The organism is Fibrella arboris (assembly GCF_041321095.1).
Taxonomy (GTDB): Bacteria; Bacteroidota; Bacteroidia; order Cytophagales; family Spirosomataceae; genus Fibrella; species Fibrella arboris.
On sequence record NZ_JBGGWE010000013.1, the window covers coordinates 57,095 to 166,046 of the forward strand.

Annotated in this window: 68 protein-coding genes and 2 pseudogenes (1 of these 70 only partly in view); 27 read left to right on the forward strand and 43 right to left on the reverse strand. The window is 54.9% G+C overall.

Annotated features, from left to right (window positions below):
* The 4 genes from ACAW75_RS20690 to ACAW75_RS20705 all read left to right on the forward strand — a co-directional run.
* Window positions 1-662: the 3' portion of an AraC family transcriptional regulator gene (locus ACAW75_RS20690; protein ID WP_370730658.1), read on the forward strand. The gene continues 187 nt to the left of window position 1, outside the view; only the last 662 of its 849 coding nucleotides appear in the window; its start codon lies beyond the left edge, outside the window; its stop codon occupies window positions 660-662.
* Window positions 663-883: 221 nt separating this feature from the next.
* Window positions 884-1,807 (forward strand): N-acetylmuramoyl-L-alanine amidase family protein, encoded by a 924-nt coding sequence (locus ACAW75_RS20695; RefSeq protein ID WP_370730659.1) that lies wholly within the window; start codon window positions 884-886, stop codon window positions 1,805-1,807.
* 416 nt (window positions 1,808-2,223) lie between these two features.
* Window positions 2,224-2,961 (forward strand): tetratricopeptide repeat protein, encoded by a 738-nt coding sequence (locus ACAW75_RS20700; RefSeq protein ID WP_370730660.1) that lies wholly within the window; start codon window positions 2,224-2,226, stop codon window positions 2,959-2,961.
* Between the two features lie 19 nt (window positions 2,962-2,980).
* A complete protein-coding gene (locus ACAW75_RS20705) occupies window positions 2,981-3,334 on the forward strand; it encodes a transmembrane 220 family protein (protein ID WP_370730661.1) in 354 nt (117 codons plus the stop codon).
* A 128-nt stretch (window positions 3,335-3,462) separates the two neighbouring features.
* Here the strand turns inward: ACAW75_RS20705 and ACAW75_RS20710 are convergent, their stop codons facing one another.
* Window positions 3,463-6,027: an FdhF/YdeP family oxidoreductase gene (locus ACAW75_RS20710; protein WP_370730662.1), complete on the reverse strand. Its 2,565-nt coding sequence runs from the start codon at window positions 6,025-6,027 to the stop codon at window positions 3,463-3,465.
* Between the two features lie 861 nt (window positions 6,028-6,888).
* On the opposite strand from ACAW75_RS20710, the gene ACAW75_RS20715 reads away from it, so the two are divergent.
* A complete protein-coding gene (locus tag ACAW75_RS20715; protein WP_370730663.1) occupies window positions 6,889-9,087 on the forward strand; it encodes an ice-binding family protein in 2,199 nt (732 codons plus the stop codon).
* 143 nt (window positions 9,088-9,230) lie between these two features.
* Here the strand turns inward: ACAW75_RS20715 and ACAW75_RS20720 are convergent, their stop codons facing one another.
* The 9 genes from ACAW75_RS20720 to ACAW75_RS20760 all read right to left on the reverse strand — a co-directional run bounded on the left by ACAW75_RS20720 (window position 9,231) and on the right by ACAW75_RS20760 (window position 20,930).
* Complete coding sequence (locus ACAW75_RS20720) at window positions 9,231-9,620, reverse strand: iron chaperone (protein WP_370730664.1); 390 nt, start codon at window positions 9,618-9,620, stop codon at window positions 9,231-9,233.
* A 194-nt stretch (window positions 9,621-9,814) separates the two neighbouring features.
* On the reverse strand, window positions 9,815-12,007 hold the full coding sequence (locus ACAW75_RS20725; RefSeq protein ID WP_370730725.1) for a penicillin acylase family protein: 2,193 nt from the start codon (window positions 12,005-12,007) through the stop codon (window positions 9,815-9,817).
* Between the two features lie 216 nt (window positions 12,008-12,223).
* Entirely contained in the window at window positions 12,224-13,810 is a 1,587-nt protein-coding gene (locus ACAW75_RS20730) for an amidase (RefSeq protein ID WP_370730665.1), read from the reverse strand.
* Between the two features lie 214 nt (window positions 13,811-14,024).
* On the reverse strand, window positions 14,025-14,198 hold the full coding sequence (locus tag ACAW75_RS20735; protein ID WP_370730666.1) for a DUF1059 domain-containing protein: 174 nt from the start codon (window positions 14,196-14,198) through the stop codon (window positions 14,025-14,027).
* Between the two features lie 159 nt (window positions 14,199-14,357).
* A complete protein-coding gene (locus ACAW75_RS20740) occupies window positions 14,358-15,590 on the reverse strand; it encodes an MFS transporter (protein ID WP_370730667.1) in 1,233 nt (410 codons plus the stop codon).
* A gap of 133 nt (window positions 15,591-15,723) precedes the next feature.
* A complete protein-coding gene (locus ACAW75_RS20745; protein ID WP_370730668.1) occupies window positions 15,724-17,025 on the reverse strand; it encodes a Gfo/Idh/MocA family protein in 1,302 nt (433 codons plus the stop codon).
* A 177-nt stretch (window positions 17,026-17,202) separates the two neighbouring features.
* Window positions 17,203-17,991: a 3-ketoacyl-ACP reductase gene (locus ACAW75_RS20750; protein WP_370730669.1), complete on the reverse strand. Its 789-nt coding sequence runs from the start codon at window positions 17,989-17,991 to the stop codon at window positions 17,203-17,205.
* Window positions 17,988-19,433 (reverse strand): oxidoreductase, encoded by a 1,446-nt coding sequence (locus ACAW75_RS20755; RefSeq protein ID WP_370730670.1) that lies wholly within the window; start codon window positions 19,431-19,433, stop codon window positions 17,988-17,990. Before ACAW75_RS20755 ends, ACAW75_RS20750 begins: the two co-directional genes overlap by 4 nt.
* Before the next feature lie 39 nt (window positions 19,434-19,472).
* Complete coding sequence (locus ACAW75_RS20760) at window positions 19,473-20,930, reverse strand: glycosyl hydrolase (RefSeq protein WP_370730671.1); 1,458 nt, start codon at window positions 20,928-20,930, stop codon at window positions 19,473-19,475.
* A 186-nt stretch (window positions 20,931-21,116) separates the two neighbouring features.
* Between ACAW75_RS20760 and ACAW75_RS20765 the strand changes: the two genes are divergently transcribed.
* The 5 genes from ACAW75_RS20765 (at window position 21,117) to ACAW75_RS20785 (ending at window position 23,263) form a co-directional block, all read left to right on the forward strand.
* Complete coding sequence (locus ACAW75_RS20765; RefSeq protein ID WP_370730672.1) at window positions 21,117-21,689, forward strand: DUF2911 domain-containing protein; 573 nt, start codon at window positions 21,117-21,119, stop codon at window positions 21,687-21,689.
* A 176-nt stretch (window positions 21,690-21,865) separates the two neighbouring features.
* A complete protein-coding gene (locus ACAW75_RS20770; protein WP_370730673.1) occupies window positions 21,866-22,126 on the forward strand; it encodes a hypothetical protein in 261 nt (86 codons plus the stop codon).
* Between the two features lie 34 nt (window positions 22,127-22,160).
* Entirely contained in the window at window positions 22,161-22,553 is a 393-nt protein-coding gene (locus tag ACAW75_RS20775; RefSeq protein ID WP_370730674.1) for a DUF5991 domain-containing protein, read from the forward strand.
* A gap of 78 nt (window positions 22,554-22,631) precedes the next feature.
* Window positions 22,632-22,868, forward strand: a complete 237-nt coding sequence (locus ACAW75_RS20780) for a type II toxin-antitoxin system Phd/YefM family antitoxin (protein WP_370730675.1) — start codon at window positions 22,632-22,634, stop codon at window positions 22,866-22,868.
* Entirely contained in the window at window positions 22,865-23,263 is a 399-nt protein-coding gene (locus ACAW75_RS20785; protein ID WP_370730676.1) for a type II toxin-antitoxin system VapC family toxin, read from the forward strand. Before ACAW75_RS20780 ends, ACAW75_RS20785 begins: the two co-directional genes overlap by 4 nt.
* 9 nt (window positions 23,264-23,272) lie before the next feature.
* Here ACAW75_RS20785 and ACAW75_RS20790 read toward each other — a convergent pair whose 3' ends face one another.
* The 7 genes and pseudogenes from ACAW75_RS20790 to ACAW75_RS20820 all read right to left on the reverse strand — a co-directional run bounded on the left by ACAW75_RS20790 (window position 23,273) and on the right by ACAW75_RS20820 (window position 29,831).
* A complete protein-coding gene (locus ACAW75_RS20790; RefSeq protein WP_370730677.1) occupies window positions 23,273-24,610 on the reverse strand; it encodes a phosphatase PAP2 family protein in 1,338 nt (445 codons plus the stop codon).
* A gap of 239 nt (window positions 24,611-24,849) precedes the next feature.
* Window positions 24,850-25,176 (reverse strand): PIN domain-containing protein, encoded by a 327-nt coding sequence (locus tag ACAW75_RS20795; protein ID WP_370730726.1) that lies wholly within the window; start codon window positions 25,174-25,176, stop codon window positions 24,850-24,852.
* 16 nt (window positions 25,177-25,192) lie between these two features.
* Window positions 25,193-25,423, reverse strand: a complete 231-nt coding sequence (locus tag ACAW75_RS20800) for a DUF8507 family protein (protein WP_370730678.1) — start codon at window positions 25,421-25,423, stop codon at window positions 25,193-25,195.
* A 196-nt stretch (window positions 25,424-25,619) separates the two neighbouring features.
* Window positions 25,620-25,811, reverse strand: a pseudogene (locus tag ACAW75_RS20805) (biotin/lipoyl-containing protein); the annotation flags it as partial.
* Window positions 25,799-26,176, reverse strand: a complete 378-nt coding sequence (locus tag ACAW75_RS20810) for a hypothetical protein (RefSeq protein ID WP_370730680.1) — start codon at window positions 26,174-26,176, stop codon at window positions 25,799-25,801. The gene ACAW75_RS20810 and the pseudogene ACAW75_RS20805, both read right to left, overlap by 13 nt.
* Window positions 26,173-26,346 (reverse strand): annotated as a pseudogene (locus tag ACAW75_RS20815) (DUF4160 domain-containing protein); the annotation flags it as partial. The gene ACAW75_RS20810 and the pseudogene ACAW75_RS20815, both read right to left, overlap by 4 nt.
* Before the next feature lie 50 nt (window positions 26,347-26,396).
* Window positions 26,397-29,831: a pyruvate carboxylase gene (locus tag ACAW75_RS20820; RefSeq protein ID WP_370730681.1), complete on the reverse strand. Its 3,435-nt coding sequence runs from the start codon at window positions 29,829-29,831 to the stop codon at window positions 26,397-26,399.
* A gap of 375 nt (window positions 29,832-30,206) precedes the next feature.
* Here ACAW75_RS20820 and ACAW75_RS20825 point away from each other — a divergent pair, with 375 nt between their 5' ends.
* On the forward strand, window positions 30,207-31,637 hold the full coding sequence (locus ACAW75_RS20825) for an aldehyde dehydrogenase family protein (RefSeq protein WP_370730682.1): 1,431 nt from the start codon (window positions 30,207-30,209) through the stop codon (window positions 31,635-31,637).
* Between the two features lie 114 nt (window positions 31,638-31,751).
* Here the strand turns inward: ACAW75_RS20825 and ACAW75_RS20830 are convergent, their stop codons facing one another.
* The 3 genes from ACAW75_RS20830 to corA all read right to left on the reverse strand — a co-directional run bounded on the left by ACAW75_RS20830 (window position 31,752) and on the right by corA (window position 35,951).
* Entirely contained in the window at window positions 31,752-32,228 is a 477-nt protein-coding gene (locus ACAW75_RS20830; protein WP_370730683.1) for a group II truncated hemoglobin, read from the reverse strand.
* Window positions 32,229-32,282: 54 nt separating this feature from the next.
* Window positions 32,283-34,790 carry a bifunctional UDP-N-acetylmuramoyl-tripeptide:D-alanyl-D-alanine ligase/alanine racemase gene (locus ACAW75_RS20835; RefSeq protein WP_370730684.1) on the reverse strand — a complete coding sequence of 836 codons (2,508 nt, stop codon included), beginning with the start codon at window positions 34,788-34,790 and terminating at the stop codon, window positions 32,283-32,285.
* Between the two features lie 66 nt (window positions 34,791-34,856).
* Window positions 34,857-35,951 carry a magnesium/cobalt transporter CorA gene (corA, locus tag ACAW75_RS20840; protein ID WP_370730685.1) on the reverse strand — a complete coding sequence of 365 codons (1,095 nt, stop codon included), beginning with the start codon at window positions 35,949-35,951 and terminating at the stop codon, window positions 34,857-34,859.
* 126 nt (window positions 35,952-36,077) lie between these two features.
* Here corA and ACAW75_RS20845 point away from each other — a divergent pair, with 126 nt between their 5' ends.
* The 14 genes from ACAW75_RS20845 (at window position 36,078) to ACAW75_RS20910 (ending at window position 65,758) form a co-directional block, all read left to right on the forward strand.
* Window positions 36,078-37,271: a hypothetical protein gene (locus ACAW75_RS20845; protein ID WP_370730686.1), complete on the forward strand. Its 1,194-nt coding sequence runs from the start codon at window positions 36,078-36,080 to the stop codon at window positions 37,269-37,271.
* 160 nt (window positions 37,272-37,431) lie between these two features.
* The gene (locus ACAW75_RS20850; RefSeq protein ID WP_370730687.1) at window positions 37,432-39,339 is read left to right on the forward strand and encodes a glycoside hydrolase family 88 protein; all 1,908 of its coding nucleotides are present in this window, start codon (window positions 37,432-37,434) and stop codon (window positions 39,337-39,339) included.
* A gap of 387 nt (window positions 39,340-39,726) precedes the next feature.
* Entirely contained in the window at window positions 39,727-40,743 is a 1,017-nt protein-coding gene (gene fbp / locus ACAW75_RS20855; protein ID WP_370730688.1) for a class 1 fructose-bisphosphatase, read from the forward strand.
* A gap of 127 nt (window positions 40,744-40,870) precedes the next feature.
* Window positions 40,871-43,036 (forward strand): alpha-L-rhamnosidase-related protein, encoded by a 2,166-nt coding sequence (locus ACAW75_RS20860; RefSeq protein WP_370730689.1) that lies wholly within the window; start codon window positions 40,871-40,873, stop codon window positions 43,034-43,036.
* A 351-nt stretch (window positions 43,037-43,387) separates the two neighbouring features.
* Window positions 43,388-45,442, forward strand: a complete 2,055-nt coding sequence (locus ACAW75_RS20865) for an aceric acid hydrolase (RefSeq protein WP_370730690.1) — start codon at window positions 43,388-43,390, stop codon at window positions 45,440-45,442.
* Window positions 45,443-45,703: 261 nt separating this feature from the next.
* Window positions 45,704-47,110 carry a glycoside hydrolase family 140 protein gene (locus tag ACAW75_RS20870; RefSeq protein WP_370730691.1) on the forward strand — a complete coding sequence of 469 codons (1,407 nt, stop codon included), beginning with the start codon at window positions 45,704-45,706 and terminating at the stop codon, window positions 47,108-47,110.
* Complete coding sequence (locus ACAW75_RS20875; RefSeq protein WP_370730692.1) at window positions 47,107-48,012, forward strand: glycoside hydrolase family 43 protein; 906 nt, start codon at window positions 47,107-47,109, stop codon at window positions 48,010-48,012. Before ACAW75_RS20870 ends, ACAW75_RS20875 begins: the two co-directional genes overlap by 4 nt.
* Window positions 48,013-48,099: 87 nt before the next feature.
* Window positions 48,100-50,901, forward strand: coding sequence for a glycoside hydrolase family 2 TIM barrel-domain containing protein (locus ACAW75_RS20880; protein WP_370730693.1), 2,802 nt, complete (start codon window positions 48,100-48,102; stop codon window positions 50,899-50,901).
* A 239-nt stretch (window positions 50,902-51,140) separates the two neighbouring features.
* Window positions 51,141-53,651 (forward strand): L-rhamnose mutarotase, encoded by a 2,511-nt coding sequence (locus tag ACAW75_RS20885; protein ID WP_370730694.1) that lies wholly within the window; start codon window positions 51,141-51,143, stop codon window positions 53,649-53,651.
* Window positions 53,652-53,716: 65 nt separating this feature from the next.
* The gene (locus ACAW75_RS20890) at window positions 53,717-54,778 is read left to right on the forward strand and encodes a Gfo/Idh/MocA family protein (protein WP_370730695.1); all 1,062 of its coding nucleotides are present in this window, start codon (window positions 53,717-53,719) and stop codon (window positions 54,776-54,778) included.
* Window positions 54,779-54,792: 14 nt separating this feature from the next.
* On the forward strand, window positions 54,793-56,370 hold the full coding sequence (locus ACAW75_RS20895; protein WP_370730696.1) for a sodium:solute symporter family transporter: 1,578 nt from the start codon (window positions 54,793-54,795) through the stop codon (window positions 56,368-56,370).
* A 160-nt stretch (window positions 56,371-56,530) separates the two neighbouring features.
* The gene (locus ACAW75_RS20900; protein WP_370730697.1) at window positions 56,531-59,308 is read left to right on the forward strand and encodes a glycoside hydrolase family 95 protein; all 2,778 of its coding nucleotides are present in this window, start codon (window positions 56,531-56,533) and stop codon (window positions 59,306-59,308) included.
* Window positions 59,309-59,428: 120 nt separating this feature from the next.
* Window positions 59,429-62,959: a malectin domain-containing carbohydrate-binding protein gene (locus ACAW75_RS20905; RefSeq protein WP_370730698.1), complete on the forward strand. Its 3,531-nt coding sequence runs from the start codon at window positions 59,429-59,431 to the stop codon at window positions 62,957-62,959.
* 168 nt (window positions 62,960-63,127) lie between these two features.
* Entirely contained in the window at window positions 63,128-65,758 is a 2,631-nt protein-coding gene (locus ACAW75_RS20910; RefSeq protein ID WP_370730699.1) for an RICIN domain-containing protein, read from the forward strand.
* Window positions 65,759-65,996: 238 nt separating this feature from the next.
* On the opposite strand, the gene ACAW75_RS20915 is transcribed toward ACAW75_RS20910, so the two are convergent.
* The 4 genes from ACAW75_RS20915 to ACAW75_RS20930 form a co-directional block, all read right to left on the reverse strand.
* A complete protein-coding gene (locus ACAW75_RS20915; RefSeq protein WP_370730700.1) occupies window positions 65,997-67,013 on the reverse strand; it encodes a zinc-binding alcohol dehydrogenase family protein in 1,017 nt (338 codons plus the stop codon).
* A gap of 95 nt (window positions 67,014-67,108) precedes the next feature.
* Entirely contained in the window at window positions 67,109-68,884 is a 1,776-nt protein-coding gene (locus ACAW75_RS20920; RefSeq protein WP_370730701.1) for a RagB/SusD family nutrient uptake outer membrane protein, read from the reverse strand.
* Window positions 68,885-68,900: 16 nt separating this feature from the next.
* Window positions 68,901-72,119 (reverse strand): SusC/RagA family TonB-linked outer membrane protein, encoded by a 3,219-nt coding sequence (locus ACAW75_RS20925; RefSeq protein ID WP_370730702.1) that lies wholly within the window; start codon window positions 72,117-72,119, stop codon window positions 68,901-68,903.
* A gap of 95 nt (window positions 72,120-72,214) precedes the next feature.
* Window positions 72,215-72,874: a DUF3826 domain-containing protein gene (locus tag ACAW75_RS20930; RefSeq protein WP_370730703.1), complete on the reverse strand. Its 660-nt coding sequence runs from the start codon at window positions 72,872-72,874 to the stop codon at window positions 72,215-72,217.
* A 389-nt stretch (window positions 72,875-73,263) separates the two neighbouring features.
* Here ACAW75_RS20930 and ACAW75_RS20935 point away from each other — a divergent pair, with 389 nt between their 5' ends.
* On the forward strand, window positions 73,264-74,142 hold the full coding sequence (locus ACAW75_RS20935; RefSeq protein ID WP_370730704.1) for an AraC family transcriptional regulator: 879 nt from the start codon (window positions 73,264-73,266) through the stop codon (window positions 74,140-74,142).
* A gap of 18 nt (window positions 74,143-74,160) precedes the next feature.
* Here the strand turns inward: ACAW75_RS20935 and ACAW75_RS20940 are convergent, their stop codons facing one another.
* The 3 genes from ACAW75_RS20940 to ACAW75_RS20950 form a co-directional block, all read right to left on the reverse strand.
* Window positions 74,161-75,102: a dihydrodipicolinate synthase family protein gene (locus ACAW75_RS20940; RefSeq protein WP_370730705.1), complete on the reverse strand. Its 942-nt coding sequence runs from the start codon at window positions 75,100-75,102 to the stop codon at window positions 74,161-74,163.
* Window positions 75,095-76,687, reverse strand: a complete 1,593-nt coding sequence (locus tag ACAW75_RS20945) for a sodium:solute symporter family protein (RefSeq protein ID WP_370730706.1) — start codon at window positions 76,685-76,687, stop codon at window positions 75,095-75,097. The genes ACAW75_RS20940 and ACAW75_RS20945 overlap by 8 nt, the downstream gene beginning before the upstream one ends.
* Window positions 76,688-76,947: 260 nt before the next feature.
* Window positions 76,948-78,504: an MGH1-like glycoside hydrolase domain-containing protein gene (locus tag ACAW75_RS20950; RefSeq protein ID WP_370730707.1), complete on the reverse strand. Its 1,557-nt coding sequence runs from the start codon at window positions 78,502-78,504 to the stop codon at window positions 76,948-76,950.
* A 228-nt stretch (window positions 78,505-78,732) separates the two neighbouring features.
* Between ACAW75_RS20950 and ACAW75_RS20955 the strand changes: the two genes are divergently transcribed.
* Window positions 78,733-80,994 carry a DUF5703 domain-containing protein gene (locus ACAW75_RS20955; RefSeq protein ID WP_370730708.1) on the forward strand — a complete coding sequence of 754 codons (2,262 nt, stop codon included), beginning with the start codon at window positions 78,733-78,735 and terminating at the stop codon, window positions 80,992-80,994.
* 20 nt (window positions 80,995-81,014) lie between these two features.
* Here the strand turns inward: ACAW75_RS20955 and ACAW75_RS20960 are convergent, their stop codons facing one another.
* From ACAW75_RS20960 to ACAW75_RS21035, 16 genes are all read right to left on the reverse strand, one after another.
* The gene (locus ACAW75_RS20960; RefSeq protein ID WP_370730709.1) at window positions 81,015-84,464 is read right to left on the reverse strand and encodes a glycosyl hydrolase; all 3,450 of its coding nucleotides are present in this window, start codon (window positions 84,462-84,464) and stop codon (window positions 81,015-81,017) included.
* 102 nt (window positions 84,465-84,566) lie between these two features.
* Window positions 84,567-86,987 carry a beta-galactosidase GalB gene (gene galB / locus ACAW75_RS20965; protein WP_370730710.1) on the reverse strand — a complete coding sequence of 807 codons (2,421 nt, stop codon included), beginning with the start codon at window positions 86,985-86,987 and terminating at the stop codon, window positions 84,567-84,569.
* Between the two features lie 3 nt (window positions 86,988-86,990).
* Window positions 86,991-88,016, reverse strand: coding sequence for a glycoside hydrolase family protein (locus ACAW75_RS20970; RefSeq protein ID WP_370730711.1), 1,026 nt, complete (start codon window positions 88,014-88,016; stop codon window positions 86,991-86,993).
* 210 nt (window positions 88,017-88,226) lie between these two features.
* Window positions 88,227-91,001 (reverse strand): family 78 glycoside hydrolase catalytic domain, encoded by a 2,775-nt coding sequence (locus tag ACAW75_RS20975; protein ID WP_370730712.1) that lies wholly within the window; start codon window positions 90,999-91,001, stop codon window positions 88,227-88,229.
* A gap of 1 nt (window position 91,002) precedes the next feature.
* The gene (locus ACAW75_RS20980) at window positions 91,003-92,208 is read right to left on the reverse strand and encodes an ATP-binding protein (protein ID WP_370730713.1); all 1,206 of its coding nucleotides are present in this window, start codon (window positions 92,206-92,208) and stop codon (window positions 91,003-91,005) included.
* Window positions 92,209-92,310: 102 nt separating this feature from the next.
* Window positions 92,311-93,207 (reverse strand): sugar phosphate isomerase/epimerase family protein, encoded by an 897-nt coding sequence (locus tag ACAW75_RS20985; protein WP_370730714.1) that lies wholly within the window; start codon window positions 93,205-93,207, stop codon window positions 92,311-92,313.
* Window positions 93,208-93,361: 154 nt separating this feature from the next.
* On the reverse strand, window positions 93,362-96,340 hold the full coding sequence (locus ACAW75_RS20990; protein WP_370730715.1) for a sodium:solute symporter family protein: 2,979 nt from the start codon (window positions 96,338-96,340) through the stop codon (window positions 93,362-93,364).
* 16 nt (window positions 96,341-96,356) lie between these two features.
* Window positions 96,357-97,508 carry a four-carbon acid sugar kinase family protein gene (locus ACAW75_RS20995; RefSeq protein WP_370730716.1) on the reverse strand — a complete coding sequence of 384 codons (1,152 nt, stop codon included), beginning with the start codon at window positions 97,506-97,508 and terminating at the stop codon, window positions 96,357-96,359.
* 110 nt (window positions 97,509-97,618) lie between these two features.
* Window positions 97,619-98,698 carry a 4-hydroxythreonine-4-phosphate dehydrogenase PdxA gene (gene pdxA, locus ACAW75_RS21000; RefSeq protein ID WP_370730717.1) on the reverse strand — a complete coding sequence of 360 codons (1,080 nt, stop codon included), beginning with the start codon at window positions 98,696-98,698 and terminating at the stop codon, window positions 97,619-97,621.
* Between the two features lie 11 nt (window positions 98,699-98,709).
* Window positions 98,710-99,624, reverse strand: a complete 915-nt coding sequence (locus ACAW75_RS21005; protein WP_370730718.1) for a dihydrodipicolinate synthase family protein — start codon at window positions 99,622-99,624, stop codon at window positions 98,710-98,712.
* Window positions 99,625-99,632: 8 nt separating this feature from the next.
* Window positions 99,633-100,781, reverse strand: a complete 1,149-nt coding sequence (locus ACAW75_RS21010) for an iron-containing alcohol dehydrogenase (RefSeq protein WP_370730719.1) — start codon at window positions 100,779-100,781, stop codon at window positions 99,633-99,635.
* A 140-nt stretch (window positions 100,782-100,921) separates the two neighbouring features.
* A complete protein-coding gene (locus ACAW75_RS21015; RefSeq protein WP_370730720.1) occupies window positions 100,922-102,055 on the reverse strand; it encodes a sialidase family protein in 1,134 nt (377 codons plus the stop codon).
* Window position 102,056: 1 nt separating this feature from the next.
* Window positions 102,057-102,761, reverse strand: coding sequence for a DUF3826 domain-containing protein (locus ACAW75_RS21020; RefSeq protein ID WP_370730721.1), 705 nt, complete (start codon window positions 102,759-102,761; stop codon window positions 102,057-102,059).
* A 12-nt stretch (window positions 102,762-102,773) separates the two neighbouring features.
* A complete protein-coding gene (locus ACAW75_RS21025; protein ID WP_370730722.1) occupies window positions 102,774-105,533 on the reverse strand; it encodes a glycoside hydrolase family 78 protein in 2,760 nt (919 codons plus the stop codon).
* The gene (locus tag ACAW75_RS21030; protein WP_370730723.1) at window positions 105,530-107,023 is read right to left on the reverse strand and encodes a sialate O-acetylesterase; all 1,494 of its coding nucleotides are present in this window, start codon (window positions 107,021-107,023) and stop codon (window positions 105,530-105,532) included. The genes ACAW75_RS21025 and ACAW75_RS21030 overlap by 4 nt, the downstream gene beginning before the upstream one ends.
* 21 nt (window positions 107,024-107,044) lie before the next feature.
* A complete protein-coding gene (locus tag ACAW75_RS21035) occupies window positions 107,045-108,943 on the reverse strand; it encodes a sialidase family protein (RefSeq protein ID WP_370730727.1) in 1,899 nt (632 codons plus the stop codon).
* Window positions 108,944-108,952: the final 9 nt, after the last annotated feature.

Consider the following 108,952-nt stretch of genomic DNA (forward strand, 5'->3'; position numbering starts at 1 on the left):
TAATCTTCATCGGCCCTAATATTCCGCACCTGAATTTCAGTTACGACAAAGAGGGTGACTATGAAGAGGTGGTCGTTCAGTTGCGCGACGATTTCATGGGCGAAGAGTTTCTTCAAAGGCCTGAAATGGAGGCCGTTAAACGGCTGTTTAATCGCGCCAGTCAGGGCCTGGTTTTTGGGACAGCTACCAAACAACTTGTTGGTCCGCTGCTGGTTCAACTGGCCAGCCAAACCGGCTTCGATCGCCTGCTTTCCCTGTTGAGCGTGTTTCAGAAATTAGGCCAGGCCACAGACGTAGAGCCACTCCAGGCCGATGGCATTCAATTCACCGTTGACCCGAAGGAAGAGCAGCGCATCAACCGGATTTACAGCTACGTGGCGGATCATCATGCGGAGCCGATCGACCTGAGAACGGTGTCTGACCTGGCTAACCTGACTGTCCCCGCCTTTTGTCGCTATTTCAAGCGTATGACCCATCTGACGTTTTCCGATTTCGTGAATGAGTACCGCATTAATCAGGCGCGGCGGCGGCTCCACACCAATCAGACCATTGCCGCTATCAGCGCCGACGTAGGCTATACGAACCTGTCGCACTTCAACAAAACGTTCAAATCCATCACGGGACAGACGCCGACGGGATACCGCAAAGGGTTAGTGGGGTGATGGTATCGGTGTAGCCCCACCGGAATGCCCTACGCCAGCAGTCAACTGGTATGATCATGGATAATTAGCCGCCACTAGCTCCTCAATCCCTGATCAACTACCCATACATAGCCTGCCTTAGCCCGCGACTTGGCGACCGCTTCGATTTGTCCTATTTTTGCAGCGTTACCCTGCTTATTTTCAGCAGACAACCACTAGCCAACTTACAGTTTACCAGCGCTTTGCCAAGTCATCTCACCGCCTTTATCTGCCTACTGCTCATCGGAATGTTGCCATTCAGCAACGCGGTCAGCCAATCTAAACCTCGCAGCAAAACGGGTTCGCACACCCGACGTGTGGTAGTGCGAACAACGAAGCGGCCTGGTAAACGTCAGAAAGCCGGCGCAGGTAAACGGGTCATTATCAAAAAAGCAGTTGTAACCAAGAAAGCAGCGAAAGCTGTTTCACCCGCCGTATTGAATCGGTTACCGCTCGGTGGTACCGTTTTCTACCTGGCTTCAGGCCACGGCGGACCTGACCCCGGAGCGATCGGAAAGTTTGGCAAATCCCTTTTGCCCGAAGATGAATACGCCTATGACGTGACCATCCGGCTAGCCGATTTATTGAAGAAACAAGGCGCTACGGTGTTTATGCTGGTGCAGGACCCCAACGACGGCATTCGGGATGACGCCGTGTTGAAGCTCGATCACGACGAAGTGGCCTACCCGCATCAGGCCATTCCGTTGAACCAGACAGCCCGACTCGATCAAACCACCGCAGCCGTCAACAAGCTGTATGCCAGCCATAAAGCGGCCTATCAACGGTTCATCACCATCCACGTGGATAGCCGTAGCCAGGGGCAGACCATCGACGTTTTCTTTTATCACCACAGCCATAGCCCGGTCGGGAAGCGGCTGGCCAAACACATTCACCAGCGGTTCCAGGCCAACTACAAACGGCATCAGCCCGCCCGCCCCTACTCCGGTAAGGTCTCGACCCGCAACACACTGTATGTGGTAAAAAACAGCCACCCGCCTACCGTTTTCATTGAACTGGGCAACATTCAGAATCGGCTCGATCAGCGGCGGTTTTTACTGGCCTCCAACCGGCTGGCCCTGGCTAGCTGGATGATGCAGGGTATCCTTGACGATTATCAGTCGCGGTAAGTCGCTTCCCTTTCCCCAACCTTTCCAGAATTGGCCGTTCCTTCGTTTATTGATCAGGAATAACGTTCTGAATGGCCTGGTTGAAGACGAACAGTAGGGGCTGGGACCAGCTATCGTCAGTTTCGTACGCCTACGCCAATGGCGTTCATACGCTCACCTTGACGGAACGTCAATTCGGTTGCTTAACAAAGGCTTTGACAACATGACCAGGCGATCAGCCCTGTAGCACCGAAGCGCCAGCTTCGGGAGTGTAGAACTAGCCATGACTCCCGAAGCTGGTGCTTCGGTGCTACAGGGCTGATCGCTTAGAATAGACCGCCATTTATGCCAGCCAATTCAGCTTACTGAACTCGAAACAAGCGCTACGCATTACTTTTGCAGGATGTCTCGTTCGGCATTCGTTTTCAGCCCAATCAATGCGTAAGCTCACCATACATCGACAAACCGCCCTCGCGGTTTTCTTTTCATCAGTCATTCTGTTTGCCTGTACCACCTCCGACGATTACCTCGACCAGGGTCGTGCTTTGTTGCGGGAAGGTAAATCGCGGGAAGCGCTGACAGCCCTGAACCAGGCCGTTGAAGCCGACGCCGACAATGCCGATGCCTTTAACACCCGCGGCGTGGCGTATTTCGAGTTGAAAGAATACAGCAACGCCCTGCTCGACTATGACCAGGCGCTGAAACTGAAACCCGACTTTTACCGGCCGTATTACAACCGCGCCTTGTTAAAAACGGCGCAGGGCGATGTGCAGGCGGCGTTAAAAGATTATTCTGAAGCCATTCGGCTGGCTCCCGACACGGCCAAAACGGCTACGTCTGAAACGTACCTGAACCGGGGGCAGTTGTTCGCCCTTCAGGGCCAGACCCAACCCGCTCTCACTGATTTCGACCAGTCGATCAAGCTGAATCCGAAGAATGCGCTGGCTCTTTACAACCGGGGCAATCTGCGATTCAACGAGAAAGACCTGCCGGGCGCTTTAGCTGATTTTCAGGCCTGTGTGTCGATCGACCCCAACTTTGGCAAAGCTTTTTATGGACTAGGTCTGGCGCAGGTACTAGCCAATCAGCGAGATGCGGCCTGTCTTAGCCTCAAGCAGGCACAGAAGCTCAACTACGTCGATGCCGCCAGTGCCATTGCGGCTTATTGCAATTAACGAAACTATCGCTTACCCCATGCGTAAAACGGTCTCGCTGCTCTTCGCCCTGTTGTTCGTGCTGTTCGCCGCCGTTCAATACAATGACCCTGACCCACAGGTCTGGATTCCGATCTACGGCTTTGCCGCCATGGCCTGTATCATGGCGTTTGCGCGAATCGGTCAAGCCTGGTTTTTCGGCGCAATGGCCCTGATCTACGGCGCGGCGGCGGTCTATCAGTGGCCACCCGCTTTTGAAGGGTTTCTGCTCGATGAGATGGGTATGAAAACGGTCAATATCGAACTGGCCCGCGAATCAGGTGGCTTGTTCATCTGCGCCCTCGCTATGGGGTTACTGGGCTGGCGGGTCTGGCGGGATAAGAAAGCGAATTGACGCACTGTATTGCTTCGCGCTGATCTGTATTGCTGACGCTGGGCCCTTCGACCGCAGCGTCAGCAATACAGATCAGCGCGAAGCAACTCCCACACAGATCCATCACATACAAGCCACAAGCAACGTACCTACGCGGCCAGCTCCATTGGCACAGCTTCGGTCTTGCCTTCGGGCAGTTGTTCAGCAACCGGGTCTACCGTCACAATAATGAACTTCGAAGTTGGGGTGTTGCTGATGTAGGCGACGCTGGCAACCGGCACCAGCGGGTTTACTTCAGGGTAATAGGCCGCCGTATTCCCTTTCGGAATGTTGTAGGTAACGGCTACGAACCGTTCCAGTTTCCGCTCCTGCCCCTCGAAGTGACTGGTGATGTTTACGAGTTGACGCTCCCGAATCCCCCGTTCCTTCATGTCGTCGGCGTTCATAAAAATAACGCGCCGCTCGCCGTACACGCCCCGATACCGGTCGTTGTAGTCGTAAATCGTGGTATTGAACTGGTCATGGCTCCGAATCGACATCATCACCAGTTGGCCGGGTGCTATGTCGTGTTTCACCATGTCGGTCACCGTGAAGTTGGCTTTGCCATTTTCGGTCGTGAAATTTCGTTCGCGTGGACCGTTTGGCAGGTAGAAGCCACCGGGTTTTCTGATCTTCTCGTTGAACTTGTCGAAACCAGGAATCACGCGGGAAATGGCGTCCCGGATCAGGTCGTAATTCTCCGTGTAACCCACCCAGTCAACCGTCGATTTCTCGCCCAGGGTAGTGATCGCGATGCCGGCAATAATGGCTACTTCGCTAAGCATCTCGCCTTCCAATGGCTGCAGCACGCCTTTATTCTGGCTGACCACGCCCATCGAGTTTTCGCAGGATGTAAACTGCTGCCCCGATTTCTGCCTGTCTATGTCTACGTGCGTCAGGCAGGGAAGCATCAGTGAGGTCTTTCCCGTAACCAGATGGCCACGGTTCAGTTTTGTGCTGATAAACACCGTCAGGCTCTGTTTGCGAATGGCCTCGGCCACAAACTCAGTGTCGGGCGATGCCGACAGGAAGTTACCGCCCAGGCTCACGAATACCTTACTTTTCCCCTCGTGCATGCACTTGATCGACTCGACCGTATCGTGCCCGTGTTCACGTGGCGGGTCGAACCCGTATTCTTTCTGAAGGGCATCCAGAAATTCGTTGTGAGGACGCTCCCAGATACCCATCGTGCGGTCGCCCTGCACGTTGGAATGGCCACGCACCGGACACGTACCTGCGCCGGGTTTGCCCACGGCTCCTTTCATCAGGTGCAGGTTCACGATCTCCTGAATGGTCATGACGCCATTTTTCTGCTGCGTCAGGCCCATGGCCCAACAGGTGATCAGCTTCTGTTTGGGCGCAATGATGTTGGCCGCTTCGAGCAGTTGCTCCCGCGTCAGGCCGCTCATCGCTTCAATGTCTTCCCAACTAGTATTCCTGATCGTAGCCAGGAATTCGTCGTAGTTGGCCGTGTACTCTTTAATGAATTCGTGATCGATCACCATGCCCGGGTTCAGCTCTTCGGCCCGAATCAGGTGTTTCATAATACCCCGCAGCACCGCCATATCGCCGTTGATCTTCACCTGCAAATGCAGATCGGCGATCGCTGTTCCCTGGCCGAGTAACGTACCTACTGCCTTGATCGGGTTCATAAAATCCTGCGGATTCTTGAAATGACTTAGCCCCGCTTCATACAACGGATTCACGGCAATGATCTTCGCGCCATTCCGCTTGGCAATCTGTAAAGCGCTCAGCATCCGGGGATGATTCGTCCCCGGATTTTGTCCCATAATCAGGATCACCTCCGCCTCGTGTACATCATTGAGCGTTACCGACCCCTTGCCTAGGCCGAGCGTAGGGCTCAACGCTGAGCCGCTGCTTTCGTGGCACATGTTCGAGCAATCGGGCAGGTTGTTTGTCCCGAACTGACGGACGAATAGCTGGTACAGAAACGCAGGCTCATTCGGCACTTTTCCCGACGTGTAGAAGATCGCTTCATCGGGCGACTTCAGTGCGTTCAGTTCGTCGGCCACCACTTGAAACGCCTCGGGCCAGCTGATCTGCGTGTAGTGCGTGGCGCCGGGACGCAGCACCATGGGGTGCGTCAGTCGACCAGCGTTGTTCAGATCCCGGTCGGTCATGCGTGACAGGTCGACCAGACTATGTTTAGCGAAAAACTCGGGATCGGCGCGGCGGGTGTCGGCGTCGGAGGCCGTTGCTTTAGCGCCGTTTTCGCAGAACTCCGCCACCGACCGATGATCGTCGGGGTCGGGCCAGGCGCAGGACGAGCAGTCAAACCCGTCTTTCTGATTTAGTTTCAGCAAGGCGTGGGTACCACGACCAACGCCCGCTTCGCCCCACGAAAACGCCATCGACTTCAGCACGGCCGTTACGCCAGCCGCTACCGTAGCGGGCTTGCCCAGTTTCAGACCGGTAAAGGCTTCGGGTGGCTGGGCCAGCACGGGGTTTCTGTCTTTCGCACCAATGGTATCGGGGGCGGTTAGTGGGCGCTTGTCAAGCGGTCCGACGGTTCGGTCTGGTTTACCCTGAGGGTCGTAATGATCTGCTGCCATCTCTGTTCCTTGACCAGGGCGTTCGCCACTCATCGGCTTATTTTCAGCGTGCTGCTCAGCCGCATCACTGGGCCTGCTGTCGCTTTTTGGGGACTTATCCATACTCGTAACGTTGGGGTAAAACAGAACACGTCGGTACTGTATGATAGGATAACAAAATAATTGGCTCACCGGGCCAGCCTGGCGTGTATTACCCGACCCGAGGGGCCGTTCGATCACTCGCCTTCGCCGCGACCAGTACTTTTAGAGGCACTATAACCACACGCCAAATCAAGGCACGCCAGGCGGAAACATTAGTATACTTTCCATAAAGTTAGCAAACTTATGGTGGCTTCCGCGACAAAAGTGGCACGGTAATTAGTCGATTTTTTTTAGGAGCAAACCGGATACCCTGAGCTAGATTCACCTGAAAGCAAGCGAAAAATCACAAAAAGGTACCGTATCCTAATCAAAAAATAGTCTGGCTTGACTTTTGTCAGGATCACCCGATAAGGAAGCTTAGTCACTTGCTCCTACCGGCTTAGCTGACTAATCAATCCTTTCATTGCCAGTTTTTAGCTTCCAGCTTCTTAGGCGTCATACGCGTTCACCGTAGCTATTTCGGTGACCAGACTCCAAGTTTCGCCAAAAAGAAAGGTTACCAGAGACAGAAGAAACAGGCTACTCTGGCAGCGCACCCTACGGACTACCGATCATCGATAAGTACATCGATCGATCCAATCGACCCATGGCTTCTGCATGACTATCTGCCCTTTCCGGCACTTAGCTATTTCCCTCTTAATTCATTCCAACAGTCGTCGTTCAGCACGAGCCTATCAGGCCTTTTTGTCGGGCTACTGATTATTCTTTCCTGCTCTCGGCGTACCGTCCGAACCACAGGCTCACAGGCTACATGGGGTCTCAATTAACCACAAGCCATTCACTCTCTACACTGTAGGCAAGCTGCTTACTACACCTGTTCTCATGAAGAAAGAACTACTTCCGTTGATTGTCTATGTTCTTTTACTGGTCTTACCAATCACTGGTTTTGGACAAGCCCCAAGTCTTGGCACCGCCTCTACGTTTGCCTTGTTTACCGCCAATGGTGCCTTCAACAGCACGGGGGCGGCCGCCGTTGTAACGGGTGATGTTGGTACGCGTGTAGGCGCATTTAACGCGTTTCCGCCGGGCACGGTAACGGGTCAAGTTCGGCTGCCGGGCAGTACCCAGGCAACTCAGGCAGCGTTAGACGTGGCGACCGCTTACAACGCCCTGACTTCGGTTACCTGTAGCACCTTGATCAGCCCTATTCTGGGCAATGGTCAGACACTTACGGCGGGGGTTTATTGCCAGACAACGGCGGCCGCATCGTCTCTAGTGGGAACATTGACCCTAAACGGCCCGGGTACGTATATCATCAAGCTCAACAGCGCCCTCACTACTGCTGCCGGATCGACCATCAACCTAACGAATGGAGCCTGCCTCAACGACGTTTATTTTCAGGTGAACGGTGCTGTAGACCTCGGCGCAGGCTCGGCGTTCCGAGGCACTATATTGGCCAATGGAGCCATTAGCCTACAAACCGGTGCCACACTGGAAGGTCGCGGTTTGTCGATTGCCGGAGCGATTTCTATTCGTGACAATACCGTAACGACTTACGCCCAGACAATGGCTGTAGCCGTTACGGCTGGAGCCTGTTCCACCGCTACGAACACGTACGATCTTGCGGGGGTAATCTCACTTACCTCAGCGGTTGCGGGTACGCTGACCATCACCGATGGCGATGGAAGCAGTTCAACAACGGCATCCGTCACCACGGGGCAAACATCGGTTGCGTTTGGCCTTTCAGGCCTGACGTCCGGCACGGGCACACATACCGTCCTTGTAACAGGACCTGGCTGTAGTTCGGCGGCAATTACATATAATGCCCCCAGCTCCTGTACATCAGCGGCTTCGGTTCCAGCAACGTTGACCGGAACGGTGTACGCCGACAACAATGCGACTACTGTTCGCGACAGTGGCGACACCCCTATTGCCGGTGTGGTGGTCACGCTGCTGAACAGTAGCAGTCTGGCAGTCGCATCAACAACGAGTGGCCCCTCAGGTACGTATAGCTTTACTGGCCTGACTGCCGGACAGCCGTACTCGGTCCGTTTCTCAACGCCGGTTGGCTACACGATTGCCGCGCCCGCTAGCGGCATCACTGGTCCACTAACGTTGACTTCGGGAGCAACCGTTGGCAGTGTCGACGCAGGCTACCGCGCCATCGCCCCAACGTTAACGCTGGGTCTGTTCGTCGATCGCTCCATTGCCAGAGTGGGCAACACGCTTACGTACAGCATCGTATTGACCAATTCAGGTAACGGACCGGCCGGTAACGTCGTCGTGCGGGATTCAACATCGGCGGGCCTGAGTTATCTGGCTAATTCAGCCACAGTACCGGCTGGCACGACATTCACTCAGGGAACGCCCAACAGCTGGTTTATTGCCAGTCTTAGTGCCGGTCAAAGCCTCAGCCTGACGTTTCAAGCCGTGGTCGACGGGTCGGGCATTCTGTATAACACGGTCAGTATTCCCGGCGATACGCTCCGGGTTTGTACGTCTATTCCCGTTAAGCTTTGCCCCGGCGACGAATATATCCTGTCTGTTCCGGCGGGAAGCGCCAGTTACCGCTGGTTTAAAGATGGCGTGCCGATCCAGGGCCAGACGACCAATGAGTTGGCCGTCAGTGCCCCTGGCTCATACAGTCTGGGTATCGATAACGCGGGAGGTCAATGCCCCAATTTCTCCTGCTGCCCCTTTATCGTGGAAGCGGATACCTTGCCCGTCTTTGTAGCAGCGGCGATTCCCGCTACCTGCATCAGTAACAGTGCTCAGTCGAACGGGCAGATCGGGTTGAGCGGGTTCAACGCCACCCATACGTATCAATACTCACTCGGCATGACCTTCGACCCGGCAAACTCACTGTCGGGCACAGCGCAGCCAATTCCTGCCAATGGACTCATTGCAAGTACGCTGGCGAACCCGGTGGTGGCGCAGGCGTATACGGTTCGGGTTACAAACAGTTCAGGCTGCTATACCGACGTCACCGTCATGCTCCTGCCAACCAGTTGTACTTGCCCAACAGACGTCTGTGTGCCGTTCGTCATTCGGAAAATCAGAGGAGTAGCCGTTACGCGGTAATGGACTAACGATCTGAAGGGGACGCGGCTGTACGGGATTGAAAACGATTGCCACGGATTAGTAGTACACGGATTAATCGAATAAAGCAGAACAGATCTGTTTAAATCCATTTCCATTATACCGTGGCAATCGCTTTCAGTCCCTTACAGCCGCGTCCCCTTTTTCGCCAACGCTTTTGCCAGGTTTTCCTGCACCCTGAATTTGACAATGCGGGTGATCAGGTCGAGGGGGAGCGGCTTGTCGAGGGGGAACTGGACTGTGCCTTTCGTGCAGTTGTACGTGGACAACTCGTCTTTGAAAGCGGTGATGCCCGATGCTGTTGGGTAGAAGCCGATGTGGTTTTTGTAGCCCGCAAAATAGACCAGTTTACCATGCAGCATGAACGCCGGCATCTGGTAGCTGATCGTTTCTACCGCCTCCGGGGCGGCCTCTCTTATAGCCTGCCTCAGCTCTTCCAGCAAATACTGAACAGCCTCTGGAAAGTCGTACAAGTATTCGTCAACGGATTTAGGGGTGGGTTTTGATGGATTCATAGCAGGAATGGATTTTCTTGTTGTTGGCGCATTGCTTTCGCGTGCCTATTGCTTTGCGCTGTAGTATAGCTTCGCAAGCTATACTACAGCGCAAAGCAATTTTTGAGGCTCACGTAACACCCATGATAATCATTGACCAAATCGCGCTAAAAAGAAATAAGCAACTTATTTCTAACCCATTACACTAATACCGCCTACTTCTCTCCCGGATGATACGTCTTCTCAATGTGTTTCTGGATGTCTTCGGGGTAGAATAGCACGTCCTTGAATTCCCCTTCGCAGTAGAGCGGCGCCTGGTCAGTGAAGTGTTTTTCGCCGGGTCGGCTGCTTTGGCCACCCGTCACCACCGACCGCGCTTTTACGCGTTTGCCAAACTCAACCACGGCCACAAAACTATTGCCGACGCTGCCATACCGCTTCTTCGTTCCTGGGTACGTTCGGGCTGCGAACGCCGCCAGCGAACCCCAGGCCGATGACGTAAAGCCAACGGGAATGCTCGGCTGGTTGTCGTCGTAGGTTTCCTGCGTTTTACCGGTCAGGCGCTGGTAGCGATTGATCGCCCCCCAGGGTGTTTTCCAGGTGCCAAAGTCACGGGTCAGGTCTTTCAGCACCTCGGCCAGAGCCGTTACTTTTTCCTGCGCAGACGTTTTTTCGTTCGTGAATGCACTAAGCCCCAGGTTATCGAATCGCTGGTCGGCGGCAGCACGGCTACGAGCCAGGCGCTGGATTTTTTCGCCCCACATGATCGCCAGCGTCTGTCCAACGGAGGTCTTTCCGTAGCCTCTGTCCCAGTCTTTCAACACCTGTATAGCCTCAGTAAGGTCTTTCGACTGGTTTTCAACGTTGCCGGAAACGGTCTGGTAGGCGTTGAGCAAAGGCGGTAACAAATCGTCGAAAGCAGCCAGATGCGGGTCATTGGCGGCGGCGATCAGCGTATCGAGCGTGAACAGGGTCTTGTGGCTCAGCACCCGGTCGGCGTTGATACCCCGGTAATTTTCGGCGTCGGGTGCCATGTAGGCGGGGTATTTTTTGGGGTCGGGGCTGCTGGTTCCCGACACGGTGAAGGGCGTTGAATTGCAGTTCTGAATCCAGCCTGTTGCCGGGTTACGTACCTGCACAATGTCGTCGATCGGGTGCAGTCCTTTCCAGTCTGTTTCGGGATTGCTGCCATCAACGGGCTGATCCCAGTTGAATTTGGGGTCGCGACGAGGCATGAAGTTGCCGTGCCAGTAGGCGATCGTCCCGTTCCGATCCGCAAAAACGGTATTGTTCGAGGCGTTTCCATTCAGCTTCATCACGTCCTTGTAGGTCGCGTAATCCTTCGCTTTTGTCCGCAGATACGATTGTGAGAGGGCGTTCAGTGGCGTATTCATCATGTCGATGGCGATCCATTTCCCGTCTTTCTCGCCGGCAATGGGCCCGTGCTGTGTGAAATACATGGTAAACTCTTTGTACTGAATTCCACTGCCCGACTTGTACGGCAGGCGCACTTTCTGGGTCCGAACGGGCTTGAGCGTTGTACCGTGTTTGTAGTAGAGGTCGTTGCCTTTCTTCTCGATGGTTTCCAGGTACTCGTCCATCGAATCGGCGTAACTCGACGTGTGCATCCAGCCGCAGTTTTCGTTGAAGCCCTGATAGACAAAGAATTGCCCCCAGGTAACAGCTCCGTATGCGTTCAGCCCCGCCTGGCTGACCATGTGCACCTCCGACCGGAAATAGAACGAGGTGTGTGGATTGATCAGCAGTAAGGCATTTTTCGTTGCACTCTTCGACGGTGCAATGGCGAATCCATTCGAGCCAATCGATTCGCGCTCATAATGGTCGACGCTGCTATTGAACGACGTCGATTTGCGCTGCTCATACAATGCCTTCAACCGTTCGATGGACACTACGCTAATGTTGCCACCAATGCTGCCTTCGCTGAAGAGCAGTGGCATCCAGGGCTGGAAGCGTTTGATGAGTTTCGGCGTCACGGCCGGATGGGTGAAGAGGTAGTAGTTCGCCCCATCGGCAAAGGCATCCAGCAATTGCTTCATCCAGACCGGGCTTTTTTTATAGATCGCCACGGCCTGGGCCGAATCCATAAACAGCCGGGCCCGCAGGTCGTGATACAGTGCCGACTCGCCTTCTATCTCGGCTAATCGACCAATCGACGTGATGTAGTTTTCTTCGACTCGGCCGAAATCGTCTTCACACTGCGTGAACAGGAGGCCAAACACTACGTCGGCATCTGTCTTTCCGTAAATATGCGGCACACCCCAGGTATCGCGGGTGATGGTAACCTGTTTCGCCCGTTGCTGCCAGCGGGTAATCTCGGCGTTGGTAAAAGCCTGCCCGTTTACAGGGATTGACCCTAAGAACATGATGAGGCTTATGGCTACGCTCATCGACCGCGATGTAAAGCAATTCATTGAGGATGGGGTATGATGAAATGATGGTAAGGCTGGGTACGTTGGTAAGGTAGTTTTATTTGATAGTTCATACTGTAGGTTGCTGACGCTAGGCACTTCGACTAGGCCGGTTCGCCGCTGCGATCCCCGACAGGCTCAGGGTGACAACGGGGCAACCTACAGCATGAAGCAGCATAACGCGAAGCAGCCAATTTACTGCCCAAGCGCCACAAACCGTTTCGGGGGAATCCGGTGATGCGTTGCCTGTTCGTAGCTGTACGTTAACCGAATGAGGGTTGGCTCGTCGAATAATCGGCCCAGGAACTGAAGGCCCGCGGGTAAGTCGCCGGTGGTGTAGCCCATCGGGATGGTGAACGCAGGCAGTCCTGTAGCGGGGGCAATTAGCTGACTGTTATCGCCTTTGTACCCTTTTGCGTCACCAACCAGCGCGGGTGGGTAGTTCCAGCTTGGGTAAATGAGCGCGTCCACCTTAAGCCGGTTCATTTCAGCTTCAACGCCCTTTCTGAATGCGATTCGGAGCGGGTCGGTAAACGCATCGCCACAAGGTATTTCAGGATGAACAGGTCGGCCCGTATGCGTTTGCTGGTAGGTTAGTCGATCACGCACAATATCGGAATAGCCACCCACACGGATGACATCTTCGAGCGTTTTCAATGTATCGCGTTTCACGAACGTCCGCAGGTACGTTTCCAGGTCAGTCCGAAAATCAGCGCACCACTGGTTGGCGCGGAGCGAATCGAAATCGGGAATGGTGACGTCAACAACCGTGGCGCCGGCACGGGTCAGATCGGCGACCGCTTTATCGAAGAGCGCTTTGATCTCGGGGTGAATGTTCTTTTCCGTGAGCTGACGCATGACACCGATTCGAGCGCCTTTCAACCCGTCTTTCTTCAGGAACTGGGTATAGCTCTTCGGTACGTACCCCTGACTGTTTTTGGTAATGGGATCATGTGGATCATAACCGGCTGTTACTTCGAGTAATCGTACCGCGTCTTCGACCGTGCGACACATCGGTCCGCCCACGTCATTGCGCGAATACAACGGAATGATGCCATATCGACTTACTAGCCCGAGCGATGTACGAAAGCCCACCAGCGCATTATGCGACGATGGGCCACGGATCGAATTACCGGTATCTGATCCCAAACCGACCGTTCCCAGATTAGCCGCCACCGCTGCCGCCGTTCCACCGCTCGACCCTGCGGGTACGTAGGCGAGATTGTACGGATTCAGCGTTTCGCCGGCCATCGAACTCTGCGAATGCATCGGCGTGAACGCCCATTCGGCCATGTTCGATTTGGCCAGCACGATCGCCCCCGCCTCTTTCAGTTGCTGAACCTGGTACGCATCTTCGCCCGGAACAAACCCTCTTAGCGCAATAGAGCCGCCCGTTGTCTGCAATCCCCTGGTGTTGAAATTGTCTTTCACGATCACCGGAATACCCTGCAGCGGTCGCAGTTTACCGGTTTTGCGAAACTCAGCATCCAGTGCCCGGGCCGTGGCGATGGCTTCGGCATTAACAAGAATGATCGAGTTGAGTTTGGTGGGCTGGTCGTACGCCCGAATGCGTTCCAGATACGCCTGAACCAGCTGTTCACTGGTAAGCGACCCATTGCGGAAAGCGGTATGAATGTCGCTGATCGTAGCCTCCACCAGATCGAAGTTGGTGGGAAGACGTGCTTTTGGTTGAGCCCAGGCAGATCGCGGCGGTAAGAAAACGCCAAAAGAGAGGCAAACAACGACAGAAAGGTAATGAAGCAGATAAATGGCTACGCGCATACGAAGTTTTGAGAGCGATGAAGTCGTATGGTAAAAGTAGCCTTTCCTGCTGGAAATCAACAAAAATCAGGCGATGGAGCGCGTCTTTCGCCGGCCCATAGCCTGACCCACAGCATTAGGTGTAAAAGCCTGGTAGCGCATGGCCCGGAACATTCAGTTTGCCGGGCCATGCGCTACCGTGTGCTGTCAGCCTGGGCGTTGGCTAGCCGGTCCGTCAGGCCTCTTCATGAATCAGCGATTTTAGGCCTTCGGCCAATTCTGGCGTAACGGTCACTCCATGAACGGAACTGGCGTGATCGGCAGCCTGAGCCAGGATCTCCTCCTCGGTGTCGGCCTGAATTTTGGCATTGCAGTCGAAGCCTGCATCGCGACAGTTAAGCGTTTTCATCGTGTTCTTTGATTTGGGTTAGAGACGGCCATGCGTAGGCCGTTCAACGAAAGGTATCCCTTATTCCCCTAAACCTGGTGGCTCCCTTTATTAAAAGGTCCGCAATCCATTAAACGCTAATTAACTGGCTATCAACAAAAAAGGACGTAACACCTAACGTTACTGCTCTACATAATTCATATCTTTCGAAAAGGTCTCTTCCAGGAAATTCAAGGCCAGCAACGAGCAAAGTACTACGCCTGCGCCGATGAGTAGCGGCCCATACGTTAGCCCAAGAGACGGTTTGAGCGCCACGAACAACCAGGTAAGCGGCACGGTGGCTCCCCGCACAAAATTGGGGACGGACGTTGCTACGGTTGCGCGCACATTGGTTCCGAAAAGCTCGGCGGCCAGAATGATAAATAGCGTCCAGTAGCCGTTGCAGAAACCCAGACAGGCGCACAACACGTAGAACTGACCGGTACTGCTGATTGGCAGCAACAGATAGGCCAGCATCATGGCGAACGAGAGCAGGATAAAGAGCCGGATCGCCTTCTTCCGGCTCTGCCACCGCTGACTGATCAGGCCACTCACAATATCGCCGACAGACTGCCCGGCGAAAGCCACCATGACCGCTTTGCCCGCAATGACTGGCTCAATGAGCCCGGCTGCGCGTCCAAACTCCGGCGAGAACGTGATCAGGATACCGACGACGAACCAAAGTGGAACACCCATCACAATGGCCAGCAGGTACTTTTTCAGGCTTTGTGAACTGGTAACTAAGTTCAGGAAGTTCCCCCGCTCAACGTGCTGGCTTTTCAGGTTCTCGTACAGACCCGACTCAAACACATTGACCCTTAGCCCCAGCAATAATAGCCCCAGTCCACCGCCTACGTAATACGACATCCGCCAGGCGAACAGATCGGCCACGAAATAGGCGGTAATGGCACCCAGCACACCCAGTGTAGCCACCAGAATGGAGCCGTAACTCCGTAACTGCCTGGGCAAGATCTCGGCAACCAGCGTAATACCCGCCCCCAATTCACCAGCCAGACCAATGCCTGCCACGAAACGTAACACGGCGTATTGGGTCAGGTTGGTAACCAGTCCGTTGGCAATATTGGCCAGGGAATACAGTAGAATTGAACCAAAAAGGACGGACAACCGACCCCGTTTATCGCCCAGGATGCCCCACAAAACACCGCCGATCACCAAACCGGCCAGCTGCATATTGAGCAGAAAAACACCTTCGGGCAAGAGCTGTTCACCCGTAACGCCTAATGCTTTGAGGCTTGGCACCCGCACGACACTGAACAGGAACAGGTCATACATATCGACGAAATAGCCCAAAGCAGCCACCAGAACAGGCAACTGAAACAGATACTGACGCGACGAGGCAGGCGTAGAAATCATAATCTTAAAGTCATTAGGCTGCGCGTCATTAAGTGGTCATCAGGCTGCGCTGTCATTGATGGTCATTGTTTGTTCACTTAATGACTATCAATGACAGCGCAGCCTGATGACCACTTAGTGACTCTTTCTCAAATTAAACGTTTGTTGGAATGACGTAAGGTGCTCTGTATTTGCGGGTCAGCATGGCGTTGGCCTGCTTGTCGCCGACAAACATTTCTTTCTGCGGATCAAAGTCAAGGGTGCGGCCCAGGCGGTACGCAATGTTGCCAAGGTGCGCCAGCGACGAGGCCAGGTGCGCCGTTTCAACGGGACCGTTCAGCAGCTTCTTGTCACGGGCACGCGCGGCGTCGGCGAAGTTTTTGTAGTGATCGCCACCCGCGTTCCGGGCGGGGCCAGGCTCGCGGTTACGACCCAGGTACGTCTTGTAATCGTTGTAACCGTTGATGACCATGTAACCCTTGTCGCCGTAGAAAATATTGCCTACTTCAACGCCATCCTCTTTATTGGTCATCCAGGGACGTACCTCGAATTCGATGATTTTACCCTGCTTGGGGTAGTGATAGGTCGACGTCAACACTTCGGGGGTTTCCTTGCAGTCGTTCCAGAGGAATTTACCACCCGCCGACGTAATCTTTTCGGGTAGTCCTACGTCGAGGCCCCACATGCAGAGGTCGGTTTCGTGGATGCCCTGGTTACCGATGTCGCCGTTGCCGTAGTCCCAGAACCAGTGCCAGTTATAGTGCACGTAGTTTTTACTGAACTCGCGCGCCTGAGCTGGCCCCTGCCATAGATCCCAGTTTAATCCTTCCGGTACAGGCGAGTTACCCAGATTGCCAATATCAGCCCGCCATTTATAAACCGTGCCACGAGCCATGTACACCTTGCCGATGAGCCCGTCGCGCAGGTGCTTAATGGCTTCCTGAATGGCCACCGAACTCCGCAGCTGCACGCCGTGCTGCACAATCCGGTTGTATTTGGTCGCCGCCTCGATCAGCTTCCGCCCTTCAAACAGGTTATGGCAACCCGGCTTCTCCACGTACACGTCTTTACCAGCCTGACAGGCCCAGATCGCCGCCAGCGCATGCCAGTGGTTGGGCGTCGCAATACTCACGGCGTCGATGTCTTTGTCGTCGTAGACTTTCCGCAGATCGCCTTCCATTTTCACCTTCCGATTATATTTTTTCTCAAAGTCAGCCGCACCCTGTCTGAGCACAACGTCATCGACGTCACAGAGGGTAGCCACGTCTACGTTGTCGAGTTTCGAGAAACCGGCGATGTGATCTTTTCCACGACCATTGATACCGATCACAGCTACACGAAGGCGGTCGTTGGCGCCGAACGCCCGGCTCGGAATAATCGTGGGAAGCCCCAACACAGCCGCGCCAGTAGCCGCGGTCTGAATGAATTTACGTCTTGAAAAGGAGGCATTTTCCATAATGAGGTAGAGGGATTTATGTTTAGGAATAGGTAATTGAGGAAATATACAGATTGCTTGACGAGTGATGCGTTTGCTCGTATTGCTGACGCATTACTCAAAAGCGGTCATACACAAGCAACTCATGTTAGTGAATCTGAAACTAGACGTAAACTACTCTGCACCAGCCGCTAACCTTCACAGGCGCCCCAGCGTCATGCCCCCGTCGATCATAAAAACCTGACCGGTTGAATACGGAAAGCCACCGCCTGCAATGGCCGCCACCGCCCGACCAACATCATCGGGCAGTCCCCAGCGAGGCTGAACGGTCAGCCCTTCGGCAATGAGCTTATCGTATTTATCCGTTACCCCCGCCGTCATATCCGTTCGAATAATTCCCGGCCGCACTTCATAGACGGGAATACCATGCTCCCCAAGCCGCACGGCGAATAGCTGCGTGGCCATGCTCAGCCCTGCTTTCGAAATACAATAATCACCCCGATTTACTGACGCGACCGTCGCAGAAACCGACGAAACGGTGATAATACTTGCCTGGAAATCAGAATCATCTCGTTTCTGTTCGATCAGCCAGTTGGCTACGGCCTGCGTCAGAAAGTAGGGCCCTTTCAGGTTGGTGGTCAACAGCCGATCGTAGCTCTCTTCGGTGGCTTCCAGCAGATCGGCACGTACCTGGGGTGCAACGCCTGCATTGTTGACCAGCAGGTTCAACTGGCCAAAATGGGTCCTGATTGTTGCCAGCATTGTCCTCCGCGCCTCCGCATCGGCAACGCTCCCCTGGCAATAGATCACGTCGGCGCCCAGCTGCCGCAACGTACCCAGCACATCTAAAATCGCCGATTCATCCCGAATGCCGTTGATAGCCAGATCGAAGCCTTCTCTGGCCAGGTGTTCAGCAATACCGAGTCCTATACCCCGACTGCTTCCGGTGACGAAAGCGACAGGCCGGGTACGTTCCGTCTGTTTCACAGCGTCTCCTTTATGGCTTTCAACTGGTCGGCTTCCGGTAACTTTTTGTAGGTAGGGTCTAGCGGATAACAACCCGAAACGAGCCCGTTGCGGGGGGCCGTTGTGCAGTCGGAAAAGGTGCGGCAGATGTGATTGCGCACCAGCGACCGACCGGCAATCATATCGGCGGGCATAGTTGGATACGACAGGACCATCCGACCAAACCCAACGCTATCGGCCATGCCGTTCCGCAGCACATACTGGGCCACATTGGGAAGCCATTCCTGCAGATACGAATAGCCCGAACCAATCAGGATCAGCGCCGGAAAGGCTTTTTTCAGCGCACAGGTCACATCAATCTGCCGCTTCACCCCTACCAGCGGATCTTCGGGCGGCAGGTAGCCGTCAGACGGCGGAAACAGGGCCGGACGCATCAGGTGCGGATTGTAGTACGGACTACCGCCTGTGATGCACACCAGCTGTATACCAAGCGATTGGGCTACTTCCAGGAAAGCCTTTGGCTCGTCGAGGTTAATCGTTAGCCCCGTTTGCTGCCCGCCAAACGCGTAGGGATAAGCATCCGTTTTTTCGGGTTCGCCAACCTCATTCGGCCCTTTTTTAAACGGCAGCAGATCAAACGCACTGAGGCGAATCCCCATTTCCAGGCCCGGAGCCGCCTGCTTGATGCCGTCAACAATACGCCGCAGAAACCGGGTGCGGTTCTCGAAACTACCACCATAATTCCCCTCGCGGTCCACGGCACTCAGAAACTCATGGCCCAGGTAGCCGTGGCAATGTTTGATATCCACAAAATCGTAACCCGCCTGCTGCGCCAGCACCGCCGCAGCAATGTATTTCTGAATGATATCGTCGATGTCTCCGTCGGTCAGCGTCGGGTAGTTGGCGTCCATCCCGAATTTCTGATTCAGGTACGGATGGGCGTAGAGTATTTTCGGTTCAAATTTCTTGTGACTGGCTGGCTTACAAAACCGCCCCGAATGCGTGAGTTGCAGCCCAATAACGAGGTCGTCGGTACGGCCAAATTGCTCGGTGTGCTTGTCGAGGATAAGCTGGCGCAACTGAGTGAGTTCGCCAATTGTATCCTGATTGATAACCAGCTGATTAGGATTCGCCTTTCCCTCGTGGCAGACGGCCACAGCCTCGCAACCGAATAACAGTTTAGCGCCGCTTTCGGCAAATTTCAGCCAGCGTTTCCGGGTGAAATCGGTCGGCTTTCCATCCAGTGTTCCGTCCCAGCCTTCCATGGGCAAAATGCACAGGCTGTTACCGATCGTTTTTCCCGACTTCAGCTGAATCGGCCGACCAAATGGGCTTTCGCCGGGTGGCAGCAGGGTTTCGTCGAATGGCAAGTCGATCCCATTTGTTGCCAGGTACGTTGTCAACTCCGAGGCCGTTTTGAGCTGGGCCATCCGGGTGTATTTCGGTTTGTATTTACCACTCATGCTTAAAAGGTAGGTTCAGGAAAGCGTACGGAGAGCCGCTTACACGCAGTTGAAAAACAGGTAATACGGGGCCTGGTCAATGGCCCGCTGAACGTACAGGGCTGCCTCCCGAATGTGATAATCGCCCCACATGCTCGACTCACCATACGGTATCTTGCTGCCTCTGGGTACGTAGTCCCAGCCATTGGGTCGGTGGTAAATAGAGTGCAGGAGCAGGCCCTCATGTTGCGGATTGGTGCTGATATAAGGTTCGTCGAGCAACGTACCCAGCACCGTCAACCCAGCTTGCCAGTAGGTCTGTCCGGCCTGCCAGCTGGTCTGCCCCAGTAAACCAACGTCGGGCACTTGGTCGGGCTTTGTTCGTTGTTTATTCATCAGGTAATTGCCCAGCCGCAGCAGCCCCTGGGCGGCAATGGCGGCGGCAGAACTATCGACCGGTTCGTGGTCGTTGACGGGCTTAGCGGGTCGTTCCAGGTAATCGCCGAGTCTGTGCAGGTTCGGCGCACCGGTATCCCAGTACGGAACGCCATCGGTCGGTGTGTTCTCGATATAAAAATCGCAGGTAGCGCGGGCGGCTTTGAGCATCATCGCCTCCAGCGAGTCACGTCCACCCAGACCGGCTAGTTCATCATCATGTATGGTTGCCAGTGCTTCGAGTTCTTCGGCGAACCCGCACATGGCCCAGGCCAGTCCGCGTGTCCAGGTGCTGAAACCCGTATAGCCCTGCTGCGAATTCGGGCAGCGGTACTTCCCATCGGTCACGTTGAAAATACTTTCGTGGGCCGTACGTCCCCAGACATCGTAGGAGTCGCGCCCTTCGCCGTAATACACCGAAAAATCGGCGGTGGCTTTGATGTGGAGCAGCGCCCGTTCCAATAAATTGATGCGTACATCCCCTTCGCCCTGAAACGTATGACCCAGCAAATAACTGATCACCAGCGCCCGACAAGAGCGGATGGTATCGACAAACAGGGAATGCGGGCCGTTGAACGAGTGAATAAATCCGCCTGGCGTCCCTGCGCCAGGCGTCCCTGCTCCTTCCCGGGTCGGCGTCCAGCGATTGGCCTGCACCGCGCCCGAAATTTTCAGGGCTAACTCATACGTGTTCTTTTCCCATTCGTTGTACGGAATCTTGCCTTCCCGCATCAACCGAAGCAGATTTCCGTAGGTGCTGACGTTGTTGAACCCGTGGTCGTGCACACCCACATGACTGACGTGGGGCGCCATAACGTCGATTGTTCGCTGGCGACCTAGTTCGAGGAATTCGTCCTCGCCGGTTGCATCGAATTGAAGGATAGCCGAGCCGTACTGAAATCCCTGTGTCCATTCGGTCCAGCCGCGGGTCGTGTAGCGGCCTTGTATGGTAAAGACAGGTGAGCCCTTTGCGGGGTCATACTGCTGTTCGATCAGGTTGATTTTTTGCGCAGAAAGCGCCCAGAATCGCTGGAGTTTTGAGGATAAGTCAGCCGGTTTAATCGAGGGGTTGACGTGAATCATGCGGGGATAGCCTAATGAACTGTAGCGCTGCCTGTGCCACTTGAAGCTGAAAAACAGCATTTACCTACATTCTACTTTCGGGCGGTTTGCGCACAGGCGGTCAGGCCGGGATTACGCATACAACCTACTTCAGTTAGACGGGAATAGGCTACTTTTATGCGTTAGTTACTTCACTGAAAAACACCCATGAAACAGACTGCTTTACTAGTTGGATTTTTATTCCTGGCCCTGACCAGCGCAGATGCCCAAACCTTCCGCGCCCTCGACAAATCGCCCATGGATATGGCCTACTATCCAGACGATTACGCGCATGATCGTAAGTTTGCTCCGGCTAAAATTGGCAACGATAAACTAGCGGCCCGCGTCACGTATACCCGGCCGGCCAAGAACGGGCGTGAGGTGTTTGGCAAGCTGGTGCCTTATGGCAAAGTGTGGCGGGCCGGTGCCAACGAAGCGCCAGAGATCAAATTTTATCAGGACGTGACCATCGGCGGCAAGAAAATCCCGGCGGGTAGCTATGCCCTGCTGACCATCCCGAACGAAACCGAATGGACGATCATTCTCAGCTCTGATCTCGACCAATGGGGCGCTTACAGCTACAACCAGGCCCTCGACGTGGCCCGCGTGAACGTACCTGTGCAAAAAACGGAGACACCTCTGGAGAATTTCTCGATTCAGTTCGCCAAAAAAGACGCCCAAAACGCCACGATGTACCTTGGTTGGGACACTACAATGGTAGCCGTTCCGGTGGGTCTATAGACGCTACCTTCTGCTTTTGGCTCAACTGCTTCCTGTCGCTCAACGGGAAGCAGTTTTTGTTGCTGGTTGGCTTCGCGCACTAGCGAAACAACTGTCTATCAACAACATAAACCTTCGCACAAAACACAGGACCGTTCATTCATGTTAGAATAAGGTAATGCTAACTCGATACACAGATGGATTTCTCAAAACTAGCCAGCCTGATAACGCCACTTGTTCTGGTATCGCTGATGGGTGTAGTGATGATCCTCTACGGATTCGTTGATATGAAGCGGGATAACAATGTGCTGCAATTTATCTTCGGCGTTCCACTCGCGGCCGGGGCGCTCGGCCTTCACTACGTCGTTCGCCGCGCCGCCCAACATAATACACGACACGTCTGGATAGCCGAATCGATCCTGGTGGGCCTGATGGGATACGGATTCCTGCATTCATAGTCAGTGCTCACGCAATGGTCATAAGCTGAGTTGTATGCGAACGGTATTGTCAATAGCGGGTATGTGGTTTGGAGCCGCTATCCTGTCGGGTTTCCAGCAAACAGATAGCTGGCTGGGTACGTGGTCGGGCGAGACGAAGGACGGCGTCACCTACACCATCAAGGTCAACGACAAATACAGGGGCATGAACCTATGCGACGTACACGCCGAGGGCGTTCAAACCTTCTATACGCTGGACTGCGTGGCAACCGGAACACCCACCCTGCTAAAAGTTTACTACCGGTCAGCGACAGACGGGGCTTTCTACGCCAAAGATCGGGTCAAAATCAACGATCCATTCTTCGTGTTGCAGCGCACCAACGGCAAGGTTTCCTGGCAGTGGAAACAGATCTTCGATGGCAGCGTAGCCGTGCGTAAAGTGAAATAGGTACGTTGGCGCCTGAAAACAAACTTGACAACTTGTCAAGAAAGGAATAGATTTGACTTCATCTGCGTTTGTACAACTATGAAGACAATGACTGTTGGAGACTTAAAAGCCCACTTCTCCGAAGTAATTCAAGAAGTAAAACTAGGCGAAGAGATTGCCGTGGCCTTTGGTAAAAAGAAAGAAATAGTTGCCTACATTATCCCCAAAGAAGCTCGAACACCGGCAAAACGTCAGTTAGGCATTTTGCAGAATAAAGGTACCGCAACCTTCGCGGCCGATTTTAAGCTGACAGACGACGAATTCTTAGGGCTATGAGCTATTTGCTCGATACGCACACCCTGATCTGGGCTGTTACTAACCCGGGTAAGTTATCAGCCACTGCCAGCGCAATTTTGACAGATGGAGCGAACGATATAGTAGTCAGTGCAATAAGTTTCTGGGAGATATCAATGAAGCATAGTCTTCAGAAACTAACACTTGAAGGCCTATCTCCTGAAGACTTTCCCAAGGCTGCTGAAGCAACAGGTTTTCGACTTTTGGATCTGGATACCGTAACCGTTTCTACGTACCACCGGCTGGCAGCTACGTATCACAAAGACCCCTTCGATCGGATGCTGATCTGGCAAGCCCTTCAACGTAACTTTCGGCTTATCAGTAAAGACGAGAACGTAGCGAAGTACGCCATCGAAGGGTTGCAGGTGATCTGGTAGGCAGGTACGTTACTTTCGCACCAGTGCACGCGCGGCGTCGGCCCCATCCTGCTGTGCCCACTTCACGACCTGCTCACCAACGTTGCGGCCCAAATTCATACCCACTACGTTATCGATTCGGAAGTGGACGCCACCTTCAAAGCGCGACTCGGCGGCTTCCCTGGCTTTGTTCATAAAAAACGGGGCATCTTCCGGAAATAAATAGCCGAGAACAACGGCCCTCGCCGTAGAAATGGTTGCGTGCCCCGACGGATAACTGGGATGAGCCGGCGTGGCCAGCAGCAAAGGCACGTAGGTTGTATCATATTGATCGGGACGGATAGACCAGTAGGTGTATTTGGCGTCCCAACAGGCCACCTGCCCATCGAAAGCGGCAATGCTCACCAGCGCATACACACGGGCCGATTGTGGCGCATTCAGGTGCAGATTGTGCTCGAAGAGTTTCTGGTCGGCCGCATCTCCCCAGAAGTCGTTGACTGCCCAATAAAAGGCGCGGGTAATGGCGGCCGGCGTCTTTTTAAACTGTTTCAGCTCCTTCATCCCATTGGCGGGTTCAGGGGGTGGCCCTGGCCGAAACTGATTACCGGCCGTAAGCACCCACGGTTTGCAATAGCCCATCATCGGTTGAATCGGCGGGCGTTTGTCAGTCCATGTACCGGTACCCGTCAGGCGTTTACCGTCCCAGACAGCATCGGAACCATCGGTTTTGGCCCGTTCAATCACAGCCAGCGCCACCCGCCGACCCAACTCATATCCGGCTTTGACATCGCTGGGGTACGCAACGCCCGCCAATAGCCGCGACTGACAGGCGCGCTCGGCAACCCGACGTATAGAATCCGCCTTCTGAGGAAACAGATAGGCCAGAACGGTAGCAGCCGCCCCAGCCGCCACCGACTGTTCGCACGGATAAGACGGACTATCGGGAACTGGCAGGTACGGTGTCAACGCCTTGGTATGCGTTGAAGGGCGCGGACGGTTGTGGGCATATTTAGTGTTCCATGCCGCGATGGTGGCGTCATAGATAGCCACGTTCATCAGGGCTTTGCCACGTACCCAGGCGGGCGGAAAGCCACCGTACAGTTGCTCGATAGCCTCCTGCCAGCGATACCCTGGTGCGCCAGCATTCCAATAGTCGATCAGTCGAATGGCCGACGAATCGCGCTGTCGCTGGGCAGTAAGCATTTCCTTCTCGTCGGCTTGTGTAGCCGCAGGTGGTGGTGGTAGCCTGAACGCCTCGCCCGACGGAATGACCCAGGTTTTCCAGGAGCCGGCCCGTTTGTCAATCTGAGCCTGACTAGTAACGGTAAGCGGTAAACCGAAAGCAATAAGCAGCAGCATAGTCTTCATATACGGAAGCGTTTAACGTTGCACCAAAGTAAACGTCTCTACTCAACTACGCTAGCGGGTAAACACCCTTACAGACAAGGGTTTATACGGCTCTTATCGAATGTATGCCTTTGACAGAGGCAACCTCTCATGAAGTGGTGCAATTTGGCTATACAGCTAAATCCAACTGGAACTCATTCATTTTGCGTCAAGCAACAACCTGAACATTGACAAATTAACGGTCTTGATTTTCGGAAATTCTAGTTCAGCCAGGACATCATAATGCCTGTCTTCGGTAACAATGAAGTGACATTAGCAGCGAAAGCGCACTCAACGAATTTGTCATCATCTGGATCATTGGTAATCAGCGGCCGTTTATAGAAGACCACAACCTGTTCAGCGTTGTCGGCCCGAGTCAGCAGTTGATATACTGGTTGGGCGTAATCAGCCGAAAAATAGCGATCGATTATCTCCACGTACTCAGACAGAATTTCGTTCGACAAACAGAGCCTGAATCGCTGTTCCTGAAGTGCTACGAGCAGCCAGTGGTAGCGCGCGACTTTGACGAAATAGCAACCAACAAACAGTTCGTGTCAACAACCTTCATTCTGGCTGATTTTTACGAAGGTCCGTGCTGAGCCACTCTTCCATTGTGTCATCGGAATAACCACGCTCTTCCCATACTCGGTCGGCGGCATGCACTGCCTTTTCAACAAAAAAATCGTTGATCAACTGTTTGATCACCAGCAGGTCTTCCTCAGGTACGTTGTTCGCATACAGGCGTAACAACTCGACCTGAGGATTTGAAAATGGGGGTGAAACTGCAGTGCTCATCGTCGTTGTGTTTACTCAAAGTCACGTTTTTTCAAGAAGACGCAGAATTACCGGGCAAGCCCCCGAAAAGTGGCAACTGTCCCAAGAGAATACTTCCCCGAATTATTGCAGACATGATCCAAAACCGCCTCATATTCAGCATAGACTGCATGAATACGAGGCGATTGAAGCGGTGGACCGCTTATAATGAATAGAACTACGCCATTTCGATAACCCACCAGTCGTCTTGTTCGACAACGGTGCCTTCTTTAAGAAGCACCTGCTTGACGGTGCCGGCTTGCTGGGCCGCCACGATGCTTTCCATTTTCATGGCTTCGATCACGAACAGCGGCTGGTTCTTTTTCACTTCATCGCCGGGCTTCACCAGAATGCGCGTCAGGCAGCTTTGGCCAGAAGATCTCCAGCTATTGGAACAAGCCGATATTCCTCGATCGGTCGGCTGGCTTCATAAAGTACATCGGGGTCCAGCATCAATGGGGTCGCAACCTTGGTTGGGTGCTTGTTTTCATCAATGGTAAGATGGGACACAAGGATGAGCGCCCATTGAAGCGTTTTGCTTTCGGCGATGGAAACGAGCTTAAATGTAGCGTAATCGAACAGGCGTGATAAGTCGGAATCGTCGGCTGGCGATACGCCCCAACTCGTTAGTAAATCGTTAAAATCCAGTACCCGAATTTCACCAGTTGTCCAGCGAACCGTGATTTTAAACGGTTCGATCTTGATAATCTCCGTTATGCGTGGTAAACCTTTCATTGGATTTTTTGTAAACGAACAAATTCCTCAATCAACATCTCCTGCTTTCCTTCCAGCCAGTCACGTACCCGCTTGAACTGCTTACCAGGTAAATCACCAATTAAAATCTCACGTGTTCGTAAATCAATCAGCGCCTCATATTCAGCATAGATTGCATGAATATGAGGGGGATTGTGGTCAGTACAATTTTATGCTATCAACCATTGAAATCAACATATGGTTACGCCATTTCGATAACCCAGTCGTCTTGCTCGACAACGGTGCCTTCTTTGAGGAGTACCTGCTTGACGGTGCCGGCTTGCTGGGCCGCCACGATGCTTTCCATTTTCATGGCTTCGATCACGAACAGCGGCTGGTTCTTTTTCACCTCGTCGCCGGGCTTCACCAGAATGCGCGTCAGGCGACCTTGCAACGGTGAGCCGATGTCGGCGGGTTTGCCTACTTTCTGGTTCTGCGCTTTCACCACTTTCTGGGCTTTGTCACGCACCTGAACCTGGCGGCTCTGCCCGTTTAGCTCGAAGGTGATCATTCGCATACCCGACGCATCGGCCTCCGACATGAACAGCAGCCGAACCAGGATATTCTTTCCTTCGGCAATCGGCACCAGAATCTCTTCGTTGGGTTTCAGGCCGTAGAAGAAAGCGGGTGTTGGAATGATGCTGACATCGCCGTACTGGTCAATGGCTTTGTAGTATTCCTCATACACCTTGGGGTACATCTGGTACGAGAGGTAATCCAGGAAGCCGTCGTTGCGGGGGAACGCCTCCTGGAATTTAGTAAAATCAGCGTCGAAATCGATCGGAGCCAGGTGCTCGTTGGGGCGCCCGGTAATGGGCTCTTCGCCTTTCAGCACGACCTTCTGAATGTCTTCGGGGAAACCACCGTAGGGCTGACCCAGAATGCCCTTCATCAATTCCTTGACCGACTCGGGGAACGATAGCGATTCGCCGCGTTGCAGCACATCGTCGGCGGTCAGGTTGTTGGCCGTCATGAAGATCGCCATATCGCCCACCACTTTCGATGAAGGCGTTACTTTGATGATGTTGCCAAACAGCTGATTGGCTACCGAGTAGTTCTTTTTCAGCGTTTCAAACTTGTCGCCCAGCCCCGTGGCGATGGCCTGTGGTTTCAAGTTCGAGTATTGCCCGCCGGGAATCTCGTTCTCGTACACTTCGGCGCTTCCGGCCTTCATGCCACTCTCGAACGGATAGTAGTATTCCCGAACGTCTTCCCAGTAGTTGGAGTAGGCATTCAGCGACGGCAGATCAACGGGACATTCACGCTCGTGGCCCTGCATCATCGCCACCACCGAATTGAAATTGGGCTGCGACGTGAGGCCCGACAACGCGCCCAGCGCACAATCGACAATATCCACCCCGGCGTCGATGGCTTTCAGGTACGTTGCCGCCTGAATGCCCGCCGTGTCGTGCGTGTGCAGGTGAACGGGAATGCTTAATGACTTTTTCAGTTCACCCACCAGCAACTGCGCGTCGAGGGGTTTCAGCAGACCGGCCATGTCTTTGATACACAGCATATGCGAGCCTTCGTCTTCGAGCTGCTTCGCCATGTCGAGGTAGTACTGAAGCGTATACTTGTCGTCGATACCACTGTAGCAAATGGCCGCTTCGGCAATGGCGTTGGTTCGCTCACGAACGGCGCGGATGCTCACTTTCATGGCCTCGACCCAGTTGAGCGAGTCGAAAATACGGAAGACATCGATGCCCGTTTCGGCTGATTTCTCCACGAATTTCTCGATCAGGTTATCGGGGTAGGCCGAGTAGCCTACGGCGTTGGAGCCCCGGAACAGCATCTGCAAGAGCATATTCGGCATGGCTTCGCGCAGGGCAGCCAGCCGCTTCCACGGACTCTCGTAGAGGAACCGCATCGACACGTCGAAGGTAGCACCGCCCCACACTTCCATCGAGAACAGTTCAGGGTGATTTTTGGCAAAGCCTTCGGCTACTTTCTGCAAATCCTGGGTACGTACCCGCGTGGCCAACAACGACTGATGGCCGTCACGGAAGGTGGTATCGGTATACAGAATTTGCTTCTGATCGCGTACCCAGTTGGCGAAGCCCTCGCGGCCCAGTTCGTTCAGGCGGTCGCGGTTACCGGCCGGGTACGTTCCATACTGGTCATAAATCGGAACAACGGGCGTACGGAATACCTTGCTGTCGTCGCGTTTTTTCACTTCTGGATTGCCATTCACGATCACTTCGCCGAGGTACCGCAGCACCTTCGTGGAGCGGTCTTGCGGCTGGCGCAGCTTGAACAGCTCGGGATGGCTTTCGATGAACGACACCCGTGCCTCACCCCGCTGGAAAACCGGGTGGTCGATCACGTTCATCAGGAACGAGATATTGGTTTTCACCCCCCGGATCCGGAATTCAACCAGCGCCCGCTGCAGGCGTTGGGTGGCTCCTTTCAGGGTACGTCCCCGTGCCGACACCTTCACGATCATCGAATCGAAGTAGGGCGAGATCTTAACGCCGGGGTAGCTGCTGCCTTCGTCGAGACGGATACCGAAGCCGGCGGCGTTCCGGTAGGCGATGATGGTACCAAAATCGGGCTTGAAGCCGTTGGCGGGGTCTTCCGTCGTGATCCGGCACTGAATCGCGTAGCCATTGAGCGGCACCTCATCCTGGTGGTTGATGTAGATCCCGTTGTCGGACAGCCTATAGCCCATGGCAATCAGAATCTGCGACCGTACGATATCGATACCCGTCACCTCTTCCGTGATCGTGTGCTCGACCTGAATCCGGGGATTTACCTCAATGAAGTAGATATGCTCTTCTTTATCGACCAGGAACTCAACCGTTCCGGCGTTGCTGTAACCGGCGGCCTTACCAATCTTGAGCGCATAGGCGTACAGTTGTTCGCGCGTTTCCTGTTTCAGGCCGAAAGACGGAGCCACTTCAACCACTTTCTGGAACCGCCGCTGTACCGAACAGTCACGTTCGTACAGGTGAATCAGGTTGCCATGCGTGTCGCCAAGCAGCTGAACCTCAATGTGTTTGGGATCTTCAATGAATTTTTCGAGGAAGATCGTATCATCGCCGAATGCGTTTTTGGCTTCATTCTTGGCTTCGGTAAATGCTTTTTCAAAGTCATCCGGGTTACGAACCACGCGCATCCCGCGTCCGCCACCACCGGCAGCGGCTTTCACCATCACCGGAAAACCAATCCGATTGGCCTCTTCCGACGCCCGTTCTGCCGACATGTTCTCTTCGCGCGAATCGGGAATCAGCGGGACGTTGGCGGTGGTGGCCAGGTTCTTGGCGCGCACTTTGTCGCCGAGCGCTTCCATGGCTTCGGGCGTGGGGCCAATGAAAATAATGCCTTCTTCGCGGCACCGCCGCGCCAGATTGACGTTCTCGGATAAGAACCCGTAGCCAGGGTGAATGGCGTCTATTTTCTTGCTTTTTGCCAGCAGAATGATGCCTTCTACGTCGAGATACGGTTTCAATGCATCTTCGTCGCGCCCGATCTGGTAGGCTTCGTCGGCTTTATAGCGGTGAAGCGAATAACGGTCTTCGTAGGTGTAAACGGCTACGGTGGTGATGCCAAGTTCGGTGGCTGCCCGCATGATGCGGATGGCAATTTCACCCCGGTTTGCAACCAGCAGGCGGTTGATAGGACGGATATAGTCTTTCACAGAATCAAAGGATGATACATCGCATAGCTATTGACAGATTCGTAACAAACAGGTAGACACGATTCTGCCAGTGCATTAGCGCCGCAAATTTGTTGAAAATTCGGCAAAACGATCGACCTACAAAATATTCATTGGAAAAGGCATATTTTTCGATGAATAGTGCAGTAAGCCGTTTCTATCAGATGAAGTGTGCGAGCAGAGAGGCCTAAAGGTAGGTGATTTACCGGTTGGCACCTCCCTGCACCAACCCGTTCTACCCACAGTTTTATTCACACGCGTGTCGCGTAAACGGCTCACCCGAGCCGGATCACCGGTACCCGGCTAACAAAGGCTATTCGTTTTTTACGTAGTTTCATCAAAAAATCCTACCCTGCTATGATCGCTCAGTCTCCCGAAACTACCCTGAATGAACCCGTTCAGGCGGCCTTCAGTCAGTTGCGTCAACACGCCGCCACAATGGCCTTAACAACCGCCTCTGAACGCATTGAGCGGTTGAAGCGGGTAAAGTTGTGGATTGAGGCCAACAAGCCAGCCATTCATGCAGCGATGCATGCCGATTTCAGGAAACCAGCGGCAGAGGTTGACCTGGGCGAGCTGGTCGGGCTGATGGGTGATCTTCGGTACACGATCCGGCATCTGAAACAGTGGATGAAGCCACAGCGGGTGCCAACACCTCTCTCGCTGGTGGGCACCAGTGGCTACCTGCAGTATGAACCAAAGGGCGTTGTGCTGATTATCGCGCCCTGGAATTACCCATTCGATCTGATGGTGGGCCCGCTCATTGCGGCGCTGGCAGCGGGCAATGTCTGTATGCTGAAACCATCTGAACTGACACCCAATACATCGGCCCTGCTGAAGCGGATGGTCGGCGAGTTGTTCCCGCCCGAAGAAGTGGTGCTTTTTGAAGGGGCGGCTGACACGGCGCAGGCCATGATGGAACTGCCTTTCAACCATATTTTCTTTACCGGCAGCCCGGCACTGGGCAAAGTGGTGATGGCCGCCGCTGCCAAACACCTGGCCTCGGTCACGCTCGAACTGGGCGGCAAGTCGCCCTTTGTGGTCGATGAAACGGCCGACATTCAGAAAACAGCAGAGATTCTGGCCTGGGCCAAGTACTTCAATAACGGCCAGACCTGCATTGCGCCCGATTACCTGCTGGTGCATGAATCGGTGAAAACGCCGTTACTGAATGCAGTAAAGGCAGTGGTGGAACGAATGTATGGGTCCGACGCCGCTAGCCGCGCTACGTCTGACAGTTATGCCCGGATTGTCAATCAGCGCCATTTTCAGCGTGTCAAGGGGCTGCTCGACGATGCCGCCAGAAAAGGCGCTACCGTGTTGCTGGGTGGCCGGACCAATGAAGCGGACAACTTTATCGAGCCCACGCTGATCGATGGCGTCACTGACGCGATGCACATCATGCAGGAGGAGATTTTCGGTCCATTGCTACCCGTGGTCAGCGTGAAGAATCTGGACGAGGCGCTCCAGCATATTAACAGCCGCGAAAAGCCGCTGGCTCTGTATATCCACAGCAGGAAACAGGCGCATATCGACTACCTGATCAGCCGGACATCGGCCGGCGATACGGTGATCAACGATGCCATGATTCATTTCACCAACCCGGAAATGCCGTTTGGCGGCATCAATAACAGCGGCATTGGTAGTTACCACGGCTACTTCGGCTTTCAGGAACTCTCTCACCGGCGAAGTATTCTGCGCCGCCAGTTCGGCACCATGAAATTCCTGTATCCGCCCTACACCGACCGCGTTCGGAAGCTTATTAGCTGGGCGGTGAAATTGTCGTAGCTCCTATTTCAACACAGAGGAACAGAGGTAACGCAGAGAACACAGAGTTTCTATTTTTTAAAATAACTTCTGTGTTCTCTGTGTTACCTCTGTTCCTCTGTGTTGATCTATAAATTAAGGCTGATATGGGCCACCTGTTTCGCCCCAGCCCCATTTCGGCATGGGCTCACTTTCGGTAACCGGGTTTTCGTCAATCTGTGAATTAAGGACGGCCAGGCGGCTGCCCCATTCCAGATAACCCACCAGCGCCGAGCGGAACTCCGGGTCGTCGGGCAGGCCGACCTCATCGGCACTGTCGAGCAGGAGCGCTAACCAGCGTCGGCGCTGCGTTTCCGTCAGAAGCTTACCAACGTGGTGTGCAACCATGCTGGCATGACTGCCGCCATCGTTTTCGGTATAACGCCTGGGTCCGCCAAATACCTCACCAATGAAGTGGGCCACATGCTGGGCGTGTTCGGTCGACATGTGCAGAAACACCGGAGCCAGTAGCTCGTCCTGCGCCACTTTCGCGTAGAAGTGGGCCGTCAGTTGTTCCAGCCGGTCGTTTTCACCCGCCCAGGCGTAGAGAGTCGGAATGAGTTGTTCGTTCATTGGATTGACTGTTGTGGGGGGCTTCGCCGGATAATGACTCAAGATACATCAACCTTACCCAGCGGCAAAAAATACGCGCTTGACGCGCTCGCTGATGCCGGTCAGCACTTCGTAGGGGATGGTCTGCATCCGCTGCGACAAATCAGTGACAGGTACGTTGGGACCAAAGAGCTCGACTGAATCCCCTTCGTCGGCTGGCGCGTTCGTCACGTCGATCATGGTCATATCCATACAGACGCTGCCCACGGTAGGGCATAGTACGCCATTGACCCACACCTCACCCACCCCATTGCCAAGCCGACGATCATACCCATCGGCATAGCCAATGGCAAGGGTGGCGATTCGGGCATCATGGTCGAGCACGCCGCGCCGACTGTAGCCAACGGTCTCGCCCGCCTGTACAGTTTTGATCTGGCTGATGGTGGTTGTCAACGTACCTACCGGGCGCAGGAGCGATGGGTCTGTCTGGCTGCTTTCAACCCCATACAGCCCAATGCCGAGCCGGACCATATCGAGTTTAAAATCAGGAAACCGGACAATGCCTGCTGAATTGAGCAGGTGGCGAACGGGCCTATACCCGATGCCTGCTTCCAGTACCGAAGTGGCCCGACTAAACGTATCGAACTGTTCCTGCGAGAACGCGTTGAATTTTGCTTCGTCAGCCCCCGCCAGATGGCTAAACACCGTGGCGATCTGTACGGCCGGATGCGCTTTCAGGTACGTTACCACCGACGGAATTTCAGCTTCCAGAAAGCCCAGTCGGTGCATACCCGTATCTATTTTCAGATGGCAGGGAACCGGCCTACCAGCATCCCGGGGTAGTTGCCGTTCGAGAAAACTGCTCCACTCGTCGAGCAGACGATAACTGTACAGCTCTGGTTCCAGCCTGTTTTCCAGCAAGGTCTGGAACGTTTCGGGCGAGGGGTTCATCACCATAATGGGCAGCGTAATACCCTGCTGACGCAGAAAAACGCCCTCATCGGCGTAGGCAACGGCCAGCCAGTCGACCCGGTGAAACTGTAACAGTCGGGCCACTTCGGCGCTGCCACTTCCGTAGGCAAAGGCTTTCACCATCACCATAATCTTCGTATGGCTACCCACCCGCTGGCGGTACTGATTCAGGTTGTGCGTCAGGGCGTCGAGGTCGATGTGCAGCACCGTGCCATGCACTTTCTGCTGTAGCCGGTCAACGATACGCTCGAACCCGAATGCCCGTGCCCCTTTGATGAGCACAACGCTGTCCCGGAATCCGTTGCGGAGCTGTTGCGTGGGGTACGCGCTCAGAAACGTTGTTGTATCCGGGTAGAACAAACTGGTTGACCTGAATGCCGCTTTGTTCCGGCTGATGACCGGGCCAATGCCGATCACCTGCGATACGGTCTGTTCGGCCAGCAGTTGCCCGATGAATGTGTATAGCTCCGTTTCATCCTGACCCGATTGCAGTACGTCAGACAGAATCACGGTTTTGTGTGCCCGGTTGCTCTGCTGTTTCTGGAAATCGAGCGCCAGCCGCAACCCCGCCACGTCGTTGTTATACGAGTCATCGATCAGCACGCAGTTGTTGATGCCCTCTTTCAGCTCCAGCCGCATCGACACCGGTCGAAGCCGAGCCACACGCCGGTTCAGGTCACCCTCGTCGGTCATGCCCAGTGTCAGCATCGTGATGAGGCAATGCGTCAGGTTTTCAACGGAAGCCGGATCGGTGAAGGGCGTGCGGACCATCCAGCTACCGGCCCCGTCGGCCGTGGTACAGGCAAGCTGGTCGCCCTGGATCGCTAGCCGGTATGTGGCTCCCTCCCGCCCTTCCCGCGACCAGCTAACCAGTCGGCAACCAGGATTGACCGCCTTGATCAGCATACCTATCTCGTCGGCCACCTCGTCCTGATCGAGCGAATAAATCAACGTTTCAGCCCCGGTGAACAGCCGCAGTTTTTCGGCTATTTTCTGCTTTCGGGTTTTGAATCCTTCATCATGAGCCGTACCGATGTTGGTAAAAATACCAATCGTGGGTTTGATGATGGCTTCCAGCGCGGCCATCTCGTGAAGCCGGGAAATACCGGCTTCAAAGATGGCCAGCGTGTGGGTATCGTTCAGCTGCCGTACCGACAGCGGTACACCGATCTGTGAATTATAGCTCTTCGGGCTGCGGGCCACCACGTACCCGGCCGTTGCCGGTGAGGTTCCGCCAGCCGAACCGGCCAGCAGTTGGGCCAGCCATTCTTTCACCATCGTTTTCCCGTTGCTCCCCGTAATGCCAATGACCGGAATCGAAAAGGATGCCCGGTGCGCGGCCGCCTGCGCCTGCATGAACGCCACCGTACTCGGTACGTTAATAAACTCAGCGTCCGGAAAGTTGGCCTGATCAGGGAGTGGTTGCTCGATCACAAACTGCCGGACACCCTGCCGGTACAGTTCGTCAACGTAGTCGTGTCCGTTGTGGTGATCGCCCTTAATGGCAAAAAAAACACTTTGCCCAGGTACCATTACCTGGCGCGAATCGGTAAGCCAGAAAGGCAGGAGAAAAGAAGCAGAGGCCGTAAAGGGAGGAAGGAGCGTTACCATGCGACAAAGGTAAACCAGCGCCTTCTTTCTCCCCTCCTCCCTTTAGGGCCTCTCTTCCTTTTCTCCCTACATCCACCCCCGGCGTTTGAAGTAGACGATCATGCCCATCGCCACCACAGCCATAACGCCAAGCACCACAAAATAACCGTAATGCCAGTGCAGTTCAGGCATATTGTCGAAGTTCATGCCGTAGATGCCCACGATAAAGGTCAGAGGCATGAAAATCGCGGAAAGAATCGTCAATGTTTTCATGACCGCATTCATCCGGTTACTGTTGGTGGACAGATACACGTCGAGCAGGCCGGGAACAAGTTCGCGGTATGAATCAAGCGTTTCTACCACCTCATTGACGTGGTCGGCCAGGTCGCGCAGGAAGGGCATCGTTGCCGGATGAATCAATGACGATTCTTCGCGCAGCAGCACTCCCAGGATATCGCGAAGGGGCTGCACATAGCGGCGCATCAGGGTCATTTCCCGCTTCAGGGCATATAGCCGCGCCAGGGTGTCGCGCCCGGCCACGTCCCGAATGATCCGGTCTTCTACGTCGTCGAGCTTCTCGGCAATGCCTTCCATGACCACATAATAATGGTCGACAATCACGTCCATGGTTGCGTAGAGCAGGTAATCCGCTCCGTTCCGGCGCGTTTTTCCCGACGACAGTTTGATGCGTTCGAGAACGGGCGTAAAGATGTCTTTCGTTCGTTCTTCCTGAAACGAGAGCAGAAAATTTGTTCCCAGCACCAGACCCACATGCTCGGCATCAATCTCCTGGCTGCGGCTGTTGTGGTGCAGCATTTTCAGTGTAATAAACACAACCGCCGAACTGGCTCTCGAATCGTCGTACAGGTCGATCTTAGGCTTCTGCTCGGTGTTCATCACGTCTTCAAGCAGCAGCGGGTGCAGCCGAAACTGGGCACCCAGCGCCCCAACGACCGACGCTTCGTGAATGCCGTCGACATCGAGCCAGAGCACATACGGCGTTCCGCCCGCGGGCAACTTACAGGCACTCAACCGCCCCGACTCATCGATGTGGTAGTCTTCCTCGTTGTACTCGACCCGCTTGATCTTGGTCGCGTGCTTTATTTCCTGACCTACGTAGGTCAACGTACCCGGCGACGTACCCACCGGTTTCTTCGATACTTTGTAGCGACGTCGTGCCAATGTTATACTGCTTAAACCTTAGTACTCCAATTACGTCAAAGTGCAAATATCGCTTTTAATCGCTGCGTGTCATTAAGTGGTCATTAATGACACGCAACCACTGCCCATTCCCAAATCCGTTATGTCATGAAATCGTACCTGCTTCCGCTGTTACTTAGTGCTAACGTTGTCTTTCTCTCGTGCAGCAGTGGTAAAACGGCCTATCGTCGCGGCGATTATGCCGAAGCCGTACAAAAAGCCAGTCGTCGCCTGAGCCAGAAACCCGGTCTTGGCCGACGGGGGCATGCGCTGGCGGCGCAGGTTATTCAGCAGGCTTTCGTTGACGGCTACGAACAGCACCAGGCAACGATTCGCAGGCTGACCGCCCAGACCAGTAAGCCCTTTCGGTGGGAAGCCGTTTTTGCTGAATACAACATACTCCAGCAACTGACGGCCGATGCCCGGCAGGCGGCAGGCGGTTCCAGCTGGCTGGCAACGTACCCAGCCGATTACAGCCAGCGCCTGGACGAATCGCGGGGGCTGGCGGCTGAAGAACGGTACGCGCTGGCCGAATCGGCCTACGTGTATCGGGAGAGCAACCGGCAGGCGGCACGCGATGCCTACGAGCAGTACCAGAAAGCCATGTCGTGGGTACCCAGTTACCGGCAGGCCGCCCAAAAATCGCTGGAATCGTTCCCCTATGCCGTTCTCCGCGTCTTGATTGAGCCGCCCGTGTTGACCCCGGAACTCGACCCATCTGAAACGACCGATCTGGGCCATGCCATTTTTTCCAGTTTACAGGGCGACAATCACCCATCGCCCTACGTACATCTGCTCGACCCCAATCAGGTCGACGTGGGCGTCGATGGTGCGTACAGGCTCTATGATGGGTTTCCGGTCGATGAAGCCGTGCAGGTGGCCGTGAGTGATTACCGGCCCTACGACAGTCATTTCACCACCACATCGACCACCGTAGAGAGCAACCAGCTATATAAAGTAGGCACGAAGCGGATCAACGACTCCACGGTTGTCGATGTGATGGAGAAGGTAAAAGGAACGCTCACCCTGCACACACACATCGTAGAAGCCCGGATGGACGTCAATCTGCGGGCAATCGACACCAAAACGGGTGCGGTAGTCTGGACGGGTTCCGATCAGTCATCTACTGACTGGAAAACGCAATGGGAAACCTTTTCGGGCGACGACCGCGCCCTGAACGGACACACGCTGCTGAAGGCCACCGGAACGCCCCCATCACGGCGGAGTCTACTGTCGAGCCTGAGCAGCAGCATGGGTAGCTCTATCGTAGGTACGTTGCGCCGGCGGTATAAAAAGCGGTAAACCAGGCATCCGTGGTACTTACCGTGTCGGTCTACACACAAAGTCAGTCGGCTTGGTGCAAAGCCTGTTTCCCGCAGCAACGAATTCTACGTTGGTGCAGGTAGGTTCAGGAAGGTAGATACAGTTGTTGCGGCCACTTTTGTCGTGATTACCTACTTCCATGAAAAACGTACTTCTTGCCTTAGCCCTGCTGCCTTGCTGGGTACAGGCGCAACCCCTTCCCTGGTCGCAGCGAATGACCGCCACCATCATGGCAACGTACCCGGATTCGATGGTGGCCAAAGGTGGTCGGATGGCGCACTGGGATTACGAGATGGGCCTGATGCTGCACGCCGTTGAAGCCGTTTGGACCCGTACCGGCAATGCGCGCTATTATACATACATGCTGAAAAGTATGGACCAGATGGTGAACGATGACGGCTCGATCAAGAATTACGAGGCCAGTAAATTCAACATCGATTTCATTGCCCCCGGCCGGTCGCTGCTGTTGCTGTCGCAGCTCTCGCTACCCAAAAAAGAAAAATACCGTACAGCGGCAGACCTGCTTCGGCAGCAACTGGCCGATCAGCCGCGCACGAAAGAGGGTGGTTTCTGGCACAAGCAGACATACCCAAACCAGATGTGGCTCGACGGGCTGTACATGGCCGAACCCTTCTACGCCGAATACACCCAGTTGTATGACCCCACGGGAAAAGGTTTCGATGATATCATCGACCAGTTTGTGTGGATGGAAAAACACGCCCGCGACGAGAAAACCGGTTTACTCTACCACGCCTGGGACGAAAGCCGCGAGCAAAAATGGGCTAACCCCAAAACCGGCACTTCACCCAATTTCTGGAGCCGGGCATTGGGCTGGTACGGCATGGCACTGGTCGACGTGCTGGATTACGTCCCTGCCTCGCATCCACGCCGGGGCGAACTGCTTATGATCCTGCAACGGTTCATGCCCGCCGTTTTGACATTCCAGGACCCGGCATCGGGCTGCTGGTATCAGGTAACTGACCGACTTGGCGATAAGGGAAACTACCTCGAAGCATCGGGCACGAGCATGTTTGTCTACACCCTGGCGAAGGGCGTGCGGATGGGTTACCTGCCCGCATCGATGATGGCTGCCGCCCAAAAAGGCTATGACGGTATGCTCAAAAACTTCATCTCGACGGATGCCAACGGGCTGATCCACCTCGAAAAGACGGTATCGGTCGGCGGACTGGGCGGCAACCCCTACCGCGATGGCAGCTACGCCTACTACCTGAGCGAAAAGCTCCGGCAGGATGACCTGAAAGGCGTTGGCCCGTTTGTGCTGGCCAGTCTGGAAATGGAAGGTGCCAACGAACGAGCCAGCCTGAAACCGCGCACGGTAGCCGTAGACACCTATTTCAACCACGAATTCCGCAAGGGAGCCGATGGGCGGCAGGAACCCTTTCATTATACCTGGGACGATCGGCAGCACTCGGGTTTCTGGCTGTGGGGTAACACCTTCCGCGATCTGGGCGCAAAAACGGTCTCCGTTTCAGGGGCGCCAACGGCCGCCTCGCTCAAAAAGGTAGCTATCTACATCCTCGTTGACCCGGACACGCCGAAGGAAACGGCGAAACCGAACTACATCAGCGCCGCCGACAGTAAAGCGATTGGTGACTGGGTGAAAGCGGGCGGCGTGCTGGTCTTGATGGCCAACGACACCTCGAACTGTGAGCATCAGCACCTGAACCAACTGGCGGCTCAGTTCGGGATGCAGTTTCTCCCGAAAAACATCAACATGGTGAAGGGTGATCAGTTTGAGCAGGGCCGCGTTGACATACCGGCGGGTAGTGTCATTTTCCCGAATACGAGAGCTACGTACATCAAAGAACTAGCGCCCATTGCGGTGAAAGCACCCGCCAAAGCCGTCGTCAGTAAAGCGGGCGACATCATCATGGCGACTGCCAAAATCGGCAAAGGTACCGTGTTTGCCGTGGGTGACCCCTGGCTCTATACCGAGTACGTCGATGGGCGAAAGATCCCGGCCACCTTCGAGAACTTCAACGCGGGCAAAGATCTGGCCACCTGGTTACTGAAGCAGGCGCGGTAATTAAGTAGTTGGCTTCGCGCTGTGTCGCTAATCAATTCATTGGAAAAGCACTCCTTACTCCCCCAACTCAACACGTACTGACAAGGGGGCAATTCGCGAAAAAGATGATTATCAAAGATGTGTCGGATCCCGTTCAATAACTGGCAACGTTCCCGGAAACGATTGCGTGAATAAAACGGATTAAACACATCTGTATATAAAATTGGCAACGTAACCTTACATCGCCAATGTGTTGATTGCCAGGAATCAACACTGCCTCTTCATCAGAAATAGATTCGTCTTGTCCAGTCCATGCTCCGTCTGTCCGACGCAGGAGCCAGGTACGTTACTTACGCCGCATCCGTCATACATACGCCTATTTTTTGCACCTGTTTCTCCCAAATGCTCATGAACGTTAGCCAACTCGAAATCGCATCCTCGCACCCCCTGGCACTCCCCGTTGGTGTCACCCTCGATCGGTACATCATGCACCGGCAAACGGCCTTTCCGTATGCGACCGGTGATCTCTCGCAGTTACTCCGCGACATTGCGCTGGCCGGGAAAATCATTCACCGGGAAGTGAACCGGGCGGGCCTGATCGACCTGACGGGCGGCATGGGTGTTCAGAATGTGCAGGGCGAAAGTCAGCAGAAGCTGGACATGATTGCGAACATCCGCTTTTGCCGGGCCCTGAAAAATGGCGGCGAAGCCTGCGCCATCATTTCGGAAGAAGACGAAGACATCATTTTCACGGGCAACAACCAGGGAAAATACGTTGTGGCCATCGACCCGCTCGATGGCTCGTCGAATATCGATGTGAACGTCTCGATCGGGACGATCTTTTCGATATACCGGCGCATTACCCCGGTGGGCAGCGAACCAACCATGGCCGATTTTTTGCAGGGCGGCCGTAAACAGGTAGCCGCCGGGTATATTCTCTACGGCTCATCGACGATCATGGTCTACACCACCGGCCACAGCGCCAACGGGTTCACCTATGATGCGTCGCTTGGTGAGTTCATCCTGTCGCACCCCGACATTCACAGCCCCGCCGACGGGCAGATTTATTCCTGCAACGACGGCAACCTCGACAGCTACGAAGACGGCGTTCGGAACTACCTGACCGCCTGCCGGAAAAAACAATTTACAGCCCGTTATATCGGTTCGCTGGTAGGTGATTTCCATCGCAACCTGCTCAAGGGCGGCATCTATATGTACCCGCCAACCCGTAAGAACCGCGACGGTAAACTACGGCTCCTGTACGAAGCGTTCCCATTGGCATTTCTGGCCGAAAAAGCAGGCTGCCTGGCCTCAACGGGGCATCAGTCGGTACTCGATGTAAGGCCAGCCAGCCTGCATCAGCGCGTGCCACTCTACATCGGTTCGCCCGTTATGGTCGAGAACCTGATCGGTATGCTGGGGTAGCGATTGCTTTATAGTTTATGCTGGTGCATTGCTTTCGCGGATTGCTTCGCGCTGTGTGTGGCTGACGCACAGCGCGAAGCGTACAATAACACTACTCCCACTTACCCCTTCCGCCTACCCTCCTTTCATGAAAAAGTCCCTATCAGCGGCTTGCTTATTTCTCCTGTTCTTCTCGCCGGGTTTTGCCCAAAAACAGGCAACCTGGATCTGGTACCCGGGTGACTATGAAGTCTGGCTGAGCAACAACATGCAGAACCGCCGTACCGAACGGGGTACGTTTTTGCCGCCCTTCTGGAAGCTCGACAGCCACTACAACCTGATCGATTTTCACAAGGATTTCGACGTACCTGAAGCTGAAGAAATAGAACTGGCCGTGGAAGGTCGGTACAACGTAAAAGTTGACGGAAAGGCCTTTTCAGGCTTCCCGACAAAGATTACCGTCCCTGCTGGCAAGCACCGCATCAGTCTGAAAGTGTTCTGCCAGGACCGGGTGCCCGCTATTTTCGTCAAAGGAAAGAATGTAGTGTCAGACAACACCTGGCTGGTGACCTACGAAGACAAAGAGTGGATCGATGAAACGGGCAAAGCCTCCGACCAGTCGGGAACGACCTGGCTAAAAGCAGGTTCCTGGCAGTTTAACAGCGTCCAGACGCCACCCTCGACGTTCAGGCTGAACACCTCCGAACAGGCAGCCGTGAAGACGGCTCGGAAAACGGGTTCTCTTCTGCTCGATTTTGGCAAGGAAACCTTCGGGTTCATCAAGCTGAAAGGTGTGACCGGCAACGGCAATGTGATGATCTACTACGGCGAATCGCAGGAAGAAGCCCTGGCTACCGAAACCTGCGAAACGACCGATGAGCTGCACCTAGCCCTGACCCAGAAGCGCGACTCGGTCATGGAACTGACCAAGGCGTTCAGGTACGTCAATATCAAATTCGATGGCAGCCTGTCGATCGACGATGCATCGATGCTGTACGAATACCTGCCCGTGGCCGACCGGGGTAGTTTTCGCTGTTCCGATGAGCAGATCAACAAGATCTACGACGTGGCAGCTTATACGCTCCACTTGAATACCCGCGAGTTTTTCATCGACGGCATCAAGCGCGACCGTTGGGTGTGGTCGGGCGACGCGTCGCAGAGTTACCTGATGAACTACTACCTCCTGTTCGACTCGCCGACGGTGACGCGGACCATGCTGGCCCTGCGCGGAAAAGACCCGGTCACGAGCCACATCAACACCATCATGGATTATTCGTCCTACTGGTTCATCAGCATTTACGACTACTACCTCTATTCGGGCGACAAGGCGTTCATTCAGCAGTTTTATCCGCGTATGCAAAGCCTGATGGATTATATGCTGGCCCGTCGCAACAAGAACGGCCTGCTTGAAGGCTTGGCCGGTGACTGGGTGTTCATCGACTGGGCCGAGGGGTTAAGCAAGAAAGGGGAGGTCAGTTTCGAGCAATTGCTGTTTGCACGAAGCCTGGAAACGATGGCCGTTTGTGCCAACATCGTCAACGATGCTCCCAACGCCGCGAAGTATGCCAGGCTCGCCGCCGACGTGAAGACTACGCTGTTCAACGCCTATTGGAATGACCAAAAACACGCCCTCGTGCACAGCCGGATCGACGGCGTGCCGACGGAAAACGTGACACGATACGCCAACATGTTTGCCATTTTCTTCAACTACCTCGACGAGGCCAAAAAGCAGGCTGTGAAGGAGCATGTGCTGCTGAACCCGAACGTACCCAGGATCACCACGCCCTACATGCGTTTCTACGAACTCGAAGCCCTTTGCGCACTGGGGGAACAGACCTATGTGACAAAAGAAATGAAGGCTTACTGGGGCGGTATGCTCGATCTGGGCGCGACCTCGTTCTGGGAAGAATACAACCCGACGAAAAAGGGGGCTGAGCATTATGCCATGTATGGTCGGGAGTTCGGTAAAAGCCTGTGCCACGCCTGGGGAGCCAGTCCGATCTATTTGCTGGGTAAATATTACCTGGGCGTGAAACCGTTGACGCCCGCCTACGACACGTACCTGATCGAACCGCAGCTGGGTGGTCTGGCCTGGATCGACGGGAAAGTGCCTACGCCCGATGGCGATGTCAGCGTGTATTGCAGTGCCAAAGACATTCGCGTGACGGGTGCCGCTGCCGGCACCGGTACCCTTCGGTTTGCCAGTAAATCGAGACCCGTTTGCCAACAGGGAGCCATTCGGACAGCAGCCGACGGAAAATACGAGCTGACCGTCGAAAAAGGCAAGAGCTACGTGGTGAGTTACAAGCTGTAGAAGGCTTTGTGCCCTCGTTTGACTCGTTGTCGCTTGCCTGTGGCGAGTGACCTTTATCGATAGGGTCTCCGGCCCGTTCGTAGCTACTGAAACGACTACTTGCCCAAGTCTGGTGAAGCTTAACGACCGGGCCAGAGGCCCTATCGATAAAGGTCACTCGCCACAGGCGAGCGATAACGAAGGCATCAGCAACCTACCTCGCGAAGCAACCCTCAGCCATACGCACCGACCCATTCGTAACCGATAACGGCGCGAACCCGATACGCTAACATCGTATAACGGATGGAGAATTTAGCACAGTTTCCAGTGGTTTATTACCATTAGTTTTGACTTTTATGCTATTTACTCCGTATGGGTTCCATAACTAAGTTTTTCAGGTACGTTGCTTTGCCTGGCGTTCTCGCTTTCTCGGCACACGTATCACCGGGGCAGACGAACGCGTTGGTCAATACCTCGCAAAGCAAATTTGCCCGGTTGGAAAGTCCCGATCTCAACGCGCTGACCTGGACAAAAGGGTTCTGGGGCGACCGCTTTCGGGTGTGTCGCGACTCGATGGTGCCGCACCTCTGGGACACCTACACGAACCCAACCATTAGCCATTCGTTTCGGAACTTCGAAATAGCCGCCGGACTGGAATCGGGCGACTTCAAGGGGCCTTCTTTCCACGACGGCGATTTCTACAAGACGCTGGAATCAGTAGCGGGAATGTATGCGCTGACGAAAGACAAGAAACTGGATGCGCAGCTGGACAAGGCTATTGCGGTGATTGCCAAAGCACAGGCACCCGATGGGTACGTATACACCAGGGCCATTATTCAGCAGAAAAAAACAGGAGAAGCCAAGATGGTCGATGGGGCGGCCTTCCGTGATAAATTGAGCTTTGAAGCCTACAACTTCGGCCACCTGATGACGGCCGCCTGCGTACATTACCGGGCTACGGGCAAAACATCGCTGCTGAACGTCGCCAAAAAGGCCACTGATTTTTTGATCGGCTTTTACAACAACGCCAGCCCCGAACAGGCCCGGAACGCCATCTGCCCGTCGCATTACATGGGCATCACGGAAATGTATCGCACCACCCACGACCCGAAATACCTGGGGCTGGCCCAAAAGCTGATCGACATTCGGGGCCTGTCGGAAGGCACCGACGACAATTCAGATCGAGTGCCGTTTCGCAGGATGACAAAGGTGATCGGCCATGCCGTTCGGGCCAACTACCTGTTTGCCGGTGCTGCTGACGTATTTGCCGAAACCGGCGACAGCACACTGTTGGCCACGCTCGATCTGATGTGGAACGACGTGGTGAACCGCAAAATGTACGTAACGGGAGGCTGCGGCGCCCTGTATGACGGGGTATCGCCCGAAGGCACGGCCTATAAGCCCGACACGGTTCAGAAAATCCACCAGGCGTATGGCAAGGCCTATCAGTTACCCAACCACTCGGCCCATAATGAAACCTGCGCCAACATTGGCAACCTGCTCTGGAATTACCGGATGCTGCAAATTACGGGCGAGGCCAAATACGCCGACGTGATGGAACTGGCCCTGTACAACAGCATTCTGTCGGGCATCAGCCTGGATGGCACCAAGTTCTTCTATACCAATCCATTGAGTGCTTCGGATGAGTATCCATACCAGATGCGGTGGATGGGTGGCCGCCAGCCGTATATCCGGTTATCGAACTGCTGCCCACCCAACACTGTGCGCACCCTGTCGGAGGTAGGCAGCTACGCCTACAGCCTCTCCGACAAAGGGCTGTGGCTGAACCTGTTCGGCGGCAATCAGCTCACCACACAGCTGAAAGATGGCTCGCCCATTCAGCTGACGCAAACCACCAATTACCCCTGGGATGGGGCCGTTAGCCTCCAGATGGAGCAAGTTCCCGGCAAGCCCTTCTCGCTGTTCGTCCGCATTCCGGGCTGGTGTCAGGGAGCTACGATCAGGGTGAATGGCATTGCCGTGAAGACACCTGTACAGGCAGGGACGTATGCCGAAATCAACCGCCGGTGGCGGTCGGGCGACCGGGTAGCCATTAGCCTGCCCATGCCGGTCAAGCTCATCGAAGCGAATCCGCTGGTCGAAGAAAACCGCAATCAGGTAGCCGTGAAACGCGGCCCGATCGTGTACTGCCTGGAGTCGGTGGATAACCGGAAAACGAAACTGACGGACATCGCTTTATCAACCCAACTCGATTTTAAGCCCAAATTCGTCCGATTCGACAACGCCGACATGATGGCATTGGATGGCACCGCCAAACTGGTCAACGAAGGCCGCTGGACGAATCAGCTCTACCGGGAAGTCTCTGCTAAAACGCCGCAGCCACTGCCCATCCGGCTCATTCCATACTACGCCTGGGCCAATCGCGGCCATTCCGAAATGGAAGTCTGGATTCCGCTGATCCGGTAAGCGTCATCCTATGGAACAGATTATTGCTACGTATTACCTTGAAGCACCTTTGACCCAGCGGCCCACATACTGGCGGCGAAGCAATTGGCAGGTACGTTCGTGGCGGTGCCGGGCGAAACGGACGAGTTGAAGCAAGACTTTGCCGCCCGCCTTGACTTGGTAAATGTGCCGGAGACGGTGACCGAGCCCGCCATTACAGCCCACAAACCGACGAAAAAAAATCAGCTACACTATCGCGTTGAAAAACTTCCTTCTTTGGACATGCTAACTCTGCCGATTAACAAGACCTTACTTTTTGTCTTAGCTACCTTACTCATAATTGCCTGCCAAACCAGTAAAAAAACCGCGGCGTCAACCCAGCTTTCCGTTTCCAAAAATGGTCGGTTTCTGGCGACTGGCGACAACAAACCGTTCTTCTGGCTGGGCGATACCGGCTGGCTGCTGTTCAGTCGGCTAACGCGGGAGGAAGCCGAGACGTACCTGGAAAACCGGAAACAGAAGGGATTCAACGTTGTTCAGGTCATGGTGCTCCACACGCTGTCGGTGACCAACATGTACGGCGATTCGGCCCTGGTCAACAAAAATGTGGCCACGCCCGCTGTCACCAACGGGTCATCATTCAGCAACGCCGCCGAGTACGATTTCTGGGATCACGTTGATTTCGTGGTCGATAGAGCAGCCGAAAAAGGCATTTACATGGCGCTGGTCCCTGTCTGGGGCGGCAACGTAAAGAACGGAGGCGTGAATCAGCAACAGGCCGCTACCTACGCCAAATTCCTTGCCGAACGCTACAAAAGCCGCCCAAACATCATCTGGCTGAACGGCGGCGACATCAAGGGCAGCGACTCGCTGGCCGTCTGGAAAACGATTGGCCGCACCCTCAACCAGATCGACTCCACGCACCTCATCACCTTTCACCCGCGTGGCCGAACGTCGTCGTCGGAATGGTTTCATACCGAAGACTGGCTGGATGTCAACATGGCACAGTCGGGGCACCGGACCTACGCACAGGATACCTCCGCCAACGAGAAATGGCATTATGGTGAAGACAACTGGCGCTATATCCAGGCTGATCTGGCCCTTACGCCCGCCAAACCAACCATCGACGCCGAGCCATCGTATGAGGGGATCCCACACGGATTACATGACACTACCCTCCCCCGCTGGAATGCCGACGAGGTACGTCGGTACGGGTACTGGTCGGTGCTGGCGGGTGGATTTGGCTATACCTACGGGCATAATTCGGTGATGCAGATGTATAAGAAGGGCGACAAAAAAACATCGTTCGGACCAATCGAAACGTGGGATGTTGCCATTAATTCACCCGGTGCCGGGCAAATGATTCACCTGAAAAACCTGATGCTTGCCCATTCGTTTTTCGACCGCGTTCCCGATCAGTCGCTGATCGCCAACCAGGGGAACCGGTACGAGTACCTGGTGGCCAGCCGGGGCACCGACTACGCCCTGATCTACACCTACACCGGCCGGAACATAACCCTGCATATGGGTAAGCTTCCGGGCGATACCGTAGCGGCTTCCTGGTTCAATCCGCGCGATGGCAAAACAACCGCCATTGGTGATGTGGCCAACAAAGGAACGCACGAGTTCGACCCGCCCGCCAGCCCTCAAGAAGGTAACGACTGGGTATTAGTCATTCAGACGAAATGAATCGGCTCATCTGCTCCCTCATCGGCCTGTTGGTCTTCAGCTCCTGCTCGAAGCCGGTTTACCTGTTCACGTCTTTCCACGAACCCGCCAACGAAGGACTCCGGCTCCTCTACAGCTACGACGGCTACAAATGGACCGACCTGAACCGAACGTACCTGAAGCCCGAGATCGGCAACCAGAAAGTCATGCGCGACCCGTCGATTGCCCAGGGGAAAGACGGCACGTTCCACCTGGTCTGGACCAGCAGTTGGAAAGACGACAAGGGGTTCGGCTATGCCAGTTCCAAAGACCTGATCCACTGGTCGGCCGAGCGATTTATTCCGGTGATGGACCATGAACCGACGGTTGTGAATGTGTGGGCGCCCGAACTGTTTTATGACGACGAAGCCGATCAGTTTGTGATCATCTGGGCCTCTACCATCCCGAACCGATTTGAGCGGGGTATCGAAGAGGAGAAGAATAACCATCGGATGTATTACACGACCACGAAAGACTTCACCACCTTCACGCCAACAAAACTCTTTCTCGACCCGACATTCAGCGTCATCGACGCGGTCATCGTAAAACGAAAACCGGCCGATTATGTGCTGGTGCTGAAAGACAATACCCGCCCCGAACGAAACATCAAAGTAGCGTTCGGCACCAGCGCCACCGGGCCTTTCACGAACGTATCGGCCCCCTTCACGAAGAAGTTTACCGAAGGCCCCTCAGTAGCTAAAGTAGGCCCCGACTGGCTGATCTATTTCGACTCGTATCAGGATAAAAAATACGGCGCGGTGAAAACCAGCGACTTCAAAACCTTCACTGATGTATCGGCCCAAACGGTTGTTCCCGAAGGGCATAAACACGGTACTATTGTCAAGGTAAAGAGACGCATTTTAACGGGGTTGTTGAAGGGGTAGTGCGTGTATGCTGACGTGTGATGGCTTCGCGCTGTAAATACACTCAACACCCTAACCACCAATACCCCCCGAATACCACAACAACCAATGAACCTAAAACCCTTATTCATTTTCTGCTGCCTCCTTTTCCTAACTCAGCTCGCCACAGCGCAGCAGACGGAGAAACGCTACTTATCGGGTACGGGAAATGACCACACCGTCAACTGGCAGTTCTATTGCACAGCGGGGCAGAATTCGGGGAAGTGGACCACCATTCCGGTGCCGTCGAACTGGGAATTGCAGGGGTTTGGGAAATACAATTACGGGTTCGCCAAAGACAGCTCGCGGGGGAAAGAGCAGGGATTGTACAAACACGAATTCCAGGTACCGGTCGCCTGGAAAGGCAAGCGAATAAACCTCGTTTTTGAAGGTGCCATGACTGACACCGAAGTAAAAATAAACGGCAAGTCGGCGGGCCCAACGCATCAGGGATCGTATTACGCGTTTAGATACGACATATCGGATCTGCTCAACTACGGCGCAGGGAATTTGCTGGAAGCTACTGTATCGAAACACTCGTCGAATAGCTCTGTGAATGACGCTGAACGTAAAGGCGATTTCTGGATTTTCGGCGGCATTTTCCGGCCCGTTTACCTGGAAGTGCTTCCGGCCGAGCATATCGAACACGTCGCCATTGATGCCAAGGCAAACGGATCGTTTACGGCGCAACTTCAACTCAACACGGCCAGGGCCAATCAGGTATCGGCTCAGATCTACACCATGACCGGGCAAAAGGTAGGTACGTTGGGCAGCGCGAAACTGAGCCAGGGCAGTCCATCGGTAAAGCTAACCAGCCAGTTAACCAACCCCTTACGCTGGACACCCGAAACGCCCAACCGCTACAAGGTCGTGTTTACATTGCTTCAGCAGGGTACCCCCGTTCACACGTTGACGAAAACATTCGGCTTCCGCACGGTGGAGGTGAAGCAGCGGGATGGCATCTACGTGAACGGCACAAAAGTCAAGCTCAAGGGCGTCAACCGCCATTCGTTCTGGCCATCGTCGGGACGGGCGTTGAGCAAGACGTTGAGCATTCTGGACGTGAACCTGATGAAGGACATGAACATGAACGCCGTCCGGATGTCGCACTACCCACCCGACGATCATTTTCTGGATGTCTGCGATTCGCTCGGCCTGTTTGTCTTCGATGAACTGGCGGGCTGGCACGGCCATTACGACACGCCGACCGGCACCAAACTGCTTCATGAACTCATCACACACGACGTGAATCACCCGTCGGTCATTGTCTGGATCAACGGAAACGAAGGCGGCCACAACACCGAGCTTGATCCGCTATTTGCGAAAGAAGATAGTCAGAAACGGCACGTACTTCATGCCTGGGAGGATTTCGGTGGGTTCGATACGCAGCATTACCGCGAATTCAACTACGGCATTGGCAATTACAACCACGGCCATTCCATGACATTGCCCACCGAATTTTTGCACGGCCTGTACGACGGTGGTCACGGTGCCGGACTGGAAGACTACTGGGAATCGATGTGGCATGACCCGCTGGCGGCAGGCGGTTTCCTCTGGGACTTTTCGGATGAAGGCGTTGTGCGAACCGACAAACGCCGTCCAGACGGATCGGAATTCATTGACACGGACGGCAATCGCGGAGCCGACGGCATTGTGGGACCGTACCGGGAAAAGGAAGGCAGCTACTTTACGGTGAAAGAAGTGTGGTCGCCCGTTCACGTTGAAAAACGGGAGATTACTTCGACGTTTGACGGCCGCTTCCCAATCGAGAACCGCTACCATTTTACCAACGTGAATCAATGTTCGTTTTCGGGAAAGCTGGTCAGGGTGAGTGGCCCATACGAAACGGCCAGGTCAACCTCGGTTTCGTTTGCGGTGGCGGCACCGAGCCTGAAGCCACTGGAGAAAGGCGCGTTGCAGGCAGCCCTTCCGGCCAACTGGCGCGAGTACGATTTCATCTACATTACGGCCACCGACCCGTTTAAACGGGAGCTATTTACCTGGAGTTTTCCGATTTCATTGCCGAAGAAACTAGCGTCGACGATCGTAAAACCAGCTGGCTCAGGTACGTTAGTCGCGTCTGAAACTGATTCGCTGTACACCGTAAAAGCCAACGGCGTTCAACTCGCCTTCAGCAAACAGACGGGTATGCTGAAACAAGCCGGTAATGGTAACGGAACCATCCCGCTCACCAACGGGCCAATCTTACAGGAAGGCGTCAACAACTTCAGCGGCTTCACCAAGCGCACCGACGGCCAGAACGTCATTATCGAATCGACCTTCGACCGAAAATCGAGCTATAACACGCTTCAGTGGACCATCTACCCCTCGGGCTGGGTGAAGATGCAGGTACGTTATTTCCCCGACGGGTATTTCACGACGCTGGTCGGTGTCAATTTCTCGTTCCCCGAATCGCAGATGAACGGGGTGAAATGGGTGGGTAAAGGGCCGTACCGAGTCTGGAAAAACCGCCTGAAAGGGGGTGCGTTCGGCCTTTGGGAGAAGGCCTACAACACCACCGAAACCGGCGAATTTCCGTTTATCTACCCCGAGTTCAAGGGCTACCACGCCAACCTGTACTGGTGCCGGTTCGAGACGAAAGGACAGCCCTTTACCGTAGCCACTGAGGACGAGGATGTGTTTTTCAGGCTATTCACGCCCGCCTGGAAAACCGACCAATGGCACAACTACGAGCCGATTTTCCCAACCGGCGATATCTCGTTCATGCAGGGTATCAGCAGCATTGGCTCGAAAACGCAGCGCAACGAAACCACCGGCCCGATGGGCATGAAAAACATCTATTATGACTACGAAAAAGAACCCGCCCGCGCCAAAGTGCTGACGCTCTATTTTGATTTTTCAGGGAAGTGAATGGGGCTGACGCAGTGTGTTGCTGACGCTTCATTGCTTCTCGTTGTCGCTTGCCTGTGGCGAGTGACCCTTAACCATAGGGCCTCCGGCCCGGTCGCAGCTAGTGAAACAGTTAGTAGGCCATGAATAGTAACCGTTAACCAACGGGCCAGAGCGGTGCGCCGTTGCGACCCTACTGATAAGGGTCACTCGCCACAGGCAAGCGACAACGAAGTTCACAACCACCAACAAACCCAACCATGAACCGAACGCTGATCACCCTATTTTTTTCCCTCCTAAGCACGGTCACCTTCGCGCAGCAGGCTCAGCTCTGGGTGGCGGTTGATGGGTCGGATGCGAATGCGGGGACGAAAGAAAAGCCCCTGGCCAGTCTACAGATGGCCCTTCGAAAGGTGCGTGAACTTCGCCGGCTGGCCGACCCGAGCATAGCCGGTGGGGCGCATATTTATCTGCGCAATGGGTTGTACCGGCTAAGCGAGCCTGTATTTATCCGGCCCGAAGATGCAGGTACGTTGGCCAGCCCGACGGTGATTGAAGCGGCTCCCAACGAGCAGCCCGTTTTGAGCGGCGGCGTGGCAGTGACTGGCTGGCAAAAGGTAAAAGGAACGGTTGCTGGTTTACCCAACGAAGCCATTGGCAAGGTCTGGGTGGCCGATGCACCGATGGTGGGTGACCGATTGCTTGAGTTTCGGCAGTTGTGGGTCAATGGCGAAAAAACAACACGCGCCAAAGACACGCCGTATCCGCTGATGAACCGCATTTTATCCTGGAACAAACAGGAACAGACCTGCTGGATTCCCGCGCCGAAACTCGGCGATCTATCGAAAGCGACGGGCCTGGAAATGCTGATTCATCAGTGGTGGGCGGTGGCCAACCTCCGCGTGAAACGAATTGACGTTCAGGGCGACAGTGCCAAATTATCCTTTCATCAGCCCGAAAGTCGTATCCAGTCCGAGCACCCCTGGCCCGCTCCGTGGATCTCGAAAGAAACGGGTAACTCGGCCTTCTACCTGTCCAACGCCATTCAGTTTCTGAACCAGCCCGGCGAGTGGTTTCTGGATAAGAAGGCGCAGAAACTTTACTACATTCCCCGCCCCGGCGAAAACCTCACCACGGCCCAAGTGATCGTACCCGCGCTCGAAACGCTGGTTCAGATCACCGGCACGATCGACCACCCGGTCTCGAATGTGCAGTTTAAGGGCATCTCGTTTCAGCATACAGGCTGGGTACGTCCCTCACAGCAGGGGCACGTACCGCATCAGGTAGGGCTGTACATGCTGGATACCTACAAGTTGAAAATACCAGGTACGTCCGATAAAAAGACGCTGGAGAATCAGGCGTGGGTGGGCCGTCCATCAGCGGCGGTCGAGGTAGCGTTTGCCAACCATACCGGTTTTGCCAATTGCCGGTTTGAGCACCTGGCGGCTACCGGGCTGGATTATCACCGGGGCGTTCACGACAACCAGATTCAGGGGAACGTATTCAGCGACATTGGCGGTACGGGCATTCAGGCGGGCGTTTTTTCCGACGAGGCCAGTGAGATTCACCTGCCCTACAACCCTGCCGACGAGCGGGATGTGTGCAGCAACCTGCTCATTCGCAACAACCTGATTACCAACGTCACCAATGAAGATTGGGGCTGCGTGGGCATCGGCGCTGGGTACGTTCGGGAAATCACGATCGAGCATAACGACATCAGCAACGTATCGTACACCGGCATCAGCCTGGGCTGGGGCTGGACACCGACGATCAATGTGATGCGCAACAACCGGGTGGTGGCGAACCGAATTCATCACTTCGCGAAGCATCTGTATGATGCCGCTGCCATTTATACACTATCAGCCCAACCGGGCTCGGTCATCGCCGGGAACGTGATCGACAGTGTGTACAACGCGCCCTACGCCCACTTGCCGGCCCACTGGTTTTACCTGTATACCGACGAAGGCTCCTCATTTTTCACGGTCCGCGACAACTGGACACCCTCAGAGAAATACCTGCAAAACGCGAACGGTCCCAACAACGTCTGGACGAACAACGGCCCGCAGGTTGCTGATAGCCTGAAAACAAAAGCCGGACTTGAGCCGCCGTACCGCCATCTACTACGCGACCAAACAGCGGCTGACCCGGCCTGGCGCATTAACAAAGAAAATCCGGTGATTGTGGAGTTGGTGACGAAACCGGGTCAGCCGCTGAATAGGCAGCAAATGAAGGCCGTGCTGGCCAAAAGCAAAGTCAGTGAGGCAGCGCTCTACCACTGGGACAATCATTACGTCATTTTCGATAAGGTACAGGACGTGTTCGTGCTGAGCGAACGACTGAAAACCGCGTTTCCAACGGCGCAGGTAAAAACGTACTATGATCTCTTCTACGAGTTCAACCGCTCCCGATGCAGCACCGGGCCGGTCGCTAGCGAATGGGAACACACGATCCTGACCGCGAATCTGGTGGCTGATCCAAGACTCCAGAACGAGTACCTGGCTTACCACGCCACGCAGTTCGAGAAGTGGCCGGAACTGTCGAAGGGCTTTTGCAACGCCGATTTTCAGCAGTTGCTTTTGTACCGGAACGGCAGGCAATTAATGCTGGTCATCAGTATTCCCAAGGGTGAGAGTCTGGATAAACTCAACCCAAAAACCACCGAAAACAACCCGCGCGTCGATGACTGGAACGCCCTCATGAAGAAATACCAGGAAGGCATCCCTGGGGCGAAACCGGGGGAGGTTTGGGTCAACTTGAAGGCAGTCAACTAACCATTTTGGATTGGGGATCCGACCGCATCGGCGGACCGATCCCCAATCCAAAAACCACTTATCATATGTTACGATTAGGCATTTTAGGCTTGGGTGAAGGGCGCAGCACCATGTCGGCGGCGTTAGCAAGCCCGAATTATGAACTGGTCCGTATTTGTGATCAGAAGATTGAACTCTGCCAGCAACGGGCCAAGGAGTTCGATTTTCACCAGTTCACGACTAATTACCAGGATTTGCTTGATGATCCGACTATCGACGTCATTGCGATTTATACGCCCGACAAATTCCACGCCGAGCATACAAAACAGGCTCTGCTGCACGGTAAGCACGTGGTTTGCACGAAGCCCTTTATCGATGATCTGTCGAAAGCCAAAGAGCTGATCGATATCAGTGAGCAAACGGGCAAAAAGGTATTCGTGGGCCAGAGTTCGCGCTTTTTCGAGCCGATGAAAAAACAACGCGCCGACTTCGAGAAAGGACTAATCGGCGAACTGATTACGATTGAAGGCTATTACCATGCCGACCATCGCTGGTTTCTCGACAAAGTCTGGTCGCTCGAAAACTCGTTCAAATGGCTGTATGGCGGACTGAGTCACCCCGTCGATTTCATTCGCTGGTACCTGCCCAACATCGAAGAAGTGATGGGCTACGGCATGCTCAGCGCCAACGGCCGGAAGGGTGGCCTCAAAAACGCCGACACCATGCACTTCATTTTCAAGGCTACCGATGGTCGCATCGCCCGGGTGAGTGGCGCGTATACCGGTCCGGTACAGCCCGTAACGCGCGACTCGGAGATGAGCTGCATCCTGCGCGGCACAGAAGGGTGCAGCCAGGCCGACTACATGGATTTGCGGTATGCCGTGACCACCAACACCGGAGAGGAGATCGTACAGACGTGGGAGCATAAGCTGAAGCATTATTTCCGGTTTGAAGGGAAAAGTCACCATGCCGGCGAGTACCAGAATTACCTCGACTACTTTGCCACCTGCCTCGAATCGGGCCAGACGGCTTACCCGGATATTCGGGAAGGAATCGGCACTGTGGCCCTGCTTCAATCGATGGATAAATCATTACAAACCGGCCAGCCGGTGAAGATTCAGGATGTGCTGCGCGAGCATGGCCTGTAGCCCTAATCCCCACCATGACCAACATCACCGACCGCCTAACCGCCCTTGATTATTTTATCGTTCTGGCTTACCTGAGCACACTGGCCATAATCGGGTATCGAGCCAGTGTGCCGAAGAAAGGCGCACCAGACGAAACGCTGTTTCTGGCGAATAAATCGTTGGGGTGGTCGAGTATTGGTTTCAATATGTGGGGCACCAACGTGGGGCCGTCCATGCTGCTGGCCTTTGCCAGTATTGGGTATAGCACCGGAATTGTCGCCATCAATTTCGACTGGTACGCGTTTGTTTTCCTGTTCCTGCTCGCCATCGTTTTCGCACCTAAGTACCTGGCTGCCAACGTATCGACCATGCCTGAGTTCATGGGGCAGCGCTACGGCGAATCCACGCAAACGATTCTGGCCTGGTATGCGCTGATCAAGATCCTGATTTCGTGGCTGTCGCTTGGCCTCTTTGCCGGTGGGTTTCTGGTACGTCAGATTCTCGGTTTTCCCATGTGGCAGTCGGTCATTGTGCTGGTCCTGTTTGCCGGGCTGTTCGCCTACACGGGTGGCCTGAAAGCCATTGCCCGCGTAAACGTATTCCAGATGATTTTGCTCATTGGTGTCTCGCTCACGCTGACCATTTTAGGCATTAATAAAGTGGGGGGACTCGCCGCTGTTTTCCAGAAAGCCCCGGCCGATTACTGGCGTTTAATTCACCCGGCCAGCGACACAAAATACCCCTGGCCCGCCATTCTGCTGGGTTATCCGGTGGCGGCGGTGGCCTTCTTCTGCACCGACCAGGCCATGGTTCAATCGGTGCTGGGTGCGCGAAACCTGGAGGAGGGGCAGCTTGGCGTTAGCTTCATTGGCTGGCTCAAAATCCTGTCGCTTCCCCTGTTTATTCTACCGGGAATCCTCTGCTTCATTCTGTACCCCAACCTGAAAGACCCCGCCGAAGCGTACATGACAATGGTAACGAACCTGTTTCCGCCGGGCATGAACGGACTGGTGATTGTGGTGTTAATCGCGGTCCTGGTCGGCACTATTGGCTCGTCGCTCAATTCGCTGAGTACGGTGTTTACGATGGATGTGTATGCCCGACAGATCAACCCGAACGCCACCAACCAGGAACTGATCAGAATGGGTCGGATTACCGTCGTGGTGGGCTGCCTGTTCGCCGTACTCATGGCGCTGGCCATCGACAGCATCAAGGGGCTGAACCTGTTCGATGTATTCCAGTCGGTGCTTGGGTTCATTGCCCCGCCCCTCTCAGTTGTTTTTCTGCTGACCGTGTTCTGGAAACGTACCAGCCGCAGTGCCGTGAATACCGTATTATCGGCGGGTTCAGCGTTTAGTCTGGGCGTAGGCATCCTGTATTTATGGGTGTTTCCACCCGATAGATATCCCTTCTGGCCGCACTATCTGCTGTTGTCTTTCGCCATTTTCTCGGTGCTGTTAGTCATGGCGGTTCTTATCTCACTGCTTGATCGACATCCGTCTATCTACGTACCTGTCACGAACGTATCCATCATCAAACCCACCCGCCGCGTCTGGATCGCCTGGATTTCGCTCATCATCGTTATGGTAGGTTTGTATTTGGCTTTGCATTGATCACGTAGCACCGAAGCTCCAGCTTCGGTAGTGTAGCTAGTTCAACTACCGAAGCTGGAGCTTCGGTGCTACATGATCCATGAAACCAGTCATCATACTAATAGCCTGTCTTTTAACCACGTCAACAATCCAGGCTCAGCCACCAGTCAACCACTCACTAATGCTGTGGTACAGGCAACCGGCTAAACAATGGGTGGAGGCGTTGCCGATTGGTAACGGCCGGTTGGGCGGCATGGTGTTCGGGGGCGTTGAGAATGACCATATTCAGTTCAACGAAGCAACGCTCTGGACGGGCGAACCACGCGAATACCAACGCGAAGGGGCCGCGCAGTACCTGCCCAACATTCGACGGTTGCTGGCCGAAGGGAAACAGGCAGAGGCCGAAGTCCTGGCACAGGCGAACTTTATGGGTCGGCAAACAAACGAGGCGAATTATGTGCCACAAAAAGAAGCCTGGTTTGCTAAGGTCCGTAAGCTAGCCGATGCAACCGTCAGCCCGGCGGCGGTCGCGTTTGAGGAACGTACCTGGAAAACGATGGCCGTACCAACTGCCGACGGATGGGAACGAACAGGGCTGGAAGGGCTTGACGGGGCCGTTTGGTTCCGCACGTCGTTCGACCTCCCGCAAGCCTGGGCCGGGAAAGACGTGGTGCTTGACCTGGGGCGTATCCGCGATCAGGATTTCACGTACCTGAACGGCAAACTGGTGGGTACATCGGAAGGCATTGCCAAAAATCGGCGCTACACCATCCCGGCGGCTCACCTCCGCGTTGGCACGAATCAGGTCGCCATTCAGGTCATCAACCTGTTCGACAAAGGTGGTTTTATTGGCGTCAAAACAAATCAACCCACGTTTGTCGTCTACCCCGACGGGCAGAAACCGGCAGATGGTGTTCCGTTGAAACAGCCGTTCCGCTACTGGATCCAGGACGATGATCCGCCGGCTTCGCCTCGTTACCAGGCTGATTACCAACCCTTCGGTGATCTATGGCTCCGGTTTAACGGGCAAGGCCAGGCTACGAATTACCGGCGTGAACTGGCTATATCAACGGCCATTTCCCGCGTAACGTACCTGGCCAGCGGCGTACACTTTACGCGCGAATACCTCGCCAGTGCCCCCGGCCAGGCAATCGCCATTCACCTGACTGCCGACAAACCGGGCAAGATCACCTTTGACGCCACACTGGATAGTCCACATAAAGCCTATAGTGTCCGAAAAGTGGATAAGCAGACGATTGCGCTCTCTGTTCAGGTACGAAATGGTGCGTTGCGGGGAGAAAGTATGCTGCATATTCAAACGCAAAAAGGTCAGATAACCGTGTCGGGTGATAAACTAGTCATCTCAGGTGCCGACGAAGCTACCCTATATCTGACAGCGGGCACCAACTTCAAAAGCTATAAAGACGTATCCGGCGACCCGGCCGTGCTGAGTCAGCGGCCGTTACAGATGCTACGTACCCAGCGATTCGACGCTAGTAGGGCCGCCCACATAAGAGAGTATCAAGCGTATTTCAATACGCTCTCGCTCGACTTGGGGCATTCGGCCAGCGAACAACTGCCCACCGATGTGCGATTACAGCAATTCGAGAAAGCGGCGGACCCATCGCTGCTTTCGCTTTACCTGCAATACGGGCGGTACCTGCTACTTTCCGCTTCACGGCCGGGCCGCAACGGCGTACTGGCACAGCCTGCCAATTTACAGGGTATCTGGAACGACCTGCTCACACCACCCTGGGGCAGCAAATACACCACGAATATTAATCTGGAAATGAATTACTGGCCGGCCGAAATGCTGAACCTGTCCGCCTGCCATGAGCCTATGTTTCAGGCGATTGAGGAAATAGCTGAGTCGGGACGCAAAACGGCCAAAGCGCATTATAATGCCCGTGGCTGGGTGCTGCATCACAACACCGATCTGTGGCACGGCACAGCCCCGATCAACGCCTCGAATCACGGCATCTGGGTAGGCGGCGGCGCGTGGGTAGCACATCACCTCTGGGATCATTACCGCTACACGCAGGATCAGGCTTTTCTGAAAAATAGGGCTTATCCGATCATGAAAGAGGCCGCCCGCTTTTTCGTGGATTTTCTGGTGAAAGATCCAAAAACGGGCTGGCTCATCAGCACACCGTCCAACTCGCCCGAACATGGTGGGCTGGTGGCCGGGCCGACCATGGATCATCAGCTCATTCGCGATCTGTTTAAGAATTGTATCGCCGCCAGTGAAACGCTTGGTACCGATGCTGCCCTCCGCGATACGCTCCAAACGATGTACCCGCAGATTGCCCCGAACCAGATCGGCAAACATGGTCAGTTGCAGGAATGGCTACCGGATAGCGACGATCCTAAAGACACGCACCGGCACGTGTCGCACCTCTGGGGCGTTCACCCCGGCACCGACATCACCTGGGACGACACGCCCGATTTAATGAAAGCCGCCCGCCAGTCGCTGCTGGAACGGGGCGACGAAGGAACGGGCTGGAGTCTGGCCTGGAAAATCAATTTCTGGGCCAGATTTCGGGATGGCGATCATGCGTATACCATGCTCAAACTCCTGTTCCGGCCCGCCATTTCGCCGGAAGGTCTTACGGGTGGTGGCTCCTACCCCAACCTCTTCGATGCTCATCCCCCCTTTCAGATCGACGGCAATTTTGGCGGGGCCAGCGGCATTGCCGAAATGCTGTTACAAAGTCAGGGGAAAACCATCGATCTGCTCCCGGCGCTACCTGCCGCCCTGCCAACGGGACACATCAATGGCCTCTGTGCCGCAGGCGGTTTTGTCCTGAACATCCGCTGGCAAAATGGCAAGTTGGCGGGTGTTGATGTTACCTCTAAAGCGGGGCAGCCCTGTACGCTTCGCTATGGCGGAAAGCAGGTACGTATTACTACTGCAGCAGGGAATACGTACCGGTTTGACGGAGAGTTGCAGGTGTTGTAATAGCGAATTCTCACAAACTATTTCGCTAACGTACCTGCGACGATTTTGTCATCCCGACGTGAGGAGCGGTCCGCCGTTGCGGGATGACAAAAAACAACAATCAATCTGCCACAAGCCAACATGAAAATCCTTTTTTGTCTCTTCCTTTTCATCAACATCTGTGCGGCCCAGTCAACGCTGCGGCAGGTTATTTCGCTGGATACGGGCTGGCGGACGGTTGCTGGCGATAAGCAGCAGGAAAACCTGAATTTTGAGCAAACAGCATTCGTAGAGAAGAGCTGGAAATCAGTTGACGTACCCCACAACTGGGACGATTATGACGGGTATCGCCGCCTGACGCATGGCAATCGGCACGGGTATGCCTGGTATCGTAAAACGTTCGCGGTGCGCCCTCAGCCTGCGGGGAAACGGTATTTTCTTTTCTTCGAGGGCGTTGGCTCCTACGCCACGGTCTGGCTGAACGGGCAACCAGTAGGCACGCATGCGGGTGGACGTACAACGTTTACGCTCGATGTGACGAACGCAATTAAGCTGGATAAGCAACCCAACCTGCTGGCTGTTCGCGCCGACCATCCGGCCCTGATCACCGACCTGCCCTGGGTGTGTGGCGGCTGTTCTGATGATCGGGGGTTCTCGGAAGGCTCACAGCCGATGGGCATTTTCAGGCCGGTACACCTGCTCATCACCGATCCGGTACGTATCCAACCGTTTGGCGTTCATGTCTGGAACGATTCGACCACAACGGCGGCCAAAGCGCCGTTGTATCTGGAGACGGAGATCAAAAACTATGGGGCTCAGGTACGTTCCGTAACACTCGTCAGCCGACTTGTCGACAAGCGGGGCAAACCGGTTTTTGAGCAGACGAATAACACAACCATTCAGCCGGGTCAGCTAGTCCTGATTCGGCAGGAACCCCCGGTTGTAGTGAATCCGAGGTTATGGTCAGTCGAGAATCCGTATCTGTACACGCTTGTCTCGGAGGTAATTGAAAACGGGAAGTCCATCGACCGGCATATAACGCCCTACGGCATTCGCTGGATAAACTGGCAGCTTGGAAAAGTGCCCGGTGAGAATCGGTTTCTGCTCAACGGAAAACCCGTTTTCATCAATGGTATTGCCGAGTATGAGCACCTGCTGGGCAAGAGTCACGCGTTCAGCAGCGAGCAGATCCGGTCGCGGGTACAGCAGATCAAAGCCGCCGGCTTCAACGCCTTTCGGGATGCCCACCAGCCACATAACCTGCGGTACCAGACCGCCTGGGATTCGCTCGGTATCCTGTGGTGGACGCAGCTTTCTGCCCACGTCTGGTACGACACACCCGCCTTCCGGCAGAACTTCAAAACACTGCTGACCGAATGGGTACGTGAACGGCGCAACAACCCGTCGGTGGTGCTGTGGGGCCTGCAAAACGAAAGCAAACTGCCTGCCGACTTTGCCCGGGAATGCACGCAGCTCATCCGGCAACTTGATCCCACGGCCTCGTCGCAACGAAAGGTAACGACCTGCAACGGCGGTGCCGGCACCGACTGGGACGTCCCCCAGAACTGGACAGGCACCTATGGCGGCGACCCGGCTACCTACGCCGACGATGTGAAACGACAGGTACTGATTGGCGAGTATGGGGCCTGGCGAACAGCAGATCTGCATACCGAAGGGCCGTTTCGGGCCAATGGCGTGCTGAGCGAAGACCGTATGACGCAGCTCATGGAAACGAAGATCAGGCTGGCCGAGTCGGTGCGCGACCATACCGCCGGCCAGTTTTTCTGGCTATTCACCTCACACGACAACCCTGGCCGGGTGCAGGGCGGCGAGGGACTCCGCGAACTGGATCGTATTGGGCCGGTAAACTACAAGGGATTATTGACACCCTGGGAAGAGCCTCTCGACGCGTATTATATGTTTCGGGCCAATTACGCCGACAAGCACAACGAGCCGATGGTATACATTGTCTCGCATACCTGGCCCGACCGCTGGATTGCGCCCGGCCTGAAAGATAGTCTCACGGTCTATTCCAATTGCGACGAGGTAGACCTGTTCAACGATGTGCGTACCCTGTCGCTCGGGAAACGTACCCGGCAGGGCATCGGCACCCATTTTCAGTGGGATAACGTACCTATCCAGTACAACGTCCTGTATGCGGTTGGGTACGTTAATGGCCGCGAGGTGGCGCGCGATTATATCGTCTTGAATCACCTGCCCAGAGCACCCCATTTTGACCAGTTCCTGGCTGGCAGCAAACCAATTACCGCTTCGCGGCCTGCCTACAACTATGTATATCGGGTCAATTGCGGCGGGCCAGACTACACGGACAAACAGGGCAATACCTGGATGGCGGACCGCCCACGCAGCACCACCGCCACCTGGGGGTCTACCTCGTGGACGAATGATTTTCCCAGTCTACCAGCCTTCTTCGCCAGCCAGCGACGTACCCACGATCCCATTCGGGGCACGACCGACTGGCCACTCTTCCAGACCTTCCGCTACGGGCGCGAGAAGCTACGCTACGCCTTTCCCGTTCCAGACGGCACCTACCGGGTTGAACTGTATTTCACCGAACCCTGGCTGGGTACGGGCGGTGGCCTCGATTGCACCGGCTGGCGGCTTTTTGATGTAGCCGTGAATGGGAAAACGGTGCTCAAGGATCTGGATATCTGGAAGGAGGCCGGTCATGACGGAGCGTTGAAGAAAGTGGTTGACGCGCAGGTTACCGGCGGACAGCTAGTGATTTCCTTTCCGCACGTGGCCGCTGGCCAGGCCGTTATCTCAGGCATCGCTATTGCTACAGCCAACCAACATACGAAGCCAGCACCAGGACCAAACCCCTTAATTACCAGGCTGGAAGTGGCCAATAGCACAGCCAACTGGTCGGTGCAGACCTGGCTTGATACGGGCGACAAGCCATATGCCGATGACCCGACCGCTTTCCGCAGCTTGCCCGCTACCCTCTACGGTGCCGAATGGCTTCGCGGGCCTAAAAGCGCCGCCAACGTACCCAGCTTCACCGTTTCGGAACAGGCCGATGTGTTTGTTGGGCTGCATAGCTCTGCCGGTGCCAGACCGGCTTGGCTGGCTCGTTTCGAAGACACTAAGACGGGCATCGAGAATGGGCAGGGAGAGACATTCCGGGTATACCGTAACCGATACGATAAAGGCGCAACGGTGCGGTTGGGTGACCCCGGTAGCGTTGAGTCAGGTACGGTCAGCCCGTTCACTGTGATGGTGACGCCAGTCAGCACGATTGAGCCGGCCTATGACCTTAAGCCAGCCACCACCTACACCATTACAGCCTCGCGATTATCGGGCCCGGGTATCGAGACAGACAGTCTGAACGACCGGCCTGTAGCAACGATCAAAAAACCAGCTGGCGGCACCCTCGACTGGACCCTAACGACCGGCGTTGCCGACACCTATTCGCTGACGATCCGGTACGCCAATCCGACGACGAGACCGCTAAAGGCCAGAGTGGAATTGCTATTGGCCGATGGTACCCGGATTACTGAGGAAACGCTGGAGTTCGCCCCTTCGCGCCCCGGCAAATGGAACCTGCTCACGACCTCGACCGGCACGATGATCAACGCCGGCACCTACACCCTTCGGCTGACTGCCCTTGATGCCCGGCAGTTAAGCCTTTACCAGTTGATTGTGCAATGACACGTACTGTATCCCCGCTCGTAGAACTATTCGCTCGTCGGGCAATTAATGACCGGCCAGACAACGGACTACCGGCTAATAAATTTCGCCCTATCCAGTAAGGCTATCTGGTTACTCAGGTCCGATAATCTGCTCTAAAGACATAGATAAATCTTCGGTCCATATCAGATGTTTACAGCCATTTTGAAGCGGTACGCCGCTGTTTACAGCCTACTTGGTTGGTTAGGAGTTCAAACGCCCACCTTCGGCTTATCCCCGCTATCGCTACCCGCGAGCACCATTGATAAGTCGACAAAATACAACCCGGCCACTACGCCACCACTGGCTGCAATTACTTCGCCTAAGCTGTCGGGGCCTGCCTCTGTTTCCGTAATCGACCCTGCTAAGTGTTACCGGCTGGTGTCTCGCCTGAGCGGTAAGGTGGTGGAAGTAGATGGCGCTTCGGCCAACGACGGGGCGCCCCTCCGCCAGCGTACCGACGCCAACCAGCTGGCCCAGGGCTGGCAACTGACCCCCGCCGAGGCGGGCTACTACCGCCTTTCGGTGCTCCACAACCAGAAGGGCATCCAGGTGAACAACGCCTCCACGGCCGAGAGCGCCCCCCTGGAGCAGTGGACCTACTGGGGCGGTAGCCACCAGCAGTGGGCCCTGCAGCGCAACGCCGAAGGCTACTACACCTTGAGCAACCGCAACTCGGGCAAGGCCATGACCGTGCGCAGTGCCAGCACGGCCGAGGGGGCCGACATCATCCAGCAGGCCCTGGGTACGGGCCAGCACCAGCAGTGGAGCATCGAAGAACGAAGCTGTACGACCACGCCAACGACCAACCGGCCACCCGTCGTGATAGCCACCTCTACGTCATTGACAGGCACTTCTCCGCTGAGCGTGACTTTCACCGCCAATAAATCGTATGATCCCGACGGCGACCCGATCGCCTACGAATGGGACTTTGGTGATGAGACCAGCTTTTCCACAGAGGCCAATCCGGTGAAGGTGTTTACGGCAAAGCCCGGGAAGTCGGGCGTTGGTCTCATTCTTCGCTATACCGTTCGACTAACGGTCATCGACAGTAAAGGGCTGAGAAGTGCTGTGCAGACCTTTGATGCATCGCTCAATAATAACCCACCGACCGTTCGGATCACCAATCCGGTCACCAACGCCAAATACAGTCTCGATAAAACGACCAGCTATACCCTGGCTGCGACGGTTACCGGCAATGGAATCGCTTCCCAAATCTGGCAGGTAAAACTACGTCGCACTGCCAGTGAGCAACTGGTAAAAACCACGTCGGGAGCCAATCCCGCCATCGATATTTCACCGGTAGGCTGTGATGGCACGAATCCGTACTACCTGATTGCCGTAAAAGTGACCGATGCTGCCGGACAGTCTGCGCAGGACTCCGTCAAGATTTATCCCGACTGTACCACGCCCAGCCTGGCAGTGACTAACCTGACAGCCACCCCATTCAACTACGTCAACACGGTGCAATTGAACTGGACCAACCCCGTGATTCCATTCGATGACGTGCTGGTAGTGGGCAAGGCCGGTGCCGGCTTTACCGATATTCCTCTCGATCCGCTCTACACGGCCAACGCAAGCTTCACGGGCAACGGCTCTGCCCTGTACGGAGGCAAGGTGCTCTACCAGGGCACAGGTACGTCGGTAAATGTGACCGACCTGACAGGCGGTCAGAAATACTACTTCCGGGTATTCACCCGCAAAGGCAACGGCTGGAACGGTGGCGTGGAAATCAGCGCTACCCCGGCAACATCAAACCGTGCCCCTGTAGTGGTAGCCACCTCTACCTCGCTAACGGGCAGTTCACCGCTGAGCGTGACCTTTACCGGCAACAGATCATCTGACCCTGATGGTGACCCCATCACCTATCAGTGGGACTTTGGCGATGGCAGTTTTTCCACAGACGCCAATCCGGTGAAGGTCTTCACCATTCAGCCAGGGCGCCAGGGGGTCCCTCAAACCAGCTACAGCGTGAAGCTGACCGTGTCGGACAACAGGGGAGGCATCGCTAGCAGCCAGTCGTTGCTGGTCTCGCTGCGTTCTGCCAGCACCACAACCATTGATCCCAATAAGTGTTACCGGCTGGTGTCTCGCCTGAGCGGTAAGGTGGTGGGCGTCGAGGGCAGCGCACCCGACGACGGGGCCCCTCTCCGCCAGCGTACCGACGCCAACCAGCTGGCCCAGGGCTGGCAACTGACCCCCGCCGAGGCGGGCTACTACCGCCTTTCGGTGCTCCACAACCAGAAGGGCATCCAGGTGAACAACGCCTCCACGGCCGAGAGCGCCCCCCTGGAGCAGTGGACCTACTGGGGCGGTAGCCACCAGCAGTGGGCCCTGCAGCGCAACGCCGAAGGCTACTACACCTTGAGCAACCGCAACTCGGGCAAGGCCATGACCGTGCGCAGTGCCAGCACGGCCGAGGGGGCCGACATCGTCCAGCAGGCCCTGGGTACGGGCCAGCACCAGCAGTGGAGCATCGAAGAACGAGGTTGTACGACCGGTGGGCGCGTAGGCGTTGCTGAACCGGGCATGGCGTTCAGCCTGTGGCCAAACCCGGCAAATGACCATGTATTGATCGATCTGAGTCCGGCGGCGGGTAAACCCGTTGGCTTGCAGGTAAACGACTTACTGGGCCGTCCGCTCCAGCAAACGCAGCTCGAGGTGGCTCCAGCAGCGCCTTACCGTTACCAGACAGACCAGTTACCAAACGGATTATACCTGATCCAACTTACGCCCACCGGGCAATTACCAACCACACTAAAGCTGTTGATTCAGCGATAGGCGCTTCTCTGGTATAACCTACCGTGATCTACGAACGAAGCCAGGGGTCCAGTACTGACACGTGTCAGTTCTGGACCCCTGGCTTCGTTATGTACGGAATGATTCATCCCGACTCAGGGTAGGCATCTCAATTCGATACCAACTACGCTGGCTGCTTAGCCATGCCGCCGTCAGGTTTCAGTATGAGCCGTGTGCCTGTCTCTGATAGGCTTCAACGTTGGCGAGACTTATCAGGCCCCTACGCCAACGCCACCATCGCCTTGATGACGCCATTCGCCGGGTCGAGCCAGCTGGCGAAGGTATCGGCAACCTGATCGAAGGCTACGCGGTGGGTGATGTAGGTGGTTGGGTCGATCAGCCCTTTTTTCAGGCAGGCAATGACATGCTCGAAATCCTGCCGGGTGGCGTTGCGGCTGCTCATGAGCGTGGCTTCCCGCTTATGAAAGTCGGGGTGACTGAATGCGATCTCACCTTTCTGAAGTCCGACGAGGACGTACCTGGCTCCGTGGGCCATGTACCGAAAGCTGTTGTTGATCGCTTTCAAACTGCCGGTGGCATCCATGACCACCGTCGGCATATCGCCGCTGGTAATCGCCTGAAGCTGCTCCAGCACATCGGGCGATAGGGCATTGATCGTATGCGTTACGCCCAGCTTTTCCCGGCAAAAGGCCAGCCTTCCTTCATTGATATCCAGCGCAATGACAGTGCCCCCCGCAATGCGGGCAAACTCCATGATGCCTAAGCCAATGGGACCGGCCCCAATGACCAGTACATACTCCCCAGGCTGTATGTTTGCCCGCCGAACGCCGTGGGCACCAATCGCCAGTGGTTCCACCAGCGCCAGTTCATCAACACCCAGCCCGTCGCCGTGAACGAGTGAATAAATCGGCACCGAGAGATAATCGACCATGCCGCCATCGATGTGTACGCCGCTTACCTGAAGCTGCGTGCAGCAATTGGGTTTCCCCGACCGGCAGGCTATACAATGCCCACAGTTGAAATAAGGAATAAAGGTAACCAGCTCCCCCGGAGTGAAATCTGACGCCCCATTGGCTTCTACCAGCTCGCCGGCCAGTTCATGCCCCAGAATTCGGGGATATGAGAAGAACGGCTGGGTGCCTTCATAAGCATGCAGGTCGGTTCCGCAGATGCCAATACGTTTGATTCGAATAATGGCCCGTTCAGGTGCCGACTCGGGCATACTGCCTTGCTGATAGGCAAATACGCCGGGGGTTGTGCAAACTAAGGTTTTCATAGCCAGAGCAAGGTAGTTGTAAAAACTGCCGGAACATTCACCCGGGCAACAAAACCCACGTGAACATCCCGGCAGTATACACTACGAGAAGCAATCTATTTTAAAGGGTCAAACGTGCCGCCCCAGGTGTTGTTCTGAATGATTTTGGGGTTGTTATCAATGGCCGTTTGCGGAATAGCGAAGAAGTAATACTCTGGTTTCCAGTTGATCGCGTACTTCGTATCAAGCTGCTTGAAGACCAGCGTAAAGTAGTTGGTGTAGGCCAGATCCAGGCTCACGTTATCGCGGGTGGTGGCAAAATCGGCCGGCACACCCGTTGTCTTCAGGTTGATCGTCACACCAGTGCGGCGGGTACCGTTCAGCGTTTTTTCGATCAGTTTCCAGCGGCGAAGATCCCAGAAACGCTTGCCTTCGAAAGCAAATTCAATCTGGCGCTCCAGCAGAATGGCCGCAAACAGTTCATCGCGGGTCATCGCGGCTTTTAGGCCATATAGCCCGTCGGTGCCTGCTTCGAGCCCCGCCCGTTTCCGAATAGCTTTCAGTTGGGTGTAGGCGTCGTCGAGTTTGTTGATGCCTACTGCGCTTTCGGCCAGGTTCAACAGCACTTCTGCAAAGCGAATCTCGATCCAGTCGGTACCAGAATACTGCACATCACCGATGGCGGCCGTTGGGTTGATCGCTTTCCGGGCATAAAAACCGGTGTTGCTGGCTTTCGCTTCTACCGTTTTACCACCCGCAAAATACGTCCAGACTTTATTGGCGGTATTGCCGTTCAGCGGCCAGGTTACGCCGTTATAAGCGATCGTTTTGTCGAAACGGGGATCACGGTTTTTGTAGAAGAGCTGGTCGGTGTACGCGTACTTCGTCGACTCGCCGGGTTTCTTGCCATCCAGCATCGGGAAGGCCTTCACCATCTCCCACGAAGGCTGGTTAGAGCCTCCACCAGTTCCGTTGTACGACGGACGGGTCGCATTGTCATAGCCATTATTCTTCTTCGTCTGGTCGCCCGTCGACGTGTTATAACCCGTCAGGAATACGGCTTCAGGGTTGTTTACTTCCTGGAACCAAAGCTGGTCGAACGACGCGTGCAGTCCGTAGCCGTTGGCCGTTAGCAGGTCATACGCCTGTTTATTGGCGTCGTAGGCAGCCTGCCATTTCGCCTGGTCGTCAGACGGGTTAAACTGTGGACTGGCGGCCGTCATGAGCACTCGCCCTTTCAACGCGGCGGCGGCTCCTTTCGTGATCCGTCCCCAATCGGCCGACGATGCCCATTTTCCTGGCACCGACGCAATGGTTGAGTCGAGGTCTTTTACGATCTGGGCAAACGATTCGGCGGTTGTGTTTCTGGGCAGGAACGCTACGCCCCGGGCTTCGTCGCCCACGGCGGCCAGCGGCGTTAACACCAGCGGAACGCCGCCATACAGCCGAACGAGGTCAAAATACCGCCAGGCGCGAAAAAACTGGGCCTGCCCTCTCAGCTTGTTTTTGGTCGCCGCAGGGAGTGAACCGTTCTTCACATCGTTCAGGAACATATTGATGACCCTGATTTTACCGTAGTTGTTGGTGGCGCTGAGGGCGGTGCCAAAATCAGCTACTTCATTAACCAGCAGTGTTCCTTCCAGTAGCTTGCTTTCACCGAACGATTCGTCCGTCAGGTTGGTCACGCTGGGTGTACTTGGCCCAAGCGTGGCAATGCCAGTTGGCAGGTTCTGGTCGTAGATATAATCCAGGTTCATCTGGGAGAGGGTCGAATCTTTAAAGATCAGATCACCACTGGTTGAACTCAGATCGGTTTTGTCGAGCACGTCCTTGCAGCTTGTCAGGGCAAGGGTGGCGCAACAGACGGCGAGGAATTTATAGGCGAATTTCATTAGAGCTGACGGGGAATTACAGGCCAAGATTTAAGCCCAGTGAGAACGAACGCAACACAGGGTATGCGTCATATGTGCCAGAATACGATTTGTAGCTGTACGGATTATAGAGGTTGAGCGGGTTGGTAGCGACCATATACACCCGGATATTGCTCAGCCCTACTTTAGTAGCCAAACGTGCAGGCAGCCCGTACGACACGTTCACATTCCGAACAGACGCCTGGGTTGAGCTACGGAACCAGAATTGCGAATCAACCGTGTAGGTGTCTTTGTAATAGGGGCTTGGGTACGTTGCGTTTGGGTTCTCAGGCGTCCAGTGATCAGCCCAGAACTGGGGGCGGTTGGCGGTCAGCGTTGCCTGCGACCGGGCAGTACCTTCTACGGCATCCTGCCCGCCAAAGGAACCGCTGATAACCGCTGCTACCGACAGGCTTCTGTACGAAGCGCTGAAGTTGAAGCCAAACCCGTAGTGATTGCTCGCTTTCGCCGTCAGGTACTGTAGATCATCGGTGGTAATTTTTCCGTCGGGGGCGGTGTACTGGCCCGATGCGTCTTTGGGGCCCCGAATGTCTTCGTAATACAGCATCCCCGGTTTCGGCACCGCGCCAAACAGCGTATAGCCTGGGTGAGTGGTCAGGTAGGCTTCTACGTCCTGCTGCGTTCTGAACATGCCCAGGTAGTTGTAGCCTTTGTAGCCCATATCCGACGAGCGGCCGGTTGGGTCTTCGTAGGTACCGATCTTGCCTTTATCGACGTCGATCTTGATCTGCTTGTTATCGCTCCAGGTGAAGAACGTATTCACTTTGTATGACCAGTCGCTGCCAATCTTCGCGTTCCAGCCCAGGGAGATTTCAGTCCCGAAGCCATCGACCGTGGCGTAGTTCTCAGAAGGCAGCGTAGCCCCAACCAGCAGTGGCACCGACGAGGTCAATGCCGTCAGCATGTTATACCGGTGATCATAGAACGCATCCATCGTGAAGGAGAGGCGGTTCCGCAGAAACTGAGCATCGATACCGATGTTGTATTTCGTGTTATCATCCCAGCGGGCCTGCCGGTTGGCCATGGCGTTGTTGGGCGACACGATCAGGGGGCGGTCGGCATTACCACCGAACACAGCGCCTTTACCGGTCTGGATCGAGTAGCTCGTCAGCCAGTTATAGGCTTTGGTCGCATCACCGCCCAGAAAGCCCAGCGAACCACGCAGTTTCAGGAGGTCGACCCAACGGACATTGTCTTTGAAGAAAGGCTCTTCGGATATCACCCAGCCAGCCGAGAACGACGGGAACAGGCCCCAACGCAGCTCAGGCGCAAACTTGGTCGATGCATCGTAGCGAACCGCCGCCTCGAAGAGGTATTTGTTGGCGTAGTTGTAATTGAAACGACCGGCATATGACAGAAAACCCGCCTCTGTTTCCGTCTCAGAAGTCGTTTGCGTGCCAATGGCATAACGCATGTTATCGAGTCCGCCGATGATGACGCCCTCGGCCATAGCCGCTACGTTATCTGAATGAGTCTCTGACTGTTCAAAGAAGGCGATCGCCGAAATCTGGTGCTTCCCGAACTGCCGGTCGTAGTTCAGATAGCCATTCAACTGGTACGAATCAATGTAGCCTGGATTTACCCGTACCCGGTCACCGTTGTTGAGCGTGACCATTTTCAGCACATCACCGCCGTAGATGTGTTTGTGGTCGCCCAGCATCGAAAAGCTATACACGTTGTATTTGGTACCGTATTGCTTCCCATACGAGTTATCAAACGTACGGCCATACAGGGCTCTGGCTTTCAGTCCTTTGATGCCAGGGATCGTATATTCCAGGCTGGCCGTTACGTTGAGCCCCGTCGATTTTGTCTGCGTGTAGTTGTCTGAGTTCTGTACCTCAAAGAAATGAAAGGCATCGACCGTGTTCACGTTGCTGGCATTTGACAGCAATACAGGCAGGCCATTCACGTACGGTGGATTGAACTGGGGCGTATACAGCAAACTTTTCATGTCGTTCTCTGCGTTCTCGCCACCCTGTTTCAGGTAATACATCCGCTTGTCGCCAATGAAACTGCTCACCGATAAGGCCGCCTTCAGGTTACGGGTAACCTGCATGTCGGCACTGGCCCGAAACGTCCACTTGCCGGTGTTGATATTGTCGAAGTTGGCATCCTGCGCGTTGTAGGAAGCTCCTGCGAAATAGGTTGCCTTATCGTTCCCACCGCTTACGTTCAGCGCGTGGCGCTGCACTGTCGATGGTTTCCAGGCGGTACGCAGCCAGTTGGTATTGTTTGCCTGGAAATAGGCCAGTTCGTCGGGCGTGTAAATGAGCGGGTCGGTGGCCGGCTTGCCGGCGGCGTAGTTCAGGTCGTTCAGGTACGTGGCCTGCTCGTAGCCATTCATCATGGTCGGCAGCGTGGCGGTAGACGTACCCGTTGAGCCACTGTAGCTGAATTTAGGGGCGCCGGCTTTGCCCCGTTTTGTAGTGAGCACCACGACACCCTGGTTCGACCGGGCCCCATAAATGGCAGCCGCAGCGTCTTTCAGCACCGAAATGGCTTCTACCTCCGAAACGTCCAGCGCATTGAAATCATCTTCCGACCGTACCACATTGTCGATCACATACAGCGGACGCAGCGTACCACCATCTTTCGACAGAATCACCGGATTGCGAACGGTGATCTGCGCGTTTTCGCCGGGGCGGCTGGTTCCGCCCGATACGCCCACACCCGGCAACTGCCCAACCAGCACCGCCGACAGGTTATTGACGGGCAGATCCTGCACCGCTTTCATGTCTACGGAAGCTACGGCACCGGTGAGGCTGATTTTCTTCTGGGTCCCGTAGCCAACGACCACGACTTCGTTCAGTGCTGCGGCATCTTCTTCCATCGTGACAGCCAACACGACCTGCCCCTTTACTGGCACTTCCTGCGTTTTGAATCCGATATAGCTAAAGATCAGGGTTTCGTTACCCGTAGGCAGATTCAGTCGAAACGTACCTTTTACGTCACTGATCGTTCCGGTTTTCGTCCCTTTTATCAGGACGTTTACGCCCGGAATTGGCTCGCCATTTGCGTCTTTCACGGTGCCGGTGATGTTCTCCAGGGGGGCTTTCCCCTTCGCGGCGGGTATACCCGTAAACCGACTGCCTGTTTCTGCGTAACAGACCGCTTCGGTGAGTCCGCCCAGGACCAGTATACAAACCAGTTTTAGCGTGCTGGTAAGCAGTTTTTGTGTTCGTAAAGGCGCTATCATGCGTGTTTGATTAAGGTAAATTTTGAGCTAATAGTGAGGTTAATTTATGCGTGAAATCAGCCTGTGCCGACGCAGATTATAGGCATTTCGGCCGCTTATTTTTTGGCCTTTTTCGCTTCGTCAGCAATGCGTTCTTCCCATTCTTTGCTGGCTTTTTTCATATCAATACCAGCGGCAGAGAGGTAATTATTTATACGGCCTTTGTATTTGCCGAACAAGGCATGTTTTTTCTCTGACGTTCCTTCGTCCATCGCTCGTTCGCGGGCTTCAACCAGGTACGTTAATATCTGCGCTTTCTGATCGTCGGTCAGGTTGGGCAGCATGGCCAGATATCCATTGTACGTAATGGGAACAACGCCGTAGGTCATGCCATTTTTGACCAGGTCAATCTGAGGGGATGCTATATCCTGGGCAAGCGCTGCCAGATACGCTGCGTGTAGCGCCGTTAGCTTTTGGGCGGTCTCCTTTTCCACCGTTTCTTTTTGAGCGGCATCGGTCAGACCCGTCAGAGCTGCTTTATGCGCCTCATGTAGGGCGTTCAGGCTTCGGTATTGTTGTGCGATCTTTTCCTGAACGCGAGTCGCCACCTGCGGGTCTGTCAGGCCAAGGGTAGCGACAATCTTCGACGCCCGCTCATTAACCACCCGTGTATACGCTGCTTCCTTACCCTCAGCAGCCTGGTCCTGCGCATAAGCCGTACCCCCAAGGCAGGTTAGTAAGCTGGCAACGAAGAGGGTTTTACGTAACGTGTACATGATAAGTGGCTGATAATAGTGACGTTGAAGAGGCCTGTCGGTACGGTATGGCTGCGAAAAATCAGTAGAGAAATGCCTGTCACCGGCTGGTCGATCGCATAATGAAATAGTACTTTTCTATAAACTTAGACAAAAATATAGTACATTTTCTAGCTATAAGTGCATTTTTTTGCCAACTTATTATAGGAAATTATCATAGAAGAAATATGAATTGTCCATATTCCTTCGTTTCTTGCAGTGAGTGGTTGGCCTTGACTTAGTACAGCCTGTAGATCAACCGATGTATCTTTTACCAGGGCAAGCCGGAAAGGCCTCATAAGATCGTACAAAGCCGGGGCAGTAGGCCAGCAGCCCAGGCCACTTATAGCCAGGTGTACTTGTTTATTACCATGAAACCATTATTTCGAAAAGTAACCGCCAATCCGGAGAGCTCCTACACCGTCAGGCACGACGTGCTCCCCCATTTTAAGAACATCTGGCATTACCATCCCGAACTAGAATTGCATTACACGGTCAAGGGAGAAGGGGTACGGTTTATTGGCGATAAGATCAGTAATTTTTCCCCCGGCGAAATTGTCCTCGTGGGGGAAAATTTACCGCATACCTGGCGGAGTAATGAAGAATATTTTTCCAACGACCAATCGTTGCATATCGAGGTGATTGTTATTCAATTTTTACCCGATTGCCTGGGCGACTATTTACTCAAGCTACCCGAAGCCTACCTGCTGCCAAAGCTATTCGAGAAGGCCAAAAGCGGCATGGTGCTTCATGGAAAAACCAACGAAAAATTAGCCGATCTAATGCGTCGGGCGGTAGAAGCCACTAACCTCGACAAAATCATCAGTCTGCTCTCTATTTTAAAGACGCTTGCTGAAACAGACGAATACGAAATGATCGTGAACGGCCGGGCCGTTTTTTACCAGTCGAACGAGACCGATTCGCTCCGGTTAAATAATGTGTGCAGCTACACGCTGGAGAACTACAAAAAAGATATCACGCTCGACGAAATTTCGTCGATCAGTAACCTGAGTGTTACCTCGTTTTGTCGGTATTTTAAACTGATGACCAATAAAACGTATTACGATTTCCTCATCGAAATACGCATCAGCCACGCCTGTCGGGCCCTGATTGACGATAAAACACCGACTGAAGTGATCTGCTTCGATTGTGGCTTCAACAATGTCTCGAACTTCTACCGCCACTTCAAGAAAGTAACCGGCCTGACTCCGCTGGAATACAAACGGCAGTACCTGAAAAAAGGCAAGTAACGCGGGTGTCTTCCCTTGTCATAGCACCATGCTGAGTTCCAGCTCGTCCTGCAATTGCGTATAGTCGGCAAACAAAGCAGCTATTTTCCGGGCCATGGCGGGTGTGAACGTACCTACCAAACGGCGGGTGAACGTTGTCATCCCGAACCCGCGTAACTGCATGAAGTACTTCGACACGATCGGATACACGTGGTGCATCACGTCCATGTTATCGATCATAAACTGCTGAACGCGAGCTACTTCGTTTTGCATCATATGATCGTCATAATGGTCACATAACCAGACTATTAACTCGGGGAAATAATTACCCTGAATACACGACAGCCCGGCCGAACCGGCTTTCAACGAGTCGACGGCGTGCGCCATGTAGGCGTCGTACAGGCCAAAATCTGGGTTATCGGCCAGCCGTATCTTTTCCTTCACCTGCTCAATATCGAGCGATGTATCCTTGTGATAAATCACGCGGCCCGTGGCAACGAACTGTTGCAGTTGCCGGGGCGAGATCAGCCGTTTGTAAGGTACCGGACATTCGTAAAAACCCACTGGAATAGCTTCCGTTTGATCGAGTAACCGAAACACACGCTCATCAAAAACGTCGTCTGACTCCGACTCGCCAGCCAGCAAACCCGTGATCAGGATGACCGCCTGCGTGCCGTGGTCATGCACCTGTCTGATAAAATCGGCCTGCTCACTAATTGCTCCGCCAAACGTACCTGTAGCGACGACCGGCACCGCCCCACCAACCCGATTAACTACGTGCTCGATGACCTGAAGGCGCTCCTGCTCAGTTAGCTCAAACATTTCGCTCGACAGGCAATTGGCAAATAACCCCGACGCGCCAGCCTGCATGTAGAAGTCGGTCAGGCGGGAAAGGGCGTCGAAATCAATAGCGCCCGTGTTTGTAAACGGTGTCAGCATCACGGGAATGAAGCCTTTCGCTGAGGTTGTCGTATTAGTCATTAGGTACAGTAATCGGTTTTACAGATGAGGTTGAGCGTTGACGTTTAAGCCTGGTAAGCAGTAGCCCCACCAGAAAAATGGTGAGCGTACCCACCACAATGATCATGTTGCTATGCAGCGGATTACGCAGGAAGCTGTACTCATCGGGGAGTTTGCCCGAGAAGGTCATCCAGACAATGACCAGCACGCCGATGATGGTGGCCGTCAGGGCTTCGGCGCTCTTTGTTTGCCGGCTGATCAGCCCCAGTAAAAAGAGACCGAGCATCCCCGCCGCAAAAATGCCGGACAAGGTCCACCAGGCATCCAGAATGCTTTTCACGCCAATCATGGCCAGCCCGGCGGCGAGTCCGGCCAGACCAAAGATGACCGTGGAAAGGTGGAGCAAGGTCAATAGCTTACGCCTCGACAGATCAGCGTTGACGTAGCGTTTGTAGACATCCTCCGTAAACACCGTTGCCGAGGCGTTCATCCCCGAACTGATGGTGCTCATGGCCGCCGACAAAATAGCCGAAATGATCAGGCCCATCAGGCCCGGCGGCACCTTGGTAACCATAAAATGCGGCATCACTTTATCGCCATAATCAGCAGGTTGCAGGGTCGACACCAGCCGCGATACCTCGGCGGTCGACGCACCGGCGGGTAGTCGGTCCAGCGCCACTCTCTGTTTGATAGCCTCGATCAGTTCGGGGTGAACCTGGTAATAGGCAAACAGGCACGAGCCGATAATAAAGAACAGCAGTGAAGCCGGGACGTACAGCCAGACGCACAGCCAGAGCGACTTCGACGCCTCTTTCAGCGATTCTGTAGTGTGGTAGCGCTGAATGTAGTTCTGGTCCATCCCGAAATTGTTCAGGTTGATGAACAGCCCGTAGAGCAGCACCACCCAGAACGACGATTCGGTGAACTTGACCTGGAACGTACCCAGGCTGAACTTATCATTCTCGGTCCCTATTTCGGTAATCTTCGCCACCCCGCCCGGCATCGACTGCACAATCAGGTACACGATCAGCAACGCGCCGAAGGTTTTCACAACAGCCTGCACAACTTCGGTCCAGATCACGGCTTCCATGCCGCCCATCACCGTATAAATGATGATGCACACGCCCATGACGATCATAATCAGCTGCATGGAATAGCCCGTCAACGCCTGTAAACTAAGGGCAATTCCCAGAAAAATAGACCCCATCCGGGCCAGTTGCGTCAGCAGAAAACAGATGACGGCGTAGGTACGTGCCCAGGGCCCAAACCGGTGCTCAAAATGCGTATAGGCCGATATTTCGCCGGTTTTCCGGTAGAACGGAATGAAATATTTCGACGCAATGAACGCCGCCAGGGGCATGGATAAACTGAAGACGAAGGAATTCCAGTTGCTGCCAAATGCCTTGCCGGGCACCCCCAGAAACGTGTTGCTGCTCAGGAACGTAGCATAGATCGACAACCCCGTTGCCCAACCCGGAATCAGCCCCGACGCCTTCGTGAATTGATCGGCATTCTTGTTTTTCCGGGAAAAGTAAACGCCCACCAGAATCATCGCCAGCAGGTAGCCGACAATGATGGCCAGGTCAAAAAAAGGCAATGTTTTCATGGGGTTGGGAAGGTAGGTGGGGTGAGAAATCTAGGTTACTTTCGCTAGGCCCTCTTCTCCGTTGTCGCTTGCCTGTGGCGAGTGACCCTTATCGATAGGGCCTCTGGCCCGCTGGTAGCTAATGAAACTAGTGGTTAGCTAACAACAGTGAACTTCGGCCAGCGGGCCAGAGGCCCTATCGATAAGGGTCACTCGCCACAGGCAAGCGACAACGGAGACAACGGAGACAACGGAGGGCCTAGCGAACGTAACATCCAGCGTCACCACTTCTTACACGATACCGGAACCAGCTTCTTTGCACGAGCTACTTCCTTCCCATCGGCAAACACCCGAAAGCCTTTGCCTTTCTGGTAATGCTTTCCGGTCTTATCGTACAGGATCGTGAGCGTCTTTCCGTGGTACAGCACGTTGTCGAGGCAGAACCAATCCCACTGTTTTTCGGGAATCAGCGGGTGAATGTCCAGCACATTGTCAGCGCGTGGTTTCAGGCCAACCAGATCGCTGATGATCAGATCAGCAAAACCGGAATGGTTGTAAAATTTGCTCCGCGGGTTATCGCCCTTCAGCCAGGTACCGTTTTTTTCATCCTGATATTCACCCAGATAGACCGTTCCGTTCATGGTGTGCGACTTAGCATACTTGAGCAACTCATCGTAAAAAATCTGCTTCGTCATGCGACCCTGATGCTTGTAATCAGTGAGCAGGTTCGACAAGCCTTTCAGCGTTTGCGTAGTGGCAAATGGCCAGACGGGGCCATCCCATTCGCAGCCATGCCCCGATCCGTGCGTACGAAAAAGCGGATGCCGACGTTCGGCGGTGGTGATGCCCCAGGGCGCGTTGAAGCCGGCCGGATCGGTGAGCTGATCCCACTGCCTGACGTAAGCGGGTTTATCGTCGGGCAGGTTGAAATACCAGGGAATGAACCCAATGGCTTCGCGGGCATTGGCGAAACCACCTTTTTCGGGTCGAACCTCGAAAAACTGATCCGATTCGTTCCACAGGCTATCCAGCGTCAGCTTTTTCAAGATGGCAGCCTGCTGCTGATAGGTACGTTGCAGCGTATCGTTCTGCACCAGACCCGCCATGTTGGCTAGTGCCCTGGCGTTGCCGTACATGTAGCTGTTGATGGTTGGCCGTCTATTCTTGTCTTTCCGCCCGCCGCTGATCGACTCTTCCATCGCATCGCGTACATCGAACTGCCAGAAAAGTCCGCCCGGCAGCTGCTTCTCCTGCTGCCACTTACGGAAATCGGCGTCTAGTGCCGGAAGCACTTTCTGAATAAATGGCTTGTCGAGATTAACCAGATAGCGGTTGTAAACGGCATCATCGACCCAACTGCTGAACGCATGAAACCGCTGAACGGTATGCTTGGGATCAACGTATAACCAGAACGAAATATAGTCGTTGATGTACTGCGGATTCCGTAGCCAGCGTCCTTCGTAGATATGATGCCCCAGCGCACTGCTGATGGCATTGTACTTACCCGCATGGTTCACTTTGGTGATAAACTCCGTAAAAATGAACCCCTCCGGCGTCTCTTTTAAGTGCTTCCGAAAGGCCCACCACCGGTAATAGTATACTTCCTGCAAGACCGAATCCGGGCAGTCGAACAGCGGTATATTCTTCGACAACCAGTCAATCGACTGCTCGTTGGGTACGTAGTTTTTTACGGCTTCGTCGTCGATCGAATTGAAGTAGGTAGCGTAGTTGGCAAGCTTATCCGTTGTGAGCACAGCACCCGATTGAGCGGCACAAAGCGTTGATTGCCAGAGGGCAGTTACGGCGATAAAACAGGTTAGTTGTCGAAACGTCATCATGGAAAATTCTGCCCGCCATCTCCCGAACGTACCTGACAGAACACGGCTTTTTTCGGGAAGCTGCTTACACAAAGTTAGCCCCTAAATTTACCACCAATCTCTACTATTTTCTCCTTTAATTATACCATATTAGCCTTGCTACGCCCTCTGTCTCCATCCGGCCCCAGCTACCCATTAGCACGTACCCTAACAGTTATACTCTTGTTTTTCAGTTTGTTAGCTGAATTAATGGCACAAACTAAGCCGGTATCATCCTACAACGTGGCCTGGACTAGTCAGAGCAATAATTCATCAGAATCGATGCCTTGTGGCGGCGGCGATATTGGCCTGAACGTCTGGGTTGAGAAAGGTGATCTGCTGGTTTACGTTGGCCGGAGTGGCACCTTCGACCATAACAATGCCCTGTTGAAACTGGGCCGGGTGCGCATACGGCTATCGCCCAATCCGTTTACAACTGGCAGCGAGTTTAAGCAGGAACTTGTGTTGAACGATGGGTACGTTCAGATTACCGGGGAAAGCGCCGGGGTGTCGGCAACGATCAGGGTGTGGGTAGATGTGTTTCAACCGGTGGCTCATGTCGATGTTGTTAGCAACAAAGCGGTCAACGCCGAGGCAACCTACGAAAGCTGGCGTTTTGCCGATCATCTGGTGAAGGGCCGGGAGAACCTGACCAACTCATACAAATTTGCGCCGCAGGGCGAGGTCAAAACACGGAAAGACGCGATTGATTTCGACGGGAATGGCGTAACATTTTACCACCGAAATGGTCCCGAACGGTCGGCGTTCGACCTGACGGTACAACAACAGGGACTCGACAGTATCAAGCATCAGCTTTATAATCCATTGACGAACCTGACGTTTGGGGGAACGCTGACGGGAGAGAGAATGAAACCGGCAGGTACGTCTACGGGAACGTACCTGGGAACCGATTTTCAGGGCTGGAAACTGGCCAGTACCAAGGCGGCCAAAAGCCACTCGGTGGCGCTTTACCTGCATACGGAGCAGGCAGCAACTGTTTCAGACTGGAAACTGGGCCTGAACCGCATTCAGCGGGATGCTGTGAAGGCTACTAAAACGGCTGAACGCCAGACGCAACACTGGTGGAACGACTTCTGGGCAAAAAGCTTCATCCAGATCAATGCCCCAACCGACTCGCCCCAATGGCAGGCGGCGCGTAACTACCAGTTGTTCCGCTACATGCTAGGCTGCAACGCCTTCGGTCAATTCCCGACCAAGTTCAATGGCGGGCTGTTCACATATGACCCTGTGCTGGTCGACTCGGCTATGCGTTTCACCCCCGATTTCAGGAATTGGGGCGGCGGCACGCATACGGCTCAGAATCAGCGGTTAGTCTATTGGCCGATGCTCAAAAGTGGCGACTTCGCGCTCATGAAACCGCAGTTCGATTTCTACCTGAATACGCTCAAAAATGCCGAGCTACGCACTGAATTTTACTGGCATCATAAGGGGGCCAGCTTTACGGAGCAGATCGAAAATTCGGGACTTCCGAACCCGGCCGAATACAACTGGAAACGCCCCGCCGAGTATGACAAGGGCATGGAATACAATGCCTGGCTGGAATATGAGTGGGACACCGTACTGGAATTCTGCCTGATGGTGCTCGATACCGAACGTTTCACCGGCGAAGACATAGCCAGGTACGTTCCGCTCATCGAAAGCTGCCTGACCTTCTTCGATGAGCATTACCAGTATCTGGCCAAAAAGCGCGGCAGCAAAGCGCTCGATGGCGACAAAAAACTGGTGTTGTACCCCGGATCAGCGGCTGAAACGTATAAGATGGCCTACAATTCCACCTCAACAATAGCAGCCCTGCGCACCGTAACGACCCGTTTGCTCGAACTGCCCGGTACGTACCTGACCGCGCAAAAACGGGAAGCCTGGCAGGGTTTACTGACCCGTATTCCCGCTAGTAGCTTTCGATCATTTGACGGTAAGCCAACCATTGCGCCCGCCAAACTTTGGGAGCGCATCAACAATGTGGAGTCGCCCCAGCTTTACCCTGTCTTTCCCTGGGGCATCTACGGCCTCGGCAAAGCGGGACTCGACACGGCGATCAACACGTACCTGTACGACACAGACGTGCTGAAATTCCGGAGCCACATTGGCTGGAAACAAGACAATATCTTCGCCGCCCGGCTCGGCCTTACCAACGAAGCCACCCGCCTGACCCTGTTGAAGTTAGCGAATTCACCACGTCGTTTTCCCGCTTTCTGGGGCCCCGGCTACGACTGGACACCCGACCATAATTGGGGTGGGGCGGGCATGGTTGGCCTTCAGGAAATGCTGATGCAGACCGATGGCCGCAAAATTCTCCTGTTTCCAGCCTGGCCCAAAACCTGGGATGTCCACGCAAAGCTGCACGCTCCTTACAACACAACCGTCGAAGTAATACTCAAGAACGGCCAGCTCGAATCACTGATCGTCACGCCCGAATCCCGCCGGGCCGATGTGGTGAATTGGCTGAAGTAACGAAGCCACACAGTCTCCCATCACTCCACCACAAGTTGCACCGGGCCTAGCAGACCAGCTTCCTGCAAGGGTTTACCCCCCAACCGGAACGGGGCGGTGGTGTTGGCAATACGCTTCGATTCGGGCAAGGCCTGGTCGCCAATCAGCCTGTTGGCCCAGGTGTTACTGACTTCGATGGTGATCGTGTTGACGCCCTTTTTCAAGTGTTTGGTAAGCTCGACGCGGTACGGTGCTGTCCAGGCAATGCCGCAGGAAACGCCGTTCAGTTTAACATCAGCGATGTTGGCTAGTTTACCCAGCTCAAGCCAGGTACGTTGCTTCTGTTTCCTGCTCGCGGCAGGTGACCAGGTAATCGCTTTGGAATAAGTAGCAGTACCTGAATAGTAGCGAATCGACGAGTCGGGGTGTTGGCTCCAATCGTTGAGGTTGGCAAAGGATTGCGGCTGTTTGGGGCCACCAAAGGCCGGGTCAAACTGCACCTGCCAGGGGCCTTCCAGGGTGACAACGGGCGTTGGTTCGACCCAGTTTTTGCCGGCAATCGGCGGCTGGCTTGCTGGTTTACGGAAGATGATAAAGAGCGATGCGTGCGGGTCGAGACGGAGCGTAAGCTGGGTACGTTTGTTCTGGCTGTTCCACTGCCGGGCCGTCGTCAGTTCATCCGTAACGGCATCGTACAACTCCGGCAACTTGCCAGCTACCCGAAACGAGAAGGCCAACTCACGGCGGGTTGGTTGCTGATTGGCGATAAAATAAATGTCTGTTTCGGCATCAACCCGGTGCGTCCAGGCAATGTCGCCCGCATACGTACCTGTCGGCTCCGTTGCGATCATGTCAGGCTGTATGCCGAGTTTGGCGAACGTACCTGGCTGGAAGGGCGTTTGCACGACCCGACCTTTCCCCAACGGCTTTATCTGGAAACTTGTTGCTCCGTCGGTCACCGTCTCGAACTGCCCGCCCCATAGCTTGTCAGCCAGTGCTTTAACGTTGGCATCATCCCCTTTTCCGGCTGAAAAAACAGGCTTGTCACCGATGAGTATAGTTGCGCCTTCGGTCACCAGTTTCACGAACTGAGCCATTGATTCAGGTGTCATGAACGTGTTATTGGTGTTCATCGGGTGTTTTTGCGGTAAGACCAGTAGCGAATAGCCCGTCTCTGGCGAGAAAGAAACCGTTCTGCCCTTCGTTGTCGAGGTCAGCAACGCGTCGGCGCTAAACGAATCGTAGGCGTAGCCACGAAGCGGATTTACCCAGTTCTCCGGGTCGGCCATGTTCGCCGAATGAGTAACGCCCGCCGGTAACTGCCGGAGCGGTTCACCCACATTGGCCAGCCGGTTCACTTCCTTCTCAACAACCTCACGGCCAAAAATACCCGGTAGCGTCGACACCAGCCGGTCGGGCAATATGGAGCGGCGGGGCATATCGTCGCCGGTAAATACGGCCATGTCGGCCACGGGTTTTCCCCGTTGCAGCAGTGCCTGGCAGCGCGTGGCGTAGTCGACCCAGGCACGGGCCGGTTTCCACCAGGTCTGGTCGCGCTGAAAGTATAGGCCGACGCCATCGAGGGTCATGCCGGGCTTACGGTTGAGCCAGGGATTATGCGTAAACACGTGATAGACCAACTTGTTGATGCCCAACGCATACGTCCGATCCTGGAGCGTTTTCAGCATTCCCGGATGCTCGTTCCAGGCCATCCTGACGGTGGTGAACCCCTCTGCCTGCACGATGTTTTTGCCGTAGATATGGGCCGCCGACACCGCATCGAGCATGTCGTTGGGCTTGTCATGGGTCGGGCTGTTCAGCCAGAATTCGCCCATTGGAATATCCACCTGTTTGTAATGCGCCAGCCCATCGCTGACCATCGTTGGGGCTACGCTTTCGGCCGTAAACAGCACGCCTTTCTGCCGCGCCAGCTCAGCCAGCGTTTTATAAAACGTGTCGACCACCAGTTCAGCTACTGTCCGGCGAACATCGTACAAGACCTGTTCCGACCGCTCAGCACTTTCGACCGGAATGCCCGTCATCACTGGCAGATAGGGCAGCAGGTCGTACCCGCGTCGTTTTCTGAACGCTTCCGCAAAGCCGGTCGACCAGTTTTGACTGCCACATTCCCAACTATCGACATGAAAGACCTTCATCACGTTTTTGCTCAGGTCGGGGCCAATCTGCCGCTGGGCTTCACCAAACCAACTATTGACTTGCAGGGTGATGGCATCAGGATTGAACTTATCGCATTCCAGCCCTTTTCCCGCCCCGCCCGTGGCGTTGGTTTGCCCGGTTGAGGTGTGACCAATGCGTAGAATTGTCCACGTACCGGCTGGAGCGTTCCAATTCAGTTGGCCATTTTCAGCGAGGTTTGATGACAGGTCAATGATCCTGTTTAGCGGAACGCATTGCTCATCGGGGATCTGTGCGCTCGTCGACCGCTCGCTCAACCGCCACACAGCCGCTGACTTTCCTTCAAACTGATTGATCCGGGCTTCTTCCGACAGTTCCAGCCCAACCAGTTTCAGGCCAGGTTTCCACTTGGCCGCATCCAGGTCTTCTGCGCCGGGTTCAGAACTGGCTTTGTCATACGTAAACCGAAAGAAACGGGCGGTTGTGGGCGCAATCGAATGGGTGACGTCAGCGTCGGTGTCCTGCCAGCCGTGGCGCGGTGGCTGAAGCCGGCCGGCCGGTCGAAAGTTAATTCCGTCATCGCTGACATCGATTTTAAGGCGGTGCGCCTGGTAATTGTTGCCGCCGGTTCTGACCAGAATTGACCGACAGGTAAACGGCTGATCGTAGGCGTACTGAATCCAGCAAGTCGTATCGCTCTTAAAACTTTCCTTATTATCCCGATTCACCAAAAACTGCGGCGTAATGCCTGGCCTACTCGACGTAATCCTCGGCACCGACTGGCTGGCTTGTACTTTCTTCGGAAACGCAAGCACCTTAATATCCCGGTAGAAACCCTCGTTTTTTGTGGGCTGGGGCAGTGCCAGCGAAACAGGTTGACCGCCCTGAACAGTCACCGACGTGTACACAACTTTCTGCATCGACAGTTCGGGCGTGATCCACGGGCCACCCGCCAGGGCAAAGCCATCGCTTACGTGCATGCCCATTTCCAGCCCAAGTCGCTTCGCTTCCCGCATGGAGTGGCGCACCATTTCCCACCAGCGCGGACTCAGTTGCTCGGTGGTGGGCGTCATCAGCGGTGGGTTCGTTACGCCCTTGATCGGCATCAGGTACGCCCCGCCAATGCCCGCTTCTTTCATTGCTTCCAGGTCGGCCGTGATGCCTTCTTTCGACACCGCACCCTGCATCCAGTACCAGAACACCCAGGGCTTCGCGGCCTGCGGCACGTACCCAGCGTACATTGATCCAGACCGGGGCCGGGCAATCAACTGCGCTAATCCCCCCGCCGACTGGGCAGTTACTTCACCGGCTAGTACGGCGATGAGCAAGGAAAGATAGATGATGCGTTTAAGCATGGTTTTGATTTAGATTTCAGCGTGTTGCGGCTTCGCGCTGTAGGGTGTTGTTTGGCGTTGTGTGTTGATTAGCAATTAATGCGTCAGCAACACACAACGCCATCACTTGCTAATCAACTCAACAACAGCCATTTGCAAGCCTTCCGACGTTGCTTTGATGGTTAGCTTACCCGGCTTATCCGTTGTTTTGATGATGGCCAGGCACTTGCCGCTGTAGGCTTTTCGGTAATTTGCCCTGAACGGTTCGAGGCTGGCCTGATACCCGTTATCGACGCCCGCCAGTGTGCCCTCGCCGGTGACTGTAAACGTGATCAGATGATTGGCATCGGGGACCAGATTACCCTGCTCGTCCAGCACGTTGACGGTGACGAACGACAGGTCTTTTCGGTCTGCTTGTAGCGCGGCTCGGTCTGCGATAAGCTGAATCCTGGCAGGCTTTCCCGCCGTTGACATGGTTCGTGTCAGCCTGGTTGTGTCGGCTTTTCGGGAAATAGCTTTTAACGTACCTGGCTCATACGGCACGCGCCACATCACGTGCAGGTCGTCGCCGGTTTTCTTCCGTACGCCCAGCGATTTATCGTTCAGAAACAGCTCAACCTCATCGGCCTGATTGTAGTATGCCCACACATCGACAACCTTGCCTTTCGGCCAGTTCCAGTGCGGAAACAGGTGCAAAACCGGCCTATCTGTCCATTCCGACTGGTACATGTAATACACGTCTTTAGGGAAACCGGCCAGGTCAAGAATGCCAAAGTATGAACTACGGGCAGGCCACGGGTAGGGGTGTGGTTCACCGAGATAATCGAAGCCGGTCCAGACAAAGATGCCCGCCATATGCGGTAGCTTCCTGATCACCTTCCAGGTTTGTTCGTGCGTAGACCCCCAGTAGGCGGCTTCGTTATCATAGGCCGACGCCGTCCAGTCGGGGTTACCGTCGGTGAATTTGGCTGGTCCACCTTTTCCCCACAGCCGAACCGAGTCGGAGGGCATATCGTAATGGCCGCGCGTTTGCAATGACGAGCCGGTTTCGGAAGCAATTATGGCCTGATTGGGAAACGTTTTCGGAAAATCGGCGTAGGCTTCGTGTTTATAATTAAACCCCAAAAGATCCAGTGCCCCCGACCGATAGATGAAATTCTTCGCCGGTATGTTCTCCGTCAACGCCGACGTTACGGGGCGGCTCGTATCCAGTTTTTTCACGATCTGGGCCAGTTCACGTGTGATCGTAAGTCCCGTTGAATCAAACTGTTCGCGGATTTCATTGCCGATACTCCACATAAAAATCGACGGGTGATTCCGGTCGCGACGGATCATGGTTTCGAGGTCGGTTTTATGCCACTTGTCCCAACTAAGCCCGTAATCCTGCTTCGACTTCTTTTTCTTCCACATGTCGAAGGCTTCATCCATGACAATAAAGCCCATTTCGTCGCAGAGCGTCAGAAATTCGGGGTCAGGTGGGTTATGAGCCGTGCGAATGCCGTTGCAACCCATGGTTTTCAACAGCTCAAGCTGGCGTTGCATGGCGCGGCGGTTCACGGCGGCCCCCAACGCGCCCAGATCATGGTGCAGACACACGCCCTTGATCTTTGTTGGCCGTCCATTCAGCGAAAACCCGGTGGCAGGATCGAACGTGAAGGTGCGGATTCCCAGCGGCGTTTCGTAGCTGTCTTCCAGGCTGTTCTGCCGGTAAATCCGGGTGACGATTTTATACAGATATGGCTTCTCCGTTGACCAGAGAATGGGGTTGGGCAGTTCAATTTCCGGCGCAACTGTTTTCAGTGTGTCGGTCAACTGTACAGCCGTTAGTGTGTAACTGGCAACCTTCGTGCCCTGGGCATTCAACACATCATTGCCGATTTGCACGATGTGGCCCTGCCGACCAGTCGTGTTCCGAACAGTAATTTGGAGCTTAATAATGGCCAGGTTTTTCCGAACCGTGGGCGTTGTCGCAAACGTACCCCACTGATCGACGGCAATTGATGAGGTAGTCACGAGCCGGACGTTGCGGTAAATGCCAGACCCGGTATACCAGCGCGAATTGGGCTGGGCTGCATTGTCGACACGGACGGCGATGGTGTTTTTTTCGGTGCCAAACTTCAGGTATTTGCTGAGTTCATAGCGAAACGAACTGTAGCCATAGGGCCTGATGCCCAGGTACGTCCCGTTGATCCAGACTTCGCTGTTGCGGTACACGCCATCAAATTCGATGTAAACGTTTTTGCCTGTCGACGAAACCGGAACAGTAAACGTTTTCCGATACCAGCCGATGCCCGTTGGCAGCGCACCTTCCTGCGTGGTGCTGAGGTGGTGCTCGCTAAACTGCCCTTCTATGCTCCAGTCGTGGGGCAGGGTCAGTGTTCGCCAGCCCGCATCTGAAAAGGCGGGGTCTTTGGCCCTGGCATCATCACCCAGAAAAAAACGCCAGTTGTTGTTAAAATCGAGGCTAGTACGCGGCCCGGTTTGGGCAAAAACGGCTGTCGGCAACGTACCCAGCAACAGCCAGCAAAGAATGAGTTTTTTCATCGACTATTTTTGGCTAACAGGCACAAACTGCTTGCTGCTCTTACCCAGATCAACGGACGTTGCCACGGCAATGCCCCGCTGATCCTGCTTGTTCACGGCGCAATAGAAGTGATACACGATGCCTTTGTGCTTTACTACGAACGATTTGTGCGCATAGAGTTCGTCATAAGGCTCCGAGGGTTCAACCAGATTCGCACCAGTCCAGTCGGTCCAGTTGACAAGGTCATTCGACACGGCGAATCGGTTGAAGGCACCTTTCCGGTCTTGCCAGAAGGCACCAAAATAGAACATCACCCACAGATCATCTAGCTGCTGGATCACGGCATCGCCCGTAATACCAGCCGGATGCATCAGCACGGGTTCTCTACGGAAGCGTTGCCAGTTCAGCATATCGTCGGAAACGGCCATGCCAATACGCTCGAACCAGCGCGTTTTGTTCACGCCGGTCGTGTCGCCGTTGGCATTATAGTACATCACGAAGGGATGGCCCGTTAGCTGCTGTTTGTCGTGAATGACGGTGCTTTTGAACAGTTTACGGTTTTCCCACCAGCGAACGTCGGCATCTTTTGCCGTCAGCACGGGCGCTGGTTTACGCTGCCATTCATGTACCCTGGCCGGACTTTTCGGGGTATAGGCCATGCCGATGGATAGGTCGCCCGCTTCGTAGCCGCGCGCCGCGCCGCCGAAATACGACATCCAGTAGTTGCCCTTGTAGCTGGTCAGTTTATAGCTTCCGCCCCATCGGGTATCCTGAAGCGCATTGTACCCCGCTTTCTGATTTGTATCCCATTGCTGACTCGTGCTGTCCGAAAAGGCCATAATCCGCCCCTGAGTTTCCCAGTGCAGCAGATCCTTACTTCTTGCGAGCCAGGTTTCGTAGCCACGACCGTTATAGATCAGGTACGTCATGAACCAGTTTTTCCCCTTCCGAAAGACCGTTGGACAATCCATCTTCTGCGAATTATCGGCTGGCGTCATCACCAGCCCATACTTATACGGCGTCTTTACTTCGTCGTAAATACGCTGCATTTGTGCCTCAGAAATGCGGGGCGATTGCGCAAAAAATGGGGTAGACAGCAGGCAAAAGAGTATAACTCGGATGATTGGGCAGGTCATTAGTTGGGTCGATATCAACGGCTGTCTACTCAGCATCCAAATCTATCCCTGATAAACGCTATCACTGTCCACAATTTTCTCGAATGACTGTAGGATATTGGCGTGGTGATCAGTGAGTACCTCCTATCCCTTCACACGGAACCGATACGTACCTGAACCGACGGTGATTCGTGCCCGGTCTTTCTCGAATCCGGTCAACGTGGCTTCTTTGCTTTTGGCAATGGGCGTGTCGCTTTCGGTGATGGTACTGGCTTTCGTGGCGGGCAGGTAAATGGTCGATGTGGTGTTGGGCGGAATCTGAACGGTCAGCGTAAAATCCGCGCCCTTCTTCGTCCACTCGCTACTAATCAGGCCATAGGGCGATGCGTAGGTTGCCTTCGCACTCGTCACATCGCCAACGGGCTGCGGGTAAATTTTACTGCTTCGGAAAGCCACTGAACTGTCTTCCTGCTTAATGCCCGCCAGCCCGGCGTAAAGCCATTCCATCAGGTGCCCCAGCATAAAATGGTTGTTCGAGACTGAGGGCAGTGCCTGCCACGATTCGGTCAGGGCTGTTGCACCTTTCGCCAGTTGGTAGCCATAGCCGGGTACGTCGGCGCGGCTGTTCATATCGAAAATCACGTCGGACCGACCCGCCTCTTCCAGCGCCCGCAACAGATACCGGTAGCCAATATCACCGGCAGTAAGGCTGTTGTTGCGGCTGCGAATGTCTTTTATGATGTTGTCAACGACAGCCTCCCGGTAGGGCGGCTCCACCAGATTCATGTACAGCGCCATGGCATTGGCCGTCTGGCTGTTCGTCGCATACTGCTTCGTTTCCTTGTTAAAAAACGCCTGGTTAAACGCCGTTTTGACCTGTTTGGCGAGGTCAGTGTAGCGGTCGGCATCGGCGGGTCTGTTCAGCATCCGGGCAATCTGCTCCATGATGGTCAGATCGTAATAATACATGGCGGTGCCGGTCACACCCATTGGCGTCAGTTGCGAAACGCCCGGTGGGTTGGGGCCGAGATCGTACCAGTCGCCAAGGCCCTGCGATAGTAGGTGGTTAGTGGCTTTGGTGCCCAGATACGTCAGGTAGCGTTGCATCATGGGGTAGCTGTCGGCCAACTCCGCTTTTTCGCCGTACCATTGGTAGAGATACCAGGGCACAATGATGGCGCTGCTGCCCCATTCCGGCGAGTCACGGAAGATGCCGCCACCCCAGTCGAACTTCACATATTCGGGCGCAATCTCGGGGATTAGCCCGTCAGCAAGCTGCGAATCTTTCATGTCCTGCACTTCTTTCTTCAGCAAACTGGCGATGTCGTACTGGTAGCGAACGGAAGCGCCCATCAGGTGCAGCTCTTCCAGCCAGCCCAGTTTTTCGCGGTGCGGACAGTCGGTGAATACACTGGCCATGTTGCTCTTTATACCCCAGTCAATCAGCGTATTGGTTCTGTTGAGCAGGTCATTCGAGCAGACGAACGTACCTGCGCCCGCGGCGGCGTTTCGGGTATGTAGCCCAACGAGTTCGCTCACTTCCGGCTGGCTTTTCGGGTTCTGCTCACCCATCGGTACACCCCCTTTGAGTTGCAGGTAGCGGAAGCCGTAGTACGTAAAGCGAGGCTGCCACGTTTCAGGTACGTTGCCTTTCAGGATGTACTCAAAATAGAACGGACTACCCGACGCTTTCTGGGTTACCGCCCCGTCGGCTTTCAGCAGTTCAGCCGGGTATACGCGAATGGTGTCGCCCCGCTTGCCCTGCACCGTCAGCCTGATGATTCCCGATGCGTTTTGGCCCAGGTCATACACCCAATCGCCCGAATCGAGCCGTTTTTTGCTGACCGGCGCAAACGTATCGAATACCTTTAGCGGCTCCTGAAACTGCGCGTTCAGCACCGGCGGCCCATCGACGACCAGCGCCTTTCGCCAGGTGACATCCTGAAAAACGGGACGATCCCAATCCGCTTGTTCGAGCATGGCGTTGTAGTTTTCCCCACCGTAAATGCTGGAAAAAGTAATGGGCGACGGGGCCGTTTTCCAGGTTTCATCGCTCACGATATTGTCTTGCGACCCGTCAGCATAGCTGATAAGCAACCGCGAAATCAGCTTGGGATAGCCAAACATCACTTTCAACTTTCGGAAACGGTCTTTCACCGGTGGTACGTAGTAAAACCCGTTTCCGAGCATGACGCCCAGCGCATTCTCGCCTGACTTCAGTTTATGGGTCAAATCGAAGGTGACGTATTGGGCCTGTTTGTCGTATTTGGTCCAGCCCGGATCGAGGAAGTGATCGCCGATCTTCTGACCGTTCAGGTGCGCGTCGAACTGCCCGAGGCCGGCAATGAACAGCGTTGCCTGCTTGACAGGTTTACTCACCGTGAAGCGTTTACGAAGTAGCGGCAATACGTTTCCACCCTGTACAACATCTTTTTTGCCATCGGTCGGCAACACATTTACCAGCGAATCGGGGAGTTTATCGTAGCCTATCCAGTTGGCCCCTTTCCAGTCGGCGTTGGTCAGCAACCCCATCTGCCAGGCAGCCACCGCACTCCACGGCGACTCGGCACCGTGGTTATCCCAGACCTTCACTTTCCAGTAATACGCCTTCGCCGATCCGAGCGGTTTGCCCTGGTAGCTCACCTGAATCGATGCCTGCGATACTATCTTGCCCGAATCCCAAACATTCCCCCTGTTCTGGCTCAACGCTTCCGGCGAATCGGCCACCAGAAGCCGATACGCTTTTTGCAGCGTACCACGCGAGGCCGAAGCGAGTTGCCAGCTAAACACCGGCTTCGTGGTCTGCACACCCACCGGATTGGTACGATTGTCGCAGCGTAGGTACGTCACACCCAATGGCTGAGCAACGCCAGCCGCCGCCAGGAGGAGTAAATAGGTCAGGATTATGAGCAATCGCATATCAAAACAGGTTTTTACAATCTATTTTCAAAAATTCCTGCCAGGGAATGCCACTATTCCCAACCAGCAACACCTTGTCAGCACCAACCTTTCGCAGGAAAGCGTCCATTCCTCGAGCACTTTGGGTACGGCCGCTTTTCACTTCAAGGCCAATCACCTTTCCTTTGCGCTCAATGACAAAATCGACCTCATCATTGCCTTCGCGCCAGTAGTACAGGTTTAGATCGCCCAGTCGGGCCGCCCGCGCCAGATGAGTGCCGATAGCCGTTTCAACGTAGCGCCCCCATAACTCTGGCTGAAGGCGACTTTCTTCATAATCGGTCAGGGAAAGTGCCGAGGAAAAAGCGTTATTCTGGACCTGCCATTTAGGAATCGAGGCCCGTTGCCGCGCCTTGTCCGGTGCGTATTTATCGAGGCCGCTCAATAGGCCCGCCCCATCCAATAAGGTCAGGTAATGCGACAATGTCGTCGTGTTTCCTGCATCCTGTAGCTGCCCCTGCAATTTGGTCAGCGACACGATTTGACCGGAATAACTGGCTCCCAATTCAAACAACCGCCGAAGCAGCGCGGGCTTGTCTACGCGGGTCAACATCAGAATGTCTTTCGACAAGGTCGTTTCAACCAGTGAATTCAGAATATAATCCTGCCAGCGTTTTTCGTCGCTGATCAGCGATGCCGCACCCGGATAGCCGCCAAACCACACAAACTCGTCGGCCGAAAAACCAAATGCGGCCTCCATCTCATCAAACGACCAGTGCGTTAATTGAATGAGTTCAAACCGACCGGCCAGGGATTCGCTCAACCCCTTTTGCAGTAGCAATCGCGCCGAGCCGAGCAAAATCAGCTTGATCGACTGCCCGGAAAAGGTGTCCTTGTCCCATTCGGCCTTGACGATTTCTGCCCAGTTGTCTATTTTCTGAACCTCATCGATAATCAACAACACGTCTGCTGAAGCCTGGCTTTTCAACAGGAAACGGGCCGTTTCCCACTGTTGCGCCACCCAGGCCCCGTCACCACCAGCCACCCCATCAGCGGCAACAAAATGGCAGGGCATCGTCAACTGCCCGATCAACTGCCGAACAAGCGTTGTCTTTCCAACCTGACGCGGACCCATTACCACCTGAATAGATCGCCGTGGTTCAACGACGCGCTGCTTCAATTGCGCTAACTCCACCCGCTCAAACATGGCTCCTTCTGGTTTACTCAATATACTGAGTAAAATTAGTCAATACATTGAGTAAACTAGTGATTGATAGATAAGTCACTGTTAATAAGCCTGATACTGCGTATATAAAAGCCCCGCCTGCCATCAATCAGCCTGAAAAACGGACTTCAGGTAGGTTGTATTGGCGGTAAAATTCTTCTTCACATTTCCTGGATCGGTAGCATCACGGGAGCGTTCGATGACGAGCCAGCCCGACCAGCGCATGTGGTCGAGGGTTTGCTTCACTTTATGCATATCGAGGCGCGGGTTGTTCTGGAGCCAGACACCATCTTCGTCGGTGCAATGAATCTGACAAATCCGTTTACGGCCCAGTATGCGCAACTCGTCGTGCAGGTCGCGACCAGCCTTCAGCGGATTGGAGAAATTGTAGTAAATCTGAATGTGCTTCGAGCCAATATCGTTTAGCAACGCTACGTCGCCACGGGCGTCGAGCGACGTTTCGATACCGACGATGACGCCTGCTTTCTTCGCCAGCTTACCCACCACTTTCAGCCGCTCCACAATGGCTGGCCGTAGCTCGGGATTCTTGACAAGGTCACCCTGAACGCCCAGGGGCAGAAAAGCGACCGTCACGTTCATGGCCTTCATGGTATCGAAACAGTCCTGAACCATGCGTAAGTACGTTGGCCGGGTCGCAAACGATTGAGCATAGAAACCGGTCATGGCCAGTGAACAGATGGTCAGGTTCAACGCCTTCGCCTTGTTGAGGAACTGCTGCCGAATGGCCGGGTCGGCCAGTTGATTATCGAACGTATCGCGCTGACCCAACCCGCCCATATCCACTTCCAATCCGTCGGCACCGATGTCTTTTGTGAGTTGAAACGCCCCCAGCTTTTGCCGCTTCAGGATCATCAGATCCACCACGGCGATTTTGTAGCGTTGCTTCGCACGCGCATTCGCCAGCGGTTGCGCCCCCGGCAGAAAAAGGGTGCTGGCGAGTAAGGAGCTGGTTTTGAGAAAGTGGCGGCGGGTATGGGGCATTGGCTTTTCTGGGGGTTGGTGTTATGCAGGGGGTTAGTGGTTGAGTTGCTTTCGCGCTGTGTTGCTTCGCGAGGCAGGTTGCTGTCGCTAGGCCCTTCGACCGCAACCTGCCTCGCGAAGCAACACAGCGCGAAGCCATTTACACAAAACTCACTCACTTCATCAGTTTCTCCAGATTCTCAAAGCCGTGAATGGCCGTGGCGGGGAGCAGTTGGCCTTTTTCGCCGAAGACATACATCGCCGGAAACTTCTCGATGGTACAGGTCGACTCGTCGAGCTTACCGGTTTTGTCCTGTACCTTTTTGATGTCCAACGCGAAGTGTTGGGCCAGAAACTCGTACAGAGCCTGCCGCTTGCTGGGGCCGTAATCGTGGCCTTCCTGGGGCAGGTGTACGTTTTTCACGGAAGTCGTTTTGCCGTAGAAGCCATAAATGCGTTGCAGGAATGGGAATTCGGTGTCAGGTACGTGTTGTGTCCAGTCTTTCCCGTCGGTGATGGCCAATTGCGGACGCGGAGCTGCCATCGCCGCGATTTCTACGTTGCTGGTGCCATTGCCACACAGGTGAACGCCCATGCCACTTTCGCAGGGACAGCCGCCGCTATGGTACGATGATAGCATCACCACCGGCACGCTCAGCGTAATCCGGTCGTCGAGGGCGGTGAGCAGCATGGTCTGACTTCCACCACCCGAGCCACCACTGATGGCGACGCGTTTGGGATCAGCATTTTTGAGTGTCAGCAGCCAGTCGAGGCTACGCATGCCGTTCAGGATCTGGATGGTCTGGGCGAGGCTCCGGCGGTGGTCTTCGGGTTGCATCTGGAGCAGCGATTCACCCCAGGCAAAGAGGTCGTAGCTGAACGCCATGGCCCCCATCCGTGCCTGCATGGCACAGCGATACTGGCAATCGGCCCGGTAACGCCCGTCGCCAAAATGCCCGTCAGGATTCAGGATGATCGGCATTGGTACCCTAGTGTTCAGCGGCTTGTACAGCGACCCCGTCACGTAGAGACCGGGCAGGGTTTCAATGGCCACGTTTTCAACGGTGTAGCCGTCGTAGGTACGTTTGTTGGTAATGATCGGTGCGCTATTCGGTTTGGCAGGTAGTTTCGACAGGTTGAGCGCGTCCCACATGCAGGTACGTAGTTCAGCTTTGCGCTTTTCCCAAGTGGGTACGTCGCTGTAGAGGGTGGCCAGGTAGTCGAGTTGGGCTTTGCCTTCGACGGGTGTTTTCAGGTGGTATTGAAACGCCTGAAGCTTATACCTTCTGTCTCCTTCTTTGGCAAACGTGATATCCTGCGAAGCCAGCACATTGGTCATCGTCTGTTCCAGGTCAGTCGGCCGGAACCGCCAGCCCGCGTAGGTCACGTACCTGTCGCGCACCAGTTCTTCCGGGTAGCGAATCTTGACCGAGAAGCGAGTTTCTATGTCATGGATGACTTCGTGGAGAGGCTTCCTGAACTTGTCATCAGCGGTTTGTGCGCTGGCCGTCAAGCTACAGCCAACCAGCAGCATGACTACCCCAAGCTTTCCTAACGCATCGGCTCTGCGGGCGTTGCTTTTCTGTGATCCGTCTTCCGCCGAGACCGTTTTAGCCGCTGTGCGCCAGCCGCTATACAGCAGGTTTGGGTCGAGTATGGGTTTTGGAAAGAACAGACTGGCCATGTACCCAACGCCGATCACGACCAAATGGCTGTACACACCGAGCATCAGTTTGTGGTGCGTGAAATTGTACGCGCCCATATCGAGCAACAACTTTTTGTCATTACCGTATCCGATCTGGGTCGACGTCAGAAAGGCGTAGGCCGTGAAGCCGATGCAGACCAAAATGGCGATGTTGACGCCCTGCCTGTTGGCCCGTGCGCTGAAGATGCCCAGCAGGAAGATACCGACGATACCCCCCGAGAAAATGGCGTAGAGCGTGAATACAATGCCCAGAACCCCTTCATTACCAGCCCGCAGGTATAGCGCTCCAATCAGGATCGCGATGATCCCCGATAGCAGAACGATTGTTTTACTGACGGTCAGGTATTCCCTGTCGGCACGGGCGGGGCGGGCTTTTTTGTAAAAGTCTTCGAGGCCAACGGCAGCGAGTGAATTCAGGTCGGCACTGAGGCTGCAAATAGCCGCTGAGATCATGGCCGCCAGCACAAAGCCAACCACACCGACAGGAAATTTGGTCATGATAAAATAGGGAAACACCGCGTCGGGGCGCATGCCTGCCGGGAGCGGTTGCTGCTTGTAATACACGAACAGGGCCGTGCCGATGAACATGAACAACGCCCAAACCGGCACCGTCAGCGAGATGCCCAGAATCGACGCCCTGATGGCGGCTTTGTCCGTTTTGGCGGTCAGGTAACGCTGCACCACCGTCTGATCGGTGCCGTATTTTTGAATGGCGTAGAACATGCCATTGATAACCATGACCACAAACGTGAGCTTCGTGAAATCCATATCGTAGGGGCCGAACCCCGTCCGGTTATTGGCCGAGGCCACGCTCATCACTTCCGCGAAGCCGCCCTTTACCGAGAGCAGAATGACCACGACGCAGAGAATGCCACTGGCAAACAGCATGAATCCCTGAAACACATCGAGCCAGATCACGGCTTCGATGCCGCCCAGCAGGTTTACCGCGATGATGATCAGGCCGACCACGACAATGATATAGACTGTATCGAGGCCGGTCATGTTGGTCAGTGCCACGGCCAGCAGGAAAAAGACGGTGCCCATCGACGAGAACTGCCGCAACACGAAGGCCGTGGAACTGTAGTAGCGGGCAAAGGAGCCGAACCGTTTTTCGAAGTATTCGTAGGTGCTCAGGCCAATCACTTTACGGTAGAGGGGCACGATAAACCAGATCGTACCGAGCAGGACGATGGGCACCATCAGCCCCTGCACCAGCAAAATCCAGTTCGATGAATAGCCTTCGCTGGGATAACCCAGAAAGGTGACGCTACTGATCAGGGTGGCCAGCAGCGACATGCCGATAGCCCAGGCGGGTACCCGGCCTTTGGCGGCGAAATAGGTGTCGGTGGTGCGCTGGTTTCTGGCGTACCGCAACCCGAAATACAGATTTATCAGCAAAACGGCCGCGATAATCAGGTAATCAACGACGCTTAAGGTTGGGTTTGACATCAGGTATAGGAATTAATCAAAACGGCCATAAATCGGGTGGCCAGGGGTAGCTACCCGGTTTTACGGTAATGTGTACGTTTTCGTTGCCGAACGCCTTACTTCTGACCACACCCGGTGCCAGTTCATTGGTGGGAGCCAGTCGCATGACGCCAATTTCCCGGAGTACAGCCGACGCCGTTGAGCCGCCTTCGATCATCAATTCATCGATCGACATCTGCGCCAGCGCCAGCTTAACGGCTGTGGCCATAGTAGTTCGTAGATGCACCGCCAGCCCCGAACCACGCTCGACTGTCGACGGGTCAATTGCCACGATCACCTGGTTATGCAGTTGCATCTGCTGGACAAGCTCGCCCGCCCAACTCGCCCGCCTATCGCCAGGCAACGTACCTGAACAGGTCAATTCGCCGGGCATATAACAGACTCTCGTACCCGTCATTGCCGCCCGTCTGACCAGGTCGACACTGGCGCCAAAAGCGCTTCCGCAGATGTAAAGCCGACGGTCGCCCAGACTTACCGGCGCTGGCTTTTCCAGCTTCAGGCCAGTCAGCGCAGCCAGTAGAGCGGCGAAAAAGCCGGCCCCGCCACAAGGCAACGTCTGCTCGTCGATTCGCCCTACCCAGGCGTGTAGATCCGCTTCGTCGTTCACCTCACCAATGATTATTTCCGCATCCGACAAAGACCCGTAATGGGGCTGCACGATCAGCCGGTCAACTTTTGATGTAAACCGCTCATAGACGTCGCTTTCCGTAACGGGAAACTCCGGGTCTTCCGAAAAATGGGTCTGGTGAATCAGTTCACCCCGCACGTAGTATTGCCCATTCACGATCGTTCGCCCCAATGCCGGATTGGCCGAAACAATCAGGGCCTTTGTTAATCCCAACGGCGCAAGCTGAGCCAGTGCTTCGGCCATCACATGCCCCCGCAGCACCGAATCGACTTTTTTATAAATCAACTGTGGCTTCATCGGCAGTAAAGCCCGACTCACGGTGACCATTTCCTGTACGGCTTCCGACTCTGAAACCGAACGCGCATCCGTCGAAATCACCAGCAGATCGGCCGTCGATGCCGGGTCGACGGTCATGGCTATTTCAACCGTAAGCCCGTAGTTAAGGCCAATGCCGGCCAGTTCAGCAGCCCCGGTTAAATCATCAGCAATGACGGCAATCATGGTGAAGAGTGAAAGGGCGAGAGAGTGAAAGAGTGACTAGTACCAGGTTGCTGTTGTCACTTGCCACAGGCAAGTGACAACGAGCGATGGCAACGAGGCCACAACGAACGTTAAGCCGGTTGATAGTCACTCTTTCGCTCTTTCAATCTTTCGCTCTTTCTATATTTCGCCAGTTGAACCGCCGACTCAATGGCCAGTATCATCGCATCGGGACTGGCAACACCTTTACCGGCAATTTCAAAGGCCGTTCCGTGGTCGACGGAGGTACGTATGATGGGCAGCCCCATGGTGATGTTCACGCCTTTGACGCTGTCCATCTGGTGCTTTTCGGCGTTCCATTTGAAACCGGTCAGCTTGAACGGAATGTGACCCTGATCGTGGTACATGGCCACTACACCGCCATAATAGCCTGTGGCGGCTTTGGAAAACAGCGTATCGGCCGGCACGGGGCCTTCCACGTCGTAACCCCGACGGCGGGCTTCCTCAACGGCGGGCAAAATCTCCAGATCATCTTCGGTACCAAACAGGCCCGAATCGCCCGCGTGTGGGTTCAGGCCCGCGATGCCGATTTTCAGGTTGGTTTCGCCCAGTGAAATCAGGCCGTGATACAGCAGGTCGGTCACTTCGAGAATCCGGTCTTTTTTGACCAGGTCACAAGCCTGACGAAGCGATACGTGGGTCGATACGTGAATGACCTTCAGGTTGTCTTCCACCAGCAACATGCCGTACTTCTTCGTGTTGGTAAAATGCGCGTAGATCTCAGTATGCCCCGCGAAATGGTGACCCGCTTCGTTGATCGATTTCTTGTTGATCGGGCCCGTCACGGTGGCATCCAATTCGTCGGTCAGCGCCAGATCGATTATGGTCTTCACCGCCGCAAACGCCGCTTCGCCCGCCATCGCCGAAATCTCACCGAACTTCAGCGTGGCCAGCTCAACGTTTTCCAGATTATAGACATCCACGGTTCCCAGTTGGAATTTCGCTTCGTGAACGGCCCTGATCGGATGGATGATCGCCTTCAGGTTCAGCCGCGTGGTGATGTCCTGGAAAACGCCTGCATCGCCAACCAGCACCGGGTTACAGATGTCGTAAATGGCCGGATTCAGCAGCGCCTTGATGGCTATCTCCGGGCCGATACTCGCCGGATCGCCCATGGTGATGCCCACAATTGGTTTATCGTCAGTAGTCATGGTATGCTCGTTTACAATTGGATCGCCTCTTTCTCGACCAGCTCAGCCAGGGCTGCCCGCAGGGCATTTTCGTCATCGGCGGCAAGCGATTGAAGCGGTGGCATCATGGTTGTGCCGCAGAGGTCATATTCCTGCATCAGCACTTTCAGCGCCGCCAGCGAATCGCCCAGCGTTCGGCCCGCCTGGTACAGGTGGCCGAATACATCGGACTGATCCTGATGCGCGTATGCCTTCTCTTCATCGCCTTCCTGCACCGCTTTCAGCAGGTCACGGTATATGCCGGGGCAGAGGTTACCGGTGCTGGGCACCAGGCCATCGCTTCCCCGAAGCAGCGCGTCGGCCGACCGGGCGGCCCAGCCCATGAAGTGGCTGAAATCAGGGCGATCGGCCCACAGCGCCAGCGAATCGTAGAGCCGGTCTGTGTTGCGTTCCGAATCTTTGATGCCCACAATCCGGTGGTGGTAGCTGAGCTCTTCGACCACTGCCAGCGGAATAGACATCCGGGTGGTGGCCAGTATGTTATAGATGATCAGCGGGCCGTTGAGTTGGTCGGCCAACTGCTCGAAATACTGCTTCATCTGATCGTCGGTCAGCGTGTAATACGACGGCAGTGTGGCCGCCACGGCATCGACGCCTGCATCGAAACAGAAGTTGGCAAACTCAACCGACTCGTCCAGACAGTTCGACGAAATGCCCGCGTAGAGTACCGTATCCGCCGATTTCAGGCGGGCCGCTTCATGTACGTAAGCCTTTTTCAGTGACAGCGGCAGCGAGGTAGACTCGCCCGTCGTTCCCAGAATGAACGGCATGGCTTCGTTACCCTGTAGATTGGCCATAATTTTTTCGACAGCCGCTTCATCCACCGCATATCGCTTGGTCAGGGGCGTAATCATGGGCACCACAATCCCCTTAAATCTCTTGTTCATACTCATGGTTAATAAGCGGCTGTATAGATGGCAAGTGCGGCCTCACGCGTGATTTCACGCGGGTTATTCTTCAGTAAACGGCTGATCTTCAGAGCGTCATCAGCCAATTGAGGAATCACCGTCTCGGGTATATTCACATCGCGTAACCGGGCAGGAATACCACAATCACGAATCAATTCCTTTACTCGCCGCACGCCATTGGCGGCCGTTTCGGCATCGTCTACGCCCCGTTCGCAACCCAGCGCCAGCGCCACTTGCGCATAGCGTCCCACCGCTGACGGAATGTTGAATTCCATCACATACGGCAACAACAACGCGTTGGACAGGCCATGCGCCAAATGAAACAGACTACCCAGCGGATAGGATAGCGCATGCACACCAGCCGTATTGACCGGGCCGAGGCAGAAACCGCCGAGCAAACTGCCCATTGCCACCTGAGTACGTGCGGCCTCGTCGGCCCCGTTTCGCACCGCCTGCACAATGTTCGCGGCGATCAGGCACATGCCTTCGTAGGCGTACATATCGATGTAGGGCTGGGCGAATTTGTTCGTATACGCTTCCAGACAGTGCGTCAACGCATCGATGCCGGTAGCGGCGGTAATGGCGGCGGGTACGCTGATGGTTAGCAGTGGGTCGACATACACGATGTCGGGCACCAGAAACGGACTAATGATCCCTTTCTTCTGATTATCGGTATCATCAACCAGAATCGCGTTGGGCGACACTTCACTGCCTGTGCCCGACGTGGCCGGTACGCAGATCAGTTTTTTCCGCCGCCCGTTGAGCCGACCAATACCCACCATCTCGGCTAGTGTCTGGTCATTTTCCAGTTTGGCGGCAACCAGTTTGGCCATATCCAGTACACTCCCTCCACCAATGCCCACAACCACATCCGGGTTGAACGGCGCAACGGTCTGCATCAGCGTCTCAAAATGGGCGAACGACGGCTCCTGTACGATGCTGGTATCGAGCTCAACCGCGATTTGTTTAGCCTCCAGCGCATCGACCAGCCCCTGCAACGTACCCAGCAGCGGGGCAATCGTTACCACCAACACCTTTCTAGGGGATAACGACCCAATTTCGGCGGCCAGGTCAGTAAGACAGCCTGTGCCAAAGACCAGTTTACCGGGGAAGTGTATGGTTAATGGTTGTGTCATTCGTTACTCTATTCGGCTTTTTAGCCGCGTTGTTACTTACTGTTGGTCGCTTGCTTTGAACTTTGCGAGTTATTGTTTTTCACTATCTGGCTGGTTGCTCACGCTGGGCCACCATTCTATTAGTTATGCCCCTAAGTCAATCAATCCTTTGTCATCTCCGTGGCCACTGGTGCCGTGTAGCCCGCCAAAGCGGGCCAAACGCCGTCGCTAATCGGTATTAATTTCAGTTTCTTCGGGTCAATCACCGCGTGTTTGATCTTTTGCCGACGCCAGGTGTAGATCACGTGGATCAGCCCGTCGTTCGTTTGACTGATCGACGGATACGAGTACTGACTGATGGGCGAATCTTCGATAATCATCGCCGCCGACCAATGCTGACCATCGTTTGAAACGGCCAGATTCAGCGGCGTGCGTGGCCCTTTTGCCAACGTACCCGGCGGCAACACGTGGTTGTACACCAGCACCTGCCGCCCATCCCTGAGTGTCACAGCATCAGTGCCGGAGTTGTTGTTGGGCAACGACGTTTTCGCCAACGGTGACCAGGTTTCGCCATTATCCGTCGACCATGATTCTTCGACAGCCCTGTCCCGGCTACGGGCCAGTATCTGTAGCTTCCCGTTTCCGTAGGTCAGCACGCTCGGCTGGATAGCGTTCAGCGTTTTACCATCATTGATCGGCCCGACTTTTCGCCACGTTTTGCCGAAGTCCGGCGTCATTTCGAAGTGGATCTTCCAGCCATCACCTTCGGTACTCGTGGGGCAAATCAGGTTACCGTTGGCCAATAACACCGGCTTGTTTTTTACGGGACCGATATAACCTTCGGGCAGTGGTTTTGCCGCCGACCAGGTACGTCCCCCGTCGGGTGAAGTTTTCAGCCAGCCTTTCCACTTCGATGGGCTTGGGCCAATCTTGTAAAACAGCATCAACTCGCCCTTCGGAATCTGGTACAGCACCGGGTTCCAGCAGGCGTAGCGGACCGAATCGCTGAGAATGCCATTCGCGACGTTCTGCGGGGCCGTCCACCGACCATTTTCCTGCCGACTCACCCAGATACACACATCCGGGTTGCGCTCTTTCGTACCCCCAAACCAGGCCGACACCAGCCCGGTCGACGTCTCGGCAATCGTCGCCGCGTGACTTTCCGGGAATGGCGGTTGATCCACCACAAATTCGTCGACGAGCAACCCGGTTTGCCATTTGGCCAACTGCGCCGACGCCATACCGAACAGGGTAAGGCTGGTTAGAAGGGTGAGTAGTAGTGTCTGTTTGATCATATCAATTTGTTGCCTGCTTCTTCTCGGCGGCTTTCTTCGCTTTGGCGGCGGCGGTGTAGGCGCTGTACATCTCGCGCCAGTTGCGGCCGTTGGCGTTCAGGTATTGCTCCGATTTCGTTTTGTAGATCTCGAAGATGGCCGAAATCTCTTTCATGCTTTTGTAGTCGACGGCCTGCTCGCGGGCCTGCTCCATGTAGCCAAGAATCGTTTCCTCCTCCTGCGCCGTCATATTGGGCACAATTGCTTTGTAGCCCGCCATCGTGAATGCCACTTTACCAATCGTGTATTTGTCGAGCACGGCGTTGACCTGCTGTTTATCGAGGTCTTTCTGCAAGCCGGTCATCAACGCCTGATGCACATTTTTCGGAATGGCCGAGTCAGCAATCACCTGTCGATCCAGCTCTGTCAATGGGTTACCCGTCAGCGGGTTGATGCCCGCCGGAACGGTGCTCGCCGGGTGCTCATTGTGCCAATCGCGAATGGCGTTCAAATGAGTGGCCACCACATCGGTCAGGCGTTTTTCTTTCTCAGCATCGTTCAGATTCAGTGAACCGATCCATTCAGAGGCCTTTTTGCCTAGTTCATTATCTGCTTTCACGTTGGCATCAATAGCCGATGCTGGTTGCACTGGCTGCCCCTGACAAAAAGCAACTGAAGTGGCTAGCAGGGTTGCAATGACTAGGCAGGTATTGACTACGTTTTTCATAAGAAATGAGCGTTAGAGCTTACACATGAATTGATACGTACCTGAGCCGACTTCGAAGACGGCTTTTCCATGTTCGATTCGGACAAACGATACACCGTCTGCTTTCGCGGCCTGTTTACCGCTTTCACTAACCAGATCGGCTGACGTGGCGGGCATGTACACCAGTGCTTTCGTGTTGGCAGGAATGCTGATTGTCCAGGAAAACTGACCGGCTTTCCGGGTCCAGTCTGACGTAATCACCCCATGCAACGACTGGTAGGATGCCTTCACAAAATCGAGCCCGTTGACCAGATCGGGTTTCATCACGATTTTTTTGAAAGCGGGCGCGTCGGGGGCCGATTTGATGCCCGCCAGGTTTTCGTAATACCAGATCAGCAGATCGCCGAGCAGCATGACGTGGTTGCCCGAGTTCATTTCGGGATTGGCCGTGTTGCCGTTCCATAACTCCCAGATCGTAGTCGCCCCGTTTTCGGCCATGTAGCCCCAACTCGGATAATCGCGGTTCGACGCAATCTGATACGCCAGATCAGCACGACCATTGGCCGACAGGCCGCGCATGAGCCATTGCGTACCGATCACGCCCGTGCTGATATGTCCCTGATTTTCGTTCACAATTTTATCAACGATGCCGGCAAATACCTGATTTTTAGCCGCTTCGGGCACGATGTCGTAGGCCAGCGGCAGCAGGTTGGCTGTTACCGTGTTGTTGCTGTAATGGGCTGTTTCGCCGTTCAGGAATTTCCGGTTGAAGGCCGTTTTCATTTCCGCTGCTATCCCGCCAAACGCTTTTGCCTCGTCGGGTTTGTTCAATAACTGCGCAAACTGCTGCATCACCACTAGCAACCGGATATACGTGGCCGAGGCCAGCAATTCACCCGCCGTTTGCCGGGCGGGATCTTTGGCGTGAATCAACTCTTTCGACTCAGGGGGCACGCACCAGTCGCCGTATTTGTCTTTCGTTACCAGCCCGTCGGTCGTGTAGCGGTCGGCCATGTAGTCCATCCATTTTTTCATGGACGGGTAGTGCTTTCGAATCGATTCCACATCGCCAAACTGACGATACAACATGTCGGCCACCTGCAGGTACGTACCCGGCCAGGTTACGTTATCGCCATAATATCGCCAGAACGCCGGGGCCACGTCGGGAATACTGCCATCGGCTTTTTGTGCCTGTTCAATATCTGTTAACCACTTGGCATACAGCCGACTGTTATCGAAGAGGAAGCTTTCGCCGTAGGCGCCCGTGCTGCGGTCACCCAGCCAGGGTTGCCGTTCGTTTCGCTGTGGACAGTCGACCGGCATGCCTTTGTAATTGCTGAGAATACCCCAGTACGCGTTTTTATGAATCTGGTTCAGCGTACTGTTCGACGAGCTGAACGTACCTGTCGTTGGAATAGCATCGTAGACCACCCGCCCATCGAAATCGTTGATCGTCGGCACACTGGGGAAGCCGGTGATTTCGACGTACCGGAAGCCGTGGTACACAAACGTCGGCTCCCAGGTCTCCAGTCCACCGCCTTTCAGTGTATAAACGTCCGTCACTTTGGCATCACGGAGGTTGCGGGTAAATGGCTCGCCACTGGCTTGCAGCGACTCGGCAAAACGCAGTGTAACGGCGGTTCCTCTGGCACCTTTCACCCGCATACGTACCCAGCCGGCCATGTTTTGCCCCAGGTCGAGCAGGTACGTATTGGGCTTCAATAGTTTGATCGAGATTGGCCTGATGGTCTGCATCACCTTCATGTTCTCGTTCATCTGCGCTTCATACGTACCGCCGGGCTCCTGCACGAACTCTGCTTTGGGCCAGCTTTTATCGTCGAAACCGACCCGGTTCCAGCCTGTCAGTTCCTTCGTAGCATCGTACTCTTCGCCGTCATATTCATTATTGGTCCGAATGGGACCATCGGCGGTCACCTTCCACGAATCGTCGGTGGTGATCACGTCCTTCGTGCCATCGGTGTAGGTGACGACCAGGTTCAATAGCAACTTTGGATAGCCGAACGTCTTGATCTTGTACGGTTTATACGCCTGCCGCATGGCGTAATACCGCCCGTTGCCCAGCACCGTGCCGATGGCGTTCTGGCCGCTTGTGAGCAGCTTCGTCACGTCGAAGGTGTTGTATGTGACACCCTGCGTATAATCGGTTGGGCACGGGGCCAGCACCTGGTCGCCCACCTTCTGCCCGTTGAGGTAGAGTTCGTACAGCCCCAGGCCAATGATGTAGGCGGTAGCGTGCCGGATCGGCTTTTTCGCCACAAATTCTTTACGAAAATACCGAGCTGATAGTCGGGAAAAGGTTGTTTCAGTATCCCAGGCAAAAGCCCGGTCGAGGCCAATCCAGCGGCCTTTCCAGTCGAGGTAGTTCAACAAACCCATGCTCCAGTAGGCCGACTTGCTCCAGCCGGTCTCGCCCTGATTCGTCCAGACGTTGACTTTCCAGAAGCAGCGCGTGCCACTTTTCAGCGCCTTCCCCGCGTAAGCCACCTGAATACTTTGATCAGATGATACCTTGCCCGAATCCCACAGATCGCCGGTACTGGCGGCCAGTTTTTCTTCGCTCGAAGCCACCAGAATCTGATACCCCGTTTGCTCAATAGCGCGTGTCGTGCCCGTAATCTCCCAACTCAGCCGGGGCCGGGTTGCGTCGATACCTTCAGGATTTGTCAGGGTTTCGCAACGTACCCGTTGCACAGTCACACCCACCCCATCCGTGCCGAAAACGGCAGAAGTACAGACCAGCAGCAGGATAAGTAGGACGTGAATAGCCTTCATAGTTTCGCGGCTTTCACCGTGTTTGGCCCGGTCAGACTGCCACTTGTCAACTGGCCGGTGAGCGGGTTGTCGGTGCGGAACGGACGGGCCGGTAAGCCTTCCCTATTGTACAGATTCGGTTGCGCGGCCTCGTCCCACCCGAAGCGCACGGCTACCGGCTCAGGTACGTTCACCGCCGACACCACGACCGTTTTTTTCTCAATCCGGGCTATTGCCGGCACGAAAACCCCGTCCTTCCCGGCAAGGGAGAATCCCGTCAGCGGCAACCCGTCTTTGCTGATTAAACCGCTGCCTGTGTGCGTGAAATACAGGGTAACGGCCTGATCGGTCACGTTCATTTTCGCGAATACAGGCCCTTCGGCCACCAGCTTTTTCTTGCCGTAGGCATTCACCAGGGCCAGCAACGCCAGCCGTCGGCCAATCTCCCACTTAAACGGCGGGTGAATATCCGACAGACTATCGGCCAGATCGGTGGTGGTGATCATGCCGGTTTGGGGGAGGGTCAGCACCAGTTCCTGCGCCTCACGGAATTCGGGTAAGGTCTCTTTCGTCAGCACTACCTTCCCTTTTGAGTCCGAATACCGGAAGGGCGCGAGTTGGGTATAGTAAAACGGCATCGTCGGGTCGTTCCACGCACTGCGCCAACTGCCGATAAGCGTCTGCATCTTGTGCGCATAAGTGATGGTCTCTTTCAGGAAACAGTTCGTTTCGCCCTGATACCAGAGAAACCCTCTGAGCGCAAACGGCACCAGCGGACGAATCATCGGCTCGTAGAATTTTCCCGGCTCACCCTCTACTTTATTGCCGCTGTAATACGCATCGGCCTGAAAAGCCGCTTCCGAAATCCACGGCTCGATGCGACTGCCGGGAATGGCCGACGAAATGACGCCAACAGGTACGTTCAGTTTCTGTTGTAATTCCCTGGCGAAGAAATAAGCCGGGGCCGAGAACGACCGCAACGCCGAATCGGCCGCGATGTTCCAGCCGCGATGCCCCGGGTCAGGCTTGGCCAGCTCTTTCCGATTCACCAGAAAGAGTCGGATCTGCGGGTTTTTCGCGTACTCCAGTTCGTCGACCGGATCGTGTCCGTCAACCAGTTGCGTGGCTGTACCGCGCTTCACTCTACTGTTTTTCCGCATGGTATACTCCATGTTCGACTGGCCCGAACAGAGCCACACTTCACCCACCAGGATGTTCTGTAGCCGGATGGTGTTCGTACCCGAAATCACCAGTTCGGCCGGTACGTTCGAGGCTTTCAAGGGCTTCAGGGTCACGCTCCAGTGGCCCGCCGCATCGGTCGTTGCCGTCTGCGTTTGCCCGGAAAACTGAACGGTCACCGGCTCGCCAACACCCGCATTTCCCCAGATCGTCAATGGCTTATCCCGTTGCAACACCATGTTATGCCCCAGAATACGGGGCAGAACGATCTCGGCCTTCAGAGGCGCTGACAGGCAGAGGGTGAGCAGCAGTATGGCCAGTCGGTTGGTCATTGGGTACGTAGTCTACTGACGTTAGTCAGGCTGTTGGGTTGGCGCACTGGTTTTGAACGACTTGATCACAAACACGGCTTCAGCATCCTGTTCACCCGCATTCGGCAGGTCGTAGGTCTGGTCAGTCGGGGTATCGGCATCGGGGAAACGACGGACGCCGCCCGTTCTGAACACCACACGCCGGAACGACGCCACGGGGGCGAAAAACAGCTTCGTTCCCTTCGACTGTCCGTTCACAACGGCGGTGAACATGCGTTTATCGCGGTCCAACTCGATGCGGACATCGTACTGTTTGCCGGCCTCGTACTTCTGAATCCCCGAATCACGGTAGCCGACTTTGGCTTTGAACACACTGTCGGCATCGAACATCAGCCGAACGGCGGCGTTGCCTCTGGCGTCCTGAAACTCGATCTGCAACGTACCTGCATTGGCCTGTTGCGGTACGATCGAAAACTCGACCGTCAGGCGTTTCGAGTCGGGAATGACGCGCTCGGCTTTGGCGTAGTCGAATCGGTCTTTATCCCTCAAAACCAGGGCTTTCGACCCAGAAATAGCCTCTATCCTGGCCGTGGCCTGCAAGGGGCTGTACGTGTTCCACATCGCCAGTTCGTTACCGGCGGGCAGTTGGGCAAACACCTCGTTGGCGTGCGTTTTCACCTCGTCAGTAACCGGAACCGGAATGCTCGACACCCAGATATCTTCCTTGTTCATGCTGTAGGTCACCCACAGCTTGCCGTCGGGCGGCGTGCCGTTTCCCTCCTCAATGCCACGCACATACTGCGGCCCATACGACTTATAGGCACCCCCGTAGCGCAACGATGAAATCTCGCCATTGACCAGCAGCAGGTTGGTGTAATTCAGCCCGTCTTTACTCGTCGAAATCGCTAACGGCCAGCGAAACTCCGACGGATTATACACCGTTGCGTACTGCCCATCCGACGTTTTCTGCCCCCAGATTTTGGCGTTGCTGTTCACGAAACCCGGTGCCCGGAGAGGATTGTACAGCCACGACTTCCCCCCGTCCGGGCTAATGCTGGTCAGCGCGTGTTTCCACAAACCCACCACCCGATTATCGGGCAGGTGGTAGTAACTGAATGCTTTCACTTCCCGTTTCAGCAAAATCAGCGGGTCGTTGCGGTCGGCTTCTTCCACCCACTGTTGCATCATCAGCGGATTCGCCAGCAACTCATCGCAAGCGGCCACGAATGCTTTATCTTTCGCAGTCGTGTAGAATGGGTACGTCGATTTCTTACTGTCCCACGACGAGTTATGCCGGATGAAGTAGATCGGGCCGCATTTGCCATCTACGTACACTTCGCGCACCACCCGGCCAATGCCGTTGCCGTCGTTGGGGTCGTCTTTCGGTCCCATCACGATGCCGTAGAAACCGAGCGTGAGCAGGCGCTTGTTTTTCGCCACGAAGAAGCCCATTCGCTGATGCATCACCGCGTACAGATCGTTCGCCACCTCCGGCCGACCTTCTTTTTTCCAGCCGTCGGGCAGTTTATAGGGCGGAAAAATGATCGTCGGGTTTGTCCAGCTATAGCCGTCTTTCGAGGTCAGCAGCAGCGTTTGGCCGGGCGGCACGTGCTCACCGACGGGGTTGCTGAGGTATTGCAGGTAGAACGTATTGTTCCAGTACGTCAGCATCGGCGCGTGGTTATAGGTCCAGTTGGTGCCGCCCGCCAGTTCAGCATGCTCGCGATTGGCCCGAAACGCCTGCACGTTATGCACGCCCACCGCCGGACTTAACTGCCCGTGGTGATAATCGACATTCGACAGCGTAGTGCCGACGTAACGCACTGTATCCTGCGCCTGTGCTTGCGCGAGGCAGAGCAGAAGGAGTACCGTAACCCCCAACCCGGACCGCCGGACCGCCCTGAAGGGGGCTTTCCGTCGCGGAGCTTTAGCCCTCTTCAGGGCGGTCCG

Bases quoted from the DNA above. Each gene is read 5' to 3' on its own strand.
- ACAW75_RS20945 (WP_370730706.1), bottom strand. From the start codon at position 76,687: ATGAAAACATTGCCTTTTTTTGACCTGGCCATCATTGTCGGCTACCTG.
- pdxA (WP_370730717.1), bottom strand. From the start codon at position 98,698: ATGACTACTGACGATAAACCAATTGTGGGCATCACCATGGGCGATCCG.
- galB (WP_370730710.1), bottom strand. From the start codon at position 86,987: ATGAAAAAACTCATTCTTTGCTGGCTGTTGCTGGGTACGTTGCCGACA.
- ACAW75_RS20705 (WP_370730661.1), top strand. From the start codon at position 2,981: ATGCGTAAAACGGTCTCGCTGCTCTTCGCCCTGTTGTTCGTGCTGTTC.
- fbp (WP_370730688.1), top strand. From the start codon at position 39,727: ATGAACGTTAGCCAACTCGAAATCGCATCCTCGCACCCCCTGGCACTC.
- ACAW75_RS21010 (WP_370730719.1), bottom strand. From the start codon at position 100,781: ATGACACAACCATTAACCATACACTTCCCCGGTAAACTGGTCTTTGGC.
- ACAW75_RS20775 (WP_370730674.1), top strand. From the start codon at position 22,161: ATGCGAACGGTATTGTCAATAGCGGGTATGTGGTTTGGAGCCGCTATC.
- ACAW75_RS20725 (WP_370730725.1), bottom strand. From the start codon at position 12,007: ATGAGCGTAGCCATAAGCCTCATCATGTTCTTAGGGTCAATCCCTGTA.
- ACAW75_RS20845 (WP_370730686.1), top strand. From the start codon at position 36,078: ATGAAATCGTACCTGCTTCCGCTGTTACTTAGTGCTAACGTTGTCTTT.
- ACAW75_RS20780 (WP_370730675.1), top strand. From the start codon at position 22,632: ATGAAGACAATGACTGTTGGAGACTTAAAAGCCCACTTCTCCGAAGTA.
- ACAW75_RS20890 (WP_370730695.1), top strand. From the start codon at position 53,717: ATGTTACGATTAGGCATTTTAGGCTTGGGTGAAGGGCGCAGCACCATG.
- ACAW75_RS20875 (WP_370730692.1), top strand. From the start codon at position 47,107: ATGAATCGGCTCATCTGCTCCCTCATCGGCCTGTTGGTCTTCAGCTCC.
- ACAW75_RS20990 (WP_370730715.1), bottom strand. From the start codon at position 96,340: ATGTCAAACCCAACCTTAAGCGTCGTTGATTACCTGATTATCGCGGCC.
- ACAW75_RS20830 (WP_370730683.1), bottom strand. From the start codon at position 32,228: ATGAACGAACAACTCATTCCGACTCTCTACGCCTGGGCGGGTGAAAAC.
- ACAW75_RS20760 (WP_370730671.1), bottom strand. From the start codon at position 20,930: ATGATTCACGTCAACCCCTCGATTAAACCGGCTGACTTATCCTCAAAA.
- ACAW75_RS20790 (WP_370730677.1), bottom strand. From the start codon at position 24,610: ATGAAGACTATGCTGCTGCTTATTGCTTTCGGTTTACCGCTTACCGTT.
- ACAW75_RS21005 (WP_370730718.1), bottom strand. From the start codon at position 99,624: ATGAACAAGAGATTTAAGGGGATTGTGGTGCCCATGATTACGCCCCTG.
- ACAW75_RS20860 (WP_370730689.1), top strand. From the start codon at position 40,871: ATGAAAAAGTCCCTATCAGCGGCTTGCTTATTTCTCCTGTTCTTCTCG.
- ACAW75_RS21015 (WP_370730720.1), bottom strand. From the start codon at position 102,055: ATGATCAAACAGACACTACTACTCACCCTTCTAACCAGCCTTACCCTG.
- ACAW75_RS20930 (WP_370730703.1), bottom strand. From the start codon at position 72,874: ATGTACACGTTACGTAAAACCCTCTTCGTTGCCAGCTTACTAACCTGC.
- ACAW75_RS20785 (WP_370730676.1), top strand. From the start codon at position 22,865: ATGAGCTATTTGCTCGATACGCACACCCTGATCTGGGCTGTTACTAAC.
- ACAW75_RS20755 (WP_370730670.1), bottom strand. From the start codon at position 19,433: ATGAGTGGTAAATACAAACCGAAATACACCCGGATGGCCCAGCTCAAA.
- ACAW75_RS20985 (WP_370730714.1), bottom strand. From the start codon at position 93,207: ATGCCCCATACCCGCCGCCACTTTCTCAAAACCAGCTCCTTACTCGCC.
- ACAW75_RS20835 (WP_370730684.1), bottom strand. From the start codon at position 34,790: ATGGTAACGCTCCTTCCTCCCTTTACGGCCTCTGCTTCTTTTCTCCTG.
- ACAW75_RS20955 (WP_370730708.1), top strand. From the start codon at position 78,733: ATGGCACAAACTAAGCCGGTATCATCCTACAACGTGGCCTGGACTAGT.
- ACAW75_RS20915 (WP_370730700.1), bottom strand. From the start codon at position 67,013: ATGAAAACCTTAGTTTGCACAACCCCCGGCGTATTTGCCTATCAGCAA.
- ACAW75_RS21020 (WP_370730721.1), bottom strand. From the start codon at position 102,761: ATGAAAAACGTAGTCAATACCTGCCTAGTCATTGCAACCCTGCTAGCC.
- ACAW75_RS21030 (WP_370730723.1), bottom strand. From the start codon at position 107,023: ATGACCAACCGACTGGCCATACTGCTGCTCACCCTCTGCCTGTCAGCG.
- ACAW75_RS20935 (WP_370730704.1), top strand. From the start codon at position 73,264: ATGAAACCATTATTTCGAAAAGTAACCGCCAATCCGGAGAGCTCCTAC.
- ACAW75_RS20960 (WP_370730709.1), bottom strand. From the start codon at position 84,464: ATGCTTAAACGCATCATCTATCTTTCCTTGCTCATCGCCGTACTAGCC.
- ACAW75_RS20800 (WP_370730678.1), bottom strand. From the start codon at position 25,423: ATGAGCACTGCAGTTTCACCCCCATTTTCAAATCCTCAGGTCGAGTTG.
- ACAW75_RS20720 (WP_370730664.1), bottom strand. From the start codon at position 9,620: ATGAATCCATCAAAACCCACCCCTAAATCCGTTGACGAATACTTGTAC.
- ACAW75_RS20925 (WP_370730702.1), bottom strand. From the start codon at position 72,119: ATGATAGCGCCTTTACGAACACAAAAACTGCTTACCAGCACGCTAAAA.
- ACAW75_RS20900 (WP_370730697.1), top strand. From the start codon at position 56,531: ATGCTGTGGTACAGGCAACCGGCTAAACAATGGGTGGAGGCGTTGCCG.
- ACAW75_RS20880 (WP_370730693.1), top strand. From the start codon at position 48,100: ATGAACCTAAAACCCTTATTCATTTTCTGCTGCCTCCTTTTCCTAACT.
- ACAW75_RS20710 (WP_370730662.1), bottom strand. From the start codon at position 6,027: ATGGATAAGTCCCCAAAAAGCGACAGCAGGCCCAGTGATGCGGCTGAG.
- ACAW75_RS20885 (WP_370730694.1), top strand. From the start codon at position 51,141: ATGAACCGAACGCTGATCACCCTATTTTTTTCCCTCCTAAGCACGGTC.
- ACAW75_RS20700 (WP_370730660.1), top strand. From the start codon at position 2,224: ATGCGTAAGCTCACCATACATCGACAAACCGCCCTCGCGGTTTTCTTT.
- ACAW75_RS20895 (WP_370730696.1), top strand. From the start codon at position 54,793: ATGACCAACATCACCGACCGCCTAACCGCCCTTGATTATTTTATCGTT.
- ACAW75_RS21025 (WP_370730722.1), bottom strand. From the start codon at position 105,533: ATGAAGGCTATTCACGTCCTACTTATCCTGCTGCTGGTCTGTACTTCT.
- ACAW75_RS20735 (WP_370730666.1), bottom strand. From the start codon at position 14,198: ATGAAAACGCTTAACTGTCGCGATGCAGGCTTCGACTGCAATGCCAAA.
- ACAW75_RS20995 (WP_370730716.1), bottom strand. From the start codon at position 97,508: ATGATTGCCGTCATTGCTGATGATTTAACCGGGGCTGCTGAACTGGCC.
- ACAW75_RS20970 (WP_370730711.1), bottom strand. From the start codon at position 88,016: ATGCAGCGTATTTACGACGAAGTAAAGACGCCGTATAAGTATGGGCTG.
- ACAW75_RS20825 (WP_370730682.1), top strand. From the start codon at position 30,207: ATGATCGCTCAGTCTCCCGAAACTACCCTGAATGAACCCGTTCAGGCG.
- ACAW75_RS20765 (WP_370730672.1), top strand. From the start codon at position 21,117: ATGAAACAGACTGCTTTACTAGTTGGATTTTTATTCCTGGCCCTGACC.
- ACAW75_RS20910 (WP_370730699.1), top strand. From the start codon at position 63,128: ATGTTTACAGCCATTTTGAAGCGGTACGCCGCTGTTTACAGCCTACTT.
- ACAW75_RS20810 (WP_370730680.1), bottom strand. From the start codon at position 26,176: ATGAAAGGTTTACCACGCATAACGGAGATTATCAAGATCGAACCGTTT.
- ACAW75_RS20905 (WP_370730698.1), top strand. From the start codon at position 59,429: ATGAAAATCCTTTTTTGTCTCTTCCTTTTCATCAACATCTGTGCGGCC.
- ACAW75_RS20870 (WP_370730691.1), top strand. From the start codon at position 45,704: ATGCTAACTCTGCCGATTAACAAGACCTTACTTTTTGTCTTAGCTACC.
- ACAW75_RS20940 (WP_370730705.1), bottom strand. From the start codon at position 75,102: ATGACTAATACGACAACCTCAGCGAAAGGCTTCATTCCCGTGATGCTG.
- ACAW75_RS20850 (WP_370730687.1), top strand. From the start codon at position 37,432: ATGAAAAACGTACTTCTTGCCTTAGCCCTGCTGCCTTGCTGGGTACAG.
- ACAW75_RS20920 (WP_370730701.1), bottom strand. From the start codon at position 68,884: ATGAAATTCGCCTATAAATTCCTCGCCGTCTGTTGCGCCACCCTTGCC.
- ACAW75_RS20770 (WP_370730673.1), top strand. From the start codon at position 21,866: ATGGATTTCTCAAAACTAGCCAGCCTGATAACGCCACTTGTTCTGGTA.
- ACAW75_RS20975 (WP_370730712.1), bottom strand. From the start codon at position 91,001: ATGCGATTGCTCATAATCCTGACCTATTTACTCCTCCTGGCGGCGGCT.
- ACAW75_RS20745 (WP_370730668.1), bottom strand. From the start codon at position 17,025: ATGGAAAATGCCTCCTTTTCAAGACGTAAATTCATTCAGACCGCGGCT.
- ACAW75_RS20865 (WP_370730690.1), top strand. From the start codon at position 43,388: ATGGGTTCCATAACTAAGTTTTTCAGGTACGTTGCTTTGCCTGGCGTT.
- ACAW75_RS20715 (WP_370730663.1), top strand. From the start codon at position 6,889: ATGAAGAAAGAACTACTTCCGTTGATTGTCTATGTTCTTTTACTGGTC.
- ACAW75_RS20950 (WP_370730707.1), bottom strand. From the start codon at position 78,504: ATGATGACGTTTCGACAACTAACCTGTTTTATCGCCGTAACTGCCCTC.
- ACAW75_RS20740 (WP_370730667.1), bottom strand. From the start codon at position 15,590: ATGATTTCTACGCCTGCCTCGTCGCGTCAGTATCTGTTTCAGTTGCCT.
- ACAW75_RS20730 (WP_370730665.1), bottom strand. From the start codon at position 13,810: ATGCGCGTAGCCATTTATCTGCTTCATTACCTTTCTGTCGTTGTTTGC.